The sequence below is a fragment of the Mycolicibacterium sphagni genome (genome assembly GCF_002250655.1).
Lineage (GTDB): Bacteria > Actinomycetota > Actinomycetes > Mycobacteriales > Mycobacteriaceae > Mycobacterium > Mycobacterium sphagni.
Genome location: NZ_NOZR01000004.1, coordinates 230,687 through 326,623 on the forward strand (window position 1 = coordinate 230,687; position 95,937 = coordinate 326,623).

A 95,937-nucleotide genomic window follows, 5' to 3' on the forward strand; every position below is an offset into this window, starting at 1 on the left:
GAGCCCAGTCCGTTGCGACCCGATCGTCATCGAACACTTGGGAAACGTTGCGCCGCAACACTATTGCTGTCGTGCCCAAAATGAGCAAGCCGCCCGCCCATGTCATCGCGGCCAGCAGATGTGTGGTCGTCAGTATGGTGGTCGCCATACGGTTCGGTGCGATCGGCGTCAACGGGATGTTGGGAATCACCGCTGCGAGTATCGCGATGATCGCGACACCACTGGCCAGTATCCGCGAGTGCGTCCATCGCATCGCCACCAGCCCACAGGCCGACAGTGCCAGCGCAGCGTATTCGACGACCGTCATTGCGGTGACACGAGCCGCGGCGTGGAACTGCAGCACGATTGCGAGGACCACGATGACCGCGGCCGGCAGAGCGAGACTGCGTGTGCCCCGGGATACCAGGCCACCTCGGGACTCGGGGATCGCCAATGCGCCGACGGCCATCCCGATGCCGAGAGGCAGCGACACACTCAGGTAGTAGACGACCGCCGTTACGACCGCGATGGCGGCCGGAGTCGGTGGAGTTGCGCCGGGCACGGTGACATCCTTACTGAGCTGGGTGGATACTCACCAGCACGATAATGCCGCCTGCTTTGTTCACCCTGTGTGTGAAGTGTGCGCTCCGGGGGAAGCTCAGGGCCGGCCCTGACGCCCCGAATACCCTTGCCACGGGCTGTAATCCGCCAGCAGTTCTTCCTGTGCCGGGCGCGCGGCCTCGGGCACGTGTTCGAGATTGATTCGGATGCGATACCAGATGGAACTGGGCCCGCGCATACCGTCGACGAGGATGTCGGTGGGTTCGAGCGCCTGCGCGGCATCGGGGTGCCGCCCGCGCCAGACTTCGAGCGCCGCCATCGCTTCGTCACGGGTCTTGGTGCGCGCGATCTCGATCAGCGGCTTGTTGCCCTTCGGCGGTTTCTCGGCGGGCCCGAGCTCCTCGGCCAGCCGCAGTAGCGCGTCCAGCGAGCCGACCGCGTCGTTCATGGATTCCCAGGGGTCGCCGCGTTCGGCGAACCGGGACGGAACGGTGGCGATGGTGAACTCCTCGGCGCGGCACCCGGGCACCTCGTCCCAGGTCAGCGGTGTGGATACCCGGGCGTCCGGGGTGGCTCGCACCGAGTAGGCCGAGGCGACGGTGCGGTCCTTGGCGTTCTGGTTGAAATCGACGAATACGCCCTGGCGTTCCTCTTTCCACCACTGGCTGGTCGCCAGCTCCGGTGCGCGACGCTGCACCTCCCGTGCCACGGTCTCCGCCGCCAGTCGCACCTGCTTGAACTCCCAATGCGGCGCGATCCGGGCATAGATGTGGAAGCCGCGCGATCCCGAGGTCTTGGGCCAGGCCGTCAGGCCGTGATCCTCGAGCACCTCGCGCGCTACCTGGGCCACGTCCAGGATCTGCGGCCACAGCACACCGGGCATCGGATCGAGGTCGATCCGCAGCTCGTCGGGATGGTCGAGGTCGCCTGAGCGGACCGGATGCGGATTGAGATCGACGCACCCGAGGTTGACTGCCCACACCAGTCCGGCCGCCTCGCGCAGAACCGCTTCCTTGGCCGAGGTTCCCCGGGCGTAGCGCAACTCGGCGACCTCGATCCACTCGGGCCGCTTCTCGGGGGCGCGCTTCTGGAAGATTGCCTCTTCGGTGATGCCCTTGACGAATCGCTTGAGGATCATGGGCCGGTCGGTGACACCGTGCAGCGCTCCGCCGGCCACCGCCAGGTAGTAGGTGACGAGGTCCATTTTGGTCACCGGATCGCGTCCGCCGGACGCGGGGAAGACCACTTTGTCGGGATGGCTGATGGTGATCTCGCGGCCGTTCACCTCCATGTGGCCATGGTAATTAGGCCGCTCGTTCTGTCCTGGGTGCGACCCACGTCACATAGTGTTGGAAGCATGCCCAGTCTCATGGATCTGCCCTCGCAGGCGTTGGCCAAGGCGCAGCAGTTGGCCGAGCGCGGCTCTTCTGAGCTGCACTACTTGTTCAAGATGATCGAGTCGGGCGCGCTCCGGCTCGAGCCTCCGCAGAACCTTCTCGCGATGGTGGCCGACATCCGTCGCTGGGGCGAGATCGGCATGGTTCCGGCGCTCAACGCCCGCCGCACGCCGACCAAATTGGCGATCGTCGACGACGAAGGGTCGATGACGTTCAAGGAGCTCGACGAGGCCGCCCACGCCGTGGCGAACGGACTGCTGGCCATGGGCGTCAAGGGCGGCGACGGGGTGGCGATCCTGGCCCGTAATCACCGCTGGTTCGTGATCGCCAACTACGGTGTCGCGCGGGTCGGTGGCCGCATCATCATGCTGAACACGGAATTCTCCGGGCCCCAGATCAGAGACGTCTCCGAACGCGAGGGCGCCAAGCTGATCATCTACGACGACGAGTACTCCGAAGCCGTGAAGCTGGCGGAGCCACCCCTGGGCAAGCTCCGGGCATTGGGCACGAATCCCGACGCTGCCAATTCGTCGGCCTCCGACTCCGGCGACCAGTCGGGCAGCACCGACGAGACCCTGGCCGACCTGATCGACCGGAGCAGCAGTGCGCCGGCGCCGAAGGTCACCAGGCGGGCGTCGATTGTGATCCTCACCAGCGGTACCACCGGAACGCCCAAGGGCGCCACCAGGAGCACCCCGCCGACGCTCGCGCCGATCGGCGGCGTGCTCTCGCATGTGCCGTTCCGCGCGGGCGAAGTTACCTCGCTGCCGTCGCCGATGTTCCATGCGCTGGGCTACCTGCACGCCACCATCGCGCTGACCCTGGGCTCAACGCTGGTGCTGCACCGCAAGTTCAAGCCGGCCACCGTGCTGGAAGACATCCCCGTCCACAAGGTCACCGCGATGGTGGTGGTGCCGGTCATGCTCTCCAGGATGCTCGACGCGCTGGAGAGCATGGAGACCAAGCCGGACCTGTCGTCGCTGCGGATCGTGTTCGTCTCGGGCTCACAGCTCGGCGCGGAGCTGGCCACCCGGGCACTGAAAGATCTCGGTCCGGTGATCTATAACCTTTACGGCTCAACGGAAGTCGCGCTGGCCACCATCGCAGGGCCGAAAGATCTGCAGATGAACCCGGCCACCGTCGGCCCTGTCGTCAAGGGCGTGAAGATCAGAATCCTCGACGACAACGGCAACGAGCTGCCACAGGGTGAGGTCGGCCGGATCTTCGTCGGCAACAGCTTCCCCTTCCAGGGGTACACCGGAGGCGGCGGCAAGCAGATCATCGACGGGCTGTTGTCGTCCGGTGACGTCGGCTATTTCGACCACAACGGGTTGCTGTTCGTCAGTGGGCGGGATGACGAGATGATCGTCTCCGGTGGTGAGAACGTGTTCCCCGCTGAGGTCGAGGATCTCATCAGCGGACACCCCGATGTCGTCGAGGCGACCGCACTCGGCGTCGACGACCCCGACTGGGGTGCCCGGCTACGGGCGTTCGTCGTCTTGCGCGAGGAAGCTGAACTGAGCGAGGAAGCCGTGAAGAACTATGTGCGCGAACACCTTGCGCGCTACAAGGTCCCGCGCGAGGTGGTGTTTCTGGCCGAACTCCCGCGCAACCCCACCGGCAAGATCCTCAAGCGGGAGCTGCGCGAGATCGAAGTGCAATAGCGCGCCGGCCCTTTCGCCCGACCGACAAACCGCAGCGAAAGAGGGCCTACGGGTCGCGGGGGAGGCCCAGCAGCCGCTCGGCGATGATGTTGAGCTGCACCTCCGAGGTGCCGCCGTAGATGGTGGTCGACCGGCTACCCAGCAGCCACTCGGCCCACTTGCCCTCTAGGGCTCCGCGATCACCTATGGCTCCGTCTATTCCGAACGACGACACCGCGAACTCGGCGTACCCCTGACCCGTGCGCATCGACAACAGCTTCGAGATGGCCGCCGACGGCATAGCATCCCCGCCGGCGAGCGTCAGCAGCGTGGAGCGGAGGTTCAGCAGCTTGGCCGCATGTCCCTCGGCGATCAGTTCGCCGGCCCGGTGATGACCGATCTGATCGAAGTGGCCGCCGGTGACGAAGTCGACGAATCCGTCGAGGTTGGCCAGGAACCCGGGCTCACTGCTGCCGATCGAAACCCGTTCCGCGGTAAGGGTATTGCGGCTAACCTCCCAGCCGCGGTCGACCTCGCCGAGCACCAGCTCGTCGGGAACGAACACGTCGTCGATGAACACGGTGTTGAACATGGCGTGGCCGGTGAGCTCACGCAGCGGCTTGACCTCGACCCCTTCGCTCTTCATGTCCAGCAGGAAGTACGTAATGCCATTATGTTTCGGCGCGCTGGGGTTGGTCCGCGCCAGCAGCGCGCCCCACTGTGCGAACTGTGCGCCGGTGGTCCAGATTTTCTGGCCGGTGATCCGCCAGCCGCCGTCGACCTTGGTGGCCTTGGTGGTCAGGCTGGCCAGATCGGACCCGGCGCCCGGCTCGGAAAACAGCTGACACCAGATCATTTCGCCACGGAACGTTGGCGGCAGGAAGCGCTGCTTCTGCTCCTCGTTGCCGAATGCCACGATCGACGGGATCAACCAGGCCGCGATGCCCATCTGCGGGCGCTTGACGTGCCCGGCGGAGAACTCCTGGGCGATGATGATCTGTTCGATCGGCTTGGCCGCCCGGCCCCACGGCTTGGGCAGGTGCGGTTGGACCCAGCCGGCCTCGGCGATCGCGACTTTGCGTTCTTCCCGTGGAATTGCCTTGAGTGCAGCCACTTCCGCCCGGATCTCGTCGCGGAGTTTTTCGGTCTCGGGGTCGAGGTCGATGTTGACCGCCCGCATCCCGGTGCTGGTCGCGGTGTCGAACACCTTCTGCGCAAACTCGCTGGCGCGTCCGAACGCGGCGACCAGCCCGAGGGTGCGTCGGTAGTACACGTTGGTGTCGTGCTCCCAGGTGAAGCCGATGCCGCCGTGTACTTGGATGCAGTCCTGCGCGCAGTGCTGGGCGGCGGCCGGCGCCAAGGTCGCTGCTACCGCCGCGGCGAACTCGTAGGAGGTTTGCTCGTTTTTCCAGGACTTTTCGGCGGCCTCATCCAGTGCGCGCGCGGCATCCCAGACCGCCGCAGTGGCGCGCTCGGTGGTGGCGATCATCTCCGCGCACTTGTGCTTGATGGCCTGGAACTGGCCGATCGGCCGGCCGAATTGTTCGCGGATCTTCGCGTAGGCGGCGGCGGTGTCGGTGGCCCAGCGGGCGATGCCGATGGCCTCTGCGGACAGCAGCGTGGTGACGATGGCCCGCCCGGCGGCCTGGGACAGGTTCGACAGCACCTGATCGCCGGTGACCTCGACCGCGTTGGCCCGCACGTGCGCCACCGGGCGCAGCAGGTCCACCGAGTTGACCGGTTCGATTTCCAGGTGATCGGCGTCGAGGATCAGCCATTCGAGACCGCTGTCGATGGCGACCGGCAGAACCAGGATCGAGGCTTGTGCCGCGGCGGGCACTGAGCGGGCTTCGCCGCGGATGACCAGCGTGTCGGCCTGCCGGGTCGCGGTCAGGCCGGATTCCAACGCGCACGTGGCGATGAGCTCCCCGGTGGCCAGCTGGCTCAACAGCTTGGCGTCCGGGTCGTGAGCCGAGATCAGGGCGCTGGCGATCACGGAGGGGACGAACGGTCCCGGCACAGCGCCATAGCCGAACTCGGCGATCACGATCGCCAGCTCCAGCAGGCCGAAGCCCTGGCCGTCCACGGACTCGGCGAGGTGCAGTCCGTGCAGGCCCTGCTCGGCGGCGGCCTTCCAGTAGGGCGGCGGGTTTGGTATCGGGCTCTCCAGCGCTTCGTGCAGGGCTTCCGACGGAGCCACCCGCGTGACCAGGGATTTCACCGAGTCCGCGAGGTCGTTGTGCTCGGGCGTGATGGCGATGGGCATGGTGGGTTGCCTTCCCTATTAACCGGTCGGTTGGTAGTCAGGCTACCTGTCCGGTTACCGGTTGCGGTCAGGGGTTGCGCGCAGGGCCACCACCACAACAGCCGACACCATCATGAAGATCCCCACAGCCCACATGCCGGCCTTGTTGTTGCCGGTGAACTCGTTGAGCGCACCGGTCGCATAAGGCGCGGCGAACCCGCCGAGGTTGCCGATCGAGTTGATCAGCCCGATGCCGCCGGCGGCGGCCGCGCCAGTGAGGAACTGCGCGGGCAATGCCCAGAAACTCGGAATCGCGCTGAAGACTCCCATGGCGGCGATGCTCACCGGGATCATCACCAACAGGGGCGAGTGCAGATACAGGGCGATCGGAATCGCCAAGCCGCCCAATCCCATTGGGATCGCGACGTGCCATACGTGTTCGCTCTTGCGGTCGGCGTGGCGCGACCACAGGTACATGGCGATCGCGGCCAGCGTGTACGGAACCGAGGTGATCAGGCCGACCTGCAGGATCGACAAATGCACGCCGAAGGTCTGCTTGAACCCCGTGATGATCGAGGGCAGGAAGAACGCGAGCGCGTAAAGGCCGTAGGCGACACCGAAGTACACCAGAGACAACGCCCAAATCCGTGGGCTGGTCAGCGCGCGGCGCAGCGGAAAGTCGAAGGCGCCGGCCACATCACGTTCCTCGGCGGCCAGCACATCGATCAGCCACTGCCGTTCGTCGGGCTGCAGCCAGTGCGCTTCGGCCGGATGGTCGGTGAGATAGAACCAGCAGATGATGCCAAGGATGATCGCAGGCAGGCCGACCCCAATCATCATGAACTGCCAACCGGCCAAACCGAATAGGCCTTCGCCGGCCTGGATCATCCAGGCGGCCACCGGAGTCCCGATCGCTGCCGCGACCGGGCTGGCCATCATGAACAACGCGACCATTCTGGCCCGGTACGCACCGGGGAACCAGCGGGTGAGATAGAAGATCACCCCGGGGAACAGGCCGGCTTCGGCCACGCCGAGCAGGAATCGCAACACCAGCAGGGTGGGCGCATTGGGGGCGAATCCGATTGCCACCGCGACGATTCCCCACGACACCGCGATGCGGGCCAGCCAGCGGCGGGCGCCGAAACGCTCGAGAGCCAGATTGGACGGCACCTCCACCAGCACATAGCCGATGAAGAAAATGCCCGAGGCGAGTCCGAACATGCTCGCAGTGAGCTGCAGGTGCTCGCTGATATCAGCTTTGGCAATGCCTAGGTTGGTGCGGTCGAGGTAGTTGACGAAGTACAGCGCCATCAGGAATGGCACGACGCGGACGATGACCTTGCGCAACGTTCGGGTTTCCAGTGATCTCTCACCCGCTGATACGACGGACATCCTGCCTCCCGTTCACGACGTTGACCAGGTCGCGACCGTCCCGAAGACGGCGACAATTATCGACCGCGTGAATAAGGTACCGCCGCATCGTGTCGGCGGTATACCAGGTGACGTGCGGGGTCACCACGACGTTGTCGAGCCGCAGCAGCGGGTTGTCCGGTTCGACGGGCTCGGTGGCGAACACATCTAGTCCGGCAGCGGCCAGGCGGCCGTCGCGCAGTGCATCGACCAGGGCCGGCTCGTCGATGATTCCACCGCGAGACGTGTTGACCAGCACAGCATCCGGCTTCATCGCCGCCAGCGCGGTGCGGTTGATCAGCTTGTCGGTGGCGGTGGTCAACGGAAGGTGCAGGCTGACGATGTCACTTTCGGCCAGCAGGTCAGGTAGCGGGCGCCACGTGTCGGTGCCGTCGTCTCGGGTGTTCGTGTGCAGAACGGTGGCGCCCATCGCGAGCACGATCTGTTCGAGGCGTTTGGCGATATTGCCGTAGCCCACCAGGCCTACGGTGCAGCTGCCGATATCGCGCACGGTTTCGCCCAGGCTCGCATCGGTCGGCCAGCCACGGCCCTGCCGGGTGGCGCGGTCCAGGGCGGGCAGTCGGCGCAGGGCCGCCAGCATCAGCAGCAGCGCGCCCTCGGCGACCGACGGGGCGTTGGCGCCGGGCATATTGGCCACCGCGATTCCCAATTCGGTGGCCACCTCGACATCGATGGTGTTCACCCCGGCGCCGAGCTTGTGTACCAGGCGCAGTCGCGGACTGTCCCGTAACTCGGCACCTGACAACGGGCGAAGCACGTGCCAGATGACCTCGGCGTCGGGCAACTCGCGGTGCAGCATTTCGTCGTCGTTTTCGTGACACCACCGGACATCGAGCCAATCCGATTCCGGTGCAACGATATCCAGCACATTGCCGTCGGGCAGGAAATGCGCCAGGACCCTCAGCGCCACCGCTTGGCGATCCACTTCGTGATGGTGTCCGCCTGCTCGCTGCGTGCCCCGGGGGTGGTGAAGTAGTGGTCGGTGTCGATCGAACAGAGCGTCTTGTCGGTGCTCGCCAACGCATCGAAAATCCGTTGAGCGTCCGACGGGAACACGCCGGTGTCCTGGTCGGCGTTGATGACCAGGGCCGGGCAGGTGACGCGGCCCAGATGCGGCTCGGCTCGGGTCTGGGCGGTCTTGAGGCTCCACATGCCCAGCCAGCTGCGCAGGGTGCAGGCGCCGGCGATGCCGTGCGCAGAGCGGTTGGCCTTGGCCGGCACCCCCGCGTAGCAGAGGTTGGGTTGACGGCGGGTGGGCTCGATGGACGGGTCAACCATGCGGGGATCAGCCCAGGTTCGCAGCACCGTGAACGGCCGGTCGGAGTATCCGGCGGCCTGCACCCGTTTGAACTCGGTTTCGGCCCAGTCGGTGATGGCATGGTTGCGCGCGATCTGCGCGGACCGATAACGGGCGACGAAATCTGCGGAGAACGGCGGCCCGTTGCGCTCGTCGAACAGATCGAGTTCGGCATCGCTGGCCACCGGGTCGTTTTCGTCGACGACGGAAGCGTCCATCCAGGCGGTCAGCACCTCGGGGCGCCCGGGGTGCGCCGCGCTCGCGATGTATCCGTCGGCCGGTGGCAGCTCGTTCAGCCCGGCGGCGGCCCGCATCCCTTCCAGCGGCGTCACATTGGGGTCGAGGGCCTGTGACTGGTAGGCGGCCATCAGCGAGCCGCCGCCCGAATTGCCCAGCAATACCACTGTTTCCACACCCTGGAATTCGCGCAGCCAGCGCACACCGACGCCGATGTCGACCAAGGCGTGGTCGAGCAGGAAGCTGCTCTCGAAACCCCGAAAGCGGGTGTTCCAGCCGAGAAAGCCGACGCCGCGGGTGGCCAGGTAGTCGGCGAGGTAGTGCTCGGAGAAGTCGATCTGATAGTGGGTGGCGATGACGGCGACCTTGGGCTTGCGGCCCACCCCCCGGTAGTAGAGGCCTTGGCAGGGATGTCCGCCGGCGCCGGCCCGGTGCGCGGTCGGGGACGGCACCCCGATGAACTCGCGGACGACTCCGGGGGTTGGCATGCTCGGGGGCCTCCTTGCCATTGATCGCTGAGGAGAGACGATATTCGCCGGCGTCGCCGTCCACGCCTGAATCCGGTGTTAGGTTCGATCACGAGAGTTGGCCAGGATCTCTGGGAGCACATCATGATCAAGCCGCACAACACCAATCCCGAATTCGAGCTCGGCGGTATCAACCACGTCGCGCTGGTCTGCGCCGACATGGAGCGCACCGTCGACTTCTATTCGAACGTGCTGGGTATGCCGCTGATCAAGTCGCTCGATCTGCCCGACAACATGGGCCAGCATTTCTTTTTCGACGCCGGCAACGGGGACTGCGTCGCGTTCTTCTGGTTCGCCGAGGCTCCAGACGGCGCGGTGGGCAGCACGATGCCCGCGGCACTGCCCGGGCTGGGTTCGATCGTCAGTGCGGTGGGGTCGATGAACCACCTCGCCTTCCACGTGCCCGCCGAGAAGTTTGACGAGTACCGTCGTCGCCTCAAGGAGAAGGGCGTGCGGGTCGGGCCGGTGCTCAACCATGACAACAGCCCCCGGCAGTCCACGCGTGAGCTTCACCCCGGGGTGTATGTCCGATCGTTCTACTTCCTCGACCCTGATGGAATCGTTCTTGAGTTCGCCTGTTGGACAAGAGAATTCACTGACAACGAGGCCGTGATCGCGCCCAAGACCGCGGCCGACCGCAGACTGCCTGCGACTCTCTAGAATCCCGTCGAACCGGTGGGTTGCGATCCGCAAATGCTTTCGGAGCGCAGTGATTGTTTAAGCGGGGACACCGAAGTCGCAGTTCAGAAGCCATCCTAAGCGCATTGCCAGCTTGTCCGCAGGTGCTTCACCGCCGGATCGAGGCTAGTTTCCCCTCACTCAAGTGACGAGGTAGTTCTCGCAAGGCAAGGAGTGGCCGATGGCAGAGGCGTCGGAAGGCGGGCCGGATCGCCCGAGGCGATTCAGGCGGGTGCCCTGGCTGAACGTCGTCGGTGTCATCGCCATTGTCGTGGCATCGGTTCTACTCGTGGTGAAGAACCTGCCCGACGACGCCCCGAATCAGATCCTCAACGTGTCCTACGACCCGACTCGCGAGGTGTACGCCGCGCTCGACAAGGCGTTCGTCGAGCAGTACCGCAACCAGACGGGCGTCAACCTCGTCATCAATCAATCCCACGGCGGCTCGGGTCGTCAAGCGCGCGCTGTCATCGACGGTTCACAGAAGGCCAACGTGGTCTCGCTGGCCCTGATCAGCGATGTCGACGCGTTGCGCAAACGTGGCTTGATCCAACCTGACTGGCGGCAGCGGCTGCCGCACAACTCGGTGCCGTATACCTCGACGATCGTGTTCGTCGTCCGAAAAGGGAACCCGAAGGGCATCCACGACTGGCCGGACCTCATCAACGGCGACGTCGCGGTGGTGACTCCCGACCCACGTACCTCGGGCAACGGCCAGTTGACCGTGCTGGCCGGGTGGGGTGCGGTCACCACTCGAGGCGGCACAGAAGAGCAAGCGCTGGATTACTTGAAGTCGTTGTACCGGCACGTGGCGGTGCTCGACGAAGGGGCCAGGACCTCTGCTCAGAGCTTCGCCGACCGGCAGATCGGCGACGTCCAGCTGGCCTGGGAGAACGAAGCCTTGCGTGAGGCAGCGGACAGCAAGGGCGCGCTGGAGGTCGTCTACCCGCCGGTGAGTCTTCTCGCCGAGCCGGCTGTCGCGTGGGTTGACGCCAACGACACCAATGCGAAGACGGCCTCGTATGCCAAGGCGTACCTCAACTATCTCTTCACCGATGCCGCGCAGGAAGTGTTCGCGCAGTACGGGTATCGGCCGGCGAACCCGGCCATTCTGGCCAAGCACTCCGACCGCCTACCGAATCTGGCGCTCTTCCCCGTCACCGCCATCGCCAAGGATTGGGACGACGCGCGGCAACGCTTCTTCGGCGCAAACGGCATCTATGACGTTGTCTCGGCTTCGGTGCCGGCCGCGTTGTCCGGTCATTCGATCTCCACCGGCCTGGGAAGGGGCGGAGCGTGAGTGTGTCGCTGAATTACGGCTGGGCTACCGGCCGTCGCGATGTGGTGGCGGGTCTGACCGTCGCCGCGGTGGCGCTGCCGCAAGGCATCGCGTATGCCCTCATCGCGGGTGTGGATCCCAAATACGGTGTCTACTCCGCGATAGTCGTCACAACGATCGCCTCGATCTTCGGCTCGTCGTCGCACCTGATCAACGGACCGACGAGCGCGATCTCGCTGCTCGTGTTCAGCTCGCTGGCGTTCATCGATCCGGAAAACCGGACCGTGTTGTTCGAAGCGCTTTTCGTGCTGGGGATTCTGGCCGGGACGTTCCAGATTCTTATCGCCGTGTTCAAACTCGGCGACCTGACGCGATACATCTCCGAGTCGGTCATCATCGGGTTCATGGCCGCGGCGGCCTTTCTGCTGGCGATCGGTCAGATCTCCAACGCGCTCGGCGTGAAGAACAAGGGCAACGCTCACATGCAGGTGCTGGAGCGCCTGTACCTCACCGTGTTTCACGGTGACCCGATCAATCTGCGGGCAGTCTTTCTGAGCGTCACAGCCGTTGTTCTGGCCGTCGTCCTCCGGAAACTGGTGCGGCGCTTCGGCTTGCCGCAGATCGACCTGCTGACGGTACTTGTCGTCGCGGCGGTGATCGCTTATGCGGCGGGGTGGTCAACCGCGGGCAAGGGCGGAAAGACGGCCGTGGCGCTCGCCGCGAGGGTTCCTCAAAGCCTGCCTTCGCCACACATTCCGTCGCTGGATCTCGGGTCGCTCGCCCAGCTGTCTCAAGGTGCGTTGGCGATTGCCTTCATCGGTCTGATCGAGGCGTTGTCGATCGCGAAAGCCATTGCCCACCAGTCGCAACAGAAGATCGACTACAACCGGCAGATTCTCGCGGAGGGTCTGGCGAACCTGGTTGGCGGCTTCTTCCAGAGCCTGCCGGGGTCCGGCTCGCTGTCCCGGTCTGCGATCAACTTCCAGGCGGGTGCCCTGACCCGGTTCTCCGGAATCGTGTCCGCAGCGGCGGTCGCGGTCGCGTTGCTGCTCTTCGCTCCCTTGCTGCACTACGTTCCCGAATCAGCCCTGGCCGGGTTGCTGTTGGTCACCGCAGTCCGTCTCGTCGACTTCAGGCGGCTGATCACGACGGTCAAGTCATCGCGCTATGACGCCGGGCTCGTCGTGATCACGGCCCTCACCGGCGTGCTGATCGACCTGGACAAGGCGGTGCTGCTCGGGATCGCGTTGTCCATCGTCCTGTTCGTGCCGCGTGCGGCGAAGCTCAAAGCCGCCGAACTGACGGTGACACAGGACCGCGTGGTGCGTGAGCGCCTCAGCGATGACCCGGAAGATTCGTCATTGGTCATCTACGACCTGGAAGGCGAGCTGTTCTTCGGCGCGGCCCCGGAACTCGATCGGTATCTCGACACACTGCGCGCCCGGATCAGGTCGCAGCAGCTTCCGTTTGTCATCTTGCGGCTCAAGCGAGTACGGAACCCCGATGCCGTGTGCATCGAGCGGCTGGAGCAGTTCCTGCGCGAAGAGGACGGTCGCGAGCACGGCGGCACCCGGGTGGCGATCTTGCTCGCGGGCGTGCGTCCCGACACGCTGAAACTTTTGCGTAAGAGCGGTTTTGACGACTGGTTTCCGGCTGAGCAGGTGTTCCCCGAGGAGGCCGAGGAGTACTCCGCGACACTGCGGGCGGTGCGTTATGCCAGGTCCAAGATCGGCGTCCCACCATCCGAATCCGCGCATGTCGAGACCAACGGAGAGCAGCACCGCGATCCGCTCTACTACCTGGTCTGACTAGTCGCGGAACAGTCGCGGCTCGCCGAGATCGTCGAGGATCGCGGTGAGCTGATCGACGAGTTCGTCCGGTGTCAGCCTGATGGCACCGCCCAGCCAGGCGCTGATGGTCTGACCGACGCCACCGACGACGAAGTGCGCGAACGCCTTGATCCGGTCGTTGGCCGGCCGGTGCAAAGTCGCCTCGACGTGCTGACCCGACAGCATCGCGAACAACGCGCCGGACTCCTGTCGTTTACGGACCACCGTGGCGTTGGACAGCTGCGAACTGAACATCAGTCGCCCGACCCGGGGGTCAAGCTCGATGGTTCGCACGATGTTGGCCATGGCCGCGCGGTTCTGTGCCTCCGCTGGGGCGGTCGCGACTGCCGCCTGGGTGGTGGCGGCGAGCCCGGCCACCACCCACTCGAAGACCGCCGCAACGAACTCGTCCTTGTCGGTGAAGCTCTCGTAGAAGTAGCGAGTGGCGACGCCGGCCTCCCGGCAGATACCGCGAACGGTGAGCTCAGCCGGGTCGACATAGCTGCCCAGCAGTTCCAGCCCAGCCTCCAGCAGACGGGCCCGGCGCCGGGCCAGTCGATCGGCGGCGTCCACGCCGCCGTAGGGGCGAGCCTGGGTCATCAGCCCATATTGACATTGCCGCGGCCAGGGCGGCAATATTGGGAAACATTCGTTGTCAGATTTCAACCCGATAGGTGGCGTGCAGTGGCGATCCGTGAACCCGTCAGCCACGTCGACCGGGCCGTGAGCGCGCCACCCCTGCCGGCCGGGCGTCACCGCAGGTGGGGTCCTGGTTTCGACGACGGATTGATGGGTGTAGCGCTGTTGGCCGGCGCGGCAAACGTGATCATGGAACTGGCCCGGCCCGGCGTCGGCTATGGCGTGAAGGAGAGCCGGGTCGAGAGTGGGCGGGCCGACCGGCACCCGGTTAAGCGGGCCCGGACTGCGTTCACCTACCTCGCGGTCGCGACCCGTGGCACCGAGGAGCAGAAGAAGGCGTACCGGCGGGCGGTCAACAAGTCGCACGCCCAGGTGTACTCGACGCCTGAGAGCCCGGTCCAGTACAACGCGTTCGATAAGGACCTGCAGCTCTGGGTGGCCGCCTGTCTTTACAAGGGCGGGGTCGACATTGCCCGGGTCTTCATCGGTGAGATGGACGACGAGACCGCCGACCGGCATTACCGCGACAGTTCGGCGCTGGCCACCACGCTGCAGGTACCTGCCGAGATGTGGCCGGCCGATCGGGCCGCCTTTGATCGGTATTGGCAGGAGTCGCTTGAGAAGGTGCACATCGACGACACGATGCGCGAGTACTTGTATCCCTTTGCGGTGTCGCGGCTGCGCGGTGTCCGGCTGCCGGGACCGGTACAACGGGCCCACGAGGGGTTCAATCTCCTGGTCACCACCGGGTTCCTGCCGCAGCGTTTCCGCGACGAAATGCGGTTCGAATGGAACGCGGACAAGCAGCGCACGTTCGACCGACTGATGGCGGTCATCCGATTCTTCAATAACCTCGCGCCGAGGTTCATCCGCGAATTTCCGTTCAATATGCTGCTGCGCGATCTGGATTGGCGGATCCGCACCGGCCGTCCGTTGGTGTGAGCCCTGCCAGAATCGGCGGGTACCCTCGCGGTGGTGCGAACTGACAACGACACCTGGGACATCACCACCAGTGTCGGCTCGACGGCATTGTTCGTCGCGGCCGCCCGGGCACTGGAAGCGCAGAAGCTCGATCCACTGGCCGTCGACAAGTTCGCGGAGATCTTCTGCCGTGCGGCGGGTGGTCCGTGGGCCGCGGTGGTCGACGGTGAGGCGCCCGATCACCCATTGAAGTCCGAGGGCTTCGGCCGGCACTTCGTCACGTTCCAGGCCGCGCGGACCCGCTACTTCGACACGTACTTTCGCCGCGCCGCACAGGCGGGTGTGCGCCAGATCGTTCTGCTGGCAGCGGGTTTGGATTCCCGCGGTTACCGGTTGGACTGGCCGGCCGGCACGGTCGTCTACGAGCTTGATCAGCCGCAGGTGCTGGAATTCAAGCGCGACACGTTGGCGGCACATAGCGCCTCCGCGACCGCCGAGCGCCGCGAGATCGCGGTCGATCTCCGCGATGACTGGCCACAGGCGTTACGGGACAGCGGGTTTCGCTCCGACGAGCCTTCGGCGTGGATTGCCGAAGGGCTGCTGATCTACCTGCCTGCCAGCGCACAAGAGCAGTTGTTCGCCGGTATCGACTCGTTTGCGAGCTCGGGTAGCCACCTCGCGGTCGAGGAGGGCAGGCCGATGGATCGTGACGTGTTCCAGGCGAAAGTCCAGGAAGCCAAGGCCGCCGACAACGAGCGCGGCCAGTGGTGGCAGCTCGTGTACAACGAGCAGCATGCGCCTGCTGCGCAGTGGTTCGCCGAGCGCGGGTGGAGCGCCGAGGAGACCACGCTACTGGACTACCTCGCGGACGTCGGCCGCTCCGCGGACTCCGCCGACGCTGAGGCGGCCAACATGCTGGCCAGCGTCAACCTGGTGCGTGCCGTCAAGGGCTAGTCCCACATGAACGGCCGCAGGAACCTGTTGATGCGGCGCAGATACTCCGGCTGACTCACATGCAGGATGTGGTTACCCGGGAACCAGTGCAGCGCACAACGATCCCAGTGTTCCCACAGAGCTTCGGATTGTTCGGGTGGCGCCAGCCGGTCGCCGAGACCGGTGATGATGAGTCGCCGATCCCGCGGCACCAGCGGAGCGTAGTTCAGCGCGCAGTGATACGCCGACGCCGCAGCCGAGTCCTCGCGGCTAATAGTGCCGAACGTGCGGCCCAATTCGATCAGCTTGTTGGCCGGCCACCACTCGTCGAAGGTCCGCTCGGGCGTCACCACCGGGACGTTGGGGATCACCGCTTCGAGCCGGTCGTCGGCGGAGGCGACCAGCGCTGATGTGTAGCCGCCCAACGACATTCCAGTCAGCGCAATGCGTTCCACGCCGGTGTCACGCAGCCAGTCCATCACGGAGCGGAAGTCGTGCACGGCCTGCGCCATGGTTTCAGCGAACCCGGCCATGCCCTGGGAGAAGAAGCCGTAACCGCTGAACGGGGAGCCCTTTTCGGCTCGTCGGCCGTGGAAGGGCAGGGTGTAGAGCAGCACGTCGTATCCGGTCCGGTAAAACCACGGCAGCGAGAAGAACAGCCCGTTGAACAGATACGGCGACCCCAAGAAGCCGTGGATCACACACAGCGTCGGCCGGGGACCATCGCCGTGGCGCCAGTGTTGGGCCCACACGACATTGTTGCGCTCCAGCCGTTTCCACTGCTTGCGCATCTTCGGGTTGACCGGCTCGAAGCTGCTGTCGAACCGCATGTTCTGAACGTTGCCGTGGGCGATGTACTGCGCCACCGGGTTAGCCGGCCGGGTCGAGACCGTCGGCAGCACGGTAGGAGCGGGAAACGACAGGGCCGGATCCTGGCGGGCGGCGAGTTCGGCGTAGAACTCGAGGTTGCCGCGCTCGCGGTGCAGGTCCGACCGGCGGACGATGCTCTTCGCGACAGTGGGCAGCATCGACGCCCCGACCAGAGAGGCGATCGCCGTGCGCAATCCGATGTCGGCGACGGCCGAAGTATCCACGATGAGTTTCTGCATCGTCGTCAGGTCGGAGCGGTCGGGCAATCCCTCGTAGCCGGCGTCAGCACCGGCAACATCGGGTACCGGCATGGGCATATCGGCGTTTGACGGCATTGTCGCGGCCTTTCACGGTGGGGCGTCTTCGGTGGATGCTAACCGGACCGGCGGCTCACAACAGCCGAAATACGGTCGCGCCGCCCACCTTCACCGGTTGGTAATGCTGTACTACCCACTGGGCGATCTGAGTGCCGGTACGGTCGTGACTGCGCATCCGCCCGCTCGCGACGTAGTAGGCGATCTTGCCGGCGTGGACGTCGCTGATGAACTGATCCAAGGTGGGTACCGGGTCGTCGCTCCAGCCGCCGATCGCCATGACTGCGGTACCCGATGCGATCTCCAGTGACGCCGCGGCCTGTGCCCCCGAGGTAGCCGCAGACCACGTGGTTTTAGTGGAGCTGAGCAGCTGTGCCAACTGGGGATCGACGTTGTCGGAGCTGGCGCCGATCATGATCGTCTTCCCGAAGCGAGACCCCACGGTCGGCCACACGTCGGCGGTGTGGGCCGCGTTCGGGATCGATCCGTTGTGCGGGGTGGCCGCTGTTGCAAGCGAAAACATCGCGGTGCCAGCGAGGCTCGCGAATAGCGACACCGCCACAGCGACCGGGGTGAGGCGCGGCCACTTCACCCGCGCGGCCACCAGCAGGATCACGCCTAGGGCGGCACCGGCGCCGATGAGCCAGCGTGTCGACGACGAGGCCAATCCAGCGCGGTGCAGTAGGTAGATGCCCCACGCGGCAGCGGCTATGGCCATCGCCACGGCCGCCGACCTGCTCAATACGGCCGCCAGCCCGATCAACGCGCCCACCGCCGGCGCGAGCGCGATGGTGTAGTACGGGTGGACCATGCCGGTCATGTAGCTGAACACCACAGTGCAGATGACGAACCACACGGTCCATGTGGTGAAGCCGGCCGCCTCCATCCGGGTCAGTTGCCGGCGCACCGCGAGATAGGCCACGGCCACGATCGCGACCACGGCGGCAGGTATCAGCCAGGACGCCTCGTAACCCATCTCCGCGGTCAGAATGCGCAGCACCCCGGCATGGGTACTCCAGAAGCCGCGGTGCCCGTGCGACGCGGTGTCCCCGGCACCGACGATGCGGTCGACGCCGTTGTACCCCAACGCCAGATTGAGCACATTGTTGTTCGTCGAACTACCGATGTAGGGGCGCGAGTCGGCGGGCCACAACTGGACGATCGCCACCCACCAGCCGCCGGAAATCACCAGCGCCGCAGCAGCTCCCAACAGATGCAACGCGCGACGACGCCAATTCGTCGGTGCGAAAAGCAGATACGCGAGGCCGAAAGCGGGCAACACCATCAGACCGGCCAGCATCTTGGTCAGGAATGCCACGCCCAATGCGACACCGACGAGCACGAGCCACCGCCACGACGCGCTCGCGACCGCACGCGTCAGGAAGTAGGCGGCGGCGACCATAAGCAACACCAACAGTGCGTCGGGATTGTTGTACCGGAACATCAACGTGGCAGCCGGCGTGAGGGCCAGGACGGTGCCGGCGATCAAGCCCGCGACGGCTCCGCGAGTCGGGTCGGCGATGGTACGGCGGACGGCGGCGTAGAGGAGCGCGACGGCGCCGACACCCATCAGCGCCTGCGGCACGAGTACCGCCCAGCTGTTCATCCCGAACAGTCGTACCGACAGACCGGTCAGCCACAGCGCGGCCGGGGGCTTGTCGACGGTGATGAAGTTGTTGGGGTCCAGCGAGCCGAAGAACCACGCAGACCAGTTCTTGGCCCCGGATTGGGCCGCGGCCGCGTAGTACGTATTGCCGTACTCGTTGATCGGCAAATTCCAGAGGTAGAGCCCAGCGGTGGCGATCAACAGGCAGGTCAGGGCGATGGCAGGCCACACGCGAGCGGTCCGCGCCGGGGCGTCTGGTCCCGGCGCACCGACCATCTCGGTGCGATCTGCGGTGGCGGTCACCGAACTACGGTGCATGACAGCGCTGCCGAGCGCGCGTTCGGGCGCCTGAGAGATCGCTGTGTATTTCATGATCGAGGCGGATGTGGTGAAGTGGCGGCATGTGGAACCCGCAGATCTACCTCGCCTTCGCCGACCATCGCGGACGGCCGTTTTTCGATCTCTTGGCGCGGGTCGGGGCCGAGTCGCCGCGGCGGGTGGCTGACCTGGGCTGCGGGCCGGGTAATCTCACCGAACAGCTGGCCCGGCGCTGGCCGGACGCGGAGCTAGAGGCGGTGGACAGCTCGCCGGAGATGGTCGCTGCCGCACGTGAGCGCGGTATCGATGCCGAGTGGGGTGACATCTCGGCCTGGACGCCGCGGCCAGGGACTGACGTCGTGCTGAGCAACGCTGCGCTGCAATGGATCCCCGGACAGGCCGACCTGATGGTGCGCTGGGCTGGTCAACTCGAGCCCGGCGCCTGGATCGCGGTTCAGGTTCCCGGCAATTTCGACGCCCCGTCCCATGTGGCGCTGCGCTGGCTGGCCGATCAGGAGCCGTGGTCGAAAATATTGGGCGACTTCGCCTTCCGCACCGGCAAGGTGGTGGAGACGCCGATGCGGTACGCCGAGCTACTGACCGGCGCCGGGTGCACCGTCGATGCATGGGAGACCACATACATCCACCAGCTCAGCGGGGAGAACCCGGTGTTGAACTGGATCAGCGGTACAGCGCTCACCCCGGTGCGCGATCAGCTGACCGACGACCAGTGGCAGCAGTTCCGTGCCGAGCTGATCCCGCTGCTGGACGAGGCTTATCCGGTCCGGCCCGACGGGCGCACCTATTTCCCGTTCCGCCGGATCTTCGTCGTCGCTCAGGTGGGTGGCTGACGCTTCTCGTCGAGCAGGGCGAGGACTTGCTTGACGAGTCCGTCGATGTCGGCGTCGGTGGTGTCGACCACCAGATCGGCGCCCTCGGGTGCCTCGTAGGGCCCGTCGATGCCCGTCAGGCCCTTGAGCTCACCGGCGCGAGCTCGCTTGTACAGGCCCTTGGGGTCTCGCTTCTCGCACTCGCTCAACGGCGTCGCCACCCACACCTCGATGAAGGGCAGCTTCGCCGCATCGTTGAGGGCGCGTGCGATGTCGCGGTCCGACTTCAGCGGTGACACCAACGACGCCAGCGCGACCACACCGGAATCGGCGAACAACCGGGTGAGATGGCCGACCCGGCGGATGTTCTCAGCGCGGTCACCGGCCGAGAAACCCAGATCGTCGGACAGGCCGTGGCGGATGTTGTCTCCGTCGAGCAGATACGCGACCTGCCCGGACTCCACCAGAGCCCGCTCGACGGCGACCGCGAGAGTGGACTTACCCGAGGCGGGAAGGCCGGTGAACCAGATCGTCGCACCGCGTTGTTGCGTTGCCGTCCAGCGATATTCGCGGTCCAGCGATGACGGATGCCATTTGATGTCATTACGGGTCTGCTCGCCGGGCTTGACCTCGCGAGCTTCGAGGATCGTGCCCGCACCGACGGTGTCGTTGGAGTGTTCGTCGATCAGGATGAACGCGCCGTTGTCGCGGTCTTCGATGTAAGGATCGGCCACCACAACCGAACTGGTGCGCAGGGTGATCGAACCGATGTCGTTGATCGCCAGCTCGACGGGGCCGTCGAGCTCGTCAAGGGTCTCCGGGTCGAGCCGTGAGTGCAATGCCTGCACGGTGGCCCGCACAGTTCTGGTTCCTTGCTTGAGTGCCACCCGGTCACCGGCACGCAACGGGGTGTCGGTGAACCAGCACACGGTGGCATCCAGTTCCCGGGCCAGTCTCGGCAGATATGCCTCATCGAGGCCGCTGACCAGGACGTCACCACGACCCACATCGATATCATCGGCAAGCTCCACCGAAACCGACAGCGGCGCAACCGCAGTCGTGCGCGCGTCGTCGAGGACGTCGACGGCGGTCACCACCGAGCTGGTCCCTGCCGGCAGGGAGATAACCGGATCGCCGACCGTCAGGGTGCCGGCCGTCAGCCGCCCGGTGTACCGCCGGCGCTGCTCGGCGGTCGGCCGCGACACCCACTGGATCGGCAGCCGAAGCCGGTTCGCTTCGGCCTGCGGGGCGGCCAGCTCCACCTGCTCGAGGTACTCCAGCAACGTCGGACCCTCGTACCACGGCGTCTTGTCGGAGCGGTGCACCACATTGTCGCCATGCTTGGCTGCTATCGGGATGACCGTCAGATTTAGGCCGCCGAGGCGCGCGGACAGCTGCCGCAGCTGATCTTCGACCTCGGTGAACCGAGCCTGATCGAATCCGACGAGGTCGATCTTGTTGACCGTGGCCACGAAGTGCTTGATGCCGACGAGTTTGGCGATGCGGGCGTGCCGGCGGGTCTGCCGGAGCACACCGGCGCGCGCGTCCACGAGCAGGATCGCGGCGTGCGCGTTGGAGGCGCCGGTGAACATGTTGCGGGTGTAGCGCTCGTGGCCCGGTGTGTCCGCCAGGATGTAGCTGCGGGTTTCCGTTGAAAAGAACCGGTAGGCCACGTCGATCGTGATGCCCTGCTCGCGCTCGGCACGCAGACCATCGGACAGCGCGGCCAGGTCGGCTACGCCTTCCTCGTCGGTGACCGCCTCCAGGTGATCGAGCGGCAGGCTGTCGGTGTCGTGCAGCAGCCTGCCGATCAGGGTGCTCTTGCCGTCGTCCACCGAGCCTGCGGTGGTGATCCTCAGCAGCTGACGTGTCACCGTCGTCATCAGAAATAGCCTTCGCGTTTACGGTCTTCCATGGCAGCGGCCGACGTGCGGTCGTCGGCGCGGGTCTCACCGCGTTCGGACACTGTCGCGGCCGAGATTTCGGCGATGACGCCGTCGATACCGGTCGCCCTGGAACGGACAGCCCCGGTGATGGTCAGATCGCCGACCGTTCGGTATCGCACCCACTCGAGCGCAGAGCTTTCGTCGCCCTGAGGTTGGGTGTATTCGGACACCGCGAGCAGGATCCCGTCACGCTCGAAAACCTCACGCTCGTGGGCGAAGTAGATCGACGGGAGTTCGAGGTCCTCCAGTTCGATATAACGCCAGATGTCCAACTCGGTCCAATTGCTCAGCGGGAACACCCGCACCTGTTCGCCCTTCTTGATGCGGCCGTTGTAGAGCGACCAGGGCTCGGGTCGCTGGGCGCGCGGATCCCACTGGCCGAACTCGTCGCGGAAGCTCAGGATCCGCTCTTTGGCCCTGGCTCGTTCCTCGTCCCGTCGCGCACCGCCGAACGCTGCGTCGAAATCGCCCGCCTCAAGGGCATCGAGCAGTGTGCGGGTCTGCTGGCGGTTCCGCGACGCGCCTTCACCCGGGTCGGCGACCCGGCCGGTGTCGATCGACTCCTGCACCGACGCAACGATCAGCTTGTGCCCCTCACCGGTGACTCGGCGGTCGCGGAATTCGATGACCTCGTCAAAGTTGTGTCCGGTGTCGACATGCAGCACCGGGAACGGCAGGGGAGAGGGCCGAAATGCCTTCTCCGCCAGACGGAGTAGGACGATCGAATCCTTGCCGGCCGAGAAGAGCAGCACCGGGCGCTGCAGTTCGGCCACGACCTCCCGGATGATATGGACGGATTCGGCCTCCAGTAGGCGCAATTCGTCGACGTGGGTGGTGTCCACTGTGCTTGTGTCGGTGGTCATGTCGGCAGGCCTTCCCGTTCCGCGTCGGCACGGTAGCGGTCGACCCAGTCGTCGGAGCGCTGGTCGGCCTGGCGTTCCAGGACGGGCGCGGGTGCCAACCGGGGGTCTTCGCCGAGGGCTTCGAGGACCTGTGCGACAACGTCAGTCAAATTCCGCCACAACACCGGGTAGGGAACGTCGAGCGGATGGACGTCCTCTTCGCTGAACCACGTGCGCCAGCCCTCCTCCTGCGCGCGCAGCATCCGCACCACGTGGGCGATCGCCCCGGCGTGATACTCGGCCCTGGCGTCACGCACGGGGTCGGGGCGACCACGCCAGACCCTGGTCTGGACCGCGCGCCAGAACGACACGGCCTGCGACACCACGTCGGGGCGATAGACGTGGATCAGCACCGGGTCGCTGCCGACGACGTCGCGGATAGCCGACAGCAGGCCCGACCCCGACCGCTCAGGCAGATCCTTGGCGCGGCTGAGCAGCAGGGGGGTCTGGTTCCACATCAGTTTGCCGCCCCAGATGCCGTTGGGCGTTCGGCCGACGGTCTGGATGTAGTCGCGCCAGATCTCGGCGGGAGCAAGATCGGGCTTGCCCTCGATCAGCGGGTCGAGCAGTTGCAGAATCGACGGGTCGTCGGTGTCGGCGAACCACTCCCGTGGCTGCGGCGACATGCTGGTGGTGGGCAGGTACTGGAAGAACTCCTGGGGTTCACCGGCCACACCAGTGGCTCGCAGTGATTCGACCAACAGCGTGCTGCCGCTGCGCTGGGAGGCAAGCACGAGGTAGGCGGTCGGATGAGCGGGCATGCGCTGAAGCCTAATCGCACTGCGACACTGACGCCGACGTCAGATTTTAAACTCTCGCTGACGAAAACTATTGCTGGGAGCCAACTTCGTCGTCGAGTCCGCGCTCAGCGGCGATGGCGGACCTGCTCGTCAGTGTATGACCGTTGATCTCGTAATAGGTCTCGGTGTAGCGCGCCGCGATTCGCGTTCCGGCGAACTCGGAGGGGATGACGTCACCCGTCTTCTGCCGCCACTCATTGAGCCGCACCGCGAGATCGTCGGCGATGATCTCGGCTTCCTCTGTCGTTTCAGCGCCCAGCAGGTTGGTCGACTCGTGGGGATCGGTTTCAAGGTTGTACAGCTCGCGCGCCGGGCGCGGCCCGTGGATGAACGGCTCGACCGCCTGTCCTGATGGGCTCTCCTCGATGTCCAGCGGCAAATCGAGCAGGGGCCGTCGCGCGTAGTTCTCGATGTAGCTGTACTTCTTGGTTCGGATCGCCCTGATCGGATCGTAGGAGTCGTGGTAGGTCTTCTCGGTGTAGACGTGATCGCGGACCTCGTCGGGATTGTCCTGCCGGGTAAGCAGATTGACCGCATGAGAGAGGCCCTCGATGTCTTGGCCGGGGGTGATGCCGACCAGCTCCAGCAGTGTCGGCATGAGATCAACGCCGCTGAACAACTCCTCGTAGACAAGCGGTGTGGTCTGCAGCCGGCGTGGTGGGCGGATGATGGTCGCGATGCCGGTGCCGGCGTCGTACAGGGTGGACTTCGCGCGGGGGAAGGCCGGGCCGTGGTCGGTCAGGAACACCACCCAGGTGTCGGCGTCGAGCCCGGTGTCGGCCAGGGTGTCCAGAAGCCGGCCGACCGCGGCATCGGCAACTGCGATCGACCCGTAGAACTCGGCGAGGTCGCCGCGAACCTCGGGGGTGTCCGGCAGGAAGTCAGGCACGTCGACGTCTGCGTTGTCGGCGGGTTCGTAACGGTCGCGGGGATAGGGGCGGTGAGTCTCGAAGAAACCGGCGGTGAGCAAAAACGGCGTGCCCTCTTCGATCGGGGCGCTTTCGGTGAGCCACTTCTGAGCCTGCTCAACGACATATTCGCAGAACGAATTGGAGACGTCGAACTCGTCGTACCCCAGCCGAACTGGGAATGACGTTTCATGCTGCATGCCGAAAAGTGCTGAGTACCAACCATTGTCGTGCAAGATATGCGGCAGGGTGCGGACCCCGGTGCGGTACTCGAACCCGTGGTGAGCCAGGCCGATCAAGCCGTTACTGTGCGGGTAGCGGCCGGTGAACAGCGAGCCGCGCGATGGTGAGCACAGCGGCGCGGTGGCGTGGGCGCGGGTGAACAGGATGCCCTCGGCGGCCAGCTGGTCCAAGCGTGGGCTCGACACCCCTGGATATCCGTAGACACCCAGGCTACGGCCCAGGTCATGCCAGTGGACGATCAACAGGTTGTCGCGCTGGGGCTGGCTCACGCAGATTGCCTCCGTTCGGTTCGTGGGGTCTAGCTTGCCCCTCCGAGTGACCCTGCCTACACCCGACATCCCTTACAAGGGTTATCCACACGCGGAATTTAGCGCAACAACGGCATCGATCACGGGTTGTGGGGCACTTCCACTGCGCGGTAGACGTATTCAGGGGGTACGTCGAACTCGAGGTGCCTTATGGGCAGCCGGCTCAGCACATCTTCAGGAATGTCGGCTTTGTAGGTCAGTGAGAGCTGGCCGCTGAACTGGGAATCGACGGCGGCGACATCGACTTCCAAACTCACTCCCCTGCCGGATATTTCAGCCGTCACAGAACCCTGTTGCGGATCACTCCACCGGACGTCCATCGTGCGCCCGGCGACCTTGGGCACGCTCGACAAAGTCGCAACCGCGCGCTGCGAAGTAAACACCAGCGAACCCACGTAACTCGCGAAACTGCCGCTGGCACGCAGACCGGGCACCTTGCCGCTGAAACGGCGGCTCACCGCAACGTATTCGGCCAGGTAGATGATGCCCTCGCTGTCGAATTGCTCGCGCATGTCACGCGGAAGCTTGCCGATCCCGAACAAACGGCGCAGGAATATGGCCATGCCGACGATCGTGCCAGACCGTGCTGGTACTGAAGTAGGGATGGTAGCGAGAAAATCCTGGCTGATCACCACAGCCGTAGTTGCCGCGCTCGTGTATGCGGCGATGTGGGTCGGCTATGCCCAGAACTGGGCGTGGCTGTGTGCCGTCGACATGCACCTGTTGCGTCCATTCCACGATTTCGGCACCGCCCACCCCGGATGGGTGTCGTTCTGGGTGGTGTTTTGCGTCCTGTTCGGGCCGAGCGGTTTTCGAGTGGTCGGCCTGGTGCTGCTCATCGTGGCGCTCGTTCGTCGCAATGTGGCGTCGGCGCTGTTCTTGATGATCAGCATCGGCTTGATGGGATTTCTGGCTGAGGGAGCCAAATCCGTCACGGGCCGGCCGCGTCCAGCGACGGCACTGGTATCCGCGGCATCGACGTCGTTTCCGTCCGGGCATGCCCTGGGGGCGATGGTCGGTGTCTTGGCCCTGCTCACGGTGTTGTGGCCCAGCCTCACAACCCGAATCCGCACGGTACTTGCCGGTCTGGGCGGTGTGCTGGTCGTGGTGGTCGGTGTGGCGCGGGTGGTGCTCAACGTCCATCACCCATCGGACGTGGTGGCCGGGTGGGCGCTCGGCTACTTGTTTTACCTGCTGTGCCTGCGCGTGGTCCCGCCACGCGGCCTTAGGACCGCGGCCGGAAGACCGGCAGCGCCCGATAGCGCGCAGTGAAACTCGCGCGCTCAAAGGCGTGCTCGACTTCGCCGTCGTGGGCCAGCGGTGTCGGACCGTCGACAGCCTCGAAGGAGAACTCCGGCACCTGCATCTCGTGGTAGAGCGGGCTGCGTTCCAGCCGGCCGAGTGCCAGTGCGCTGACGATACGCAAGGTGCTCAGCCGCCGACCGGCCTCCAGGATGCGGATGTCGATGAGCCCGTCGTCCATGCGGGTGCGCCTAGACGGCGCGAAACCCGATGGGAGATAAAGGGAATTGCCCAGGAAGAACAACGAGGTCTGGATGGTCTTGTTGTCGAACCGGATGCGCACCGGCGTCCCCTTGCGCAGCGTGTGCAACATCGCGTACAAGCCTGCCAGCGGTTTGCCGATCTTGTGTTCGAGCTTTTCGCGGGTCCGCACGAACTGGGGGTAGGCGGCGATGCTGGCGGTGTTGATAACCAGGTGGTCTTCGTTGAGGCGAACCACGTCCACACAGGACACGTCGCCGGCGCGGATGGCCGAGACGGTGCGCTCGACGGTGTCGCAGCCGATGTCTTTGGCGAAGTGGTTGAAAGTGCCGGCGGGGAAGACCGCCAACGGCACTCCAGCAGCGATGGCCACCCCGGCTGCACACGACACGGTGCCGTCGCCGCCACCCACCCCGAGCACCTCGGCGCGCTGGGCGGCCTCCCGCAGTACGGTCTCCGGGTCGTCATCACCGCCGAGTTCGACGATCTCGGCCTTGGGGAGCTTCTCGCGGACCTCCTCGATGACGCGGGTTCCGGTGCCGCTGCCCGAGGCCGGGTTGATGACGAGGACGACGCCGTCGCCGTCGGGACGTTGGGGCGTGTCCACGAGCAGCGGCTCGGTGGTCGGCAACTTGGCCGGCACGATCGGCGGTACCAGGCGCCCGCCCAGCACCGCGATCGCGGCCCCGATACCGAAGCCGGCGAACACGTCGCCGGGATAGTGCGCGCCGGTGGCCACTCGGGACAGACCCACCAGGCCGGCCAGCAGGGCCAGGCCGAGCCCCAGTGGCGGGTTCTCCAGGCCGACGCCGACAGCGAAGGCGGCTGCGCTGGCCGAATGGCCGGAGGGAAGCGAGTTCGACGTCGGCATCCTGCGGGCGCGTCGGACCAGGGGCACCCGACTGGTGTTGGGCCGCGGGCGCTTCCACACGCGCTTGGCCACCTGGTTGGTGACCAGGCTGGTGACGGCCAGCGAGACCACTCCACGGCCCGCGCCGCGGCGTGCCGACGGTGATCCCGTCGCGACCAGGGCCGCTGCGATGGCGAACCACAGCTTGGAGTGGTCGGCGGCGCGGGTCAGGACGGGCATTGCCTTGTCGAGCAGCGCGGTCGGCGACTCGGCGACGGCCTCGAACAGTTCACGGTCCAGCGTGCCCAGCCCGCCCGTGATCTGACGGATGCCCTGACCTTCGAGCAAGCTTCGCGATGTCATCAACCCAACGTAGCGGTGAGGTCTCACCGAATTTTTCTACGGCGTTGTCAATTCCGCGACCTGTCCGCGCATCCGGGTGTGAAATCACAAGAACGTCCGCGCGAGTGAAGGAGCCGCCATGGGGTGCTCACGGTATGTCGGTCGCATCGGGTTATTAGCGGCGACCCTCGGGGTCGGAGTGGCCGTGGCGACGATGAACCCGGCGATCGCCAACGCGGCGCCGTCGTCGAACTCGAGCGCGACCTCAGGGACCGCGCATGCACGCCCGGGCCAGGTACACAGTGCCAGCGCCGCGCGGGTGGCCACGCCCGATGAGGTGTCCGGCACTTTGACCCGCGTCGCCACTGGTCTGGCCGACGAGTTGGGGCAGCTGGTGAAGCACGGTCCGCAAGCACCCGCCCCGCCGTCACAGGCCATGTTCGTGGCGATGGCCGACGAGGTCCGCCGAGGGCTCAATCAGGCTTTCACGCCCAAGGCCGCGGACGTCGCGCCCGTCACCACCAGCGTGGTGATGAGCGACAACCTGTTGGTCAATCCGGGCGCCGAGTACGGTGATCCGTCGTTGTCCGGGTACAGCTCGGTGACCATCCCCGGCTGGTCGGTCACGGGTACGCCGACGGTGATCAAGTACGGCACCTTGCGTAATCTGCCCGGGCTGTTCGGGACATCAGGCCCGACGTTGCCGGCGTTCCTGGGCTTCCCGCGCACCGCGGTGCCCGACGGCGGAAATCAGTTTTTTGGTGGCGGCAACGTCGCAACGTCGACGCTCAGCCAGGTCGTCGACCTCAGCGATATCCAGAATGAGATCGACACCACCCCTGGCGGCGTCACCTTCGACCTGAGCGGTTATCTGGGTGGCTACCTGCTCGACCCGTCGAGGACGACCGTCAAGGTCAACTTCCTGGACGCCAACAACGCCTACATCAGCAGCGCCCAGATCGGTCCTGTCACCGCGCTAAATCGCCTGTTCCAGACCGGCTTCCAGGAGCGCCAGACCACCGGTGTGATCCCGGTGGGAACGCGCAGTGCCCAGGTCATCGTGACCTTCAAGGACTACAACCCGATCCTGAGCAGCTACAACAACGCCTACGCCGACAACCTCTCGTTCACGGTCGGGGATGCCGTGCCAGCCCCGCCGGATCCGACGCCGCCGGCCTCGAATGTCGGGCCCCTGGACCACGTGATCATGGTCTACATGGAGAACCACGGCGTGGGCGACATCGTCGGTAGTCCCAACGCGCCGTACATCAACTCCCTCATCAACTCCTACGGTTACGCGCAGAGCTACTACGCCCTGACGCACCCGAGTGACCCGAACTATTACCCGATACTCGGTGGTTCCGACTTTGGGATCCACTACAACTGCGCGGCAGACTGTTTCAACGAGCCGAACCTCGCCGACGAACTCGTCAACGACGGTAAGACGTGGGTGGCCTATCAGGACGGCGGCGGTGGGTACAGTTCGCCGACCGATAGGACACCGTTCCTGGCCTTCCAAGACATCTACAACAATCCGACGTTGGTCAATTCGCAGATCCGCGACATCTCCCAGATGGCCACCGATTTCCAAGATCCCTCCACGGTGGGGAATTTCGTGTGGTTCGCCGGGGACGAGGCCACCAACATGGAAGGCCCGATCGACTCGGTCAGTGGACTCGCCCATTTCGCGTTGAGCCAGTTGACAACTCATCAGTACAACGTGGCCGCCGGCGATCAGTTCATCCAGCAGCAGATGACGACGATCTTCAATTCGGCCCTGTGGTCGTCAAATCAGAGCACCGCGGTGTTCCTGACTTTCGACGAGGATTACAACAACATTTCGTTCGGAATCGGCAATGAGGGCAACCACGTCGTCATGGTCGTGATCCCGAACCAGGCCGCCATTGATGCCGGTATGCGCGGGGGTGCGTTCACTGCCACCGACTATTACAACCACTACAGTTTGCAGCGCACCATCGAAGATTCGCTGGGGCTCGCCCCACTGACCGACAATGACGAGTACGCCCAGCCGATGAACGAATTCTGGACCTAGTTTAGGACTTTGAGTCGCCGGCCGACTCGTCCTCGGGCTTGCTGCTGGGCAGGATGATGCGTTTAGTGGCCACTGGCTTGCCGTCGACCTTCTTGGTGACCTGAGGCCCCGGCGGTGGTGTGGTGATGCGGCCCTGAACCGGTGCGCCGTTCTTCACGGTCGGGACGGACACCCGTTTGGTGTCGGGCTTGGCGTCTTTTTCCGAGCCGCCGGCGCCGCCGTGCATCGCACCCGGGGGAATCATCGGCATGCCACCCATGCCGCCGGCGGGAGCAGAAGTCGGCGTGGCCATCCGCGGCGGCGGCATGGCGGTGTTGGCTGACGACGGCGACGTAGCGGCCGACGGGACAGGAGGCGGGCCAAGCATCGCGGTCGGTGAGGTGCCGCCGATTCCGCCGCCCCCGCCAACGGCGGACCCGCCACCGCCGGCACCGGATTCGCCTGGGGTTTCGCCGAATTCACCCAGCGGATCGCTGAGGCTTGCCTTGTCGAGCTGAGCTGATGCGCCGCCCGCCTGCTGCATCATGCCCATGCCGGCTTGCATGGCCTGCTGTGCGCCCTGCGCGACTTGCTGGGGGATCTGGGCAAGGGGTTGCAGCGCGCCACCCATGGCACCAGCCAACGCACCGGCGAGTTGGGAGGCCATCTGGGGCAGCTGTTGGGCCATCTGGTCTGCTTGGCCTTGCCCGGCAACGCCTTTCATCTCACCGCTGGCCTGCTCGTCCTGGGCAGGGAACTTCGCTGCGGCTTCGGCGGTCTTGGAGTCACGTTTGGCGTGCTCTTCGACGCTCTCGCTGTTGTCTTTAGGATCACCGAGATTGGCGGCCAGCCCGAGAACCCGCAACAGCTGCTCGATCGGGGTCATGCCCGCGACCAGCGGATCGGAACTGATGGGCGGCGGCGCGAGATTCATGCCGTTGGCGGCGAGGTACTGGCTTGCGTCTGCGTTGAGCTGTCCACCGCTCATCGGTGCACCTCTCCCTTCAGTGCCAGATTCAACGCCTGAAACCATGCGAAGTGGTAGTTGGCGGTTGTTTTTTCGTTGTTGATGAGTGCGTCGATGGTCGCCAGCAGCTGCCAGTTGCCGACCTTAGCTACGTCGATGTGATCGGGGTAGTCAGTCAGGACCTGCCGGGCGACGGTCGCGAGATGTTCGCGCAGCAGTTCGACTTCGGAGTCCAGAAAACCGGTGCCGGTCGACGCGGCTTTGGCCAGGGTGTGAGCCAGGCGGGGTAGGCCGTCACGCCACTTGGTCGCCTGGGAGAGTTCCCAACCGAGGTCCTGGACCTCGTCGGTGTCGCGGGCACGGATGGACGTCTGCGGGGGTTCGGCGGCCTCGGCGGGCGGAAGGTATTGGCCGGGGGCGTACGCCGCAGTCAGCGCGGTCTCGCCGAGTAAGGCGTCGAGGGTTTTGTCGCGACGGCCGGGCGCGAGCAGCGTGATGCCGGTGGGGATGTCGATGTGCGGCGGGACCCAGCCGCTGGCGAGGTCGGTGGCCAGGACGGTGGTGCCGTCGTCACGGTCACCGATTGCCCAGCGCAGCTGGGGTTCCTGACGAGCGATGGCGTCGAGCAGGCGTTGTAGGCGCTGCTGGGCTTGGGTTTGTGCGGCGCTGGCACCGGCTACGGCGCCTGCACCGGTTGCGGCGACCGCACTTTCGGTGATGCCGCTGGGTGCCTGGGCGACGGGCGTTGCGGCGGGCGTTTGGCGGACGACTGCGGGCTGGCCGAGCTGACCGCCGCTGGACGGGTGGACGGGCGCGGATGCCGGGGACGTTGCCGAGGGCATGGGTGGCGGTGACGCGGGCGCAGTGGCTGCAGGCGGGCGGAGGTCAGCACCGTAGGCGGGAAGCGGGCCAGCCGGAGCCGCAGGGGCGGCGGTCGACGGCATGACGGGCGCTTGGGCCGCGGGGGCGGCCATGTATGTCTGAGTGGTGTCTGGAGCGGGAGCAACTGGGGCCTGTGCCGCATCGAAGGTGCTTGCGGCGTGGGCATTTTCGAAGAGTGGTGTGCCGGCCGACGGTGTGGTCGCCATTGGCGGCGGCGCCATGCTATCGGGGTGGATCGGAGCCTGCGGCTGCACCGATTGCGCGACGCTGTTCGAAAGCCCTTCGGTACCAGCCGACATCGGATTGCCTGTCTGCGTGCCGGCGTTGAAGTTCTGGGCAAAGCCCTCGGGGGAGAGTGGGTTTGCGGGGGCGGAAGCGAGGGCAGATTGGGCTGCCGACAGGCCTGGCGACGTTAGACCTGGAGCTGGCGCCGCCGGAGCGGGAGCCTGCACTCCGGGTGTAGAAGTCACATCCGCAACTCCTGTCGGTGCTGTGTACTGGGGATTAGGGGTGACCCCAGGGGTTCGGCTGCTGTCGGTGAGGCCCAGCCCTCCGCCTGGGGTGGATGAACCCGATTCCAATCGTGTATTCAATGCAGGCGCAGGACCCGAATTCGTCGCGCCGGTCTGTAAGCCGGTTGTAGTACCCGGGGCGGCCGCACTTGTCGCTCCTGAAGGAGCCGCTCGGCCGCCGGAAAGTCCAGACTGACTCGAAAAGTGCGACGCGGCACCATTTGGGGGCGTCACGTTTGAACTCCCCGACTTTCCCGCGCCGGTCAGTCCTGACTGTGTACCGGCACCGGAGAACCCAACCGCGCCGGGATCTGATGTGCCAGTCGAATTCGATTTGTTGAGGAGCTGTGAGACTTGTTTTTGAACCTGGTCCCGGCTCGGCGACGAGAATGCCCCGTCGAGGTCAACTCCATTTGCGCGTGCAAACTCTCGAGCTGAAACTCCGCCGTCTGACTTGTCAAGCACGCGTTGGGCAGCACCGAATACGTTGTCACAGCTGCTAGCTGCGCTGCTATTCGCTTGTGACTGCGAGTCCATAACGACGTCGACAATCTTTCCTAGCTTGATCCCTAAAGGATCTTTCGACTTCTGAATCGCTTCGATAGCCGAATTTCCGTCTTGGGCGATTTCGCTCAGCTGGGTGCGGAGGTACTGTGTCGAGCGATGTGCTGCGTCGTACGATTGCTGATTGACTCCATTCCTTTCGGAGATTGCCCTTGCTTGGGTCTCTCCAGTCTGGAAGCTTACGCGTGCGTCATCGGCCGTTATCCCCTCTTGTTGGCCAAGCGGGCCAGTTCGTATCGCCTGCAGGATGTCGGCATACCTTTCAAACTCGCTGCCAACTAAGCCGCGATTCTCTTGTGCAGAGGTAAGGGTTGTGAGCGAGTCGACTCCCGGCCATTGATGGCCCACAAGCAATTCAGACCACTGGCCCGGTGGTAAATCGGTCATTTGCAATGCTGCTTTATTTGTGAGGTTGCGTCGTCGGCACTCCGCAGTAAGGGGTCTTGATCGGCGTTGGGTGTTTCTCCAAGGTATTCAAGTGTGAGTTTCTCAAGATTTGTCGCCAAGTCGCGGATACCTTGCGCAAGGTCGCTTTGTGTTGCTGGATATTGACTGAGTATGTCGGCCAGATATTGACCACCCGCATGGGCGGAAAGGCGAGCGTTGGCAGCCACAGCCAGAATGGCAGTCGGATCTGAACCACCGCTCTTATTATTCGTAACAATAATTGCGTTGTGAACTAGACTGTAGGCGTCGCATACTGCTTTTTGTGCGTCCGCCACTTGTTGATCGCTGTACGTCTTGGCCGCGGGAGCCTCAGGGTTGGGGATCGGACGGAACCACGCGCCGATCGCGACCCCAATCGCGATTACCGCGATGACGATCGCGATGATCGTCGGCACACGCGACGGGCTGCCACCCGAAGGCGGCGGTTCCTGCCACGGAGCTGGTCCTGCGGGGCCGGGTCCGTACGGCGCTTGTGACATGTCGAAAATGGTATCCCCTGCGTTTGCCGGAGCGCTATTCACCAACAGCTGCAATACCCACTCCGACCAGCGTGTACACGCAGTTCACGTGCATCCGGGACTGACGTCACGTCTCTCCAACTGTCCACACATCGTTAGCTGGCCCAGACACAACCGTGGCCCAACCTTGACTTGACCTGCCCAGAGCCATACGGGGAGCATGAATCGATGCGCCGAACCGCCGTTTCGATCTGTGCTGCCTTCAGCGCGGCACTACTGGCGCTGTCTTCAGCCCCACCCAGCCACGCCGAAACTCCCTGGTTCCAAGCCAACGTCGGCAACGCCGCCCAGGTGCTCTCCGTCGTCAGCACCGGCGGCGCCACGGCCAAGATGGACGTCTGGCAGCGCGGTGCCGACGGCTGGCAACCTGTCCTCGTTGGCGTCCCCACTCACGTCGGCGCCGCCGGCATGGCGCAGCAATCCCACGACGGCGAATCGAAAACGCCGATGGGCATCTTCACCCTCGACTTCGCTTTCGGCACCAAACCCAACCCCGGCGGCGGCCTTCAATACGTCCAGGTGACCCCGGACTATTGGTGGGACGGCGATATGAAGAGCCCGACCTACAACACCATGCAGGTCTGTAAAAAAGCCGATTGCCCGTTCGACACCAACCCGGCCAGCGGCACCGAGAACCTCTACATTCCGCAGTACGCCCACGCGATCGTCATGGGCGTCAACAAGGCGCGAGTCCCGGGAAATGGTGGCGCCTTCTTCGTGCACACCACCGACGGCGGTCCGACTGCGGGCTGCGTCTCTCTGGACGACGCCACCTTGGTCAAGATCATGCAGTGGCTTCAGCCCGGCGCCTTGATCGCCGTCGCGAAGTAACGCACCGAGCGTGGGGGTTGTCGTTGACTCCGCGGGAGGATCGTCACCGACAAGCCACACGCTCGGCGGCAGGCTAACTACGGAGTGGTGGCGACGGCCTTGCCTGCGGTCGCCTTGAAGTTCAGGTTCTCCGTCGACTGCGTGATCTCGTAAGTGCGGTCGTATCCGGTCTTGCTGATCTTCCAGCCGTCGGGCGTCTTGCGGTAGCGGTCGCGGTAGAACCCCGCCCCCATCAACATGAAGTTGTACTCGGGCACGATCACCCGGTCCTGCAAGTACCAGATGGCCTCGGCCTCGTCGCCATCGACGGAGATCTCAGGATGCGTGACGCGATGCTCGGTGAGCACGCCGGCCGGCATCGACCTCTCCATGAAATCCACCAGATCCTTGCGGTTGGTGAAGTGATGCTCCTCGCCCAGCGACGAGCCGTAATCACCGATGATGTCCTCGGTCAGGGTGTCGGCGAAGTCGTCCCAATGCTTGGTGTCCAGCGCCCGCATGTAGCGGTACTTCACCTGTTTGATTGCTTCGATTGCTTCCGCATCAGCCATGTCGGTCATTGCAGCACACCGAATGTCTCGACGGGGAGACTTGTCCCGGTGACAATGTTCCAAGGCTGAGGGATCCAACAATCAGGAGCGCCGATGTCTGAGCCGGAGCAACCTGGGGCCGGTGAGCGCGATGCCACCGTCCAACAGACCAACTTCATCGACGGCTTCCTACGCTCGCCGTTGTCCGGTATCGCCCCCTGGGTCCTGATGGCCATCATGTCGGGACCGGGCCGCTTCGGGCAGTCTGCGGCCGCGTCGCTGACCCTCACCCTCATCGTGATGTGGGCGGGCAGCCGACGCGGCATCAAGGTCCACTCGCTGGAAGTGTTCGGTGCCGTGGTGTTCGCCGTCTTCGTCGGCTTGGGCATCTTCGGCTCCTCAGCGCTGATCAGCACCCTGGAACTGTGGGCCGGCGAGATCACCAATGGCGCTCTGGCCGCCTACGCCCTGGCCACCCTCGTGATCCGGAAGCCTTTCACGATCGCCTACGCCCGCGACACCGTTGACCCCGAGCACTGGAACAGCCCGCTGTTCGTCCGCGTCAACTACATCCTGACTGCGGTGTGGGCCGGTGCGTTTGTAATCAACACGCTCGTCGGCTCGTTCGGCGACGCCGTCTTGCACGACGGCGATAACTTCTGGACGGGCTGGATCGTGCAGCTCGCCGTCACCCTGGCTGCCGTCGCCATCACCGACTTCTACCCGGGCTATGCGCGGGCAAGATTCCTGGCCGCACGCGGCGAAACCGTCCAATCCGCAGCATCTTTCGGCCATCTGTTGGATTGGCTGCCGGGTTTCGGTATCGGTATCGGTGTCGCCGGCTGGGTCAGCGATTCGTTCTCGGCGGGCGTGGGTATCGCGCTGATCGCTATCGGTGTCGTGGCCGGCGCGGCCACGCGAAAACTGTTCCCCGAGGAGAAAGAGGAAACGACATGACAAAGCTGTCGGTCATCTACTATTCGGCCACCGGTCACGGCAAAGCGATGGCCGACAAGGTCGTCGCAGCGGCAGAATCGGCGGGAGCCGAAGTGCGCCTTCGGCACATCACCGAGACCCGCGACCCCGCGTCCTTCGCCCAGAACCCCGCCTGGACGGCTAACTACGAAGCGACGAAGGACGAGCCCGCTGCCTCCGGCGACGATATCGTCTGGGCCGACGCAGTCATCTTCGGCACTCCCACCCGATTTGGCTCTCCCGCATCGCAATTCCGCACATTCATCGACTCACTGGGCGGCTTGTGGGCTCAGGGCAAGCTCGCCGACAAGGTCTACGCCGCGTTCACGTCTTCGCAGACTGCCCACGGCGGTCAAGAGACGACCCTTCTCGCCCTGTACATCACATTGATGCACTTCGGTGGCATTCTTGTGCCGCCCGGCTACACCGATCCGATCAAGTTCAGTGACGGCAACCCCTACGGAGTCAGCCATATCACCGGCCCAGAGAACAAGAATGAAATCGACGAGGCTACTGCGGCTGCCCTTGATCATCTGGCACGGCGAGTGGTCACCATCGCCTCGCGACTGCAGGCGTCCGCTGGAAACGCTTAGCCGCGCAGGTTATTAGCGAGCTGACGCAACGCGTCGTCAACTCAACGGCCGCTGGTTAGCGACCGGCGTCTTCGTATCGCTGCGCGATGGCCACGAGTTCCTCGCGAACCGTTGACGGGGGCAGCGCGTTGATGCGTGCGTACAGACGACGGCGGGTCATGGCCCGCTTCATATCGTTGCGAAACTGCGCAATCGACATTGTGTTCTCAACTCCTAGATAACCCCCGGTTCTTCAGGGGTGTGTTCGCTATCGACGTTCCGCATTCTGGGATCGCCAGCTTGGGGAACCACTCGATCGTTGTTGTTAATTTCGCGTAAATCAACTTTGGCCGTGTGAGTTTGGCTACAGCGCCCGTTTTCCCAGCTCGATACCCAAGAGTCGTGTGACGGCCAGCACGGCCGATGTGAGGTGTGATCGGTTTCGCTGAGCGCGCTCGAGTGGCGAGCCTCAGTCCTGCAAATAGCGGGTGACCATGTCGACCAATAGCTGACGCTCACGCTGCCACTCGAAGTGCGAGTCGACGATCATCTCGACCAGCACCATTCCGCGCAGCGACGACCAAATGACTTCCGCCACAACGGGATCATCCGAGATGAGCCGGCCAAGCTGGTTGATCGCCGTGTTCATCTCCAGCAGGTGGCGTTTCGCGCTGTCGCCGAGGGTGCCGCGGGTGGCGCGCAGAATTTCGAACGCAGCCAACGACGTTGGGCTGCTGTAACAGCGGAATGCGGTATCGACGACAACTTCGATCCGCTCCCGCAACGCGAGATCGGCGACGTCGGCCTCGCCGAGACTCTTGAGTAGCCCGGCGACGCCTTCGTCGACCACCGCCATCAGCAGACCGTTGCGGTCCCCGAAGTGATACTGAATCACTCCCCAGGTGACGCCGGCGCGCTCGGCGACATGCTTGGCGGTCGCGGCCAGAAACCCCTCCTCGACCACGCAGCGGACCGTCTCGTCGATGATCATCGCCCTGGTGTCATCGCCCCGTTTGCGCGGCGACTGGGTCTGGCGGGTGGGAGGAGTGCCGAGCGCCTTCACATCGTTGACTTTATAACATTGACCCGACTATGTTTCGCATTGTGAGCCAGCCCCTCAGTCGATACGCCCAGTTGTCCCGGGCGGAACTTGCCGTCCTCGTACCCGAATTACTGCTGATCGGGCAAATGATCGATCGCTCCGGCATGGCCTGGTGCATCCAGTCCTTTGGCCGGCCCGAAATGCTCCAGATCGCCATCGAGGAATGGGCCGGTGCCAGCCCGCTCTACACCAGGCGCATGCAGAAGGCCCTGAAGTACGAGGGCACCGACATCATCACCATCTTCAAAGGCCTGCAGCTCGACATCGGCGCCCCGCCGCAGTTCATGGACTTCCGCTACACCGTCCACGACCGCTGGCACGGCGAGTTCCACCTCGACCACTGCGGTGCCCTGCTCGACGTCGAGCCGATGGGGCCGGAGTACGTCAAGGGCATGTGCCACGACATCGAGGACCCCACCTTCGACGCCACCGCCGTCGCGACCAACGCCAGGGCTCAGGTGCGCCCGATCCACCGCCCGCCGCGCACTCCCGCGGACCGCACGCCGCACTGCGCTTGGACTGTCATCATCGACGAGTCCTACCCCGAGGTGACGGGCATCCCGGCCCTCGCCGTCGTGGCGCAAACACAGGCCGCCAATTGGGAGCTCGGGCCGATCGATCCGGACGATGAGGGCCAGGCCGACTACTCGGGCGCCCTGCTGTCCGACGTCGATTTCGGGGCGTTCTCGCACTCCGCTCTGGTACGCATCGCCGACGAGGTGGTGCTGCAGATGCACCTGCTGAACCTGTCGTTCGGTATTGCGGTCCGGGCCCGCGCCGGTGACAACACCCAGCTGGCCACCGACATCTGCACTAAGCAGCTCACCGGCATCGCCGGCGTGGCGACCGAACGGATCAAGCGAGCCCTCAAGCTGTCCAACGACTTTGACGGTTTGGCCAAGGTTCTCGAACTGCACCCGCTGTTCAATCCCGCCGGGTATGTCGTCGCCGAGATCGAAGGCGGCCGTCTGCATGTCCACCCCTCGCCGTCACACGACGACGGCTCCTGGGTGTCGCTGTGCTCCCCGGCTTCACCCGCACCGCTGCAGGCCATCGCCACCGCGGTCGACCCGCATATCGCGGTGCGGATCTCTGGAACCGGCGACGACTGGACCGCCGAGTTCGAGAAGACCGACACCGCTGCCAAGGACTCTCCCGAGGTGGAGGTCACCAAATTCAGCCAGGGCGTCACCTTCGTATTCGAGGAGCGACGTTCCCTTCCGCTGACGGTGGTGTAGCCGATGGCCCGCCGCGTCGTGCAGTGGGGCACCGGGGCGGTGGGGGTCGAAGCCATTCGCGGCATCGTCGACCATCCGAACCTGGAATTGGTTGGGGCCAAGGTCTATTCCGAGCAGAAGGCCGGTATCGACGCCGGCGTGCTAGCCGGGCGTGAGCCGATCGGGGTCACTGCGGCGATCGATATCGACACCGCCGGCGTCGATGCCGTCCTGTACGCGCCCCGCCACCCGTCGGTCGACGAAGTCGCAGCCATCTTGGCGTCTGGCGCGAATGTCATCACCACGGCGTTCGCGTTCCACCCTGCCCGGATGGCACAGCACGACCGGGGCCGCCTGCAGCAAGCCTGCATAGAAGGAAGCAGTTCGCTGCACGGAACCGGCTTGAACCCCGGAAATCTCGGCGTCGTCATCCCGCTGGCGCTGACCGGGATGTCGCGGACCATCGAGCACGTCCGGGTGCAGGAGCGCGCCGATTGGTCGGTCTACGACAGCGTCGAGATCACCTTCGACCAGATGCACTTCGGCAGCCCACTCGACGAGGTCGATGCCCAGACCGACGGACTGCGATTCACCAGTCAGCTTTTCCAGGAACAGGTTTGGCTACTCGGGGATGCGCTGGGGCTCGGGGTCGACGAGGTCACCACCGACCTGGAAGTGATCCCCGCCAGTGCCGACCGCGACGTGTGCGGTCGTACCCTGCGTGCCGGAACTGTTGCCGGCCAGCACTGGCGGTGGTCGGGCTTGCGCAACGGCGAGGCGGTCGTCGAGGTCGAAACCCTCTGGACTGTGGGCGAACCCCAGCCGACGCACTGGCCGACACCCCAACACGGGTGGACTGTCACCATCGAAGGCACACCCTCTATGCAGGCCCATTTGATGACACTGGCCAGCTTTCGCCGTGACGTTCCGCTGGCCGAGCATGTCCGGTCAGCCAGCGTGGCCACCGCGATGCAGGCTGTGAACGCCGTTGTTCCGGTGTGCAGCGCCGCTGCTGGTTTCACCACCATGGCTGACCTGCCGTTGAGCCTCTACCGAAGTTCAACTTGTCGACGGGACCAGGAATAACGCGCACACTGGCAGCTATGGAGAACAACGGACCGTTCGGGTTCGATCCCGACGATATCGATCGCGTGGTGCGGGAGGCCAGTGAAGGCCTTCGGGACGCCTTCGGGCGATTTCTGAACAGCTCCGGAGGGGGTGCCGGATTCGGGGTGCTCTTTGACGAGTTCAACCGCCGTTCCCGGCCCCGGTCACAACCGGAGACTGCGGGGGAGGCCGGCGACGGGGTGTGGGCCATCTACATCACCGACGCCGACGGTAAGGCGCACGTCGAGCAGGTCTACCAAAGCGAACTGGACGCGCTGCGCGCCAACAAACGCAACACCGACGCCCACCGCAGTGTGCGGTTCTTGCCATACGGCATCGACGTCAGCGTCCTGGACGCAGCCGCGGACGACGAACCCGACGAGGCCGAGTAGCTACGTCGTCAAGACCATGCGGTAGCGCGCACGGCCCTGCTCCATTGCCGCGTAGGCCTCCGCGGCCTCGGCGAGGGGCCGTTCTTCGATGCGGGCTCGGACCCCCGAGAGCACCGCGAAATGCATGGTGTCTTCGACGTCGGCCGACGTGCCCGCGGGATGCCCGACGATGCTGAAGTTGCCGAATAGTAGCTCGCCTGGACTGACCGGCAGCGGATCGAACGTGGCCCCGATGGCCACCAGCTCACCCTGCGGGGCCAACCCGCCAACCGTGGCGGCCATCGCCGCCGAATTGGCCGCGGTGGCCAGCACCACCTGAGCTCCACCGAGTGCCTGCAGAGCCTCAGCGACATCGCTAGTGGTCGAGTCGATGTAGTGATGGGCACCCAAGTCTTTCGCGTCCTTCTCCTTGCTTGCGCCGCGGGCGATCGCGATGGTCTCGAAACCCATGGCCCGAGACCACTGCAGGCCCAGGTGTCCAAGTCCACCGATACCCAGAACGGCGACACGGTCTCCGGGCTGGGCGCGGGTATGGCGCAGCGCGTTGTAGGTCGTCACGCCCGCGCAGCTCAGCGGTGCGGCTTCGGCGAACGACAATCCGTCGGGGATCCGGGCCAGTGCGGTGCGAGGCGCGGTCACCGACTCGGCGTAGCCCCCCGGGTAGTGCCAACTGGGCACCTCGAGGTTCACACACTGCATGAACTGTCCCTTGCGACAGGGCAGGCACTTGTTGCAGTTGCCGCCGAACCAGCCCACCGCCACCCGATCACCGATCGCGAATTCGTCGACACCGTCGCCGAGTTCGGCTACGGTTCCGGCGATTTCGTGCCCAAGAGTGACGGGCCAGGTCATGTTGGCGAAGGCGCCGGCGACGAAGCCGTGGTCGGTGCCGCATATCCCGCAGGCGTTGACCGCGATGCGCACATGGCCGGGAGGCGGCGACGTGGTCTCCACCTCCGCCAGCTCCAGCGGCGCCCCGGCTGATTTCACGTGTACTGCGCGATGTGTGGGCATCTCTTCCTCTCGGTTCAGTTGTGGCGCTGGGTATGCTGGGATTAACTCAGCATAAGGGTCTTTGACCCCATTCTCCCGCCAAGTCCGGTCGTGCGGCCCCTAATTCGGGAGACAAGGGCGTTTGACCGCAACGCTGGACCGGTCGCACATTCAGACCGACGGCATCTACACAGAGATGCCGTCGTTGTGCGCCTTATGCGTGCAGGGGAGGGGTGGCGCCGAGATAGTTCGCCACTCCCTGCGCGACCGCCTGCGCGTAGGCGGACCGTCCCTGCACGCTGGACAAAATCGCTGCGTCGGCGCTGTTCCTCATGTTGCCCATCTCGATAAGAATCGAGGGGTATTGGGCCAAGTTCAGTCCCGCCAGATCCGAGCGTCCGTAGAGGCCATCGTTGCCCCGATAGGTCGACGGCTGCATTCCAGCGGCGACGAGCTGGTCACGCATGGTTTGAGCGAACCGCACGGCAGGTCCCGCCTGCGCATTGTTGAGCGGCGGGCTGGAGTAGTTGACGTGGAAGCCCCGTCCGTCCGCCGGGCCGCCGTCAGCGTGGATGCTCACGATCGCGTCGGGCTGCAGAGCGTTTGCCATTGCCGCGCGTTGATCCACACAAGGCCCCAGCGCATTGTCATTGCCTCTGGACAGCGCCGTTCGCACCCCCAGTGCGCTGAGCGCCGCACGGATTCTCAGCACGGTATCCCAGTTGAAGGTGTGCTCGGGATATCCGTTGTCAGTGGTGGTTCCAGTGGTCTGGCACTCTTTGGTGCCGCCGCGGCCCGTGGGAACCTGGTCGTTGATTGACGCGTCGTTCGCGCCGTTGTGGCCGGGATCGAGGAACACGATGCGGCCAGCAATCGACGAGGCGGCATTCGCTGTCGGCGATGCCATCAGAGGAATGGTGGGCAGGCTGAGTAGGACTGGCGCACTTGCCGCATACCGCAACAGGTTCCGTCGCGATAGCGAGCCGCGGCAGCCCGACTGCGCGAGCGAATCATGGTCTTGCACGTGGGCACTGTAGCCAGCCAACCTTGGGGCCGACATAGGCGCGCGGAGGCCGATATCGAATTGTGTCCGCGATGTCAAACCTGGAGCGGCGCGCTTCCCGCGACAGCAGCGAAATCCCCGCGTGCACAGAGACATCGCTATCGCCTGTGCGACGAGCGGCCGTGCCCCGCAGGGACGTCATCCCTGCATGCGCGCTGTGAATAACATTCAAATACTCCTACAAGTGTTAGATCCATGCTGCGGACTCGGGTCCCGCGGTGTTGACTGCAGTCATGACCCCGGTTGGCCAACGGTGATCGCCGGGAAGTCTCCCTGATTGGAGTAGTGATGAGGTTTCGGCGTGCGAAAACGTATTCCGCGATAGTCGGCGTCGGCGCGATCATCGTGGCCGGCGCTATGGTTGGGCAGACTGGCAGTCCGTCGTCTGTAAACGTTGCTGGTTCTGGAGATTCGGCAACCGGCACTACATACACCTCCCCGACGATCCCAGGGATGAGCCTGAACCCCACCGCGATGTCCATCGGGCAGACCACGTCTACGACAGTCGCCGCAACGAGCCTGGCGATCGAGGTGGCGACTCCCACCGTCACACCGTCTGCGGTGGCGCCATGTGCAAACAACGGTGTGGTCCTTCCCGGCGGGTGTCATTGACAGATTGGGTTACTCACGACTGAGCGCGCCCACAGCGGGTGTTGGTGCTCGTTGGTGGCCACCGTCGCCGCACCCGAAGGTGATGATCAGTGTGGCAAAGGCGGCATACTGGCCAGACAACCCTGAGATGGTGTCCTGATGTCTTCGATGAAGTACCGGCTAGGCCTTTCGAGCCTCGTGGCAGCGAGCGTCTTCGCTGTGATCTGGATCGGCTTCGCCTCGGATTGGGCCTGGCTGAGTGCGATCGACAACTCGCTGCTGCGAGTAACTCATGATTTCGGTATCAAGCATCCCGCGTGGATCTCGTTCTGGGTGACCGTTTCCGCACTGCTCGGGCCACCGGCGTTCCGTTTTGTCGCCATACCCTTCATCGTCGTGGCGCTGGTAGAACGCCGCTGGCGGGCCGCGTGCTTCTTGGCGCTCACGATCGGAGTGTCGGATGACCTCTCGGATGCTGTCAAGAACATCAGCGACCGCCCCCGTCCGCCGTCAGCATTGGTAGCCGGCACCTCGACATCCTTCCCCTCGGGACACGCGCTCAGTGCAACTGTCGGCGTGCTCGCGCTACTAACGGTCTGCTGGTCACTCATCCCGAAGCGGCTGCACACACCCTCGATCGTGATCGGAACCGTTGTCGTCGTCACCGTCGGGGCTGCACGAGTCCTGCTCAATGTGCACAATCCGTCGGATGTCGTCGCCGGATGTGCTCTGGGCTACCTGTACTACTTGTTCTGTCTGGCTGTGGTGACGTTGAGCCCGCCATGGCGCGCCCCTCTTGACCAGTTGGCGCTGACCCGTCGGCGATCCCGCGGAGCGGCCCCCGACCGCGAGGGCAGCCAGAACGCCGCGTCTGCCCCACCGTCGGCGAAATGAGCTGTGGGCGAGTCGGTTACCCGCATATTCGGTGATCGCCTGCCGAGCTTTTCACCGACTGTGTGGCTGCAGGCCTCCCCCAGCGGTGTCGCGTGGGTCAAACACGTGACCGAAGGTGCCGGCATCGGCCACCGACCGGCGCGTCAGCGTCAATCGAGAATGCGCCGGGCGACGTTAGTGGTCACCAGGTCCAGCAACTCGTCGGCGCGGCCGGCCAGGATGGTGCGGATCGCGTACAACGTGAATCCCTTAGCCTGCTCGGCGGTTATTGCCGGCGGAATGGACAATTCCTGGGGTGCTACCACGACGTCGATCAGCGCCGGCCCGTCGTGGGCCAGCGCGTCGGCCACCGCCTGCTCTAGATCCGCAGGCTGTTCGACTCGGCGCCCGAAGATCCCGATCGCTCGCGCGACGGCGCCGAAATCGGGGTTCTTCAGGTCGGTGCCGAAGTTGACCACCCCGGCAGCCTTCATCTCCAACTCGACGAAATTGAGCGACGAGTTGTTGAAGACGATCACCTTCACAGGCAGGTTGTTCTGCACCAGCGTGAGCAGCTCGCCGAACATCATCGTCAGGCCGCCGTCGCCGGCCAGTGCGATCACCTGGCGGCCCGGGAAGGCGGTCTGCGCGCCTATCGCGTGTGGCAGCGCGCAGGCCATCGTCCCGTGGGTGAACGATCCGGAGATTCGGCGCCTGCCGTTCATCGTCAGATAGCGCGCCGCCCAAATCGTCGGCGAGCCGACGTCGAAGGTGAAAACGGTGTCGTCGGAAGCGAGCTGATTCACCACTCCGGCAACGTATTCCGGGCGGATTGGTGTGCGGTCGCGGTCGTTGACCGCCAGCGCGTCCAGGGATTTGCGGGTGCGCCGGTAATGGTCGAGCGACCTGTCCAGATGGGCCCGGTCAACCTTGCGGGATAGCAGCGGCAGCAGTGCGTCGATGGTGTCTTTCACCGTGCCGACCAAGCCCAGGTCGACCGGTGTTCGCCGGCCGAGGTGGCTCCCCCGGAGATCGACCTGAATGACGCGGGCGTCCTCGGGATAGAACTGCGAGTAGGGGAAGTCGGTGCCCAGCATCAGCAGGACGTCGGCTTCCTTGATCGCTTTGTAGCCGGAGGCAAAACCGAGCAGCCCCGTCATCCCGACGTCGAACGGGTTGTCGTATTCGATGTGGTCCTTGCCGCGGAACGCATGCACGATCGGCGAATTCAGCGTGTCCGCGAGCCGGATCAACTCGGCATGCGCGCCAGCGGTTCCCGCGCCGCCAAGGATGGTCACCCGCGTTCCCGCATTCAGGATGGCCGCCGCGTGACGCAGCGAGTCGTCGTCGGGGCGCAGTACCGAGCGGGTCGGCAGAACCGGACGGGTGTTCCACGCCCCCTCGGGCAGCTTGGCCAGGAACACCTCGCCGGGGATCACCAGCACCGCCACGCCGTTCTGCTCGACAGCGGCCCGCATCGCGATCTCGATCAGACGTGGGGCCATTTCCGGCGTGCTAACCAACTCGCAGTACACGCTGCACTCGCGGAACAGCTCCTGGGGATGCGTCTCTTGGAAATAGCCCGTCCCGACCTCGGCCAGCGGAATGTGTGCGGCGATCGCCAGCACCGGCACGCGGGTGCGCTGCGCGTCGTAGAGGCCGTTGATCAGGTGGGTGTTGCCGGGCCCGCAGCTGCCGGCGCACACGGCGAGCTGACCTGTGAGAGCAGCGTCGGCGGTCGCGGCGAAAGCCGCCGTCTCTTCGTGGCGGACGTGCTCCCAGGTGATCCCCTCGGAGCGCCTGATCGCATCGGTGAACCCATTGAGGCTGTCGCCGGGCAATCCGTAGACCCGCCTGACGCCGCTGGATTGCAGCGCCGCCAACATGTGCTGTGCGACGGTCCGCACGGCTAGACCTCAGTGGCGACGGTCAACTGCGCTTCGGAGCGCCGACGATCGGCGGCGAAGCACAGCAAGCTGGCCAGGAAAGCGACAACGGTTATGGCCGCCGCCGTTCCCGACGCACCGGGACCGGTGGTCCCCAATGTGCTCAGGAACAGCGCGAACGCCACGATGGCGGTGAGGTTCAGCACGAGTCCCACAGTACGGAGGAGCTCGCCCGAAGCGCTATCCCCATCGTTCATTGCTGCTCCCAATTGTCGAGTCGTGCTGGCTCCATTCCCCGCCGAACGGCCGGTCGAAACGTGCGGCCCACCAGATGGAAGTTGTCGGTGGGGGCAGACCCCAATGAAATTGACAGCGTCGTAACGGTTGACCAGCGGATAACTGAAAAACCCGTCCCGTTCGGGCACGGCTCCACCTCAGATACGGGAGGCGCCTACTGAGTCGCTAAATGCGAAGCAGCACTAACGATTCAGACGGATGTCAGACCCGAGTGTCCCGCCACGTGCAGGTAGTCGTGAGGATCGACTTCGTTCCACACTGCGGCGTAGATCGCCACCTTGAGGGCCTGCGCCGGTTCTTCGACGTTCATCAGGTCGGCGATTTCGTCGTAGCCGTAGTACAAGACCGACAATGCCGTGGTCGTCAGCAAGACGTTGTTAATCGCTACCTGCGCGGCGTCCCGGTGGCCCTGGGCGGCCTGGAACAACGCAGGCACCAGATCGGCGATCGACACCGCGGCGCCCAGTCCGGGGACCATCTGCGATACCCGCCAGCTGAGCTCGTAGAGCTCGCGCACATAGGGCTGCGACTCGGCGGGAAACAGTGCTACCAAGCCTTTTTCGGTGTTCCACACCGCAGTGGGCATCCCGTACGGCTTGGGATCGTCAGCCCGGAACGGGTCCGGCGTCTCAGGCAGGTTGACGGTCGGCAACGTGACCTCACTGGCCGAAGTCGCCGCCGCGGCGGTCACCTCGGTGGTGGCCGCCTCTGGAATTGTTTGGTCCGGTGCCGGGGTAGTTGTCGACAGCGGCAACCCGGAATCGCCACGGACGTGCAGTAATGCGAACGGGTCGAAGAGGTTCCACAACGAAGCGATGAACCAGCTCTGCAGCTTCAGTGCCGGCGCTTCCAGGTTCAGGATGTCGGCGACCTCGTTGTATCCGTAGTACAGCACCGCGACCGGTTGAATCGTCACGATCAGGTTGTTGATGACGCGCTGGGCTGCAGCCTTGTCACCGGCGAAGGCATCGGGCAGTTCGGTGATGATGTTGGTGAAGGGGACGATGATGTTGACCCACGGGATCATTTGGGTCAGGCGGTAACCAAGCTCGAATCCTTCACGGGCGACTGGTTTTACCAGGTCGGGGAACACGGCCACGAAGGACTTTTCGAGCGTCCAGATCGGGCCCGGCATGTCTTGCGGGGCCGGCTCGGGCGGCATCGGCCGGAACGGGTTCCAGCTCCACGTGGGCGTGGCGGCAGCCGTCACCGCGGCGGTGGTTTCGGTGGTCGTCGTCGTGGTCGTCGTGGTCGTCGTGGTGGCTGCGACCGGCCGCGGCGCCGCATGCCCGGTGAACAAGCCCTTGAGCTTGTCGATCTGAGCGGCCTCGAACGCGGCCGCGGTGGTCTTGGCACTGGTCGCCGTCGAGGTCGTCGAGGAGGCGGAAGGGGAGTCCGAAACCGCGGCGCTGCTGGACTTGTCGCTCACCGCGGACGTCGGCTTGCTGCGCTTGGTGGCGCCGGTCGCGGACTTCTTTGGTCCCGCATCGGACTTTGCCGAATCGGAAGCGCTCGACGAACCGGATTTGCCCGTGTCAGCGCTTGCGACACCTTGGCTCGCCGCGGCGATGGCCGCGCCTACCCCCACTGCAACAGCGACCCCGCCGACATAACCGACGTATTTGCTTGACCCCATTTGCTGCCCCTTCGCTAACCCATGGGGATAGTAGACGAGGGGGCTGGTCAGGACCACCCGAAACGGTGAATGGCGCGGTTCGGGATGCTTGCCCCTGGTCGACGCTGGGGTTACTCAGCGACTTCACAGTTGCCCACGGCGTCAATTGATGAGTGGGAGAAGCCGAGGTCATCCTATGTTTGCGCACGCCGTCGGGCGGCCCTGGCTTCCGAGTCGACCGGCACCAGATTTGCCGATTCGGGCGGCCCTGTCGGCGTGGCGTCGCCTCGGCGCGACCGGCTGTGAATCGACTGTTTAGAGCGGGTTTGCACCCGGCATCGTGACGACACAGCACAGTTGTTTGCTAGCCGCAGCAGCGGCTCGGCGGGGCGTCTTTACGCAGCTCAGTGGCCCTACGTGAGGGGCCAGTAAAGAAGGTTAACGGCAAAGGTATGCCAGCAAGCCCCCCAGGTACATCAGCCTCAAGGATTCGCCTCTATGGTTTACCGGTGCCTGATATTGATCGTCGACACTTGATGCTCATGGCGGGGTTCGGCGCGGTCGCCGCCGCCCTGCCCATGCCCGCGGCGGGAGCCACCACACCGACACGCCCACAAGCACCGGCGCCCAGCGCAGCGGCGCCGGCCTACCTGTTTCACGACGAGTTCGACGGTCCGGCGGGTTCAGCCCCCGACCCCGCGAAATGGAACATCTCCAAGGCGCGTGAGCTCATCAAGAATCCGGTGTTCTGGGACCGGCCCGAAAACATGGGCCAGTATCGCGACGATCGCCAGCACGTCTTTTTGGACGGCAAATCCAATCTGGTGATCCGAGCGACGCGGGACAACAAGAACAAGTACGTCAGTGGGAAGGTCACCGGAACCTGGTGGGGCGGAATCGGAACCACCTGGGAAGCCCGGATCAAGTTCGATTGCCTGACCGCGGGGGCCTGGCCGGCCTGGTGGCTGATGAACGACAGCCCCGAGGTGGGCGGTGAGATCGACCTGGTGGAGTGGTACGGCAACGGCGATTGGCCCGCTGGCACAACCGTTCACGCGCGTCTGGACGGTACGTCGTTTGCGACCCAGCACGTCGGGGTGGACAGCAACTGGCACACCTGGCGCGTGACGTGGAACGACTCCGGGATGTACTTCTGGCAGGACTACGTCGACGGCGCCGAGCCGTACTTCACGGTGCCGGCGTACTCCCTCGACGACTGGCCGTTCAACTTCCCCGACTACCGGGTGTTTCCGGTGCTGAACCTGGCCGTCAGCGGCTCGGGCGGCGGGGATCCGCGGCCAGGCACCTACCCGGCGGACATGCTCATCGACTACGTCCGGGTCTGGTAGACAGGTCAGCTCATGCCCGCGGCGATCGCCTGGTCCACCTCGTCGACGCGGGCGGCCATCTCGGCGTGCGCCTTGTCCAGTGACTCGGCCTGATCCTCGTCGGCTTTCATCAGCGCCTCGATGTCAAGGCCGGCCAAGTCGTGAACACCCATGTCCCTGAAGGCATTTTGCACCTTGTCGCCCCACAGCCCGATGTCTTTCACGATCGGCACGATGCGGCTGAACAGGTGCGACCGGAACTGGATCATCAGCGGCGAGTGGTCAACCCACTCGGCGCACTCCTCGACGTCCAGGCCGAGCCTCTCCATAACTTCTTCGCCGCGGAACCGGTCGCGCATCAGGTAGCAGGCATCGACGACGAATTCCTCGCGGTCGTTCCGCTCAGCAGTGGTCAGCTCGGAGTAGTAGTCCTTCAACGAGATTCGGCCGAAGGCGACATGCCGGGCCTCGTCCTGCATGACGTAGGCGAGCAACTGCTTGGCGAGTGAGCCCTCGGGTGCCAGGTCGCGCTGCACTCCGAAAGCGGCCAGTGCGAGACCTTCGATGAGGACTTGCATACCGAGATAGGGCATGTCCCAGCGGGAGTCGTTGAGTGTGTCGGCCAGGAGTGCGGACAGGTTGCTATTGATGGGGTAGACGAGGCCGACCTTCTCCTGCAGGAAGCGTGAGAACGCCTCGACGTGGCGGGCCTCGTCCATGGTCTGGGTGGCCGCGTAGAACTTCGCGTCGATGTCGGGGACGACCTCGACGATCTTGGCCGCGCACACCATCGCCCCCTGTTCGCCGTGCAGGAACTGCGAGAAATTCCAGGCCTGGTTGTGCTGGCGCATCTCGGCACGACGTTTCTCGTCTGCCGACTCCCATGCCGGGCTGCCGAACAGCGGATGGAACTCGTCGGGCATCCCGATCGGGTTCATCGGATCGACATCCAGGGACCAGTCGATGCGCGACTGGGCGTCCCACTGCTTGTCCTTGCCCTTCTGGTACAGGGACAGGAGCCGTGCCCGGCTGTCGTCGTACTCCCAGGTGAAGCGGGCGTCGCCGCCGCTGGGCACCTCCCACGAGTACGGGTCGGGCACTTCGGTGTACTTGTCCTTGGTGGTCATCTGACGCCGCCTTTCTCCCCGATACGACTCGAAAGTCATATGACGAGAATCACACTGCGCCGCATTAGGCCTTGCGTCAAGGCGCGCGGGCGCGGATTCGTGGTGACTTCAGGCCGCTACTTCCAGTGGTCCTCGAGCAATGTCGACCAGGCGTGGCTGACCTGTTTCCATTCGTCCGCGCACCCTTGTGCGCGCTCTTCAGGTAGTCCGTCTTTGGTGACCAGGTCGGCGTTGGCCTCTGGATTGGACCCGTAGATCCAGCACTGCAGGTTGTAGACGCGCTGTTGGTCCAACGAGTGGACGTCGGCCATGTCGGCTTGACCCAGCTCAGTCCGCGCCGCGGCCGATGCTTGGAACGCCCGCGCGAAGTTCGTGATGGCCTTCAATGACTCCGAATCGACCTTTCCGTTGTCGCCAGGTGTCAGCAGGATGTAGGCGGCCAACTGGTCGGCGGCGTCCTCTTCCCTGCCGGTGATCGGAAGGTTGTAGAGGTTGATCGTCATGTGACCGGCCTCGTGATAGAACGTCGCGTCCTCGGAACCGATGGCCGACGCGTTCGGGTCGGGGTCACCGTCCTTGGTGAAGATCTTCTGGCCTAGGTCGGCATCCTCGTAGCAGATGGTGACGGTCTTGTCGTTCGGGTTCCAGAAAGCATTGGCCTGACCACACTGCGATCCGTGCAGAGGGATATCGATGGGCAGCTTCAACGACGTGTTCACGTCGTCGGCGAGATCTTCGAGGACCTTGTTGTCCTGCAACAGCTTCTTCCCGTTTTGGGCTTCGGGAGTGGTGGCGTCGTCGTAAACGACCGTCATCTTCCCGCCGCTGGCGTCTGCTGATGTGGTGTCGTCCGGCCCCTTGGCCTTCGGCGCATCCGAGGCAGCGGAGCTGCCGGACGAATCGGCCTTCTGCTCATCGCCCCCGCCACCGCCGCACCCGGCCACCAATAACCCGACTGCCAGTACCGGCAGGACTTGACTACGCATGACCCGACCTCCGTGGACGTGACCCATAATCGACACGGTCGCAGATCCCGCGACTGGGCGCGGCTTCTTGGACAATTCGTGTCCTGACCACGGCAGTTCCTCAATTAGGAGATCGAAGTGACGCTGCATGTCCTTTCCGATCATCGAGACGCTCTCGGCGAAGGCCCGTGGTGGGATGCCGTCGACGACACCGTCTACTGGGTGGACAGCATCGGCTGCGCCGTTCATTGGGCCCGCCTGGGCGACGGTGAAATCGGCACACTGCCCACACCCGGTGAGGTGGGCTTCGTGGTGAAGACCGTGTCAGGAGGCCTTCTTGCCGGCTGCCGCGACGGCCTCTACACGAACGACGGCGCCAGTTGGCAGTTGAGGTGGAAGGGGGACTGGGACACCTCCGCGTTGCGCGTCAACGACGGCAAGACCGACCGCCACGGGCGCCTGTGGTTCGGCACGATGCACGACCTCGAAACCGATTCGGTTGCCCACCTTTTCAGCCTTGATGAAGGCAAGCCGCGGGCACAGCTGGACGGTGTCACCGTCTCCAACGGCCTGGGTTGGTCCCCCGACAGCGGGCTGATGTACTACGCGGACTCGCCCACCCAGACGATCCGCGTCTTCGATTACGACTCGGCAACCGGAGGCATTCGCAACGGCCGGGTCTTCGCGACCGACTCCAGGTCGTCTGAACCCGACGGTCTCACCGTCGATTCGGAAGGATGCGTCTGGTCGGCGAAATGGCAAGGGGGAAAGGTCATTCGGTACACGCCGGATGGCCGCATCGATCGCGAAATCGAGGTGCCGGTGTCCCGGCCGACGAGCTGCATGTTTGTGGGCAGCGATCTGCGCACGCTGGCGATCACGTCGGCGCTCCCGGATGCAGCCGACGCTGAACCACTGGCAGGCGCAGTCTTTTTGGTCGATGTGGGCGTGCAGGGCTTGCCCGAGAAGCGCTTCGACGATCGGCACCTGCCGGGCGGGTGCGGCTAGCCCAGAGTGCTTTGGTAGCGACGCATCCCGGCGATCCACCGTTCGTAGTCGGCGCCTTTCTGCCGGTACATGGTCAGCACCTCGGGGTGCGGCAGCACAAGGAACGTGTGATCGGTGATGGCCTGGACCACCAGGGCGGCCACAGCGTCCGGCTCGATCACTGCGCCGGCGCTGGTGACGGCGGCGCCGGCCACCCGAATCTCCGCATCAGGCGAGTCGGACATGCCCCGCAGAAGTGGGGTGTCCACACCCATCGGGCACACGCAGCTCACGCTGATTCCCTTGTCGCCGTAAGTGATGGCTAGCCATTCGGCGAAGCCGACGGCTGCGTGCTTGGTCACACTATAGGGCGCCGCACCCAGCTGGGTCAGCAAGCCTGCGGCCGAGGCGACGGCGACGAAATGTCCGCCGCCGCGCTCAAGCCATTCCGGCACAACAGCTTTGGCTGCGCGGATATGGGCGCGCAGGTTGACGTCGAGGATGTGATCCCAGGCGGCTTCGTCGTCGCCCAGGCCGGGTTGACCGGTGATGCCGGCGTTGGCGACGTAGATGTCCACCGGGCCGAAAGCCTGGCGTGCGGTGTTGAGCAGGTTGGCGATGCCGTCCGTGATCGAGGCGTCCACGCCCACCCCGACGCCTCCGGTCATCGCGGCGGTCTCCGCGGCTGAATCTGCATCGATGTCACCGGCCACCACCTTGGCGCCGCCCGATGCCAGCGCTTCGGCAATGGACCTGCCGATGCCTGAGCCGGCTCCGGTGACCACTGCTACCGCTCCGTCGACCTTCATGAGGGCATGTCTACCGGATCAAGCCGTGAACTCGTCGTCGGGAATCGAACCCGCGTAACCGCTGCGGCCGATGCGCTCACCCGCCACCTTCGCTCCCGACGCCGTGGTGAACCCGGAACATGTTGCCCGGATCGTATTTTCGCTTGACTTCGAGCAATCTCGGGTAGTGCGGGCCCCAGAACGAGGTTTGCCAATCCGGCTCGAAATAGTCGGCCTCATTCGAGTAGGCCCCGCTGGTCGGTGTCACGGCCCTGATGATCTTCATAGCGGCATCAACTTTGGCAGCCGACGCTCTGCCTTGCGTCAGGTTCGGTTCGTGCCCCGGCAGTCCGGGGTAAACGCGCTCTTGATGCGTGCTCACGATCAGTAGGGCCGGCGAATCGAAGACCACTGGATTCACTGGTGTCCGCCGCGTGCGTTCGATGGCATCCGCGTCAGCACCGGACAAGCCCTTGTTGAAGTGCAGCGTAAATCGATGCTGCCGGGACGCCGCGAACAAAGCGTCGGCGAGCACCTCGGCCGAGGCAGGGTCGAATAGGTGCATCGGCAGCCAGCGTGACTGATAGCTGCAAATGAATTGGGACACCTCGCTCTGGTTGGGGGCCCACCAATATTGCGACGCTGGCTGGCCGGGTCGGTTATCGCGGGTGATGAAGTCGGGATCGGCGTCTTCCCACCATGCGCTGTCCCAAAGCGACTCGAAAGGGAACGCCCTGAAGTTCACGGCTGCGGCATAATTCTCCGGCTGCGCAGCGACCCAGTCGAGAAGTGGCTGCCACGAGCCGCGGGCGTCGACTTCCGAGAGATCGAGAAACGTCATAAACAGTTCCAGTGCATTGTCAGCGCCGACCGTGATCTGCTCGCCCCACTGCGGATTGTTCAAGTTGGCCGCTGAGAAGGGGATCAACTCACCGATAAGCGCCCGGAAGGCGTCGTCGCTGTGCGCCTTGATGCTGCCGGTCACCAAACCCGCTAGCCGAGGGATGTCGTGCAAGAGCAACGTCGCTCGGGTCACCAGGCCGAAAGTTCCCCCGCCTCCGCCGCGCAGCGCCCAGAATAGGTCCTGATTCTGTGCCTCGTTGGCGAGCACGATAGTGCCGTCGGCGGTTACCACCTCGTATTCCAGGACACCTGCCGCGCCGGTGCCGAAGCGCTTCGAGAAGCTGCCGAAGCCACTGCCTTGGATGAAGCCGCCTGCTGCCCCCACGCTGGTGCACCCACCGCCCTGCACGTAGCGGCCATGCTGTGTCGCGGCGCCGTACGCTTCCAGCCAACGGGTGCCGGCTCCCACGCTGAGCGCGGGTACACCCGGGCCGCTCCCGCCGCTGATAGTGAAGTTGTCGTGGACCGTGACATCGCGCATGTTGTGCGTCCAAATGAGCAGGGAATCAGCTGCGTTGGAGCGGCCGAGATAGTCGTGACCGGTTCCTTTAACGACAAGCCTGATGCCGTGCTCCCGTGCGAAGTTCACCGCAGCCGCGACGTCGTACGCGGTTTCGGCGGCAACGGCATAGGGGCTGAGCGCAGCGTCCCACGCATCGACCCAGCCCATCGTCTGGGTCGCGCCCGGCTGGTCCTCATTGAAGAACGGGTTCTGCAGATTCTCCAGCGCTGCTGCGCAGTCCGCGCCCGAGGAGTCGCCAGCGCACGCCTGCAGTGGCGACGTGACTGTCAGCAGACGGCCGCCGACCTGAGCTCTCAGGGTGTCCCACTCCGCCGGGGAAGGCCATGCCGGCGTGGCGGCCGCGGTGGGAAGCCCGAGGCGCCGCACCGATCCGATCAGTGTGGCGCAGGCAGCATTAGCGGTAATGAGAAAACTCCGCCGGGAAATCACCAATTGTTGCTCCTTGCGGGGTTCTACGTCACGCAGGCGGAAGGTAGCAGGACGGCGGTGCTGCATGTCGAATTTTCACGACTATGCCGCAACGATGCCGACCCATGACATCGGGAAATCGCAGTCAGGACCTGGGAGCATCACAGGTCGTGAACACCAGCACCGACGTGACGTATTCGGAATCACTTCACGCGGCGCATCGTCCTACCGGGCACCTACGTGTCAGCCAACGGTTTTCTGGTTGGTGTCTCGTTGTGCCGAGGTCAAGCGACGGTCAAACTTGGTCTGGCGGCTTGTTAGATGTGTGATCGATCGTCGTCCACCGGATCTTTCATGGAGCCGATGACGGGAATCGAACCCGCGTATTCAGCTTGGGAAGCTGATGTTCTGCCATTGAACTACATCGGCCTGGTGTTGACGAAGAATAGCAACCCACCCGCCAGGGTTCACATGCTCCCGCGATCTCAGCCGATCGATTCGTTGACGAACGTGCACTCGTCCTCAAGCGTGTCGAGCATCGCAGGAATCGAGATGTTGAGGCGGCGCAGCGCGCGATAGGTCAGATTCTGCGTCGAACGACTCCCGAAACCGTTGACGAAGCCGGCATTTCGATAGTCGCCCAGCGCGTCGTCGAGGGTGCCGAACCGCGAGCATTCGAACCCTTTCCGCTGTGCGGCATACGCCGAGACCAGGCTGTTGTACTCATCGATGAACCTCGTCATGTCGGTGGCCATCTGTGCGCGGTCGAAATGATCGGGTTGGCGGGTGGGCATCACGATCCAGCGGTCCTCGGAGACCGAGTACTGGCCGATCCCGGGTTGGGGTTCGTAACTCTGGGTGCGCTCGGCGTGGAACGTCACCTCCACCGGGACGCCGTTGAACGTGATCCTGCCCTCCTGACGGCGCTCGACCGCGTCGTTCAGCAGCTTGAGCAACCCGTTGAGCTGCGCCGGCGCAAACGACGGGGAGTGCGTGAACACGTGGATGCCGAAGTCGGAGGCATCGTCGTACTCGTAGGAGGCATTGCTGCCGAACAACTCCACCGAGTCGACGGCCAACCCGTCGATCCCCGACGTCGCCACCACCCGATTGACCACCTGTAGCGACATCTGCCGCACATCGGCCTTCATCTGGGTGCCCTCCCAGATCCGTGGATCCAGTTCGGTCGGAAACGCCGTGATCGCGTCGATCGCGGCGGTGACCGTCTGCGAGGAGCCGTCGGCCAGCGGCAGCCCCTGGTCCGGGTCGGCGTGTGCGGCCGCGCAGCCCGCGACCATGAGAAGGACGATGAAGATCCTCGCGATGCCGAGTGCTACCCCCATGGCTGCCCCTCTCCGGGCTATACGCTCGTCGCGTGTTGCTCTCAGATCGTGACATCCGCACCGCCATCGCCGACGGACGCCTGGGCATTGACCCCTTCGACGACACCCTCGTGCAGCCCTCGAGCGTGGACGTCCGGCTGGACAGCCTTTTCCGGGTCTTCAACAACACCCGCTACACCCACATCGACCCCGCCAAGCAGCAGGACGAGCTGACCAGCCTGGTCCAGCCCGAGGACGGCGAGCCGTTCGTGCTGCACCCGGGCGAGTTCGTCCTGGGCTCGACCCTGGAATGCTGCACTCTGCCCGACGACCTCGCCGGCCGGCTGGAAGGCAAGTCCTCACTGGGGCGGCTCGGCCTGCTGACGCATTCCACCGCGGGGTTCATCGACCCCGGCTTCTCCGGGCACATCACGCTGGAACTGTCGAACGTCGCTAACCTGCCGATCACGCTGTGGCCGGGCATGAAGATCGGCCAGCTGTGCCTGCTGCGGCTCACCAGCCCCGCGGAAAATCCCTACGGGAGTGCCAGCGTCGGATCGAAATACCAGGGCCAACGTGGGCCGACTCCGTCGCGTTCTTATCAGAACTTCATACAGTCCAAGCCGGGCGGGTAACCTCGAAGCTCCAGGGGTCAGTTCAACCACCAGCTAACCCGATTGGCTGTAACACGTCCGCCACCAGCGGCGATGTTATCTCTAGTCGAGCGGCTTAGCAGGGTGGAGTACGGCAGCGGGTCGGGGAGATCCAGCAAACAACCTTGGAGGGGTAATGGACATCGCACTCGGTGTGTCCATGACGCCAAAGACGGTGCGCATGGTGCTGGTCGAAGGCGAGAAAGCGGACGGCGTGACCGTCGACCATGATGTCTTCGACCTTGCGACCGGCGAAGGCGCAGCAACCGCGGCCGAACAAATTGTCGCGGCGATTCTCGGTACCCGGGAGAGCGCCACCGAAGGTGGGCACCGTCTGGTGTCCACCGGTGTCACATGGACCGATTACGCCGCGGCTGCGGGCCTGCGGGACGCGCTGGCGTCGCACAAGATCGACGACGTCGTCCTGGTGTCGGAACTACACGCCGCGGGTGCGCTGGCCCAGGCGGTCGGGCAGACCGTCGGATATGACCGCACGGCCCTGATGCTCCTCGACCGCGACGAGGCGACCGTGTCGGTGGTCGAGACCGCCAGCGGCGACATCGTCAAAGTGCAGACCGAGAGCCTGCACGCCCAGGACGCGGTGGCCGAACTGCAGCGCATGATCACCGGCCTGGAAGCGCTTGACGCGCCGCCGCAGGGTCTGTTCGTCCTTGGCGCCGGTGTAGACGTGGCCGCGGTGAAGTCCCAGCTCTCGCTGGGCACCACGCTGCCCGTGCACGCCCCCGAGGAAGCCGAACTGGCCCTGGCGCGCGGTGCCGCGCTCGCGTCGGCGACAGCGCCCCGCTACGAAGCCTCGACCGTCGGCTTGGCCTATGCCCAGGTCGTCGACGGCACGACCGCCGGCAAGGTGTACCCCGCCGGCCTGGACACCCAGATGGCCGAAGCGGGCACCCAGGTGGCCGCGGCCGGCTATATGGCCCCGCTGGGCTACAGCGAAGTCCTCGACGATGCAGACGGCGAACTCGGCTACGGCGCGGTTCCCGGCGAACTCGACTTCGCTCCGGACGAGCCGACCCGCAAGCCGTTCCTGCTGGTCGGCAGCGCGCTGACGTCGATTTTCGTGATCGGTGTGGTGGCATTGGTGATCTCGCTGGCGGTCAGCATCCGGCCGACGGTCGATCAGCGGCCCAGCCCGGCCCAGAGCGTCGTCGTGCCGAGCAGTCAGGCCGCAGCACCCGTTGCCCCGGAGGCCGCGGCGCCGCCTGCGCCGTCACCCCCGTCGGTACCCGACACCATCAAGGAGCCCATCCCCGTCGTGCAGCAGGCACCGCGGACGGTGTACGTGACCCCCGCGCAAGCCCCGGCTCCGGCGCCCGTACCTGCGGCACCCGCACCTGCTCCCGCCGCGCCCGCGCCCGCACCGGAGGCCCCGGCACCGGTTCCGGACGCTCCGGCGCCCGCGCCGATCGCCCCGGTGGTACCGGCTCCTGTTCTGCCGCCAATCATTTCGCTGCCGCGCAGCCTGCTTCCGCCGTTCCTGCGGCCGCCGCGGCAGCAGTCGGAGTATCCGAACTACCCGTCGCAGCAGTACCCGTCCTATCCGTCACAGCAGTCGCCGGGCTACCCCTCGTATCCGTCACAGCAGTCGCCGAGCTATCCCGGCTCGGGTTCGGGCGGCTACGGCTCTGGCTCGGGCGGCTATGGTGGCGGATCCGGTGGCTACGGGTCCGGCGGATCACACAGTTCCGGTGGCGGTTCGCAGGGCCCGTTATGGCCCTGGCCTGGCATGGGGAACTGACGAGTTCCGAGTTCACCGGCCGTTAGCCTCACGCTAAGTGTCGCGATGCGGTGACATCATCGGGACTGCCTATAGAGGGCAGTATGCGATGCACAGTCTTTGGCACCGGTTATCTGGGAGCAACTCACGCCGCGGGCATGGCCGAACTGGGCCATGACGTAGTCGGGATCGACATCGACCCCGGCAAGATTGCCAAGCTGTCGTCGGGCGACATCCCGTTCTATGAACCCGGACTGGCAAAGATGTTGCGGGACAACCTCTCCGCGGGTCGCCTTCAGTTCACCACCGACTACGACGTGGCAGCCGATTTCGCTGATGTGCACTTCCTCGGCGTTGGAACTCCACAGAAAAAGGGCGAATACGGCGCAGATCTGCGGCATGTGAACGCCGTGATCGACGAATTGGTGCCCCGTTTGACCCGGCACGCCGTGATCGTCGGCAAGTCAACGGTTCCGGTGGGCACTGCCGCCGAACTCAGCCGGCGCGCCCACTCGCTGGCCAGAGACGGTGTGGACGTCGAAATCGCCTGGAACCCGGAGTTCCTGCGCGAGGGCTTCGCAGTGCAGGACACCCTGCACCCGGACCGCATCGTCGTTGGCGTACAGCCCGATTCAACGCGTGCCGAGGCGGTGTTGCGGGATCTGTACGCTCCGCTGCTCGCCGAGGACATCCCCTTCCTGCTGACCGATCTGCAAACCGCGGAACTGGTCAAGGTCTCCGCCAATGCTTTTCTGGCCACCAAGATTTCATTCATCAACGCCATCTCCGAGGTGTGTGAGGCCGCCGGTGCCGACGTGCGCCTGCTGGCCGATGCGCTGGGTTACGACCCCCGCATCGGGCGCCGATTCCTCAACGCAGGACTGGGTTTCGGCGGGGGCTGCCTGCCCAAGGACATCCGTGCCTTCATGGCCCGCGCCGGTGAGCTGGGCGCCAACCATGCACTGACCTTCCTGCGCGAGGTGGACAGCATCAACATGCGCCGCCGCACCCGGATGGTCGAACTGGCCACCACCGCCTGCGGCGGCTCGTTGCTCGGCGCCAATGTGGCGGTCCTCGGTGCGGCATTCAAGCCCGAATCCGACGACGTGCGCGATTCCCCGGCGCTCAACGTTGCCGGCCTGCTGCAGCTCAACGGCGCCACGGTGAATGTCTACGACCCCAAGGCGATGGAGAACTCCCAACGACTGTTCCCGACGCTGAACTACTCGACCTCCGCGCTGGAGGCGTGCGACCGGGCCGACGCCGTCCTGGTAGCGACCGAGTGGCAGGAGTTCGTCGACCTCGACCCCGACCAGCTGGCACAGACCGTTCGGGCCAGAGTCGTTGTCGACGGCCGCAATTGCCTCGACGCCGCACGCTGGGCGGCCGCGGGGTGGAACGTTTACGCATTGGGTCGCCCGGTGGTGACGTAGGTTCGTTGAGTGGACTTCACAAGCGCACTGATCGCCGAAAACGCGGCATTCGCTGACCTTCTCCGCGACGCAGACCTGTCGATTCCTGTGCCGACCTGCCCGGAGTGGACACTCGAGCAGCTGATGCGCCACGTCGGGCGCGGCGACCGCTGGTGCGCCCAGATCGTCGCCGAGCAGTCGATGGATTACATCGACGCCCGCACGGTCGAGGGCGGCAAGCCGCCGGCCGGCCGGGACAACCAAATCGATTGGGTGCTGGAAGGTCCGCGGAAGCTCGTCGACGCCGTCGAGCGGACCGGCGCTGAGACGACGGTGTGGACCTTCATCGGGCCAAGGCCTGCCAAGTGGTGGATCCGGCGGCGCCTGCACGAGGTCCTCGTCCACCGGGCTGATGCCGCGATCGCCCTAGGCGTCGAGTACCACGTCGAGCCTGCCCTGGCCGCTGATGCCATTACCGAGTGGCTGGAGCGGGTGGTCATCAAGGCCGACGAGGAAGGTCCCGCCGGCGGCGACCGGCCGCTGGGTGACGGGCAGTCGCTACACCTGCACGCCACTGAGCCCGACCTCGGCGAGGCCGGGGAGTGGACGGTCTTCGGGCGCCCCGACGGCATCGCCTTCGACCACGAACACGGCAAGGCCACCGCCGCGCTGCGGGGGCCTGCGCGCAGCCTGCTGCTGGCCGTCGTGCGTCGTCGCACCGCCGCCGAAGAAGGCCTGGAGGTATTCGGCGACGCGAGTGTCTGGGACACCTGGCTGGACCGCACGCCGTTCTAGCCCGGTAGTTTTAGCGAAATGAGCACTTCGGAGATCGCCACCGTTCTGGCCTGGCATGACGCGCTGAGCACCGCGGACCTCGACACCTTGGTCTCGCTGTCCAGCGACGACATCGAGATCGGGGACGCCGGCGGCGCCGCGCAGGGCCATGCCGCGTTGCGCGAGTGGGCGCAGCGCGCGGCGGCCACCGTCGAGGTGGGTGACATTTACTACCGCGACGGGGTCGTCGTCGTCAGTGAGCGCCTGACCTCGAATAACGACCCGTCCGACGTCCGCAACGCGGCATCGGCGTTCCGGGTGGTGCACGACCACGTCACGTCGGCGTTCCGTCACGACGACCTCGCCGCGGCCCTGGCCGCCACCGACCTGTCCGACGAAGACCTGCAGGTCTGACCGAGCTGGTCATGTCAGGCTGTGGCGGCTACCCGCTGTCGCTGCTGGACCAGGGGTAGCCAGCACCGCGGCGATCGCGGTGGTCAGCGGCACCGACAATGCCAGCGCGATGCCGCCTACCGCCGAGCGGGCGAGCTCGATGGCCACGCCTTCACTGGTCAGCACGTCCCATAGCGAGCGGTTGGCCACGCTGAACAACAGCAGCAGCGGCAGCGAGCTGCCGGCGTAGGCCAGCACCAGGGTGTACACCGTGCTGGCGATGTGGTCACTGCCGATTCGCATGGCGCGTAAGAAGATCTGGCGACGCGACCCGAGACCCGTCTGGGCGAGCTCGAAAACTGCGGAGGCCTGGGTGATGGTCACGTCGTTGAGCACACCCAGCGAGCCGATGATGAACCCGGCCAGCAGCAAGCCCTGAATCGAAATGTGCCCCATGTAGGCCGCGACCTCGTTGTTCTGGTCCTGTGACAGGCCGGTCAAATGCGCCAGTTCGATTGCTGCCCAGGATAATCCCGCAGCCAGCAACATGGCAGTCAATGTGCCGAGCAGGGCCGCACTGGTGCGCAGACTGACGCCGTGCGCCAGATAGATGACGGCGAAGAGGATGACCGCGGAGGCGACCAGTGCGACGGGAACCGCTGGGGCGCCGTCCCGTAACGCCGGAAGCAGGAAGACCGCCAGCACCACGAAGGCGACGACGATCCCCACCAGGGCGCGCAGCCCGCGCCAACGGGCAACCGCCACAATGACAATCGCGAATACCGCGGCCAAGGCGATCAACGGCCAGGTGCGCTCGTAGTCGTAGAAACCATAACTGGTCGCGCCCTGCTGGTCGACCTGGCGGAAGATGCGAATCGTGTCGCCTGCCAACAGGTTCGGCTGGCCGGGACCAGGGGAGAACTCCAGCATGGTCGACGCGCCCTGGTTGGGCCCGCTGTCGATGGCCACCATCGTCTGCACGCAGGTCCCGCTACCGGACACCCCGGGCGCCGGCGCCGCGGTGAGGACCTGGCCGGCCGACGGGCTGCCGCAGTCAGCCAGACTGCTGGATGTCACGTGACCGCCCTCAGTGGTGACTGCACCGCCGGCGCCGTTCTGGAACGGCAGGGGGATGTCGACCTTCGCGCCGCTCGGCCATAGCAGGACCGCGCCGACCACCGTCGCCAGACCGATCACGGCTAGGGCGATCACCACGACCCGGGCGGCCAGCGGGCTCAGCGGTGCCGGGCCGCTATGGGAGTGTGAGTGCATCACCCGGTCAGGGTAGAGCTGCTGGGCTGGGTATTTACTGGCGGTAGCTGGCCAGGAAATTGCCCAGCCGTTCGATGGCCCTGCTCAGATCCCGTGCCCACGGCAGTGTCACGATCCGCAGATGATCGGGTGCCGGCCAGTTGAAGCCGGTGCCCTGGGTGACCAAAATCTTCTCTTGCAGAAGCAGATCCAGCACGAGCTGCTCGTCGTCATGGATGTCGTGGACCTCGGGGTCAAGCCGCGGGAACGCGTAAAGCGCGCCGGTGGGCTTGACGCAGGACACCCCCGGGATCTCGTTCAGCTTGCTCCAGGCCACGTCACGCTGCTCGAGCAGCCGCCCGCCTGGCAGGACCAGGTCGTCGATGCTCTGGTGGCCACCGAGCGCCACCTGAATGGCATGCTGCGCAGGCACATTCGGACACAGCCGCATGTTCGCCAGCAAGCTGATGCCCTCGATGAAGCTGCTGGCATGCTCCTTGGGCCCGGTGATGACCAGCCAGCCTGACCGATAGCCGGCCACCCGGTAAGCCTTGGACAGCCCGTTGAATGTCAGAGTCAGCAGATCCGGCGCCAGCGAGGCCAGGCTGATGTGCTTGGCGTCGTCGTAAAGGATCTTGTCGTAGATCTCGTCGGCCAGCAGCAGCAGCTGATGCTTGCGGGCCAATTCGACCATCTGTTGCAGGATTTCGCGGCTGTACACCGCGCCGGTGGGGTTGTTCGGGTTGATCACGACGAGCGCCTTGGTGCGGTCGGTGATCTTGGATTCGAGATCGGCGACGTCGGGCATCCAGCCGTTGGTCTCGTCGCACAGATAGTGCACGGGGGTACCGCCGGCCAATGCAGTCGAGGCCGTCCATAGCGGGTAGTCCGGTGCGGGGATGAGCACCTGGTCGCCGTTGTCGAGGAGTGCCTGCAGCGTCATCGTGATGAGCTCGGAAACCCCGTTGCCGAGATAGACGTCGTCGATGTCGAATCGGGGGAAGTTCTCGACCAGTTCGTAGCGCGTGAAGACCGCGCGGCGGGCGCTGGGAATGCCCTTGGAGTCGGAGTAGCCCTGCGCGTCCGGCAAGGCCGCGATCATGTCGCGCATGATCACATCGGGCGCCTCGAAGCCGAAGGGCGCGGGGTTGCCGATGTTCAGCTTGAGGATGCGGTGACCCTCGTTCTCCAGCCGGTTGGCATGCTCGTGGATCGGCCCGCGGATTTCGTACAGAACGTCCTGCAGCTTCGTCGACTGCGTGAACGTGCGTTGCCGGGGGTGCTGGCCGGTGCCTTGCCACGGTAACTGGTGAGTAGTCACGGGACGATTGTCCCATTCCTGCGCAACCTGGTTTCCCTCGTCGCGGTTTGTAGCTTTGCTGTGACCTGTTGTGTCACGTTTCGAATTCAATTATGGGACGCCCCGGATACAACTGTGACTGCGCTGTGCGGGATCGCGGAAGTATGGCCGAAGTCACTGCTAGCTTGATGCGTCACTACCGGCCTAACGGCGCAAAGGGATGAAACGTGAAGATCACACGCACACTGACGACTGCTGCTGCGGCGACGGTTGCTGCCGCGCTGAGCTTTGCTGCTTCCGCTGCTGCCGATCCAGCACCAATCAATGGCACCTACGCTATTCAAGGAGGGGCTGACGGGGCAGTTGTGAATGTCGCGTCGAATTGCGATCCCGTTGTCGACGGGTGCACCGCGAACGTGGCGAGCACCGTGGGCTGGACCAGTGTGGCCACCTATAGCAACGGCCAATGGAACTTCACCGTGACCAAACCGGACGGGGTGGTGTGCGACGACGGCAACTCCATGCCGATCCGGATCGCCTATTCGGTGAACGCCGCCACCATGGCTGGGACCATCACTGGCGATTCCAACGGGGACTGCCCGGGCGGGCAGGTCACGCAGGCACCGTTCCAGCTGGTCAAGGTCGGCTGAGGCGTCGCCCAAACTGTAGTTATCGACGCAAAGTTCGAGTAGCGGTGTCGACAACTACAGCCTCGCGGGAAGCTACTGCCTAGCGCTTGCCTGGTGGGCGTGCGCCGCTGGCGATGCCGAGCCCCTTCACCGGCGGGGCGTCAGCCTTGGGCTCCTCGGCCTTCGCCTCGGGTACCGCGGCCGGCTCTGTTGTCGCCGCGGGCTCAGGCTCGGCGGCCGGAGCTTCAGCCGGTGCGGCCGCAGCCGCGGGCTTCTTGGCGCCTGGGCGACGGGCGCCGGAAGCGATGCCGAGGCCCTTGACCGGCGGCTCCGCAACGGGCTCGGCGGGCTTGGCCGGCGCCTCCACCGCAGGCGCTGCTGCGGGCGCCTCGGCGGCAGGTGCCGACGCTGCGGGGGCTTTCTTGGCGCCCGGCCGCTTGGCTCCCGAGGCGATGCCTAGTCCCTTGACGGGTGCTTCCGCAGCCGGTGCCGGGGCTTCCGCCTCGGGTGCGGCTGCTGTAGGTGTTTCGGCTGCCGGTGTTTCGGCTGCCGGGGCGGCGGCCTTCTTCGCGCCGGGACGCTTTGCGCCAGAAGCCATTCCGAGACCCTTGACCGGCTGAGCTGCCGGCGCTTCCGCGGCCGGTGCCGCTGCGGCAGGTGCTTCGGCTGCCGGGGCGGCGGCCTTCTTCGCGCCGGGACGCTTGGCCCCGCCCGCAATACCCAGACCCTTGACGGGCGCTGCTTCCTTGGCTGGCTCCGAGGGCTCGGCAGCGGCGGGCTCGGCAGCGGGTTCGGGCTCAGCCTCGGTTGCTGCAGGAGCCCCGGCCGGTGCTGCCGCGACGGCAGCCGCCGCAGCTGCTTCAGCCGCTTTGGCCGCGGTGCCCTTCTCCGGCAGCGTGACCGTGCTGAGGTCCAGCGAGCCCAGCAGCAGCTGGGCAACGTCGAGAACGTCGACCTTCTCGATATCGCGCGTCGCAGCGACGTCGTCGACGCCGTCGGTGATCATCACGCGGCAGAACGGGCAGCCGGTGGCGATCGTGGAGGCGCCGGTGTCGATGGCTTCCTCGGTGCGCTCGGTGTTGACCCGCTTGCCGATGTGCTCTTCCATCCACATGCGCGCACCACCCGCGCCGCAGCACAGGCCGCGGTCGGCGTGGCGTGGCATCTCCGTCAGATGTGCACCAGCCGCGCCGATCAGCTCACGGGGCGCGTCGTAGACCTTGTTGTGCCGGCCCAGATAGCACGGGTCGTGGTAGGTGATGTCCTGCCCGACGGGCTTGACCGAGACAAGCTTCTTGTCCCGCACCAGGCGGTTGAGGAGCTGCGTGTGGTGCAGCACCGTGAAATTGCCACCCACTTGCGGGTATTCGCGGCCGAGGGTGTTGAAGCAGTGCGGGCAGGTGACCACGATCTTGCGGTCGACCCGCTCGACACCCTCGAAGAGGTCGTTGAGGGTCTCGACGTTCTGGGCGGCGAGCTGCTGGAACAGGAACTCGTTGCCCGAGCGTCGTGCGGAGTCGCCGGTGCAGGTCTCGCCCGTTCCCAGAACCAGGAACTTCACGCCTGCAACGGCCAGCAGCTCGGCGACGGCCTTGGTGGTCTTCTTGGCGCGATCCTCGTAGGCGCCGGCGCAGCCGACCCAGAACAGGTACTCGAAGCCGGCGAAGCTCTCCACGTCCTGGCCGAACACCGGGACGTCGAACTCGACCTCGTCGATCCAGTTGGTGCGGTCAGAGGCGTTCTGCCCCCACGGGTTGCCCTTGTTCTCCAGGTTCTTGAACAGAACACCGAGCTCGGAGGGAAATTCGGATTCCATCATGACCTGGTAGCGGCGCATGTCGACGATGTGGTCGATGTGCTCGATGTCCACCGGGCACTGCTCGACGCAGGCCCCGCAGGTCGTGCACGACCACAGCACGTCGGGGTCGATGACGCCGCCTTGCTCCAGGGTGCCCACCAGCGGGCGGGTCGCCTGCTCCGGGCCGGAGCCCATGATGCGCTCGAAACCAGACTCCGGGACCGCGTGATGCTCGTCGTGCTTGGACTCGATGAAGCCGCCCTCAGTGGAGACGAGCTGCTCGGCTTCGTTCTCCCCGTTGGGCATCGGCTTACCGCCGATGATGTAGGGCGCCTTTGCGAACAGGTGATCGCGCAGGTTCATGATGACGAGCTTGGGAGACAACGGCTTTCCGGTGTTCCACGCCGGACACTGGGACTGGCAGCGGCCGCACTCGGTACACGTGGTGAAGTCGAGATAGCCCTTCCAGGTGAAGTCCTCGATCTTGCCGCGGCCCAAGATCGCGTCTTCGGCGGGATCCTCGAAGTCGATCGGCTCGCCCTTGTATTCGACCGGGAGCAGCGGGCCCAGGGCGTTGGGCAGCCGCTTGAAGGTGACATTGATCGGTGCGAGGCCGATGTGCAGGTGCTTGGAGTGCAGCACGATCAGCAGGAACGCCAGCATGACGCCGATGTGAGCCATCAGCGCGATGGTCTCGATCCAGACGTTGGCCGTGTGTCCGAGCGGAGCCAACACCGCGGCCATGCCGTGCGAGAAGAATGCGCCCCAGCCGTAGGGGAAGTCCTCACCGAGCGCATTGACCGAGGCGCCCCGGAAGAACGCGAAGGTCAGGATGACCAGGAAAATCATGAACAGGATCAGCCAGGCGCCGCCGGTGTGCGAGCCGTAGAACCGGGAATCGCGCCCATGCTCCTTGGGCTCGGAGCGCAGCCGGATGATCGAGAACACGATGATGCCCAGGAGCACGGCGACAGCGAAGAAGTCCTGCAGGAAGCCGAGCGCATTCCAGCGGCCCACCAACGGAATGTGGAATTCCGGGTTGAACAGAACGCCATAGGCCTCGAGGTAGACCGAGCCGAGGATGAAAAAGCCCCACATGGTGAAGAAATGCGCGAGGCCCGGGATCGACCATTTCAGCAGCTTCTTCTGCCCGAAGACTTCGGTGAATTGGGCCTTGATCCGGTCGGGGATGTCGTCTTTGCGGCCGCTCTCGTCGCTGATCGGCTGACCCGACCGAATCAGGTTGGTCAGGAACTGGACGCGGCGTGCAGCGAACACCAACACGATGGCGGTGGCCAGCAAGCCAACTATCAGTCGGCCCCAGTCGAGAGCGGTCACGGAGTGCCTCCCAGTTATGTTACCCAAGAGTAACTTAGATCAAGTTACCGACCAGTAACTTGACTCCATTCCAGCTCATAGTTGCATCCCCGCCATTAGCCTCGCTACAAAGGCTGACCTAACTTAATGCGGCGCTCCTCCTCGGGACTTAATGCGGCGCTCCTCCTCGGGTTCGTTCCCCACCCGCATTGTCGCTGCCGCGACTTGGACCGAGTGGTCGAGGTCTCAGCTCTCGGTCGTCAAAATCGCCCGCAACATCGACAGCATTTCCGACCGGGATTCCGCACCGAGCCGGCGCCGAATGCGTGCGACGTGATGTTCGACGGTCTTGGCGGAGATAAACAGCTGCGCGCCGATATCGCGGTAGGGCATGCCCAGCAACAGGAGTTCCGCCACCTCGCGCTCGCGGTCGGACAACGGCGACGACATCGGCCGGGCGCCGGTCGACGCCAGTCCGGCCGCCTCGTAGGCCGGGCCCTGCCCGTCGTCGCTCATGGTGTCGCCCACCGACAGCTTCAGATCACGGGCTACCTGCAGCATGAGCCCGGACACCTTGGGGTCGGAGGTCTGCAGTGCTGCCTGCCCGGCCAACCGGGTGGCATCGGCGGTGAGGCCGAATTGAGCGAGCCCGCGTGCAGCAGTGGCCACCTCGTCGGCGTCGACCTGCCCGGCCAGCACCCGCAGCCAGCTCCGCCCGGCGACGGCCAGCGCCTTCGCGAACGGACTGTGCACGGCGGCAGCGGTGAGGGCCTGACCATGCGGTGCCACCGCGGCCGGGTCGTTGGCCAGGATCCCGGCATGCACGCCGGCCCACCGCAGCGGCACCGACCAGGTGGGCGGATCGCCCAGCGACTTGAGCAAGCCGAAGGCCTGCTCAAGAGCGGACGTCACCCGGTCCTGCTGGCCGAGTCGGGCCGACGCGACCCACAGCTCGCCCAACGGCAGTAGCGAGAACAGGTCGACCGAATACTCGACCAGCACCTCCATCGCCGCATACCAATGCTTCTGCAAAGCGCCGCTGTCCCCGCCGCGCCGTGCCAACGCCGTGCGCAGCGCCGCCGTCCACAGCGCATCCCGGCGATGTGAACCGTCGATGCCGTTGATATCGGAGCCGGCCGCGGCGAACTGACCGTCCTGCATCTTGGTCCAGCCCAGCAGCAGGCGGTGCCGATGCCCGTACAGGGCGTCCTCGCTATCCCGGCCGGTGCGGACCGCCCTGGCGATCACGCTGCGCGCCCGGACCGGATCCCCGCCGTGCAACGCTGCCAGCGTGACCAGTGCCGCCGGACTATCCGGCAGCACCTGGGCGGCCGAATGCTCGGCGGCCATGGCCGCCCCGAGTTTGACCGCCGCGGTCGCGTAGGGCGCCTGCAGGGTCGACAGCAGACCTTCGGCCAAGCTGCGCGCGGCGCGCGAGGCCGCGGTCGGCGGCCCCAAACTGTCCACGGCCAGCGCGCGTTCGGCCGCTGCGGCATCCCCGGCCGCGACCAACACGATCGCGGCCGCGGCGCTGACCGCCGCATCGGGATAGGGGCCCAGCCAGCTGAACAACTCGGCGGCCTGCGCGGAGTTGCCGTTGTGCATGGCAACGCTGGCGGCCACCCGCACCGCGGCGGCCCGCTCTGCGGGATCCTCGGAGGTCAGCAGGTCGTCAGCCTCGGTCGCGGCCGACGTGCACTCACCGGCCAGGGCCAGCGCATCGGCCAGCTGCGCCCGTAGTTCCACCGCACCCGCGTCAACGGCGGCCCGGTAGAGCTGGGCGGCTGAAGCGGGATCCGTGCGACCACTGCCGGCCTGTCGGCGCAACACATCAGCCAGCTGTTCGTCGCGCACACCGTGTTCGGCCAGCCGCAGCGCGAGATCCGGTGAGAGCGTGGACATCGCGATCTGTGAGCGCAGCAGTGCGGTCTCGCTGTCGTGATGACGGGCATTGCCCAGGATCTGCGCGGCCGCGCGGTGCACCGAACGAAGGAAATGCGGGCTGTGCGCGGGCTCGACCAGGCCGGTGGCCCGGGCGCGGTCGATCAGCAGCCTGGCCTCCTCGGTCGGAACATCGAGTGCTGCAGCGAGATCGGCGGCACCCAGGTCTCGGCTCAGCGAGGCGATGAGTAGCGCGTCGAGTTCGGGTTCACCGAGCCTGCGCAATCGGTCGATGAGAGCGAATGCCGCCGCCTGCGCGATCGACCCCGCCGAGTGCGGGCGAGCCGACGCCAGCGCGGCGGCGACCAGAAATGGGATGCCTGCCGTGGCGACGAGGATGTTGGTCACCAACTCGGTGCGGGGCGGATGCCCCGACGGGTCTGTCATCAACCGCGATATCTCACCAGATGGCATCGCCGTCAGCGCAATTCGTGGACGCTCTCGTTCGATCGCCGTGATCAGCGCTTGCAGGTCCTCGTCGTAGTCGCGCGGCTGCACCGCCACGACGAGAGTCGCCGACGGATCGCCTGCCACTTCGGTGAGCCGGCGCAGTTCGGTACCGTCCAATAGGTGGGCGTCGTCCACCACCACGGCGGTGTGTGCGGCGTCATCGGGTGCCGGTGCTCGTGTCAGGACGGCAGAACCGGCGTCGCGCAACGCATCACGGATCGCGACGAGAAGGGTGCTCTTCCCCGAGCCGATGCCACCGGTCACCAACAGCTTGACCGGTGCCGAACCCACCGCGCTGACAGCAGCTTGAGCGGTCGGCGAAAGAGTTTGCACCGGAATCGAATCGGCCATTGTTGGCTAATTCGTCGGAGGTGGCGTCACGCCGGTGAGGATCGCGTGTGTCGTCGGCGGGGCGACCGTGGTGGTCGGCGGCGCGACGGTGGTGGTCGGCGGGGGCCGCGTTGTCGTGGTCGGCGGGGGTTGCGTGGTGGTGGTCGTCGTCGGAGGCGGTGTGGTCGTGGTCGTTGTCGTGGTGGGCGGTGTCGTGGTGGTGGTGGTGGTCGTCGTCGTGGTTGTCGTAGTTGTCGTGGTGGTGGTTGTTGTCGTCGTCGGCGACGTGGTGGTCGTCGTGGTCGGATCGGTGGTCGTAGTCGTCGTCGGGATAACGGTGGTGCTCGCCGGGATCGTCGACTCGGTCGCGTTGCCGTCCGAGCCGGTGATCGTAACTGTCTGCGGCGGAACAATACTCGTCGCCGGCGCTCCGCTGGGTTGCTCGCCGGGTTTGGTGACGCGGGTTGTCGTGGTGGTCGGGGTGCTGTCGGCACTGGTCAACGTGATCGCCAGTCCGCCGACCGCCATGGCCGCGAGAACCGCGGCGATGCCGAACAGCAGCGGCGGACGCCGGTACCACTGCACCGGCGCGTCGACCACCGCGGTCTCTTCGTCCGGCTGATCGAACTCGACCATCGGGCGGGCGCCAGTGGCCCCTTGCGCCTGCTGGGCGTAATCGAAGGTGTAGTCCTCGCCGGAATACGGCACGGGTTCCGAACCGCGAGTGTCGTCTTGCGACCAGGCCAGTGCACGGAACGTCGCAGAAGGTGAACCGTCGGTGGCCGACTCCGTGGCGGCCGCTCCTGCCGTCCCGGCCGCCCACGCAGTCGGCGCCAGTCCCGTGGGCGCGTCGGCAGCGGCGACTGCCATGCCGGTTGGCGCATCGGATATGCCGCCGCTCGCGGCGATTACCGCGGCACCGACGGCCGCGTTCAGCCCCGGCAGCGGTGTGGTGATCACCGGAACGCGTAATTCCTCGGAAAGCCGTTGAGTGAGAAGCGGTATCGCTGCTCCGCCGCCGACCGTGGCGACAGCGGCCAGATTGACCGCGGGAATCCTGTTGCGTTCCAGCGCGTCTCCGAGCGCATCGAGGAATCCGGCCAGGGGCTCGGCTATCAGTGCTTCCAATTCCGGCCGGGTGACCCGGATGTCGGATCGGAAGCCGGGCAGTTCGGCCGGCACCACGGTCGCGGTCTCCGAAGACAGCCGCTCCTTGGCCAGCCGGCACTCGTTACGCAACCGGGTCAGTGCGCCGACTGCGTTGGTGCTGGCCGGGTCCACGTTGGCGGCGCCGCGGATGCCGTCCAGCACCTGGGTCAACAGCGCTTGGTCGAGCTGGTCGCCGGAGAAGTCCGCGAAGCGCACCGTCTCGCCGATCGGCTGTAGGTTCGACCCGGCGTCCGCCAGCGTGATGTTGGCGCCGCTGCCGCCGAAATCGCACAGCGCGATGACGCCGCGATCGGGTAGACCCGGGTCTGCCTGCAGGGCCGCTAGCGCGGCCGTCGCATCCGAGATCAACAGCGGCGGTACACCGTTGGGAGACAGCACAGGCCGGGTGCGCAGCGCACCACGCAGGGCGCCAACCGCAGCGGGACCCCAGTACGCGGGGACGGCGACCACCAGGCTGGACGGCGGTGCGCCGTCGTCGACCGTGCGGGCCATCGCCTCGAGCGCCTCGGCGATCAAATCGTCGCTGCGATGCGGTGAACCGTCGGCGGCCACGAGCGGCACCGGATCGCCCACCCGCTCGACGAACCCGCGGAACACCTGACCGGCCTCGGCGAGATTCGGACTGGTCAACTCGGGATTCTGGGAGGGCAACCCGGCCTCGGCGGGCCGATTGCTCCACAACGTGAGTACCGATCGGCGGGTCACCGGCTGGCGGCCCGGGCGCGCCGCTACCAGGTTGGTCGCTCCGATCGACAACCCCAGCGATTCGCTCAATTCGCCCATCCCTTCGCTGCCGTGTCGGCGGCCGTCTTCACCTTAAGTGCTGCCCACCCCAAAACCCGGCAGCAATCCCCTAATGCCGTCGAAACCCCTAAGGTCACACCCCCTAACGCCGCTGCGGATCGGGTGGCTTCGACACCGATCCCGGCGGGTCTGTCGCCCGATAGCATTCTGGACAGCAGCTGGTGGACCACTGTGACTATCGGCGGTAGGAGGGAAGACGTTCCATGGCAAACTCGTTGCTCGACTTCGTGATGTCGCTCGTGCGAGATCCCGATGCCGCCGCGCGGTATGCCGCCGACCCGGCCGGAGCGATCGCCGACGCCCATCTCCCAGACGTGACCAGCGCCGACGTCAATAACCTGATCCCGATGGTGGCCGACTCCCTGTCCGGCCCGATGTCCGGATCCGCGTTCGGCCCTGGTGCAGGAGCCGGGGGAGACGGCAACGTGTGGGCGAGCGGGGCTGCGACCGCCGCATTCGACGCCTTCGACGCACACGTGCCCGCCGCACCGGCGCCGGTCGACCGTCCGGTGATCACCGACGTCGCCCAGCACACCGACCCCGCCGCGGGGCTCATCAGCGACCCCGGTACGGACCACGCCGCGGTGGGCCTGTCGCTGCCAGACACTTCAGCGCAGGTCAGCGACGCCGGCTTCGAGCACTCCGCGCCTGCCGACGCCGGCTCCGACTGGGTGGACCACGCCGCTTGGGACCACACCCACGTCGATGACAGCCACGGCACCACAGACCATCCCGGCTTCGACCTGTTCTGAGTCCCTTCTCGAAACCCCACGTCCATAGTGACGTGGGTTTTGTGGTTTTTGCGGGCTGCCCTAGGGGGCCCCTAACCCCCTAGCGCCGCACCCCTAGTGACCCCTAGTAGGGGCTCTGTGACGAGGGGTAGCGGCCCCGTTTTCGTCTGCCGTTGAGCTTCATAACGTGGTCTGCAGATCGCCGGACAGGCCGGCGAGCACCTTCACCGAAAGGTCCCGAGCATGCTCACTCTCCTCGACTGGATCCTCGACCTGTTCCGCAACGAAGACGCCGCACGCGCGTTCGTTGCCGCGCCGGATCAGACCATGCGCGACGCCGGGTTCGCCGGTGTGACGGCCGCCCAGGTCTCGACCATCGCGGCGACAGCTGTTCCGGGCCTGATGCTCGGCGACGGCGACCCGGTCGTCGGCCTGCAGCGGGCGGTGTCCAATCAGTACGGTTTCGCCCCGGCCTACCAGCCGACCTTCGAACCGGTCTACGCACCGTCGCCGACCTTCGCCCCGCAGACCGACACCTCGCTGCTGAGCCCGGATCAGAACGCCGGCGCCAATGCCCAGCAGGGTGCGGTCAACATCGGCTTCGGCGACATCACCTTCGGTAACAAGACCACCAACACCGCTAGTAACGGCGGCGTGGTCGTCGACGGCCACAACCGCGGTGACATCGTCAGCGGTGACGGCGCGGTCCTGGGCAACGGCAACGACGTCAACAACGGCGACGTGCTGGCCGGAGCCGGCTCCAATGTCGCAGTTGGGCACAGCCACATCGCCGACAACGGCACCACCGCCACCGGCGGCAGCACCGTGATCAAGGACAACAACGGTCCGGTCTTTCACGACGTGGACGCCAGCGGCGGCACCGGCGGCGGCGCCTCGGCCGGCGGCAGCCTGATCGGCCTCGGCGGCGGTCATGCCTCGGGCGGCAACGCGGGCGGTGGCGGGATCACCATCGTCGACAACCAGACCGACACCCGCACCGCGACTACCGTTACCGATCACTCCGACAACTCGGTGCACCAGACCACCGACAGCTCGGTGCACGACTCGTCCAGCCAAACTTCACTGGACTCCAGCCACGACACCACGCTGGTCAACAGCCACCTCGATGCCAGCCACGACTTGGCGCTGGCGTCCGGCAACCACGTGCTGGGCTTCTGAGCAATCCGGCGACGGCGGGGATCTCCTTCAGGATGTCTGGCGGTCCCCGCCGCTGGAGTGCGCATACGGTGTAACCGCGAGCACTGGGAGGGCATGTGACGCAACCGCAGGACCCGCGCCGGGTCAACGTGATCGTCGAGCTGATCGATCACACCAGCGCGATCGCCGACCTCAACGACCGTGGCGACCTGGTCGCCCGACTGGCGGTGGCCAAGGAGCGCATCACTGATCCGCAGATCCGGGTGGTGATCGCCGGCCAGCTCAAGCAGGGCAAAAGCCAGTTGCTCAACTCGCTGCTCAACATGCCGGTGGCCCGCGTCGGCGACGATGAGACCACCGCGTTGGTCACCGTGATCACCTACGCCGAGCAGCCGACCGCCCGCTTGATCGTCTCGGCGGGCGAGGGCGTGCCGCCGCAGGAGATCGAGATCCCGATCGACGACATCCGGCACGATCTCCGCCGGGCACCGCAGGCACAGGGCCGAGAAGTGTTGCGTGTCGAGGTCGGTGCCCCCAGCCCGCTGCTCCAGGGCGGGCTGGCATTCATCGACACCCCAGGCGTCGGCGGGCACGGTCAGCCGCATCTGTCGTCGACCCTCGGGTTGCTGCCCGACGCCGACGCGATGCTCATGATCAGCGACACCAGCCAGGAATTCACCGAACCGGAGATGAGGTTCATCCGCCAGGCCCACGAGATCTGCCCGGTCGGTGCCATCGTGGCCACCAAGACCGACCTGTACCCGTACTGGCGCGAGATCGTCGCGGCCAACACCGCGCACCTGCAGCGGGCCGGCCTGACGCTGCCGCTGATCCCGGCGTCGTCGCTGCTGCGCAGCCATGCGATCGAGCTCAACGACAAGGAGCTCAACGACGAGTCGAACTTCCCGGCGATCGTCGCCTTCCTCTCCGAGAAGGTGCTCTCCCGGGAAAGTGATCTGGTTCGCGATCATGTGGTGTCCGAAATTCGCTCGGCGGCAGAGCATCTCAGCATGTCGGTGAACTCCGAGCTGGCTGCCCTGGCTGATCCGGACGAGGCACGCCGGCTGACCGAGGACCTGGAGCGCCGCAAGCAGGAAGCCCAGGACGCACTGCAGCAGACCGCGCTGTGGCAGCAGGTGCTCAACGACGGCATCGCCGACCTGACCGCCGACGTCGAGCATGACCTGCGCGCCCGGTTCCGGTCCATCACCCAGCACATCGAGGGGGTCATCGACGGCTGCGACCCCACCCAGCACTGGGCCGAGATCGGTGCCGAGGTGGAGGATTCCGTCGCCAACGCCGTCGGCGACAACTTCGTGTGGGCCTATCAGCGGGCCGAGGTGCTGGCCGCTGATGTCGGCCGCACCTTCGTCGAAGCCGGCTTGGACGCCATCCAGATGCCCGAGGTGAGTGCGGCCGAGATGGGTGCCGGCGTGGGCAGGCTCAAATCGCTGGCCCGGCTGGAGGCCAAGCCGATCGGCAAGGGCCACAAGGTGATTACCAGCATGCGCGGGTCCTATGGCGGTGTGCTGATGTTCGGCATGCTCACCTCGGTGGCCGGTCTGGGCATGTTCAACCCGCTGTCGCTGGGCGCGGGTCTGTTGCTCGGGCGCAAGGCTTACAAGGAGGACATGGAGAACCGCATGCTGAGGGTGCGCAATGAGGCGAAGACCAATTTGCGCCGGTTCGTCGACGACGTGCTGTTCGTGGTCTCCAAGGAATCGCGTGACCGGCTGAAAAACGTCCAGCGCCAGCTGCGCGACCACTATCGCGGCATCGCCAACCAGACCACCCGTTCACTCAACGAATCGCTGCAGTCCACCATCTCCGCCGCGCGGCTGGAGGAGACCGACCGCAACAACCGCATCCGCGAACTCGAGCGGCAGCTCAACATCCTCACGCAGGTTATCGATAACGCCGAAAAGCTCTCTCCCGCAACCCCTATCCGCTAGGGCGAGGCCGTTCGAGTCTGGTTGAGCCGTGGACCACTGGTGCTACGTGTTCCCGGCGGGTTCGTGACGCGGGTCGGGAAGGTGCCGGGGAAGGTCGGTGCTGTCCGCTCCGCAGGCGGGATGTCGGACGTATCGCTGGCAGACGTCGTCGTGCCGCTGGTGGCGCTGTCACTCGGCAGCCCGATCTCGGTGGTCGAGAGCCGCACCTGCGGGTAGGACGTGGACGTCGAGGATTCCTTGGAGTTGCCCGCGATGTGCGGTGCCTCGGGCACATAGGTGCCGGGCGGCGCCACGGTCTCGGTCCCCGGTGAACTCCACTCGCTCGACATCGTGATCACGGCATAGACCAGAAGCGTGATCACAGCCAGTCCGAGCACTCCCGCAGCGGAGGTGGCGGCCGAGGTGCGGTACCACGGCGTCGTCACGGGGTCTGGTCCCGAGGGCATGGCGGCTGATCCTAGCTGCGATGCGTACAGCGCGCCGAACCGTAGACTCGTCGTTCGATGAGCACCAGCGATCAGGTTCGCGCCATCCTGGGCGGCACCCGTCGCGCCTACCAGGGCGAGCCCGCGTACCGCGAACGGCCCGACGTCTTCAACGAGCTGGACCGCATCGCCGCCCGGCTCAACCAGCCGATCCGCATCGCCCTGGCCGGGACGCTCAAGGCCGGCAAGTCGACACTGGTCAACGCGCTCGTCGGGGAGACCATCGCGCCGACCGACGCCACCGAGGCCACCCGCCTCGTGACCTGGTTTCGGCACGGCCCCACCCCCAAGGTCACCGCCAACCACGTCGGCGGGCGCCGCTCCAACGTGCCGATCGCCCGGGATGGTGGGCTGACGTTCGACTTCGGCCGTCTGGACGCCCACGACATCGTCGACCTGGACGTGGAATGGCCGGCCGCCGAACTCACCGACGCGACCATCATCGACACGCCCGGCACCTCGTCGCTGTCGCAGGACGTCTCCGAGCGCACACTGCGATTGCTGGTGCCCGAAGACGGCGTGCCCCGAGTCGACGCGGTGGTGTTCCTGCTGCGCACGCTCAACGCTGCCGACATCGCCCTGCTCAAACAGATCGGCGAGTTGGTCGGCGGGTCAGCCGGGGCACTCGGGGTGATCGGCGTGGCCTCCCGGGCCGACGAGATCGGCGCAGGCCGCCTCGACGCGATGCTGTCGGCCAGGGATGTGGCGCAGCGGTTCACCAGCGAGCTCGACCGGACCGGTATCTGCCAGGCCGTGGTTCCCGTCTCCGGGTTGTTGGCGCTGACCGCGCGCACATTGCGGCAGAGCGAGTTCACGGCGTTGGAGAAGCTGGCCGCCGTCGACGCGATCGAGCTGAACAAGGCGATGCTCAGTGTGGACCGCTTCGTCCGCGCGGACAGTGCACTGCCGGTCGACGCGCAGACACGCGCGCAACTGCTGGACCGCTTCGGGATGTTCGGAATTCGGATCTCCATCGCGGTATTGCGTTCAGGGATAACCGATTCCGTCAGCCTGGCCGACGAGCTGCTGGAACGCAGCGGGCTGGTGTCGCTGCGTGATGTGATCGACCAGCAGTTCGCGCAACGCTCCGAACTGCTCAAGGCGCACACCGCGTTGGTGTCGCTGCGCCGGTGTGTCGAGCGGCACCCGATCACGGCGACGCCGTACATCATCGCCGATATCGACCCGTTGCTGGCCGACACCCATGCCTTCGAGGAACTTCGGCTGCTCAGTCAACTCCGCTCGCGCCCAACGACTTTGACTGAAGACGAGATGGTGTCGCTGCGTCGCATCATCGGCGGTTCAGGAACTGACGCTGCAAGCCGGCTGGGCCTGGCACCCGAAGCTCTCGACGACGGGCCACGCGCCGCCTTCGCCGCTGCGCAACGTTGGCGGCGCCGTTCGGAACATCCTCTCAACGACCCGTTCACCACGCGGGCTTGTCGCGCCGCTGTCCGCAGTGCCGAGGCACTGGTCGCGATGTACGCCGCTACTGACCGCCGTTAGGGCGCGGGAACAGATTCGGCAACGTGGGCCGCTCGCGGGTGGTCACCGTTTGGGTCACCGTGCTCACCGAGGTGGATACCGATGTGCTGGTGCTGGTGCTGGTCGACGGCTCCGTCGTGGTCGTCGTGACCGGTGCCTCCGTCGTCGTCGTGGTGGCCGGCGCTTCCGACGTCGCAGTCGGGGATTCGGTCACGGTCTGCGTGACGGGCGCCTGCGGGGCGCCCGGTGCCGAGGTCGCTGCTGAGGTTCCCGCTGACGTCGACGTGGTCGGGGAAGTCGTCGACGTGCCGGCGGGACCCGAGCCGTTGCTGCCCGTGAACTTCACCACCGCGTAGACGAGGAGGGCCAGCACGATCGCGGTGAGCACACCGAAGCCGACCAATGCTGCCGGTTTGCGGTACCACGGGGTGGGTTCCGGCGGCGGGTAGCCGCCGTAGCCGGTGGGCGCTGCGTAATCGGCCTGCTGGAACTCGCTGTAGGCCTCGCCGCCGCTGCCGCCGTAGTTGGCGTACTGCGTCGGGTCACTGTCGGAATAGTTGCTCGGGTCGGGGGAACCGTCACGTGCCACGGGTTCCGATAGTAGTCGTCAGCCTGCGCCGGGCTGCCCCGGGAACGCCGGACGGTGAGTCGGACGGACGCTGATCTGCGGCGGTCTGGTCTGCGGTGTGGTCACGTTGGGCCGGCTATTGTTCTGCGGATATTGCGGATATTGCGGCCGCCAGGTGCCCTGAGTCTGCGCCGACGGCGGGCTCTCCGGTGGAGGCGGTGGCGGCGGCGGTTCGGGCGCCTCCGAGCTGGTCAGATCAGTGGTGGTCGGGGTGCTCGTCACGGTCGCCGATGGCGTGTCCTTGGCTCGACCGGCGTCGTCGGAGTTCAGCGACACCAGCAGGACCGCCGCTACCACGATCGCGACCACCGCGGCGCCGATGGCGCCGATGGCGAGGGTCGCCTGCTTTTTCCGGTACCACGGCCGCTCCGGGAACCAGAAAGCGTCGGGGGCGAACGGGTCGAAACCCTCGTCCAGGGCGACCACGCGCAGGGCGGGGTCGGTCGGCGGCTCCGGGTCGTCGTCGTGGGGTGCCGGGGCGTCGGCCACCGGCGCCGACCCTGGATAGGGCTGGTCCGGATAGGGGCCGAAGGGATCGCCATAGGCAACGGGCGATGCAGTCTCGTCGACATCCCCGACGGGGTCGTGCTTCGCCATGGCTATCAATGCTAATGGCGTTGCCAGGGCAGATGGAGCTTTCCGCAATCAGGCGAGTTGGCGGACGACCTCGGAGGCGAACAATTCCACGTGGTCCAGGTCGGACAGATCGAGCAGCTGCAGGTACACCCGTTGCACCCCGGCATCGATGAAAGGTCCCAACTGGTCGACGATTTCGGCCGGCGTGCCGGCCAGTGGGGTGTTGGTGCGCAGCTCGTCGACCTCTCGCGAGATGGCCTGCGCGCGGCGGCGGATCTCGGCATCGTCGCGACCCGCGCAGACCACGAAAGCCGCCGAGTAGACGATGTCGTCGGGTGCGCGGCCGGCTTCCTGCAGCGCCGCGCGGACCCGGCCGATCTGAGGGGCCACGAAATCCAGGGATGGGAACGCGAGGTTGAACTCGGCGGCGAACCGCGCGGCCAGCGCCGGGGTGCGCTTGGCGCCATTGCCGCCGATGATGATCGGCGGGTGCGGATCCTGCACCGGTTTGGGAAGAGCGGGGGAGTCCTTGACTGTGTAGTGCTTGCCGTCGTAGTCGAAGGTCTGACCTGCGGGAGTGCCCCACAGCCCGGTGATGATGTCGAGCTGTTCGCGCAGGCGCTCGAACCGCTCGCCCAGCGGCGGGAACGGGATCGCGTAGGCGAGATGTTCCTCGTCGAACCAGCCGGCTCCGATCCCGAAGTCGACCCGGCCCGAGCTCATCGCGTCCACCTGCGCTACCGAGATCGCCAGCGGCCCCGGATGGCGGAACGTCGCGGAGGTGACCAGTGTGCCCAGCCGGATGGTGGAGGTCTCGCGGGCGATGCCGGCCAGCGTCACCCAGGAGTCGGTCGGGCCCGGCAAGCCGTCACCGCTCATGGCCAGATAGTGGTCGGAGCGGAAAAATGCTGAGTAGCCCAGAGATTCGGCGGCCTGAGCCACCGCGAGCTGGTCGGCGTAGCTGGCGCCCTGCTGAGGTTCGACGAAGACACGGAAATCCATGTCGCCAGCTTAGAAAACCTTGGCCCCTTCGGTGCTGATGAACAATCCGTGGCCGGTGGCGTCGTTGGTGAACTTGGTTCCGTCGCTGCTGGCGTCGATTGTCCAGCCGACCGCGTGATAGGTCGCGTAATCCAGCGGGGTGGTCGGGATGTCGCCGAGGTTTCCGGCCACCCAGTGCATGGTGCCGCCGGCGGTCACCTGGACTCCGTTGGCGGGCTCGCCGTCGACGGTGGGCGGGTTGGTGAAGTCCGATTCGCAACCGACCGACTGCGCATTGATCTGGCAGCGGGTCTGGCCCGACTTGGTTTCGATGTAGACGTAGCCGCTGTCGCTGGGCGGCAGCGTCTGGCCGCCCGGGGTGGGCGGCGGGGTCGCCGAGGTGGTGGGCGTCGGAGTGGCTGACGACGTCGGCGGTGACACGGTCGGCCTGCTGGTGGGGAAGCTGGGCTCGACAACGGGTCCGCAGCCGCCGCGACACCTGGCCGCTCCGTCGACAGTGGAGCTGCACCCGGCGGCCGCGGCACCGGCTAGCACCAGCCACACCACCGCCACACCGGCCCTCATGCCGTTGGATATCCGCACGCCGAAACTCCTGCCGTCGTCTGTCAGGGTACGCATTCAGTGACGGAAGTGACTCAAGTGACTCGCGGGATGGGGCCGATGCGCATCCGGCGAACCACCGATCCGACGACGGCGATCGCGTTAGATTCGACGCCTCACCGAGGGGAGGCGCGACATGACAGACACCGGCGGACTGCTATTCAATCCGAACACCTACGACCCGCGGCAGTTCGATCCAGGCACGCGGCGCCAGCTGCAGGCGCTGATCGCCTACTTCGAGGAGCGCGGCAAGACGCGGCTGCTGCAGGACGATCTAGACGCTGTCTGGGTGGCGGACTTCCTGGAATTCATCAAGCGGGAGCGGATCTTCGCGACGTTCCTCACCCCGTCCGACTTCGGCGTCGGCGACGACAACAAGCGTTGGGACACCTCCCGAAACGCCGCGCTCAGCGAGATCCTGGGCTTCTACGGCCTGGCGTACTGGTACGCCGAACAGGTCACCATCCTGGGCCTCGGCCCGATCTGGCAGAGCGACAACATCAAGGCCAAAGAACGAGCCGCCGAGCAGCTGGAAGCGGGCGGGGTGATGGCTTTCGGCCTCTCCGAACGTGAGCACGGCGCCGACATCTACAACACCGACATGATCCTGACACCGGCCGAGCGCGACGACGAGGGTGTCGTCTTCCGTGCGACGGGACAGAAGTACTACATCGGCAACGGCAACGTCGCGGGCATGGTGTCGGTGTTCTCCCGCCGGGCCGACGTCGAGGGACCCGACGGTTACGTGTGGTTCGTGGCCGATAGTGCACACCCTGCCTACGAGCTGATCGGCAATGTGGTGCACGGCCAGATGTTCGTGAGTAATTTTGCGCTGCACGACTATCCGGTTCGCGAGGAAGACATCCTGAGCACCGGAACCGAGGCGTTCTCGGCGGCGCTCAACACCGTCAACATCGGCAAGTTCAACTTGTGCACCGCCTCGATCGGGATGTGCGAGCACGCGTTCTACGAGGCGATCACCCACGCCAACAACCGCATCCTGTACGGCAATCCGGTCACCGACTTCCCGCACGTGCGCTCCAGCTTCGTCGACGCCTACGCCAGGCTGGTGGCGATGAAACTGTTCAGCGACCGCGCGATCGACTACTTCCGCAGCGCGAGCCTCGACGATCGCCGGTATCTGCTGTTCAACCCGGTGACCAAGTCCAAGGTGACCTCGGAAGGTGAAACGGTGGTGAGAATCCTCTGGGATGTGCTGGCCGCCAAGGGCTTCGAACGCGATACCTACTTCTCCGAAGTCCGTCAGCTGATCGGTGCGCTGCCACGGCTGGAGGGCACCGTGCACGTCAACGTCGCGCAGATCCTCAAGTTCATGCCCAACTACCTGTTCAACCCCGGGTCCGGCCCTGACGTCGGAACCCGCGACGACCCGGCGGACGACCTGTTCTTCTGGGGGCAGGGTCCGGCCAGGGGTGCGTCGCAGGTGCAGTTCGCCGACTGGGTTCCGGTGTTCGAGAAGGCTTCGGCGATACCGAATGTCGCACGCTTCGCTGAACAGGCGCGAGCGCTTCAGGCGCTACTGGCCAGCGCCGCACCCGATGCCGAGCAGCAGCGCGACCTCGACTTCATGCTCGTCGTCGGACACCTGTTCACCCTGGTGGTCTACGGCCAGCTGATTCTCGAACAGGCCGAATTGCGGGGAATCGACAACGATGTGGTGGACCAGATCTTCGACGTTGTGGTGCGGGACTTCTCCGGCTACGCGGTGGCCCTGCACGGCAAATCGAGTTCGACTCCGGCGCAGCAGGAATGGGCGCTGTCCGCGGTACGCAAACCGGTGACCGATTCGGATCGTTTCGACCGGGTGTGGCAGCAGGTGAGGGCCTACGACGGCGCCTACGCGATGCGGCCCTAGCAGGGTCACCGAACTGTCACCGCCGCGGTGAACGTCCAGGAATCCTTGGCACCGCCCGGCCAGGGCTGGCTGTAACTGGTCAACAGCAAGGCGGTGCCGGCCTTGAGCGCCTGGAAGGTCCAGGTTTCGGTGCCTGCACTGCCCGGCGGGCTGACACCGGAGGGGCCGGCATAGAGATGGTCGCGCTGCACCATGACGGCAGGGTCGCTGATCTGAGCTTGGGCGGACCATTGATAGCCCGTGGATGCGTTGGACGCCAAGATGATCCGTAACTTGTCGCCGACGCCAAGGCCCACGTTCTGGTTGATCTGCTTCTTGTTGAGCAGATCGTCGTAAGACACCTCGATGCTCGTGGTCCGGGGCGGCCTCTTGACGTCGGTGCAGCCGGCCAGCGTCAGAACCAGCGCCAGCAGTGCGATCGTCCGCGGCGTCATTGCTTGAACCCTCTGAACCGGCGCAGATAGGCCGGCAGCCGCCAGAACGGCACCGACTTCGGCCAGTCGCCGGCGCGAAAGTAGGCATCGGACCCACCGTCGACGAAAACGACACTACCGCAGAGGAAGTCGGCCGCGTCAGACAGCATGAACACCACCCAGTCGGCCAGCTTCCCGGCGTCGCCGAATCCGCCGATCGGCACCGGGAAGGAATGAATGGCCTTGGCCTCGGCCGGGGTGGACAGCTGCTTCTCCAGCAGCGGGGTCAGGATCGCGCCCGGGGCGAGGGCGTTCAGCCGGATGCCCGCCCCCGCCCAGTTGCGGGTGACTGCGCGGCTCCGGACCCAGCGGCTGACCGCGAGCTTCGATGCCCCGTAGGCCATCGACGATGCCGCGGGGCCGAAGAGCCGAAGCGTCCGCACCGCCTTCTCACCGTCGCCGTCCAGTAGTGCGCGGATGACCCGGCCCGGTATCGCCGGAATGGTGGTGGTCGAATTGCTGGAAAAAACCACAACTTTCGCGCGATCGGCGGCGGCCAGCGCTGGCTGCCACGCCTGTAGGAGCTCCACCACGCCGAAATAGTTGACTTCGGTGATCAGTGTCGGCTGTTCGCGCCCCGGGGTGGGTCCGAGCCCGGCGGCGAGCACCGCGCCATCGAGGCGCCCGCCACAGGCGCTGAGCACGGCGTCGACCGCCGCCCGGCGGCCGGCCGGCGTCGACAGGTCGGCCACCACGTCGGCCGGCTGGATGTCGACGCCGATGACAGTGTGGCCGTTGGCCCGCAGCCGTGCCGCAGTTGCCCATCCCATGCCCGATGCCGAGCCGGTGACGACGTAGGTACCCATCGAGCGAGTATGTCCTACCGCCACCAGGCGCTTCCAGCTATCGCTCAGTTGTGTCACAGAATAGGGGACCCGAGGACCGCACTCCGGGGAGCTCCGCAGGGATCGGCGTACTCTCCGAGCGTGGACGTCGACGTCATGACCACCGCCCTGCCGCTGGGACAGATCGGCACCCTCGCGGGGCGGACGCTGGCCGCGGGTTTTTCGGGAATGCTCTTCACCGAGACCGGCCGGACCCCCTACCTCAACGCCGCGGTGGCCTCACAGGCTGCGCCGGGCCTGGAGCTGTCGACCGGTGTCGCCGTTGCGTTTCCGCGCAGCCCGTTCATCACGGCCGCCACGGCGTGGGAACTTCAGGAGTCGACCGGCGGACATTTCCGGCTGGGTCTGGGCACCCAGGTCCGCACACATGTGACGCGGCGATACGGCATGCCGTTCGAACACCCGGGTCCGCGGTTGCGCGACTATGTCTTGGCTGTCAAAGCGTGCTTCACCGCATTTCGGACCGGAACCCTCGATCACCACGGTGAGTTTTACAACCTCGACTTCATCACCCCGCAGTGGAGCGCCGGACCCATCGACGCACCCGACCCGAAGGTCGACGTCGCCGCAGTCAACCCGTGGATGCTGCGGATGGCTGGTGAAGTGGCCGACGGCGTGCACGTCCACCCGATCGGTGAGCCAGGGTATATCGCACGCCACGTGGTGCCGAAAGTTGCTGAGGGAGCGGCAAAGTCGGGGCGTTCGCCATCCGATATCGCCTTGATCGTGCCGGTGATGACCGTGGTCGGCGACTCCGAAGAAGAGCGCGCGGCCGAGCGTGAGCGGGTGCGGTTCTCGATGAGCTTCTACGGCAGCACACCCAACTACGCCTTCATCTGGGATGAGGCGGGCTTCGAAGGGACCACCGCCCGCATTCGGGAAAAGCAGAAAGCCGGTGATCTCGCCGGAATGGCTGCGCAGATCACCGACGAGCACATCGCCACCTTCGCGACCGAGTCCACCTGGGACGGGCTGGCCGCCGCGCTCGCGGCGAAATACCAGGGGATCGCGGCCCGCGTCGTGCTGTACAACGCGCTCGGTGACGAGGAGCGGTTCGAGCGCTACGGCGAGGTGGCGCGCCAGCTTTCGCAGAGCGCCGCGCGGTAGCGTGGACAGAGCGGTAGCCTGCGCATCGTGGACGGGTCCGTGAGCACTCACCTGGCCGTCCTCGCGACCCTCGCGCTGGCTCTGCTGTTCAGTCCGGAGACCCTGGTCCTGGGATTGGTTGTCGCCAGCGACAAGAAAGTGCCCCGTCAGGCCACACTGGCCTTTTCGGCCGGCGCGGTCGCCGGTATCGCATTCGCCACCGGTGTCGGGGTGGGAATCGCCGCCCTGGTCGGTGTCAGGAGCGGGACGGCCGATCACGCGTCCTGGCCCGGCTTTGTCGTGCGACTCCTGATCGCCCTCGCTCTGCTGGCGATCGGTGTACGCAGGGCGCTCGGCGCAATCCGGCACAAGCCGATCGCTGACGTATCCAAGCCGCAACGGGCGCCGGGTAAACTGCGGACCCGGCTCGTGCAGCGGTTTCCCGGGCTGGACCTGAAGGCTGATCTGCCTGCCCGCCAACGTATTACCCGCGCCGGGCTGGCCGGCTTCGCGATCTGCGGACTGCACCCGAAAGTCTTCCCGATCGCCATTGCCGCCGGGCATCAGATCCTGGAGATCTCGGGTCGGGGTGAACGCGCACTCGATGCCGTCGTGTTCGCCGTGATCGCTGTGATTCCAGCGGTGGCGCCGACTGTGATCGAGATAGTGTGGCCGGGCGCCGCGGGCCGTATCAAGGAGGGCTACGAACGCGTCATGAAGGTGCACGGCCGCTGGATCGTCGCGGTACTCCTACTGGTAGCCGCCGCCTTCGTCGGCCACGGTGCCTTCGTCCACATGCCGAACCACTGATCGCATGACCCTGACTACCGGAACTGATTCGGTCCGCCTCGGCGGGCTGCTCAGTGGCGTGCTATTGACTCAGATCGTCAACAGTGCCGTGCATCTGGCCCAGCCGCTGCTGGTCGCGGACATGTCCGGATCGCTGGGCAGCGCCGCGTTCTTCTCCGCATTCGGTACCGGGGTTCACATGCTCGGCACCTACCTCGGCGGCTGGCCGACGGATCGCTGGGGCGCCCGACTCGTACTCGCGTTCTCGACGCTTGTGCGCGGCGTGGTCCTGGCCGGCATTCCGATCGCTATGGTCTTCGGGTTCGCCAGCCTGCCCTTGGTGATGGGCTGCTACACCCTCGAAGCGTTGGTCCGCGGGTACGTCGACACTGCGGTGCACACCGTGCCGCTCGAAATGGTCGGGCATCGCCGCGATCTGCTGGACCGGATCAACTCGCGCTACGAGCTGGCCTTCGAGGTGGGCGCGGTGGCCGGACCGCTGATGCTCGGTGGTCTCATGGCCTGGACCGCCGGCATCGTCCCGCACATCGTCATCCCGATCGGGTTCGCTATCTCGGCAGGGCTGTACCTGCTGATCCCCAAACGAGTGCAGAGCGAGGCCGACGCGGGCGTCAAGCCGCATGGCGGATCCTGGGCGGGGATCAAATACATTGTCGCCCATCCGTATCTGCTGCTGGTCGTCGTCGGGCTGATGGTGTTCCACCTCTACGAGTTACGCAAGATTCTCAGCGCGTTCTTCGCCAAGGGGTTGCTTCACCATCCGGCTGTCGTCGGCCACATCGGGGCTGCCTTCGCGCTGGGCGGGGTAGCCGGAGCACTGCTGTATTCGGTGACTCGGCACCGGAAATCGGGAATCGGCTGGGTGGTCGGCGGCGCGCTGGGGACTGTGGCGCTGGCGGTGGGCTGGATGCCGGTGAACCTGGCGATCATGATGGCTGCGGCTTTCGTGTTCGGTGTCGGCAACGTCTGCGCCCGGCTGGTCCTTACCCGCTGGCGCCAGGAACTGACCCCGCTCGAGCACGCCGGTGGCGTGACCGCCGCGTCGGAGTTCGGCCGCACCGCGGTGTCGGTGGGTATCAACAGCGCTGTGGGCGGTGCCTTCTCGTCCAGCGGCACCCCATACGGCGCATTCGGGATCGTCGGCGGCATGCTGGGGATCTTCGCTGTCGCGCAGTTGGCGCTGGCGCGGATGTACGCCCGAAAGGGCGATCCGCAGCTGTAGGCCTACACCGTCCCTACGGTGACGGTCGCGGGATCCACAGTCGGCAGCGACAGTTCCATGCTTGTCACGGTGAGCGAACCCAGGTCCCCGACGGCTCGGTACGAGGCCGACGATGAGAACAACTGCACGGTGACTTTCTGGCCGGGCTTGAGCGTCTGCGCGACCATCTCCAGATCGACGCTCGCCGTCTGCTCGGTTCCGTTCAGCGTCACGGAAATCGGGGTGACCTGGTTGCCCAGCACCTGGCCGGTGGAGTTGTCGACGAGCTGGGCGTAGAGGTGGTCCCCGCTGCCGGTGCCGGAGTAGGTGAAGGTCAGGTGCGGCGCACCGACCACATAGGTGGTCGTGGTGACGGCCGGCGTGGTGAGGTTCAGTGCGTTGATCGCCCGTGACGAACCGATGGGCAACACGCCGAACAGCCCACCGGCCCCGACGAACGGCACCATCGTCAGGGTCCGGGTTTTGGTGCTGGTCGCGACGACCGGGTCGCTGGGCGTCAGGTCGTAGGAAGTCGACGAAAGATGTTGGCCCCGTTGGTCGACCCACTCGAACTGCGGGCCCGTCGAGACGGACTGGTCGCCTTTCACGTAGCGGTTGAGCCATTCGATGGTGCGCTGCTCGATCAGCGTGCCGCCGGTGTTGAACAGATCGTTGGTGCACACGCCGTGCCCACCGCAGAACCACAGCACCTTGGTGTCGACGCCGTTGTCGATGAGCGCCTGGGCGTTGGCGTTCGCCTCCTGCAGGGTGAAGAGCGTGTCGACGGTGCCCTCGATTAACAGTGTGGGGGCGGTGATCTGGTCGATCAGGTTGTCGGGAAGTCCAGGGCCGCTTGCGGCCAGCAGGTTCTGGTCTGCCTGCGTCAGCATCCCGGTCAGGTCGCCGTAGATGGTGGCGGGAATGATCTTCGGGTTCGTGCGGGCCAACGTGGCGACCAGCACCGCGGCCAGGATCGTACCCCAGCCGCTCTTGAACGAATCCGATTTGTAGAGCGCGGTGGTGAGGCTGTTCCACGCGATGGTCGGCACGATCGCGTCGATTCGGTGATCGGTTGCCGCCGCGACCAACTGGATGCCGCCGCCGTAGGAGGCGCCCACCATGCCGATTTTGGGATCGAGGTTGGCGGGATCGCCGTCGAGCTCGACCTCCGGCTGGGTGGCCAGCCAGCTGATGATCGCCGAGACGTCCTTTGCCTCATAGTCCGGCGAGTCGATCTGCAGGGTGCCGCCCGAGCTGTATTCGCCGCGTGGGTCCCAGGTGACGACGTTGTACCCGGCATTGCGCAGGTCCAGGATGCTCGGCATACCCAGGGCGTTGGTGAGCACACCGTCCAGGAAGCTGCCGTCGATGCTGGTCTGGCCGGGCATCCCCAGTCCTGGGCCGTCCAAGATGGTCGGGGCCTGTTGACCGTTCTGCAGGCCGGTGGCCGGCATGAAGTGGACGTAGATCTCGGTGCCGTCGAACGACACCACCTTGACGTCGCGCGGCTGCGCGGCGTTGGGCGATGAGCCGGGCTGCACGGGGTAGCCGAAGAGGGGATGCAGAAGGTCCCCGAAGACCGGGATCTGGTGGATGAACGCCACGATCGGGGTGAACAGGACCGGTCCGAGGATGGGGATGTGCTGCAGGAACGCCAGCGGCGGCGTCTGCGGGATGGCGACGACGGCTGTGGGGGTGGCCGACTCGACGGCGGCGGTGACCTGAGTCGCGGGCGCGACGAGCGTGCGCTGGGTCGGGGGCACCGGCTCCCGGCGGGATGCCGCCGCCAGCGCCAGCGTGACCGGGTTGTCGGCGGGGGTCGCCGGACTGTCATCGACCGGCGAAGGCGCTTTGGTGACCACACCTGTCGCGCCGACCCGGATCAAGGCGGCGGGCCGAAGGGCTACCGGCTGCGCGAGCTTGCTCGCCGCAGCCGAAACGGTCGTGGTTCGCGCGGCCGGTGTGGTGCGGGCCGAGCCGGCGTGAGGGGCCGTGGACGAGGACGACGAATCCGACGGGGCGGCTGCGGCATCTCCCGCTCCGGAAACGATCGCGACCCCGATCCCCAGCGCTACCGCTAACCCACCGACCCGACCCACATGCGCCGCTGCACCCATTTGTCTATAGGTAGCGTGGCCTGCCCGATGTGTCTGGCAGTTGGTCCAAGTTGCGGTCAAACTCTGACGGTGTCGTCAAAAACCGGCATCACTCGTGCTGAGCAACTCAACGCTGGACGGTTTCAGATATCGAGCGCGCCGGTCGCCACGCCAGGGCACCAAGGAGAAGCCCGACGAACGGCACGGCCGCCAGCACCGTGCTGAGCGTCGCGCTGCCGCCCGTGACGAGCGTGAAGTTCGTCAGCACCAGCCACATGCTGGCCAGCAAGCCGAGGCAAGCCAGCGCCGGCGCGATGCGCGTCTGCCAGATGCGTCCGCCGGCCTGTTCGCGGTGGCGCGCGAAATAGGTCAGGACCGCGACGGACGTGGCGAGCATCAGCAGCACCATACCGACGGTCGCCACTCCGGCCATCGAACCGAATACGCCGACGAGGGGGTCGATCCCCAGGATGACGAGGACGCCCAGGATCACCGCAGCCGTGACGGTCTGCACCAGCGAGGAGAACGCTGGGGAGTGATGCCGCGGGTGCACTGTCGCGAGCCGGTCGGGAAGCAATCCCTTTCCGGCGAGCACGAACTGGTAGCGGGCGATGACGTTGTGAAATGACAGCACGCAGGCGAAGAGGCTGGTCAGCAGCAAGACGTTGACGACGTCCCGACCGAGGCGGCCAAGGCTTGCCTCGGTCGTGTCCAACAACATGTTGCCGTCACCGGCGAGGGTGCGCTGCGCGACGGCGGCGACCTGGTCCGGACCCAGCGCGACGACGAAGGCCCAACAGGTCAGCGCATAGAAGGCGCCGATGATGAGGACGGCCGCGTACGTCGCCCGGGGGATGGTCCGCTCCGGGTCGCGGGCCTCGTCGCGGAATACCGCGGTGGCCTCGAAGCCGATGAAACCGGTGAGTGCGAAAAGAACGGCGATGCCCAGTGCGCCGTGGGTGAAGACGTCGGGCTGGAACGGCGCCAGGGTGAGGCCCGCCGGGCCGGGGCTCGAGACGATGGCGAGGTCGAGCAGCACGACGATGCCGATCTCGAGGACGAGGGCGACGCCGAGGACCTTGGCGCTGAGCTCGATGTGTCGGTACCCCAGCAGGGCCACGATCAGAAGAACGGCGAATGAGTAGATGGGCCAGGGGATTTCAGGTCCGTGGTAGAAGCCGACGGTGTTGGCCATAGCCCATCCGATGTAGCCGTAGATTCCCACCTGGATGGCGGTGTAGGTGATGAGGGCGACCACTGCCACCCCCTTGCCCATGCGCTGGCCCAGGCCGACGGTCACGTAGGAGAAGAAGGCGCCGGCCTCGGGTACATACGGCGTCATGGTCACGAAACCGATGCTGAAGAGCAGCAGCACCAGTGCCGCGATCAGGAAGCCCACCGGAGCACCCGCCCCGTTTCCGATGCCCATCGCCAACGGCATGTTGCCCCCGATGACCGTCAATGGCGCGGCCGCCGCGATGACCATGAAGACGATGCCGGCGGTACCGAGCCTTCCGGTCAGTCGGCGCCCTTGTGCTGGGATCGTTCGTTCTGTCATCGGGGCTCCTATGATCGACGGATCGGTTGCTGGGTCGGCGTGAGTGAATCGCGAAACAGGTTGTGGTCGAGCGCATGTGCGGTCATGCCGCGGTGACCGGTCATCGTGGTGGCGGAGGTCAACGCGTTCACGATCGCCTCTTCGGTCGCTTCGATCGTCAGATCGAAGAGGCGGGTCATCAGCTGCGGTGCGACCATCCGCAGTGGTATTTCGGCCGTCGCGGTGGCCACGTCTTCGTCCCAGGCGTAGGGCGGAATGCCACGGTTACCCGTGGCGAACGCCAGCATCAGGTCGCCGCTGTACTGTTCGCCGCTACCGCCCAGTCGGCCGACGGCGAGTGCTGACCGTTGCGCCAGGCGGGTGCATTGGTGGGGTAGCAGGGGCGCATCGGTTGCGACGATGACGATGATCGAGCCCGAACCCGCCTCATACCGCGGCGAGACCTCGGGCAGGGGCACCTTGTCGGGCCCGATCATTTCGCCCACGGGTACGCCGTTGACGCGGAGCCGTTCGCGTCGGCCATGATTGGCCTGCACCAGCACGCCCACGGTGTAGCGGCCCGCGGTGGTCTCGGTGACCCGCGACGAGGTGCCGATACCCCCCTTGAAGCCGTGGCAGATCATCCCGGTTCCGCCGCCGACATTGCCCTCCGCGACAGGACCGCCGCGTGCGGAGTCCAGCGCGGACCGCACGTGTTCGGGGCGCACGTGGTGGCCGTTGATGTCGTTGAGAACACCGTCGTAGGTCTCGCCGACGACCGGGAGCGACCAATAAAGCCCCTCGCCACGGACACTGACCTGTGCGGAGACCAATTCGTCGCGGACGACTCCGACGCTGTGGGTGTTGGTCAGGGCGATGGCTGACGTGAGCTCACCCGATTCGCGAATCCATTCCAGGCCGGTGAACTCGCCGCTGCCATTGAGTCGGTGTGCCCCCGCGAAGATGGGCTGGGTCCAGATGTCGTCGTGCGGGATGACGACGGTCACCCCGGTGTGGACGGCGGGCGGGCCCACCTGGTCCAACGTGGTGTGTCCGACACGCACCCCGGAGACGTCGGTGATGGCGTTGTTCGGCCCGGTGGGATGTTCACCGACGACGACGCCGAGATCTCTCGCGCGCACGCAATCCTCCAGATCAACGAGTTTTTTTCCAAGTTGGAAAAGAATGCGCGCCGAGTGCGGTTTTCGCAAGGGAAAGCCGAAACTGGTTCCGGTGTCTGCACGGTGCCGGGTACTGTCGCCGCATCAGGAGCCCGAACGGCTGGACTGGCAAGAGGAAGCAGACGACCGGTGGCACGGCCTAGCCGACGAGTGGAACGACGCGGTGAAATCCTCGATGCTGCAATCGCTTTGATCGAACGCCACGATTTGGCGAGCCTCAAGATCGCCGACGTGGCTGCGGAGCTCGGGCTGACGGCCAATGCGGTTCGCTACTACTTCAAGGACATGGATCGGCTGTTATCGGAGTTGGCCCTGCGGTCCGATGTCCGCTTCTACGACGAGCGGCTTGCAGTGGTCGAGCGCACCGATGACGCCCCCACGCAGCTGGCGTTGACCATCGCCGCGGGGCTTCCGACCGGGCCGGAGGATGCCGAATGGCGGTCGATCTGGCGGGCGGTGCTGGCCGCAGGCTTCGAGCTGGACCAACGTCGCGACGTACAGGGGATATATCACCGGCAGGTGGATCTCTATGCCCGAGTGTTGACCGACGGCGAGCGGGCCGGCGTGTTTCGACTCGGGTCGCCTGCCCGCGATATCGCGATGACGTTGATGTCGTTGGAGGACTACCTCGGATATCGCATCGTCGCGCGGGACCCGGCGCTCGACCGGCAGACGGCCTTGCGATTGATGCGGGAGTATGCCGAACTGGCGACTGGCGTGCGCCTGCCATCGACGGTGTGACGGGTGTGGCGGCAGTAGGTCCCCGGGAACAAATCGGAAACCCTCGCCGTTGACCGTCTCGACAACTTGAGTGAATAAGACTCAACTCTGGCTTGACAACCGCCCGTCGGCGGGAGCAAGCTTGAGCCTGGTTCGCTCAGATCCAAAGACGTAACTATCAGGAGGAATCTCATGGCTCGTGCGGTCGGTATCGACCTCGGGACCACCAACTCCGTCGTGGCGGTACTGGAGGGCGGCGACCCGGTCGTCGTCGCCAACTCCGAAGGTTCCCGCACTACGCCGTCGGTGGTCGCCTTTGCGCGCAACGGCGAAGTGTTGGTGGGCCAGCCCGCCAAGAACCAGGCAGTGACCAACGTCGACCGGACCATCCGTTCGGTGAAGCGGCACATGGGCACCGACTGGTCCGTCGAGATCGACGGTAAGGACTACACGGCGCAGGAAATCAGCGCCCGCGTGCTGATGAAGCTGAAGCGCGACGCCGAAAGCTACCTCGGCGAGGACATCGCCGACGCGGTCATCACCGTGCCCGCCTACTTCAACGACGCCCAGCGTCAGGCGACCAAGGAAGCCGGCCAGATCGCCGGCCTCAACGTGCTGCGCATCGTCAACGAACCGACTGCCGCCGCCCTGGCCTACGGCCTGGACAAAGGCAGCAAGGAACAGACCATCTTGGTCTTCGACCTCGGTGGCGGTACCTTCGACGTCTCCCTGCTGGAGATCGGCGACGGTGTCGTCGAGGTCCGCGCGACCTCGGGCGACAACCACCTCGGTGGCGACGACTGGGACGACCGGATCGTGGAATGGCTCGTCGACAAGTTCAAGGGCACCAGTGGCATCGACCTGACCAAGGACAAGATGGCCATGCAGCGGCTTCGTGAAGCCGCCGAGAAGGCCAAGATCGAGCTGAGTTCCAGCGGAAGCACCTCGATCAACCTGCCCTACATCACCGTTGACGCCGACAAGAACCCGCTGTTCCTCGACGAGCAGCTGACCCGCTCGGAGTTCCAGAAGATCACCCAGGATCTGCTCGACCGCACACGGCAGCCGTTCCAGCAGGTGATCAAGGACGCCGGCATCTCGGTGTCCGACATCGACCACGTGGTGCTCGTGGGTGGTTCCACCCGCATGCCCGCGGTGACCGATCTGGTCAAGGAACTCACCGGCGGCAAGGAGCCCAACAAGGGCGTCAACCCCGACGAAGTTGTAGCGGTGGGGGCGGCCTTGCAGGCCGGCGTGCTCAAGGGCGAGGTGAAAGACGTTCTGCTGCTTGACGTTACCCCGCTGAGCCTGGGTATCGAGACCAAGGGCGGCGTGATGACCAAGCTCATCGAGCGCAACACCACGATCCCGACCAAGCGGTCGGAGACCTTCACCACGGCCGACGACAACCAGCCGTCCGTGCAGATCCAGGTCTATCAGGGTGAGCGCGAGATCGCGGCGCACAACAAGCTGCTCGGCAGCTTCGAGCTGACCGGCATCCCGCCGGCACCGCGCGGTGTGCCCCAGATCGAGGTGACCTTCGACATCGACGCGAACGGCATCGTGCACGTCACCGCCAAGGACAAGGGCACCGGCAAGGAAAACACGATCAAGATCCAGGAAGGCTCCGGCCTTTCCAAGGAAGAGATCGACCGGATGATCAAGGACGCCGAGGCGCACGCCGAGGAAGACCGCAAGCGTCGCGAAGAGGCCGACGTCCGCAACCAGGCCGAGTCGCTGGTCTACCAGACGGAGAAGTTCGTCTCGGAGCAGCGCGGTGCTGAGGGCGGGTCGAAGGTCCCCGAGGACACCTTGACCAAGGTCGAATCCGCGATCGCGGACGCCAAGACGGCGCTCGCCGGTACTGACATCGGTGCGATCAAGTCCGCCATGGAGAAGCTGGGCCAGGAGTCGCAGGCTCTGGGCCAGGCCATCTATGAGGCCACGCAGGCCGACCAGGCTTCCGGCCCGACCGGTGGATCGTCCGACGACGATGTCGTCGACGCCGAGGTCGTTGACGACGATGATCAGGAGCGCAAGTGAGCGAAGGTCGCGAGGACGAACCGGTAACTGTCACCGACAAGCGCCGAATCGACCCCCTGACCGGAGAAGTTCGCGAGTCCTCCGGCCCGGCCCCCAGCGGGCCGGTGCCGGGGGCGGCGGACACCGGCGGGGAGCAGGCCGACAAGGTCGCCGAACTCACCGCCGATCTGCAGCGGGTACAGGCCGACTTCGCCAACTACCGCAAGCGTGCACTGCGCGACCAGCAGGTCGCCGGCGAGCGCGCCAAAGCCGCTGTGGTCAGCCAGCTGCTGACCGTGCTCGATGACCTCGACCGGGCCCGCAGCCACGGCGATCTGGAATCTGGCCCGCTGAAGTCGGTCGCCGACAAGCTCACGGCCGCACTGACCGGGCTGGGGCTGACGGCCTTCGGCGCCGAGGGCGACGAGTTCGACCCGTCACTGCACGAGGCTGTGCAGCATGAGGGCGAGGGCTCCAAGCCGGTGCTCGGCACCGTCATGCGGCAGGGCTACAAGCTCGGCGATCTGGTGCTGCGGACCGCGCTCGTCGGGGTGGTCGACACCGTCGACGACGGGTCCGTGGGACAAGCCGCGTCAGCCGACACGCCCGTCAACGGCGAGCAGAGCGGCGCGCAGAACGCAGAATCGAACTAACACGATGACGAATGGTGAGAGGAGGTGACGCGGCATGGTTCAACGCGAATGGGTTGAGAAGGACTTTTACAAAGTGCTCGGCGTCTCCTCCGACGCCAGCGAGGACGAGATCAAGCGGGTGGCCCGCAAGCTGCTCGCCGAGAACCACCCGGACCGCAACCCGGACGACGCCGCAGCCGACGACCGCTACAAGGAAGTCGGCGAGGCCAGGGATGTGCTGACCGACCCGGCCAAGCGCAAGGAGTACGACGAGACCCGCCGGATGTTCGCCGGTGGTGGCTTCGGCCGCCGCGGCAACGGCACCGGCAGTGGTTTCGGTGGATTCAGTGGCTACGGCGCCGACGGCGGCGAATTCAACCTGAACGACCTGTTCGACACCGCCGGCCAGACCGGCGGCACGAACATCGGCGACCTGTTCGGTGGCCTGTTCGGTCGCGGCGCTCCGCCGCGACCGAGCCGGCCGCGGCGCGGTAAGGATCTGGAGACCGAAACCGATCTCGACTTCCTGGAGGCGACCAAGGGTGTCGCCATGCCACTGCGGCTGACCAGCCCCGCCCCGTGTACGAATTGCCATGGCAGCGGCGCACGTCCGGGTACCAGCCCGAAGGTGTGCCCGAACTGCAATGGCTCCGGGGTGATCAACCGCAACCAGGGCGCGTTCGGGTTCTCCGAGCCGTGCACCGAATGCCGGGGCAGTGGCTCGATCATCGAGCACCCCTGCGACGAGTGCCATGGCACCGGGGTGACCACCCGGACCCGCACCATCAACGTGCGGATCCCACCGGGCGTCGAGGACGGTCAGCGCATTCGGCTGGCCGGCCAGGGCGAAGCCGGGCTGCGAGGAGCGCCGTCAGGCGACCTTTACGTCACCGTGCACGTGCGCCCCGACAAGGTTTTCGGCCGTGACGGCGACGACCTGACCGTGGCGGTTCCGGTGAGTTTCACCGAACTAGCCTTGGGCACAACACTTTCCGTTCCGACCCTGGAGGGTAAGGTTGGTGTTCGGGTGCCCAAGGGCACCGCGGACGGCCGGATCCTGCGGGTGCGCGGGCGCGGTGTGCCCAAGCGCGACGGCGGGCACGGCGACCTGCTGGTCACTGTCAAGGTGGCGGTGCCGCCCAACCTGGAGGGCCAGGCGCTGGAAGCGTTGGAGGCCTACGCGGCCGCCGAACGGACCAGCGGTTTCGACCCACGGGCGGGATGGGCG

At 65.7% G+C, this 95,937-nt stretch carries 83 protein-coding genes and 1 tRNA gene (1 of these 84 running past the window's edge); 38 read left to right on the forward strand and 46 right to left on the reverse strand.

The genetic code is table 11. From position 1 onward, the window contains the following. Together CG716_RS06755 and CG716_RS06760 are read right to left on the reverse strand one after the other, a co-directional pair. Window positions 1-541: the 5' portion of a CopD family protein gene (locus CG716_RS06755; protein WP_094477701.1), read on the reverse strand. Its footprint begins 491 nt before the window's first position; only the first 541 of its 1,032 coding nucleotides appear in the window; its start codon is at window positions 539-541; the stop codon falls past the left edge of the window. Window positions 542-637: 96 nt separating this feature from the next. Next, window positions 638-1,831, reverse strand: coding sequence for a DNA polymerase domain-containing protein (locus CG716_RS06760; RefSeq protein ID WP_094477703.1), 1,194 nt, complete (start codon window positions 1,829-1,831; stop codon window positions 638-640). Window positions 1,832-1,897: 66 nt separating this feature from the next. Between CG716_RS06760 and fadD2 the strand changes: the two genes are divergently transcribed. Next, window positions 1,898-3,601: a long-chain-fatty-acid--CoA ligase FadD2 gene (gene fadD2, locus CG716_RS06765; protein WP_094477705.1), complete on the forward strand. Its 1,704-nt coding sequence runs from the start codon at window positions 1,898-1,900 to the stop codon at window positions 3,599-3,601. Window positions 3,602-3,647: 46 nt separating this feature from the next. On the opposite strand, the gene CG716_RS06770 is transcribed toward fadD2, so the two are convergent. Genes CG716_RS06770 through CG716_RS06785 form a run of 4 tightly spaced genes read right to left on the reverse strand, consistent with a single transcriptional unit; the run spans window position 3,648 to window position 9,278 of the window. Further along, the gene (locus CG716_RS06770) at window positions 3,648-5,846 is read right to left on the reverse strand and encodes an acyl-CoA dehydrogenase family protein (RefSeq protein ID WP_094477707.1); all 2,199 of its coding nucleotides are present in this window, start codon (window positions 5,844-5,846) and stop codon (window positions 3,648-3,650) included. Window positions 5,847-5,900: 54 nt separating this feature from the next. Beyond that, entirely contained in the window at window positions 5,901-7,217 is a 1,317-nt protein-coding gene (locus CG716_RS06775; RefSeq protein WP_094477709.1) for an MFS transporter, read from the reverse strand. Continuing rightward, a complete protein-coding gene (locus CG716_RS06780; protein ID WP_094477904.1) occupies window positions 7,195-8,160 on the reverse strand; it encodes a 2-hydroxyacid dehydrogenase in 966 nt (321 codons plus the stop codon). Before CG716_RS06780 ends, CG716_RS06775 begins: the two co-directional genes overlap by 23 nt. After that, entirely contained in the window at window positions 8,157-9,278 is a 1,122-nt protein-coding gene (locus tag CG716_RS06785) for an alpha/beta hydrolase (protein ID WP_094477711.1), read from the reverse strand. Before CG716_RS06785 ends, CG716_RS06780 begins: the two co-directional genes overlap by 4 nt. 123 nt (window positions 9,279-9,401) lie before the next feature. Between CG716_RS06785 and CG716_RS06790 the strand changes: the two genes are divergently transcribed. The 3 genes from CG716_RS06790 (at window position 9,402) to CG716_RS06800 (ending at window position 13,082) form a co-directional block, all read left to right on the forward strand. After that, window positions 9,402-9,977: a VOC family protein gene (locus CG716_RS06790; protein WP_094477713.1), complete on the forward strand. Its 576-nt coding sequence runs from the start codon at window positions 9,402-9,404 to the stop codon at window positions 9,975-9,977. Between the two features lie 199 nt (window positions 9,978-10,176). Beyond that, complete coding sequence (locus CG716_RS06795; protein WP_094477715.1) at window positions 10,177-11,295, forward strand: sulfate ABC transporter substrate-binding protein; 1,119 nt, start codon at window positions 10,177-10,179, stop codon at window positions 11,293-11,295. Beyond that, a complete protein-coding gene (locus CG716_RS06800; RefSeq protein ID WP_094477717.1) occupies window positions 11,292-13,082 on the forward strand; it encodes a SulP family inorganic anion transporter in 1,791 nt (596 codons plus the stop codon). Before CG716_RS06795 ends, CG716_RS06800 begins: the two co-directional genes overlap by 4 nt. Here CG716_RS06800 and CG716_RS06805 read toward each other — a convergent pair whose 3' ends face one another. Next, entirely contained in the window at window positions 13,083-13,703 is a 621-nt protein-coding gene (locus tag CG716_RS06805; RefSeq protein ID WP_094477719.1) for a TetR/AcrR family transcriptional regulator, read from the reverse strand. Window positions 13,704-13,787: 84 nt separating this feature from the next. Between CG716_RS06805 and CG716_RS06810 the strand changes: the two genes are divergently transcribed. Together CG716_RS06810 and CG716_RS06815 are read left to right on the forward strand one after the other, a co-directional pair. Next, window positions 13,788-14,684 carry an oxygenase MpaB family protein gene (locus CG716_RS06810; RefSeq protein ID WP_165774043.1) on the forward strand — a complete coding sequence of 299 codons (897 nt, stop codon included), beginning with the start codon at window positions 13,788-13,790 and terminating at the stop codon, window positions 14,682-14,684. Window positions 14,685-14,717: 33 nt separating this feature from the next. Next, window positions 14,718-15,617: a class I SAM-dependent methyltransferase gene (locus CG716_RS06815; protein WP_094477908.1), complete on the forward strand. Its 900-nt coding sequence runs from the start codon at window positions 14,718-14,720 to the stop codon at window positions 15,615-15,617. On the opposite strand, the gene CG716_RS06820 is transcribed toward CG716_RS06815, so the two are convergent. Then, window positions 15,614-16,801 (reverse strand): alpha/beta hydrolase, encoded by a 1,188-nt coding sequence (locus CG716_RS06820; RefSeq protein ID WP_094477721.1) that lies wholly within the window; start codon window positions 16,799-16,801, stop codon window positions 15,614-15,616. The genes CG716_RS06815 and CG716_RS06820 overlap by 4 nt on opposite strands. A 55-nt stretch (window positions 16,802-16,856) precedes the next feature. Further along, window positions 16,857-18,689 (reverse strand): ArnT family glycosyltransferase, encoded by a 1,833-nt coding sequence (locus CG716_RS06825; protein WP_234817731.1) that lies wholly within the window; start codon window positions 18,687-18,689, stop codon window positions 16,857-16,859. Window positions 18,690-18,787: 98 nt separating this feature from the next. Here CG716_RS06825 and CG716_RS06830 point away from each other — a divergent pair, with 98 nt between their 5' ends. Next, entirely contained in the window at window positions 18,788-19,555 is a 768-nt protein-coding gene (locus tag CG716_RS06830; RefSeq protein WP_094477723.1) for a trans-aconitate 2-methyltransferase, read from the forward strand. Here CG716_RS06830 and cysC read toward each other — a convergent pair. From cysC to CG716_RS06855, 5 genes are all read right to left on the reverse strand, one after another. Then, entirely contained in the window at window positions 19,540-21,417 is a 1,878-nt protein-coding gene (gene cysC / locus CG716_RS06835; protein WP_094477725.1) for a sulfate adenylyltransferase subunit CysN, read from the reverse strand. The genes CG716_RS06830 and cysC overlap by 16 nt on opposite strands. Further along, window positions 21,417-22,343, reverse strand: coding sequence for a sulfate adenylyltransferase subunit CysD (gene cysD, locus CG716_RS06840; protein ID WP_094477727.1), 927 nt, complete (start codon window positions 22,341-22,343; stop codon window positions 21,417-21,419). The genes cysC and cysD overlap by 1 nt, the downstream gene beginning before the upstream one ends. Next, on the reverse strand, window positions 22,340-23,143 hold the full coding sequence (gene stf0, locus CG716_RS06845) for a trehalose 2-sulfotransferase (RefSeq protein WP_094477729.1): 804 nt from the start codon (window positions 23,141-23,143) through the stop codon (window positions 22,340-22,342). Before stf0 ends, cysD begins: the two co-directional genes overlap by 4 nt. A 67-nt stretch (window positions 23,144-23,210) precedes the next feature. Next, window positions 23,211-24,671: a sulfatase family protein gene (locus CG716_RS06850; RefSeq protein ID WP_094477731.1), complete on the reverse strand. Its 1,461-nt coding sequence runs from the start codon at window positions 24,669-24,671 to the stop codon at window positions 23,211-23,213. A 50-nt stretch (window positions 24,672-24,721) separates the two neighbouring features. Next, on the reverse strand, window positions 24,722-25,204 hold the full coding sequence (locus CG716_RS06855; RefSeq protein WP_094477733.1) for a mitochondrial porin family protein: 483 nt from the start codon (window positions 25,202-25,204) through the stop codon (window positions 24,722-24,724). 40 nt (window positions 25,205-25,244) lie between these two features. On the opposite strand from CG716_RS06855, the gene CG716_RS06860 reads away from it, so the two are divergent. Beyond that, the gene (locus tag CG716_RS06860) at window positions 25,245-25,913 is read left to right on the forward strand and encodes a phosphatase PAP2 family protein (protein WP_094477735.1); all 669 of its coding nucleotides are present in this window, start codon (window positions 25,245-25,247) and stop codon (window positions 25,911-25,913) included. Here CG716_RS06860 and CG716_RS06865 read toward each other — a convergent pair. Next, window positions 25,867-27,357 (reverse strand): bifunctional phosphatase PAP2/diacylglycerol kinase family protein, encoded by a 1,491-nt coding sequence (locus CG716_RS06865; protein WP_094477737.1) that lies wholly within the window; start codon window positions 27,355-27,357, stop codon window positions 25,867-25,869. The two genes, CG716_RS06860 and CG716_RS06865, sit on opposite strands and share 47 nt — an antisense overlap. Before the next feature lie 118 nt (window positions 27,358-27,475). On the opposite strand from CG716_RS06865, the gene CG716_RS06870 reads away from it, so the two are divergent. Next, a complete protein-coding gene (locus tag CG716_RS06870; RefSeq protein ID WP_234817733.1) occupies window positions 27,476-29,389 on the forward strand; it encodes an alkaline phosphatase family protein in 1,914 nt (637 codons plus the stop codon). 1 nt (window position 29,390) lies between these two features. On the opposite strand, the gene CG716_RS06875 is transcribed toward CG716_RS06870, so the two are convergent. The 3 genes from CG716_RS06875 to CG716_RS29840 all read right to left on the reverse strand — a co-directional run bounded on the left by CG716_RS06875 (window position 29,391) and on the right by CG716_RS29840 (window position 33,135). Further along, window positions 29,391-30,356: a hypothetical protein gene (locus CG716_RS06875; protein ID WP_094477739.1), complete on the reverse strand. Its 966-nt coding sequence runs from the start codon at window positions 30,354-30,356 to the stop codon at window positions 29,391-29,393. Beyond that, entirely contained in the window at window positions 30,353-31,423 is a 1,071-nt protein-coding gene (locus tag CG716_RS06880; RefSeq protein ID WP_133066881.1) for a DUF5631 domain-containing protein, read from the reverse strand. Before CG716_RS06880 ends, CG716_RS06875 begins: the two co-directional genes overlap by 4 nt. 1,253 nt (window positions 31,424-32,676) lie before the next feature. Further along, window positions 32,677-33,135, reverse strand: coding sequence for a hypothetical protein (locus CG716_RS29840; protein ID WP_133066882.1), 459 nt, complete (start codon window positions 33,133-33,135; stop codon window positions 32,677-32,679). A gap of 291 nt (window positions 33,136-33,426) precedes the next feature. On the opposite strand from CG716_RS29840, the gene CG716_RS06885 reads away from it, so the two are divergent. Next, window positions 33,427-34,089, forward strand: a complete 663-nt coding sequence (locus CG716_RS06885; protein ID WP_094477743.1) for a L,D-transpeptidase family protein — start codon at window positions 33,427-33,429, stop codon at window positions 34,087-34,089. Window positions 34,090-34,166: 77 nt separating this feature from the next. On the opposite strand, the gene CG716_RS06890 is transcribed toward CG716_RS06885, so the two are convergent. Further along, window positions 34,167-34,664 (reverse strand): nuclear transport factor 2 family protein, encoded by a 498-nt coding sequence (locus CG716_RS06890; protein WP_410431171.1) that lies wholly within the window; start codon window positions 34,662-34,664, stop codon window positions 34,167-34,169. A gap of 69 nt (window positions 34,665-34,733) precedes the next feature. On the opposite strand from CG716_RS06890, the gene CG716_RS06895 reads away from it, so the two are divergent. Next, window positions 34,734-35,576 carry a DUF3159 domain-containing protein gene (locus CG716_RS06895; protein ID WP_094477747.1) on the forward strand — a complete coding sequence of 281 codons (843 nt, stop codon included), beginning with the start codon at window positions 34,734-34,736 and terminating at the stop codon, window positions 35,574-35,576. Continuing rightward, entirely contained in the window at window positions 35,573-36,187 is a 615-nt protein-coding gene (wrbA, locus tag CG716_RS06900; RefSeq protein ID WP_094477749.1) for an NAD(P)H:quinone oxidoreductase, read from the forward strand. Before CG716_RS06895 ends, wrbA begins: the two co-directional genes overlap by 4 nt. A 448-nt stretch (window positions 36,188-36,635) precedes the next feature. Here wrbA and CG716_RS06910 read toward each other — a convergent pair whose 3' ends face one another. Beyond that, a complete protein-coding gene (locus tag CG716_RS06910) occupies window positions 36,636-37,229 on the reverse strand; it encodes a TetR/AcrR family transcriptional regulator (RefSeq protein ID WP_094477753.1) in 594 nt (197 codons plus the stop codon). Between the two features lie 29 nt (window positions 37,230-37,258). Between CG716_RS06910 and CG716_RS06915 the strand changes: the two genes are divergently transcribed. From CG716_RS06915 to CG716_RS06925, 3 genes are read left to right on the forward strand one after another with little or no spacing between them, the layout of a single operon-like run. Beyond that, window positions 37,259-38,506 carry a hypothetical protein gene (locus tag CG716_RS06915; protein WP_207760596.1) on the forward strand — a complete coding sequence of 416 codons (1,248 nt, stop codon included), beginning with the start codon at window positions 37,259-37,261 and terminating at the stop codon, window positions 38,504-38,506. A gap of 3 nt (window positions 38,507-38,509) precedes the next feature. Further along, complete coding sequence (locus tag CG716_RS06920; protein WP_094477755.1) at window positions 38,510-39,571, forward strand: NAD(P)H-dependent amine dehydrogenase family protein; 1,062 nt, start codon at window positions 38,510-38,512, stop codon at window positions 39,569-39,571. 17 nt (window positions 39,572-39,588) lie between these two features. Then, window positions 39,589-39,984 (forward strand): Rv0313 family protein, encoded by a 396-nt coding sequence (locus CG716_RS06925; protein ID WP_094477757.1) that lies wholly within the window; start codon window positions 39,589-39,591, stop codon window positions 39,982-39,984. On the opposite strand, the gene CG716_RS06930 is transcribed toward CG716_RS06925, so the two are convergent. Then, window positions 39,985-40,998: an alcohol dehydrogenase catalytic domain-containing protein gene (locus CG716_RS06930; protein WP_094477759.1), complete on the reverse strand. Its 1,014-nt coding sequence runs from the start codon at window positions 40,996-40,998 to the stop codon at window positions 39,985-39,987. A 193-nt stretch (window positions 40,999-41,191) separates the two neighbouring features. After that, window positions 41,192-41,884, reverse strand: a complete 693-nt coding sequence (locus tag CG716_RS06935) for an Rv3717 family N-acetylmuramoyl-L-alanine amidase (RefSeq protein ID WP_094477916.1) — start codon at window positions 41,882-41,884, stop codon at window positions 41,192-41,194. Window positions 41,885-42,493: 609 nt separating this feature from the next. Here CG716_RS06935 and CG716_RS30105 point away from each other — a divergent pair. Then, window positions 42,494-42,652 carry a hypothetical protein gene (locus CG716_RS30105; protein ID WP_165774044.1) on the forward strand — a complete coding sequence of 53 codons (159 nt, stop codon included), beginning with the start codon at window positions 42,494-42,496 and terminating at the stop codon, window positions 42,650-42,652. A gap of 138 nt (window positions 42,653-42,790) precedes the next feature. Continuing rightward, complete coding sequence (locus CG716_RS06940) at window positions 42,791-43,525, forward strand: phosphatase PAP2 family protein (protein WP_094477761.1); 735 nt, start codon at window positions 42,791-42,793, stop codon at window positions 43,523-43,525. A gap of 149 nt (window positions 43,526-43,674) precedes the next feature. On the opposite strand, the gene poxB is transcribed toward CG716_RS06940, so the two are convergent. From poxB to CG716_RS06955, 3 genes are all read right to left on the reverse strand, one after another. Continuing rightward, window positions 43,675-45,411, reverse strand: coding sequence for a ubiquinone-dependent pyruvate dehydrogenase (poxB, locus tag CG716_RS06945; protein ID WP_094477763.1), 1,737 nt, complete (start codon window positions 45,409-45,411; stop codon window positions 43,675-43,677). Window positions 45,412-45,413: 2 nt separating this feature from the next. Further along, a complete protein-coding gene (locus tag CG716_RS06950; protein WP_133066883.1) occupies window positions 45,414-45,596 on the reverse strand; it encodes a hypothetical protein in 183 nt (60 codons plus the stop codon). A gap of 281 nt (window positions 45,597-45,877) precedes the next feature. After that, window positions 45,878-47,323 (reverse strand): hypothetical protein, encoded by a 1,446-nt coding sequence (locus CG716_RS06955; RefSeq protein ID WP_133066884.1) that lies wholly within the window; start codon window positions 47,321-47,323, stop codon window positions 45,878-45,880. 515 nt (window positions 47,324-47,838) lie between these two features. Here CG716_RS06955 and CG716_RS06960 point away from each other — a divergent pair. Next, complete coding sequence (locus CG716_RS06960) at window positions 47,839-48,651, forward strand: glycoside hydrolase family 16 protein (RefSeq protein ID WP_094477769.1); 813 nt, start codon at window positions 47,839-47,841, stop codon at window positions 48,649-48,651. A 5-nt stretch (window positions 48,652-48,656) separates the two neighbouring features. Here CG716_RS06960 and CG716_RS06965 read toward each other — a convergent pair whose 3' ends face one another. After that, a complete protein-coding gene (locus CG716_RS06965) occupies window positions 48,657-49,757 on the reverse strand; it encodes a ferritin-like domain-containing protein (RefSeq protein WP_094477771.1) in 1,101 nt (366 codons plus the stop codon). Window positions 49,758-49,873: 116 nt separating this feature from the next. After that, window positions 49,874-50,743: a DUF4344 domain-containing metallopeptidase gene (locus CG716_RS06970; protein WP_094477773.1), complete on the reverse strand. Its 870-nt coding sequence runs from the start codon at window positions 50,741-50,743 to the stop codon at window positions 49,874-49,876. Between the two features lie 117 nt (window positions 50,744-50,860). On the opposite strand from CG716_RS06970, the gene CG716_RS06975 reads away from it, so the two are divergent. Next, entirely contained in the window at window positions 50,861-51,730 is an 870-nt protein-coding gene (locus tag CG716_RS06975; protein WP_165774045.1) for an SMP-30/gluconolactonase/LRE family protein, read from the forward strand. On the opposite strand, the gene CG716_RS06980 is transcribed toward CG716_RS06975, so the two are convergent. From CG716_RS06980 to CG716_RS06995, 4 genes are all read right to left on the reverse strand, one after another. After that, window positions 51,727-52,518 carry an SDR family oxidoreductase gene (locus tag CG716_RS06980; protein ID WP_094477777.1) on the reverse strand — a complete coding sequence of 264 codons (792 nt, stop codon included), beginning with the start codon at window positions 52,516-52,518 and terminating at the stop codon, window positions 51,727-51,729. The two genes, CG716_RS06975 and CG716_RS06980, sit on opposite strands and share 4 nt — an antisense overlap. Window positions 52,519-52,594: 76 nt before the next feature. Then, a complete protein-coding gene (locus CG716_RS06985; RefSeq protein ID WP_094477779.1) occupies window positions 52,595-54,418 on the reverse strand; it encodes an FAD-dependent oxidoreductase in 1,824 nt (607 codons plus the stop codon). 268 nt (window positions 54,419-54,686) lie between these two features. Next, a tRNA-Gly gene (locus CG716_RS06990) sits at window positions 54,687-54,760 on the reverse strand. A gap of 56 nt (window positions 54,761-54,816) precedes the next feature. Then, complete coding sequence (locus CG716_RS06995) at window positions 54,817-55,674, reverse strand: hypothetical protein (RefSeq protein ID WP_094477782.1); 858 nt, start codon at window positions 55,672-55,674, stop codon at window positions 54,817-54,819. 32 nt (window positions 55,675-55,706) lie between these two features. Here CG716_RS06995 and dcd point away from each other — a divergent pair, with 32 nt between their 5' ends. The 5 genes from dcd (at window position 55,707) to CG716_RS07020 (ending at window position 60,644) form a co-directional block, all read left to right on the forward strand. After that, on the forward strand, window positions 55,707-56,288 hold the full coding sequence (gene dcd / locus CG716_RS07000) for a dCTP deaminase (protein ID WP_094477784.1): 582 nt from the start codon (window positions 55,707-55,709) through the stop codon (window positions 56,286-56,288). A 154-nt stretch (window positions 56,289-56,442) separates the two neighbouring features. Then, window positions 56,443-58,065, forward strand: a complete 1,623-nt coding sequence (locus tag CG716_RS07005; RefSeq protein ID WP_094477786.1) for a DUF7159 family protein — start codon at window positions 56,443-56,445, stop codon at window positions 58,063-58,065. An 83-nt stretch (window positions 58,066-58,148) separates the two neighbouring features. Next, on the forward strand, window positions 58,149-59,477 hold the full coding sequence (locus tag CG716_RS07010; protein ID WP_094477788.1) for a UDP-glucose dehydrogenase family protein: 1,329 nt from the start codon (window positions 58,149-58,151) through the stop codon (window positions 59,475-59,477). A 9-nt stretch (window positions 59,478-59,486) separates the two neighbouring features. Beyond that, on the forward strand, window positions 59,487-60,251 hold the full coding sequence (locus tag CG716_RS07015) for a maleylpyruvate isomerase family mycothiol-dependent enzyme (RefSeq protein ID WP_094477790.1): 765 nt from the start codon (window positions 59,487-59,489) through the stop codon (window positions 60,249-60,251). A gap of 18 nt (window positions 60,252-60,269) precedes the next feature. After that, window positions 60,270-60,644, forward strand: a complete 375-nt coding sequence (locus tag CG716_RS07020; protein ID WP_094477792.1) for a nuclear transport factor 2 family protein — start codon at window positions 60,270-60,272, stop codon at window positions 60,642-60,644. 9 nt (window positions 60,645-60,653) lie between these two features. Here CG716_RS07020 and CG716_RS07025 read toward each other — a convergent pair whose 3' ends face one another. Both CG716_RS07025 and CG716_RS07030 read right to left on the reverse strand, forming a co-directional pair. Beyond that, a complete protein-coding gene (locus CG716_RS07025) occupies window positions 60,654-61,895 on the reverse strand; it encodes a YibE/F family protein (protein WP_165774055.1) in 1,242 nt (413 codons plus the stop codon). Window positions 61,896-61,929: 34 nt separating this feature from the next. Continuing rightward, window positions 61,930-63,195: a pyridoxal phosphate-dependent aminotransferase gene (locus CG716_RS07030; RefSeq protein WP_094477796.1), complete on the reverse strand. Its 1,266-nt coding sequence runs from the start codon at window positions 63,193-63,195 to the stop codon at window positions 61,930-61,932. A 206-nt stretch (window positions 63,196-63,401) separates the two neighbouring features. Here CG716_RS07030 and CG716_RS07035 point away from each other — a divergent pair, with 206 nt between their 5' ends. After that, entirely contained in the window at window positions 63,402-63,824 is a 423-nt protein-coding gene (locus CG716_RS07035) for a hypothetical protein (protein ID WP_094477798.1), read from the forward strand. Window positions 63,825-63,903: 79 nt separating this feature from the next. On the opposite strand, the gene CG716_RS07040 is transcribed toward CG716_RS07035, so the two are convergent. The 3 genes from CG716_RS07040 to CG716_RS07050 form a co-directional block, all read right to left on the reverse strand. Then, window positions 63,904-66,939, reverse strand: a complete 3,036-nt coding sequence (locus CG716_RS07040; RefSeq protein WP_094477800.1) for a (Fe-S)-binding protein — start codon at window positions 66,937-66,939, stop codon at window positions 63,904-63,906. A gap of 225 nt (window positions 66,940-67,164) precedes the next feature. Then, complete coding sequence (gene iniR, locus CG716_RS07045; RefSeq protein ID WP_094477802.1) at window positions 67,165-69,660, reverse strand: isoniazid response ATPase/transcriptional regulator IniR; 2,496 nt, start codon at window positions 69,658-69,660, stop codon at window positions 67,165-67,167. A 6-nt stretch (window positions 69,661-69,666) separates the two neighbouring features. Continuing rightward, the gene (locus CG716_RS07050; protein WP_094477918.1) at window positions 69,667-71,583 is read right to left on the reverse strand and encodes an Hsp70 family protein; all 1,917 of its coding nucleotides are present in this window, start codon (window positions 71,581-71,583) and stop codon (window positions 69,667-69,669) included. A gap of 233 nt (window positions 71,584-71,816) precedes the next feature. Between CG716_RS07050 and CG716_RS07055 the strand changes: the two genes are divergently transcribed. The 3 genes from CG716_RS07055 to CG716_RS07065 all read left to right on the forward strand — a co-directional run bounded on the left by CG716_RS07055 (window position 71,817) and on the right by CG716_RS07065 (window position 75,454). Further along, window positions 71,817-72,365 (forward strand): Rv0340 family IniB-related protein, encoded by a 549-nt coding sequence (locus tag CG716_RS07055; protein WP_094477804.1) that lies wholly within the window; start codon window positions 71,817-71,819, stop codon window positions 72,363-72,365. A 222-nt stretch (window positions 72,366-72,587) separates the two neighbouring features. After that, window positions 72,588-73,523 carry an IniB N-terminal domain-containing protein gene (locus CG716_RS07060; RefSeq protein WP_094477806.1) on the forward strand — a complete coding sequence of 312 codons (936 nt, stop codon included), beginning with the start codon at window positions 72,588-72,590 and terminating at the stop codon, window positions 73,521-73,523. A 95-nt stretch (window positions 73,524-73,618) separates the two neighbouring features. Beyond that, window positions 73,619-75,454, forward strand: coding sequence for a dynamin family protein (locus CG716_RS07065; protein WP_165774046.1), 1,836 nt, complete (start codon window positions 73,619-73,621; stop codon window positions 75,452-75,454). Here the strand turns inward: CG716_RS07065 and CG716_RS07070 are convergent. Next, window positions 75,451-75,900: a hypothetical protein gene (locus CG716_RS07070; protein ID WP_094477808.1), complete on the reverse strand. Its 450-nt coding sequence runs from the start codon at window positions 75,898-75,900 to the stop codon at window positions 75,451-75,453. The genes CG716_RS07065 and CG716_RS07070 overlap by 4 nt on opposite strands. A 57-nt stretch (window positions 75,901-75,957) precedes the next feature. Between CG716_RS07070 and CG716_RS07075 the strand changes: the two genes are divergently transcribed. Beyond that, window positions 75,958-77,445 carry a dynamin family protein gene (locus CG716_RS07075; RefSeq protein WP_094477810.1) on the forward strand — a complete coding sequence of 496 codons (1,488 nt, stop codon included), beginning with the start codon at window positions 75,958-75,960 and terminating at the stop codon, window positions 77,443-77,445. Here the strand turns inward: CG716_RS07075 and CG716_RS07080 are convergent. Genes CG716_RS07080 through CG716_RS07095 form a run of 4 tightly spaced genes read right to left on the reverse strand, consistent with a single transcriptional unit; the run spans window position 77,429 to window position 80,248 of the window. Then, a complete protein-coding gene (locus tag CG716_RS07080; RefSeq protein ID WP_094477812.1) occupies window positions 77,429-78,013 on the reverse strand; it encodes a hypothetical protein in 585 nt (194 codons plus the stop codon). The two genes, CG716_RS07075 and CG716_RS07080, sit on opposite strands and share 17 nt — an antisense overlap. Before the next feature lie 18 nt (window positions 78,014-78,031). After that, the gene (locus tag CG716_RS07085) at window positions 78,032-78,649 is read right to left on the reverse strand and encodes a hypothetical protein (RefSeq protein WP_094477814.1); all 618 of its coding nucleotides are present in this window, start codon (window positions 78,647-78,649) and stop codon (window positions 78,032-78,034) included. Between the two features lie 48 nt (window positions 78,650-78,697). Next, on the reverse strand, window positions 78,698-79,630 hold the full coding sequence (locus CG716_RS07090) for an LLM class F420-dependent oxidoreductase (protein ID WP_094477816.1): 933 nt from the start codon (window positions 79,628-79,630) through the stop codon (window positions 78,698-78,700). A 9-nt stretch (window positions 79,631-79,639) separates the two neighbouring features. After that, entirely contained in the window at window positions 79,640-80,248 is a 609-nt protein-coding gene (locus CG716_RS07095; RefSeq protein WP_275988701.1) for a hypothetical protein, read from the reverse strand. 118 nt (window positions 80,249-80,366) lie between these two features. Here CG716_RS07095 and CG716_RS07100 point away from each other — a divergent pair, with 118 nt between their 5' ends. After that, window positions 80,367-82,106, forward strand: coding sequence for an acyl-CoA dehydrogenase family protein (locus CG716_RS07100; protein WP_094477820.1), 1,740 nt, complete (start codon window positions 80,367-80,369; stop codon window positions 82,104-82,106). A gap of 5 nt (window positions 82,107-82,111) precedes the next feature. Here the strand turns inward: CG716_RS07100 and CG716_RS07105 are convergent, their stop codons facing one another. Both CG716_RS07105 and CG716_RS07110 read right to left on the reverse strand, forming a co-directional pair. Then, a complete protein-coding gene (locus CG716_RS07105; RefSeq protein ID WP_094477822.1) occupies window positions 82,112-82,540 on the reverse strand; it encodes a protease inhibitor I42 family protein in 429 nt (142 codons plus the stop codon). Continuing rightward, window positions 82,537-83,385 (reverse strand): SDR family oxidoreductase, encoded by an 849-nt coding sequence (locus CG716_RS07110; RefSeq protein ID WP_094477824.1) that lies wholly within the window; start codon window positions 83,383-83,385, stop codon window positions 82,537-82,539. The genes CG716_RS07105 and CG716_RS07110 overlap by 4 nt, the downstream gene beginning before the upstream one ends. Before the next feature lie 120 nt (window positions 83,386-83,505). Here CG716_RS07110 and CG716_RS07115 point away from each other — a divergent pair, with 120 nt between their 5' ends. Genes CG716_RS07115 through CG716_RS07125 form a run of 3 tightly spaced genes read left to right on the forward strand, consistent with a single transcriptional unit; the run spans window position 83,506 to window position 86,542 of the window. Further along, the gene (locus tag CG716_RS07115) at window positions 83,506-84,531 is read left to right on the forward strand and encodes a TIGR03617 family F420-dependent LLM class oxidoreductase (RefSeq protein ID WP_094477826.1); all 1,026 of its coding nucleotides are present in this window, start codon (window positions 83,506-83,508) and stop codon (window positions 84,529-84,531) included. A gap of 27 nt (window positions 84,532-84,558) precedes the next feature. Further along, the gene (locus tag CG716_RS07120) at window positions 84,559-85,320 is read left to right on the forward strand and encodes a GAP family protein (RefSeq protein ID WP_165774047.1); all 762 of its coding nucleotides are present in this window, start codon (window positions 84,559-84,561) and stop codon (window positions 85,318-85,320) included. Between the two features lie 4 nt (window positions 85,321-85,324). Then, the gene (locus CG716_RS07125) at window positions 85,325-86,542 is read left to right on the forward strand and encodes an MFS transporter (protein WP_094477829.1); all 1,218 of its coding nucleotides are present in this window, start codon (window positions 85,325-85,327) and stop codon (window positions 86,540-86,542) included. Between the two features lie 2 nt (window positions 86,543-86,544). On the opposite strand, the gene CG716_RS07130 is transcribed toward CG716_RS07125, so the two are convergent. From CG716_RS07130 to CG716_RS07140, 3 genes are all read right to left on the reverse strand, one after another. Beyond that, on the reverse strand, window positions 86,545-88,638 hold the full coding sequence (locus tag CG716_RS07130; RefSeq protein ID WP_094477831.1) for an alpha/beta hydrolase family protein: 2,094 nt from the start codon (window positions 88,636-88,638) through the stop codon (window positions 86,545-86,547). Between the two features lie 106 nt (window positions 88,639-88,744). Beyond that, window positions 88,745-90,175 (reverse strand): APC family permease, encoded by a 1,431-nt coding sequence (locus CG716_RS07135; protein WP_094477833.1) that lies wholly within the window; start codon window positions 90,173-90,175, stop codon window positions 88,745-88,747. 8 nt (window positions 90,176-90,183) lie between these two features. Beyond that, window positions 90,184-91,296 carry a DmpA family aminopeptidase gene (locus CG716_RS07140; protein ID WP_094477835.1) on the reverse strand — a complete coding sequence of 371 codons (1,113 nt, stop codon included), beginning with the start codon at window positions 91,294-91,296 and terminating at the stop codon, window positions 90,184-90,186. 91 nt (window positions 91,297-91,387) lie between these two features. On the opposite strand from CG716_RS07140, the gene CG716_RS30110 reads away from it, so the two are divergent. The 5 genes from CG716_RS30110 to dnaJ form a co-directional block, all read left to right on the forward strand. Then, window positions 91,388-91,528, forward strand: coding sequence for a hypothetical protein (locus CG716_RS30110; RefSeq protein ID WP_165774038.1), 141 nt, complete (start codon window positions 91,388-91,390; stop codon window positions 91,526-91,528). Continuing rightward, a complete protein-coding gene (locus CG716_RS07145; protein ID WP_165774048.1) occupies window positions 91,465-92,076 on the forward strand; it encodes a TetR family transcriptional regulator in 612 nt (203 codons plus the stop codon). Before CG716_RS30110 ends, CG716_RS07145 begins: the two co-directional genes overlap by 64 nt. A gap of 171 nt (window positions 92,077-92,247) precedes the next feature. Then, window positions 92,248-94,098 carry a molecular chaperone DnaK gene (dnaK, locus tag CG716_RS07150; RefSeq protein ID WP_094477837.1) on the forward strand — a complete coding sequence of 617 codons (1,851 nt, stop codon included), beginning with the start codon at window positions 92,248-92,250 and terminating at the stop codon, window positions 94,096-94,098. After that, complete coding sequence (grpE, locus tag CG716_RS07155; protein ID WP_094477839.1) at window positions 94,095-94,730, forward strand: nucleotide exchange factor GrpE; 636 nt, start codon at window positions 94,095-94,097, stop codon at window positions 94,728-94,730. Before dnaK ends, grpE begins: the two co-directional genes overlap by 4 nt. A 34-nt stretch (window positions 94,731-94,764) precedes the next feature. After that, window positions 94,765-95,937 (forward strand): molecular chaperone DnaJ (gene dnaJ, locus CG716_RS07160; RefSeq protein WP_094477840.1); only part of this gene is annotated, 1,173 nt, incomplete at its 3' end.

What these genes read in the sequence shown, in the direction of transcription:
- CG716_RS06760 (WP_094477703.1), bottom strand. Translation starts at nt 1,831, where the DNA reads ATGGAGGTGAACGGCCGCGAGATCACCATCAGCCATCCCGACAAAGTG.
- CG716_RS07095 (WP_275988701.1), bottom strand. Translation starts at nt 80,248, where the DNA reads ATGCGTACCCTGACAGACGACGGCAGGAGTTTCGGCGTGCGGATATCC.
- CG716_RS07075 (WP_094477810.1), top strand. Translation starts at nt 75,958, where the DNA reads ATGAGCACCAGCGATCAGGTTCGCGCCATCCTGGGCGGCACCCGTCGC.
- CG716_RS06775 (WP_094477709.1), bottom strand. Translation starts at nt 7,217, where the DNA reads ATGTCCGTCGTATCAGCGGGTGAGAGATCACTGGAAACCCGAACGTTG.
- cysD (WP_094477727.1), bottom strand. Translation starts at nt 22,343, where the DNA reads ATGACCACCGACACAAGCACAGTGGACACCACCCACGTCGACGAATTG.
- stf0 (WP_094477729.1), bottom strand. Translation starts at nt 23,143, where the DNA reads ATGCCCGCTCATCCGACCGCCTACCTCGTGCTTGCCTCCCAGCGCAGC.
- iniR (WP_094477802.1), bottom strand. Translation starts at nt 69,660, where the DNA reads ATGGCCGATTCGATTCCGGTGCAAACTCTTTCGCCGACCGCTCAAGCT.
- CG716_RS06850 (WP_094477731.1), bottom strand. Translation starts at nt 24,671, where the DNA reads ATGTCGGGTGTAGGCAGGGTCACTCGGAGGGGCAAGCTAGACCCCACG.
- CG716_RS06915 (WP_207760596.1), top strand. Translation starts at nt 37,259, where the DNA reads ATGTTTCGCATTGTGAGCCAGCCCCTCAGTCGATACGCCCAGTTGTCC.
- CG716_RS06770 (WP_094477707.1), bottom strand. Translation starts at nt 5,846, where the DNA reads ATGCCCATCGCCATCACGCCCGAGCACAACGACCTCGCGGACTCGGTG.
- CG716_RS06940 (WP_094477761.1), top strand. Translation starts at nt 42,791, where the DNA reads ATGTCTTCGATGAAGTACCGGCTAGGCCTTTCGAGCCTCGTGGCAGCG.
- CG716_RS06960 (WP_094477769.1), top strand. Translation starts at nt 47,839, where the DNA reads ATGCTCATGGCGGGGTTCGGCGCGGTCGCCGCCGCCCTGCCCATGCCC.
- CG716_RS06895 (WP_094477747.1), top strand. Translation starts at nt 34,734, where the DNA reads ATGTCTGAGCCGGAGCAACCTGGGGCCGGTGAGCGCGATGCCACCGTC.
- CG716_RS06965 (WP_094477771.1), bottom strand. Translation starts at nt 49,757, where the DNA reads ATGACCACCAAGGACAAGTACACCGAAGTGCCCGACCCGTACTCGTGG.
- CG716_RS06985 (WP_094477779.1), bottom strand. Translation starts at nt 54,418, where the DNA reads ATGCAGCACCGCCGTCCTGCTACCTTCCGCCTGCGTGACGTAGAACCC.
- CG716_RS06795 (WP_094477715.1), top strand. Translation starts at nt 10,177, where the DNA reads ATGGCAGAGGCGTCGGAAGGCGGGCCGGATCGCCCGAGGCGATTCAGG.
- CG716_RS07020 (WP_094477792.1), top strand. Translation starts at nt 60,270, where the DNA reads ATGAGCACTTCGGAGATCGCCACCGTTCTGGCCTGGCATGACGCGCTG.
- CG716_RS06870 (WP_234817733.1), top strand. Translation starts at nt 27,476, where the DNA reads ATGGGGTGCTCACGGTATGTCGGTCGCATCGGGTTATTAGCGGCGACC.
- CG716_RS07090 (WP_094477816.1), bottom strand. Translation starts at nt 79,630, where the DNA reads ATGGATTTCCGTGTCTTCGTCGAACCTCAGCAGGGCGCCAGCTACGCC.
- CG716_RS06790 (WP_094477713.1), top strand. Translation starts at nt 9,402, where the DNA reads ATGATCAAGCCGCACAACACCAATCCCGAATTCGAGCTCGGCGGTATC.
- CG716_RS06805 (WP_094477719.1), bottom strand. Translation starts at nt 13,703, where the DNA reads ATGACCCAGGCTCGCCCCTACGGCGGCGTGGACGCCGCCGATCGACTG.
- CG716_RS06920 (WP_094477755.1), top strand. Translation starts at nt 38,510, where the DNA reads ATGGCCCGCCGCGTCGTGCAGTGGGGCACCGGGGCGGTGGGGGTCGAA.
- CG716_RS07025 (WP_165774055.1), bottom strand. Translation starts at nt 61,895, where the DNA reads ATGCACTCACACTCCCATAGCGGCCCGGCACCGCTGAGCCCGCTGGCC.
- CG716_RS06995 (WP_094477782.1), bottom strand. Translation starts at nt 55,674, where the DNA reads ATGGGGGTAGCACTCGGCATCGCGAGGATCTTCATCGTCCTTCTCATG.
- CG716_RS07125 (WP_094477829.1), top strand. Translation starts at nt 85,325, where the DNA reads ATGACCCTGACTACCGGAACTGATTCGGTCCGCCTCGGCGGGCTGCTC.
- CG716_RS06860 (WP_094477735.1), top strand. Translation starts at nt 25,245, where the DNA reads ATGGTAGCGAGAAAATCCTGGCTGATCACCACAGCCGTAGTTGCCGCG.
- CG716_RS06875 (WP_094477739.1), bottom strand. Translation starts at nt 30,356, where the DNA reads ATGAGCGGTGGACAGCTCAACGCAGACGCAAGCCAGTACCTCGCCGCC.
- CG716_RS06830 (WP_094477723.1), top strand. Translation starts at nt 18,788, where the DNA reads ATGTGGAACCCGCAGATCTACCTCGCCTTCGCCGACCATCGCGGACGG.
- dnaK (WP_094477837.1), top strand. Translation starts at nt 92,248, where the DNA reads ATGGCTCGTGCGGTCGGTATCGACCTCGGGACCACCAACTCCGTCGTG.
- CG716_RS07010 (WP_094477788.1), top strand. Translation starts at nt 58,149, where the DNA reads ATGCGATGCACAGTCTTTGGCACCGGTTATCTGGGAGCAACTCACGCC.
- CG716_RS06970 (WP_094477773.1), bottom strand. Translation starts at nt 50,743, where the DNA reads ATGCGTAGTCAAGTCCTGCCGGTACTGGCAGTCGGGTTATTGGTGGCC.
- CG716_RS06855 (WP_094477733.1), bottom strand. Translation starts at nt 25,204, where the DNA reads ATGGCCATATTCCTGCGCCGTTTGTTCGGGATCGGCAAGCTTCCGCGT.
- CG716_RS06935 (WP_094477916.1), bottom strand. Translation starts at nt 41,884, where the DNA reads ATGGCATCGCCGACAGCGAATGCCGCCTCGTCGATTGCTGGCCGCATC.
- CG716_RS06885 (WP_094477743.1), top strand. Translation starts at nt 33,427, where the DNA reads ATGCGCCGAACCGCCGTTTCGATCTGTGCTGCCTTCAGCGCGGCACTA.
- CG716_RS06785 (WP_094477711.1), bottom strand. Translation starts at nt 9,278, where the DNA reads ATGCCAACCCCCGGAGTCGTCCGCGAGTTCATCGGGGTGCCGTCCCCG.
- cysC (WP_094477725.1), bottom strand. Translation starts at nt 21,417, where the DNA reads ATGACGACGGTGACACGTCAGCTGCTGAGGATCACCACCGCAGGCTCG.
- CG716_RS07105 (WP_094477822.1), bottom strand. Translation starts at nt 82,540, where the DNA reads ATGACGCCGCGGACGATCGCACTGCTGGCGCTGGTTCTGACGCTGGCC.
- CG716_RS07100 (WP_094477820.1), top strand. Translation starts at nt 80,367, where the DNA reads ATGACAGACACCGGCGGACTGCTATTCAATCCGAACACCTACGACCCG.
- CG716_RS06925 (WP_094477757.1), top strand. Translation starts at nt 39,589, where the DNA reads ATGGAGAACAACGGACCGTTCGGGTTCGATCCCGACGATATCGATCGC.
- CG716_RS07060 (WP_094477806.1), top strand. Translation starts at nt 72,588, where the DNA reads ATGCTCACTCTCCTCGACTGGATCCTCGACCTGTTCCGCAACGAAGAC.
- CG716_RS06865 (WP_094477737.1), bottom strand. Translation starts at nt 27,357, where the DNA reads ATGACATCGCGAAGCTTGCTCGAAGGTCAGGGCATCCGTCAGATCACG.
- wrbA (WP_094477749.1), top strand. Translation starts at nt 35,573, where the DNA reads ATGACAAAGCTGTCGGTCATCTACTATTCGGCCACCGGTCACGGCAAA.
- fadD2 (WP_094477705.1), top strand. Translation starts at nt 1,898, where the DNA reads ATGCCCAGTCTCATGGATCTGCCCTCGCAGGCGTTGGCCAAGGCGCAG.
- CG716_RS30105 (WP_165774044.1), top strand. Translation starts at nt 42,494, where the DNA reads ATGAGCCTGAACCCCACCGCGATGTCCATCGGGCAGACCACGTCTACG.
- CG716_RS06955 (WP_133066884.1), bottom strand. Translation starts at nt 47,323, where the DNA reads ATGGGGTCAAGCAAATACGTCGGTTATGTCGGCGGGGTCGCTGTTGCA.
- CG716_RS06980 (WP_094477777.1), bottom strand. Translation starts at nt 52,518, where the DNA reads ATGAAGGTCGACGGAGCGGTAGCAGTGGTCACCGGAGCCGGCTCAGGC.
- CG716_RS07130 (WP_094477831.1), bottom strand. Translation starts at nt 88,638, where the DNA reads ATGGGTGCAGCGGCGCATGTGGGTCGGGTCGGTGGGTTAGCGGTAGCG.
- CG716_RS06930 (WP_094477759.1), bottom strand. Translation starts at nt 40,998, where the DNA reads ATGCCCACACATCGCGCAGTACACGTGAAATCAGCCGGGGCGCCGCTG.
- CG716_RS07085 (WP_094477814.1), bottom strand. Translation starts at nt 78,649, where the DNA reads ATGGCGAAGCACGACCCCGTCGGGGATGTCGACGAGACTGCATCGCCC.
- CG716_RS06880 (WP_133066881.1), bottom strand. Translation starts at nt 31,423, where the DNA reads ATGGCGACCACACCGTCGGCCGGCACACCACTCTTCGAAAATGCCCAC.
- CG716_RS07055 (WP_094477804.1), top strand. Translation starts at nt 71,817, where the DNA reads ATGGCAAACTCGTTGCTCGACTTCGTGATGTCGCTCGTGCGAGATCCC.
- CG716_RS07135 (WP_094477833.1), bottom strand. Translation starts at nt 90,175, where the DNA reads ATGACAGAACGAACGATCCCAGCACAAGGGCGCCGACTGACCGGAAGG.
- CG716_RS07005 (WP_094477786.1), top strand. Translation starts at nt 56,443, where the DNA reads ATGGACATCGCACTCGGTGTGTCCATGACGCCAAAGACGGTGCGCATG.
- CG716_RS07110 (WP_094477824.1), bottom strand. Translation starts at nt 83,385, where the DNA reads ATGGGTACCTACGTCGTCACCGGCTCGGCATCGGGCATGGGATGGGCA.
- CG716_RS07070 (WP_094477808.1), bottom strand. Translation starts at nt 75,900, where the DNA reads ATGCCCTCGGGACCAGACCCCGTGACGACGCCGTGGTACCGCACCTCG.
- CG716_RS06820 (WP_094477721.1), bottom strand. Translation starts at nt 16,801, where the DNA reads ATGCCGTCAAACGCCGATATGCCCATGCCGGTACCCGATGTTGCCGGT.